101 protein-coding genes and 12 pseudogenes (2 of these 113 only partly in view) are annotated in these 115,343 nt (G+C 58.5%); 73 read left to right on the plus strand and 40 right to left on the minus strand.

What is annotated here, in order from left to right:
• Nucleotides 1-87 carry the 3' portion of an NUDIX domain-containing protein gene (locus IFT84_RS11730; RefSeq protein WP_192119531.1) on the plus strand. Its footprint begins 525 nt before the window's first position, so only the last 87 of its 612 coding nucleotides appear in the window; its start codon lies beyond the left edge, outside the window; its stop codon occupies nt 85-87.
• Nucleotides 88-98: 11 nt separating this feature from the next.
• Complete coding sequence (locus IFT84_RS11735; protein WP_192119533.1) at nt 99-1,292, plus strand: MFS transporter; 1,194 nt, start codon at nt 99-101, stop codon at nt 1,290-1,292.
• Between the two features lie 120 nt (nt 1,293-1,412).
• Here IFT84_RS11735 and IFT84_RS11740 read toward each other — a convergent pair.
• Nucleotides 1,413-1,687: pseudogene (locus IFT84_RS11740) on the minus strand (IS1595 family transposase); the annotation flags it as partial.
• A 525-nt stretch (nt 1,688-2,212) separates the two neighbouring features.
• On the opposite strand from IFT84_RS11740, the pseudogene IFT84_RS11745 reads away from it, so the two are divergent.
• From IFT84_RS11745 to IFT84_RS11755, 3 genes and pseudogenes are all read left to right on the plus strand, one after another.
• Nucleotides 2,213-3,143 (plus strand): annotated as a pseudogene (locus IFT84_RS11745) (IS481 family transposase).
• Nucleotides 3,144-3,209: 66 nt separating this feature from the next.
• A pseudogene (locus IFT84_RS11750) lies at nt 3,210-4,269 on the plus strand (IS630 family transposase).
• A 299-nt stretch (nt 4,270-4,568) separates the two neighbouring features.
• Nucleotides 4,569-5,060, plus strand: a complete 492-nt coding sequence (locus IFT84_RS11755) for a helix-turn-helix transcriptional regulator (protein WP_192119535.1) — start codon at nt 4,569-4,571, stop codon at nt 5,058-5,060.
• Here IFT84_RS11755 and IFT84_RS11760 read toward each other — a convergent pair.
• The 4 genes and pseudogenes from IFT84_RS11760 to IFT84_RS11770 all read right to left on the minus strand — a co-directional run.
• Nucleotides 5,057-5,593, minus strand: a pseudogene (locus tag IFT84_RS11760) (ArdC family protein); the annotation flags it as partial. The gene IFT84_RS11755 and the pseudogene IFT84_RS11760 sit on opposite strands and share 4 nt — an antisense overlap.
• Nucleotides 5,594-5,632: 39 nt before the next feature.
• Nucleotides 5,633-6,129 (minus strand): annotated as a pseudogene (locus IFT84_RS11765) (DDE-type integrase/transposase/recombinase); the annotation flags it as partial.
• A 1-nt stretch (nt 6,130) separates the two neighbouring features.
• Nucleotides 6,131-6,684: pseudogene (locus IFT84_RS21790) on the minus strand (hypothetical protein); the annotation flags it as partial.
• A gap of 346 nt (nt 6,685-7,030) precedes the next feature.
• Nucleotides 7,031-7,930: a LysR family transcriptional regulator gene (locus IFT84_RS11770; RefSeq protein WP_192119537.1), complete on the minus strand. Its 900-nt coding sequence runs from the start codon at nt 7,928-7,930 to the stop codon at nt 7,031-7,033.
• A 108-nt stretch (nt 7,931-8,038) separates the two neighbouring features.
• Here IFT84_RS11770 and IFT84_RS11775 point away from each other — a divergent pair, with 108 nt between their 5' ends.
• The 9 genes and pseudogenes from IFT84_RS11775 to IFT84_RS11815 all read left to right on the plus strand — a co-directional run.
• On the plus strand, nt 8,039-8,671 hold the full coding sequence (locus tag IFT84_RS11775) for an HD domain-containing protein (RefSeq protein ID WP_192119539.1): 633 nt from the start codon (nt 8,039-8,041) through the stop codon (nt 8,669-8,671).
• A 36-nt stretch (nt 8,672-8,707) separates the two neighbouring features.
• Nucleotides 8,708-9,394 (plus strand): amino acid ABC transporter permease, encoded by a 687-nt coding sequence (locus IFT84_RS11780; RefSeq protein ID WP_192119541.1) that lies wholly within the window; start codon nt 8,708-8,710, stop codon nt 9,392-9,394.
• 1 nt (nt 9,395) lies between these two features.
• Nucleotides 9,396-10,052 carry an amino acid ABC transporter permease gene (locus IFT84_RS11785; RefSeq protein WP_192119544.1) on the plus strand — a complete coding sequence of 219 codons (657 nt, stop codon included), beginning with the start codon at nt 9,396-9,398 and terminating at the stop codon, nt 10,050-10,052.
• 71 nt (nt 10,053-10,123) lie between these two features.
• The gene (locus tag IFT84_RS11790; protein ID WP_192119546.1) at nt 10,124-10,909 is read left to right on the plus strand and encodes a transporter substrate-binding domain-containing protein; all 786 of its coding nucleotides are present in this window, start codon (nt 10,124-10,126) and stop codon (nt 10,907-10,909) included.
• 62 nt (nt 10,910-10,971) lie between these two features.
• Nucleotides 10,972-11,703 (plus strand): amino acid ABC transporter ATP-binding protein, encoded by a 732-nt coding sequence (locus IFT84_RS11795; RefSeq protein ID WP_192119548.1) that lies wholly within the window; start codon nt 10,972-10,974, stop codon nt 11,701-11,703.
• 60 nt (nt 11,704-11,763) lie between these two features.
• Nucleotides 11,764-12,645, plus strand: a complete 882-nt coding sequence (locus IFT84_RS11800; protein WP_192119550.1) for an NAD(P)-binding domain-containing protein — start codon at nt 11,764-11,766, stop codon at nt 12,643-12,645.
• A gap of 14 nt (nt 12,646-12,659) precedes the next feature.
• Nucleotides 12,660-13,001, plus strand: a complete 342-nt coding sequence (locus tag IFT84_RS11805) for a hypothetical protein (RefSeq protein WP_192119552.1) — start codon at nt 12,660-12,662, stop codon at nt 12,999-13,001.
• A 35-nt stretch (nt 13,002-13,036) separates the two neighbouring features.
• Nucleotides 13,037-13,291, plus strand: a pseudogene (locus IFT84_RS11810) (NAD(P)-dependent oxidoreductase); the annotation flags it as partial.
• 1 nt (nt 13,292) lies between these two features.
• Nucleotides 13,293-14,091, plus strand: a pseudogene (locus IFT84_RS11815) (L-idonate 5-dehydrogenase); the annotation flags it as partial.
• A gap of 222 nt (nt 14,092-14,313) precedes the next feature.
• Here the strand turns inward: IFT84_RS11815 and IFT84_RS11820 are convergent.
• Entirely contained in the window at nt 14,314-15,204 is an 891-nt protein-coding gene (locus IFT84_RS11820) for a LysR family transcriptional regulator (protein WP_192119556.1), read from the minus strand.
• A gap of 129 nt (nt 15,205-15,333) precedes the next feature.
• Here IFT84_RS11820 and IFT84_RS11825 point away from each other — a divergent pair, with 129 nt between their 5' ends.
• From IFT84_RS11825 to IFT84_RS21710, 4 genes and pseudogenes are all read left to right on the plus strand, one after another.
• Nucleotides 15,334-16,203: an SDR family oxidoreductase gene (locus IFT84_RS11825; protein WP_192119558.1), complete on the plus strand. Its 870-nt coding sequence runs from the start codon at nt 15,334-15,336 to the stop codon at nt 16,201-16,203.
• Between the two features lie 37 nt (nt 16,204-16,240).
• The gene (locus IFT84_RS11830; RefSeq protein WP_192119559.1) at nt 16,241-16,714 is read left to right on the plus strand and encodes an SRPBCC family protein; all 474 of its coding nucleotides are present in this window, start codon (nt 16,241-16,243) and stop codon (nt 16,712-16,714) included.
• Nucleotides 16,715-16,782: 68 nt separating this feature from the next.
• A complete protein-coding gene (locus IFT84_RS21705; RefSeq protein ID WP_342212865.1) occupies nt 16,783-16,935 on the plus strand; it encodes an NAD(P)H-binding protein in 153 nt (50 codons plus the stop codon).
• Nucleotides 16,895-17,370, plus strand: a pseudogene (locus IFT84_RS21710) (NAD(P)H-binding protein). Before IFT84_RS21705 ends, IFT84_RS21710 begins: the two are co-directional and overlap by 41 nt.
• 288 nt (nt 17,371-17,658) lie before the next feature.
• Here IFT84_RS21710 and IFT84_RS11840 read toward each other — a convergent pair.
• Complete coding sequence (locus tag IFT84_RS11840; RefSeq protein ID WP_192119561.1) at nt 17,659-18,573, minus strand: LysR substrate-binding domain-containing protein; 915 nt, start codon at nt 18,571-18,573, stop codon at nt 17,659-17,661.
• Nucleotides 18,574-18,702: 129 nt separating this feature from the next.
• On the opposite strand from IFT84_RS11840, the gene IFT84_RS11845 reads away from it, so the two are divergent.
• Nucleotides 18,703-19,701, plus strand: coding sequence for an alpha/beta fold hydrolase (locus IFT84_RS11845; protein WP_192119564.1), 999 nt, complete (start codon nt 18,703-18,705; stop codon nt 19,699-19,701).
• Nucleotides 19,702-19,787: 86 nt separating this feature from the next.
• Complete coding sequence (locus tag IFT84_RS11850) at nt 19,788-19,985, plus strand: tautomerase family protein (protein ID WP_192119566.1); 198 nt, start codon at nt 19,788-19,790, stop codon at nt 19,983-19,985.
• A gap of 367 nt (nt 19,986-20,352) precedes the next feature.
• Here the strand turns inward: IFT84_RS11850 and IFT84_RS11855 are convergent.
• Both IFT84_RS11855 and IFT84_RS11860 read right to left on the minus strand, forming a co-directional pair.
• Nucleotides 20,353-20,754 (minus strand): annotated as a pseudogene (locus tag IFT84_RS11855) (aldo/keto reductase); the annotation flags it as partial.
• Between the two features lie 435 nt (nt 20,755-21,189).
• Nucleotides 21,190-21,387 carry a hypothetical protein gene (locus IFT84_RS11860; RefSeq protein WP_192119568.1) on the minus strand — a complete coding sequence of 66 codons (198 nt, stop codon included), beginning with the start codon at nt 21,385-21,387 and terminating at the stop codon, nt 21,190-21,192.
• A 172-nt stretch (nt 21,388-21,559) separates the two neighbouring features.
• Between IFT84_RS11860 and IFT84_RS11865 the strand changes: the two are divergent.
• Nucleotides 21,560-21,748 (plus strand): annotated as a pseudogene (locus tag IFT84_RS11865) (alpha/beta hydrolase); the annotation flags it as partial.
• A gap of 1,317 nt (nt 21,749-23,065) precedes the next feature.
• Here the strand turns inward: IFT84_RS11865 and IFT84_RS11870 are convergent.
• A complete protein-coding gene (locus tag IFT84_RS11870) occupies nt 23,066-23,785 on the minus strand; it encodes an SDR family oxidoreductase (protein WP_192119570.1) in 720 nt (239 codons plus the stop codon).
• A 68-nt stretch (nt 23,786-23,853) separates the two neighbouring features.
• On the opposite strand from IFT84_RS11870, the gene IFT84_RS11875 reads away from it, so the two are divergent.
• Nucleotides 23,854-24,501, plus strand: coding sequence for a TetR/AcrR family transcriptional regulator (locus IFT84_RS11875; protein WP_192119572.1), 648 nt, complete (start codon nt 23,854-23,856; stop codon nt 24,499-24,501).
• A gap of 381 nt (nt 24,502-24,882) precedes the next feature.
• On the opposite strand, the gene IFT84_RS11880 is transcribed toward IFT84_RS11875, so the two are convergent.
• A complete protein-coding gene (locus tag IFT84_RS11880; protein ID WP_192119751.1) occupies nt 24,883-25,782 on the minus strand; it encodes an AraC family transcriptional regulator in 900 nt (299 codons plus the stop codon).
• 172 nt (nt 25,783-25,954) lie between these two features.
• Between IFT84_RS11880 and IFT84_RS11885 the strand changes: the two genes are divergently transcribed.
• Both IFT84_RS11885 and IFT84_RS11890 read left to right on the plus strand, forming a co-directional pair.
• Nucleotides 25,955-26,713, plus strand: coding sequence for an SDR family NAD(P)-dependent oxidoreductase (locus IFT84_RS11885; RefSeq protein WP_192119575.1), 759 nt, complete (start codon nt 25,955-25,957; stop codon nt 26,711-26,713).
• Nucleotides 26,714-26,742: 29 nt separating this feature from the next.
• Nucleotides 26,743-27,417: a glutathione S-transferase family protein gene (locus IFT84_RS11890; protein ID WP_192119577.1), complete on the plus strand. Its 675-nt coding sequence runs from the start codon at nt 26,743-26,745 to the stop codon at nt 27,415-27,417.
• Nucleotides 27,418-27,565: 148 nt separating this feature from the next.
• Here the strand turns inward: IFT84_RS11890 and IFT84_RS11895 are convergent, their stop codons facing one another.
• The 4 genes from IFT84_RS11895 to IFT84_RS11910 form a co-directional block, all read right to left on the minus strand.
• Nucleotides 27,566-28,576: a 2-keto-3-deoxygluconate permease gene (locus tag IFT84_RS11895; RefSeq protein ID WP_197975539.1), complete on the minus strand. Its 1,011-nt coding sequence runs from the start codon at nt 28,574-28,576 to the stop codon at nt 27,566-27,568.
• A gap of 163 nt (nt 28,577-28,739) precedes the next feature.
• Nucleotides 28,740-29,510: an SDR family NAD(P)-dependent oxidoreductase gene (locus IFT84_RS11900; protein WP_192119579.1), complete on the minus strand. Its 771-nt coding sequence runs from the start codon at nt 29,508-29,510 to the stop codon at nt 28,740-28,742.
• Nucleotides 29,511-29,585: 75 nt separating this feature from the next.
• Entirely contained in the window at nt 29,586-30,956 is a 1,371-nt protein-coding gene (locus IFT84_RS11905) for a four-carbon acid sugar kinase family protein (protein WP_192119581.1), read from the minus strand.
• Nucleotides 30,953-32,203 (minus strand): ribulose-bisphosphate carboxylase large subunit family protein, encoded by a 1,251-nt coding sequence (locus IFT84_RS11910; protein ID WP_192119754.1) that lies wholly within the window; start codon nt 32,201-32,203, stop codon nt 30,953-30,955. The genes IFT84_RS11905 and IFT84_RS11910 overlap by 4 nt, the downstream gene beginning before the upstream one ends.
• 314 nt (nt 32,204-32,517) lie before the next feature.
• Between IFT84_RS11910 and IFT84_RS11915 the strand changes: the two genes are divergently transcribed.
• Nucleotides 32,518-33,396 (plus strand): LysR family transcriptional regulator, encoded by an 879-nt coding sequence (locus IFT84_RS11915; RefSeq protein WP_192119583.1) that lies wholly within the window; start codon nt 32,518-32,520, stop codon nt 33,394-33,396.
• 248 nt (nt 33,397-33,644) lie between these two features.
• On the opposite strand, the gene IFT84_RS11920 is transcribed toward IFT84_RS11915, so the two are convergent.
• Together IFT84_RS11920 and IFT84_RS11925 are read right to left on the minus strand one after the other, a co-directional pair.
• Nucleotides 33,645-36,776, minus strand: a complete 3,132-nt coding sequence (locus tag IFT84_RS11920; protein WP_192119585.1) for an efflux RND transporter permease subunit — start codon at nt 36,774-36,776, stop codon at nt 33,645-33,647.
• Complete coding sequence (locus tag IFT84_RS11925; protein WP_192119588.1) at nt 36,776-37,882, minus strand: efflux RND transporter periplasmic adaptor subunit; 1,107 nt, start codon at nt 37,880-37,882, stop codon at nt 36,776-36,778. Before IFT84_RS11925 ends, IFT84_RS11920 begins: the two co-directional genes overlap by 1 nt.
• Nucleotides 37,883-37,978: 96 nt before the next feature.
• On the opposite strand from IFT84_RS11925, the gene IFT84_RS11930 reads away from it, so the two are divergent.
• From IFT84_RS11930 to cysG, 10 genes are all read left to right on the plus strand, one after another.
• Nucleotides 37,979-38,557 carry a TetR/AcrR family transcriptional regulator gene (locus tag IFT84_RS11930; RefSeq protein WP_192119590.1) on the plus strand — a complete coding sequence of 193 codons (579 nt, stop codon included), beginning with the start codon at nt 37,979-37,981 and terminating at the stop codon, nt 38,555-38,557.
• A gap of 237 nt (nt 38,558-38,794) precedes the next feature.
• Nucleotides 38,795-39,388, plus strand: coding sequence for an ANTAR domain-containing response regulator (locus tag IFT84_RS11935; RefSeq protein WP_192119592.1), 594 nt, complete (start codon nt 38,795-38,797; stop codon nt 39,386-39,388).
• 34 nt (nt 39,389-39,422) lie between these two features.
• On the plus strand, nt 39,423-40,685 hold the full coding sequence (locus IFT84_RS11940; RefSeq protein WP_192119755.1) for a CmpA/NrtA family ABC transporter substrate-binding protein: 1,263 nt from the start codon (nt 39,423-39,425) through the stop codon (nt 40,683-40,685).
• 343 nt (nt 40,686-41,028) lie between these two features.
• A complete protein-coding gene (locus IFT84_RS11945; protein WP_192119594.1) occupies nt 41,029-42,327 on the plus strand; it encodes a CmpA/NrtA family ABC transporter substrate-binding protein in 1,299 nt (432 codons plus the stop codon).
• Between the two features lie 56 nt (nt 42,328-42,383).
• Complete coding sequence (gene ntrB / locus IFT84_RS11950) at nt 42,384-43,280, plus strand: nitrate ABC transporter permease (RefSeq protein WP_192119596.1); 897 nt, start codon at nt 42,384-42,386, stop codon at nt 43,278-43,280.
• Nucleotides 43,281-43,291: 11 nt separating this feature from the next.
• A complete protein-coding gene (locus IFT84_RS11955) occupies nt 43,292-44,089 on the plus strand; it encodes an ABC transporter ATP-binding protein (RefSeq protein WP_192119598.1) in 798 nt (265 codons plus the stop codon).
• A 4-nt stretch (nt 44,090-44,093) separates the two neighbouring features.
• The gene (gene nirB / locus IFT84_RS11960; protein WP_192119600.1) at nt 44,094-46,541 is read left to right on the plus strand and encodes a nitrite reductase large subunit NirB; all 2,448 of its coding nucleotides are present in this window, start codon (nt 44,094-44,096) and stop codon (nt 46,539-46,541) included.
• A gap of 52 nt (nt 46,542-46,593) precedes the next feature.
• Entirely contained in the window at nt 46,594-46,923 is a 330-nt protein-coding gene (gene nirD / locus IFT84_RS11965) for a nitrite reductase small subunit NirD (protein WP_192119602.1), read from the plus strand.
• A 5-nt stretch (nt 46,924-46,928) separates the two neighbouring features.
• Nucleotides 46,929-49,610: a nitrate reductase gene (locus tag IFT84_RS11970; protein WP_192119604.1), complete on the plus strand. Its 2,682-nt coding sequence runs from the start codon at nt 46,929-46,931 to the stop codon at nt 49,608-49,610.
• Complete coding sequence (cysG, locus tag IFT84_RS11975; protein ID WP_192119606.1) at nt 49,582-51,057, plus strand: siroheme synthase CysG; 1,476 nt, start codon at nt 49,582-49,584, stop codon at nt 51,055-51,057. Before IFT84_RS11970 ends, cysG begins: the two co-directional genes overlap by 29 nt.
• Before the next feature lie 206 nt (nt 51,058-51,263).
• Here the strand turns inward: cysG and IFT84_RS11980 are convergent, their stop codons facing one another.
• Nucleotides 51,264-52,832, minus strand: a complete 1,569-nt coding sequence (locus IFT84_RS11980) for a DUF4214 domain-containing protein (RefSeq protein ID WP_192119608.1) — start codon at nt 52,830-52,832, stop codon at nt 51,264-51,266.
• Nucleotides 52,833-53,023: 191 nt separating this feature from the next.
• Between IFT84_RS11980 and IFT84_RS11985 the strand changes: the two genes are divergently transcribed.
• Genes IFT84_RS11985 through IFT84_RS11995 form a run of 3 tightly spaced genes read left to right on the plus strand, consistent with a single transcriptional unit; the run spans nt 53,024 to nt 56,684 of the window.
• Entirely contained in the window at nt 53,024-54,700 is a 1,677-nt protein-coding gene (locus IFT84_RS11985) for a phosphoethanolamine transferase (protein WP_192119610.1), read from the plus strand.
• Between the two features lie 14 nt (nt 54,701-54,714).
• Complete coding sequence (locus IFT84_RS11990) at nt 54,715-55,368, plus strand: response regulator transcription factor (protein ID WP_192119612.1); 654 nt, start codon at nt 54,715-54,717, stop codon at nt 55,366-55,368.
• The gene (locus tag IFT84_RS11995; RefSeq protein WP_192119614.1) at nt 55,365-56,684 is read left to right on the plus strand and encodes a sensor histidine kinase; all 1,320 of its coding nucleotides are present in this window, start codon (nt 55,365-55,367) and stop codon (nt 56,682-56,684) included. The genes IFT84_RS11990 and IFT84_RS11995 overlap by 4 nt, the downstream gene beginning before the upstream one ends.
• Nucleotides 56,685-56,700: 16 nt before the next feature.
• On the opposite strand, the gene IFT84_RS12000 is transcribed toward IFT84_RS11995, so the two are convergent.
• The 5 genes from IFT84_RS12000 to adh all read right to left on the minus strand — a co-directional run bounded on the left by IFT84_RS12000 (nt 56,701) and on the right by adh (nt 61,993).
• On the minus strand, nt 56,701-57,060 hold the full coding sequence (locus IFT84_RS12000; protein ID WP_192119616.1) for a hypothetical protein: 360 nt from the start codon (nt 57,058-57,060) through the stop codon (nt 56,701-56,703).
• A 203-nt stretch (nt 57,061-57,263) separates the two neighbouring features.
• Complete coding sequence (locus IFT84_RS12005; RefSeq protein WP_192119618.1) at nt 57,264-58,346, minus strand: RHE_PE00001 family protein; 1,083 nt, start codon at nt 58,344-58,346, stop codon at nt 57,264-57,266.
• A 251-nt stretch (nt 58,347-58,597) separates the two neighbouring features.
• The gene (locus tag IFT84_RS12010; RefSeq protein WP_192119620.1) at nt 58,598-59,521 is read right to left on the minus strand and encodes a manganese catalase family protein; all 924 of its coding nucleotides are present in this window, start codon (nt 59,519-59,521) and stop codon (nt 58,598-58,600) included.
• A 230-nt stretch (nt 59,522-59,751) separates the two neighbouring features.
• Nucleotides 59,752-60,099 (minus strand): DUF779 domain-containing protein, encoded by a 348-nt coding sequence (locus IFT84_RS12015; protein ID WP_192119622.1) that lies wholly within the window; start codon nt 60,097-60,099, stop codon nt 59,752-59,754.
• A gap of 376 nt (nt 60,100-60,475) precedes the next feature.
• Nucleotides 60,476-61,993 carry an aldehyde dehydrogenase gene (gene adh, locus IFT84_RS12020; RefSeq protein ID WP_192119624.1) on the minus strand — a complete coding sequence of 506 codons (1,518 nt, stop codon included), beginning with the start codon at nt 61,991-61,993 and terminating at the stop codon, nt 60,476-60,478.
• A gap of 134 nt (nt 61,994-62,127) precedes the next feature.
• Between adh and IFT84_RS12025 the strand changes: the two genes are divergently transcribed.
• Together IFT84_RS12025 and IFT84_RS12030 are read left to right on the plus strand one after the other, a co-directional pair.
• Nucleotides 62,128-62,643, plus strand: a complete 516-nt coding sequence (locus IFT84_RS12025) for a MarR family winged helix-turn-helix transcriptional regulator (protein ID WP_192119626.1) — start codon at nt 62,128-62,130, stop codon at nt 62,641-62,643.
• Nucleotides 62,644-62,723: 80 nt separating this feature from the next.
• Nucleotides 62,724-62,960: a DUF6616 family protein gene (locus IFT84_RS12030; protein ID WP_192119628.1), complete on the plus strand. Its 237-nt coding sequence runs from the start codon at nt 62,724-62,726 to the stop codon at nt 62,958-62,960.
• Here the strand turns inward: IFT84_RS12030 and repC are convergent.
• The 5 genes from repC to IFT84_RS12055 form a co-directional block, all read right to left on the minus strand.
• A complete protein-coding gene (gene repC, locus IFT84_RS12035) occupies nt 62,939-64,207 on the minus strand; it encodes a plasmid replication protein RepC (RefSeq protein WP_192119630.1) in 1,269 nt (422 codons plus the stop codon). The two genes, IFT84_RS12030 and repC, sit on opposite strands and share 22 nt — an antisense overlap.
• Before the next feature lie 439 nt (nt 64,208-64,646).
• On the minus strand, nt 64,647-65,774 hold the full coding sequence (gene repB / locus IFT84_RS12040) for a plasmid partitioning protein RepB (protein WP_192119632.1): 1,128 nt from the start codon (nt 65,772-65,774) through the stop codon (nt 64,647-64,649).
• Nucleotides 65,774-67,066 (minus strand): plasmid partitioning protein RepA, encoded by a 1,293-nt coding sequence (gene repA, locus IFT84_RS12045; protein ID WP_192119634.1) that lies wholly within the window; start codon nt 67,064-67,066, stop codon nt 65,774-65,776. The genes repB and repA overlap by 1 nt, the downstream gene beginning before the upstream one ends.
• 661 nt (nt 67,067-67,727) lie before the next feature.
• Entirely contained in the window at nt 67,728-68,237 is a 510-nt protein-coding gene (locus IFT84_RS12050) for a pyridoxamine 5'-phosphate oxidase family protein (RefSeq protein WP_192119636.1), read from the minus strand.
• A 28-nt stretch (nt 68,238-68,265) separates the two neighbouring features.
• The gene (locus tag IFT84_RS12055; protein WP_192119638.1) at nt 68,266-68,820 is read right to left on the minus strand and encodes a type 1 glutamine amidotransferase domain-containing protein; all 555 of its coding nucleotides are present in this window, start codon (nt 68,818-68,820) and stop codon (nt 68,266-68,268) included.
• Between the two features lie 127 nt (nt 68,821-68,947).
• Between IFT84_RS12055 and IFT84_RS12060 the strand changes: the two genes are divergently transcribed.
• Both IFT84_RS12060 and IFT84_RS12065 read left to right on the plus strand, forming a co-directional pair.
• On the plus strand, nt 68,948-70,180 hold the full coding sequence (locus tag IFT84_RS12060; protein WP_192119641.1) for a putative DNA modification/repair radical SAM protein: 1,233 nt from the start codon (nt 68,948-68,950) through the stop codon (nt 70,178-70,180).
• Nucleotides 70,180-71,694: a UdgX family uracil-DNA binding protein gene (locus tag IFT84_RS12065; protein ID WP_192119643.1), complete on the plus strand. Its 1,515-nt coding sequence runs from the start codon at nt 70,180-70,182 to the stop codon at nt 71,692-71,694. The genes IFT84_RS12060 and IFT84_RS12065 overlap by 1 nt, the downstream gene beginning before the upstream one ends.
• A gap of 27 nt (nt 71,695-71,721) precedes the next feature.
• Here IFT84_RS12065 and IFT84_RS12070 read toward each other — a convergent pair whose 3' ends face one another.
• Entirely contained in the window at nt 71,722-72,732 is a 1,011-nt protein-coding gene (locus IFT84_RS12070; RefSeq protein WP_244651195.1) for a LacI family DNA-binding transcriptional regulator, read from the minus strand.
• Nucleotides 72,733-72,916: 184 nt separating this feature from the next.
• Between IFT84_RS12070 and IFT84_RS12075 the strand changes: the two genes are divergently transcribed.
• The 14 genes from IFT84_RS12075 to IFT84_RS12140 all read left to right on the plus strand — a co-directional run bounded on the left by IFT84_RS12075 (nt 72,917) and on the right by IFT84_RS12140 (nt 88,926).
• On the plus strand, nt 72,917-74,026 hold the full coding sequence (locus tag IFT84_RS12075; protein ID WP_192119645.1) for an ABC transporter ATP-binding protein: 1,110 nt from the start codon (nt 72,917-72,919) through the stop codon (nt 74,024-74,026).
• Nucleotides 74,027-74,041: 15 nt separating this feature from the next.
• Nucleotides 74,042-76,099: a hydantoinase/oxoprolinase family protein gene (locus tag IFT84_RS12080; RefSeq protein ID WP_192119757.1), complete on the plus strand. Its 2,058-nt coding sequence runs from the start codon at nt 74,042-74,044 to the stop codon at nt 76,097-76,099.
• Nucleotides 76,096-78,123: a hydantoinase B/oxoprolinase family protein gene (locus tag IFT84_RS12085; protein WP_192119648.1), complete on the plus strand. Its 2,028-nt coding sequence runs from the start codon at nt 76,096-76,098 to the stop codon at nt 78,121-78,123. The genes IFT84_RS12080 and IFT84_RS12085 overlap by 4 nt, the downstream gene beginning before the upstream one ends.
• Before the next feature lie 21 nt (nt 78,124-78,144).
• The gene (locus IFT84_RS12090) at nt 78,145-79,209 is read left to right on the plus strand and encodes an extracellular solute-binding protein (protein WP_197975540.1); all 1,065 of its coding nucleotides are present in this window, start codon (nt 78,145-78,147) and stop codon (nt 79,207-79,209) included.
• Nucleotides 79,210-79,275: 66 nt separating this feature from the next.
• A complete protein-coding gene (locus IFT84_RS12095) occupies nt 79,276-80,133 on the plus strand; it encodes an ABC transporter permease (protein ID WP_192119650.1) in 858 nt (285 codons plus the stop codon).
• A gap of 6 nt (nt 80,134-80,139) precedes the next feature.
• A complete protein-coding gene (locus tag IFT84_RS12100) occupies nt 80,140-80,937 on the plus strand; it encodes an ABC transporter permease (RefSeq protein WP_192119652.1) in 798 nt (265 codons plus the stop codon).
• Complete coding sequence (locus tag IFT84_RS12105) at nt 80,934-81,596, plus strand: VOC family protein (RefSeq protein ID WP_192119654.1); 663 nt, start codon at nt 80,934-80,936, stop codon at nt 81,594-81,596. The genes IFT84_RS12100 and IFT84_RS12105 overlap by 4 nt, the downstream gene beginning before the upstream one ends.
• The gene (locus IFT84_RS12110; protein ID WP_192119656.1) at nt 81,593-82,882 is read left to right on the plus strand and encodes an NAD(P)/FAD-dependent oxidoreductase; all 1,290 of its coding nucleotides are present in this window, start codon (nt 81,593-81,595) and stop codon (nt 82,880-82,882) included. Before IFT84_RS12105 ends, IFT84_RS12110 begins: the two co-directional genes overlap by 4 nt.
• Nucleotides 82,883-82,915: 33 nt before the next feature.
• On the plus strand, nt 82,916-83,623 hold the full coding sequence (locus tag IFT84_RS12115) for a DUF1028 domain-containing protein (protein ID WP_192119658.1): 708 nt from the start codon (nt 82,916-82,918) through the stop codon (nt 83,621-83,623).
• A 284-nt stretch (nt 83,624-83,907) separates the two neighbouring features.
• Nucleotides 83,908-85,215 carry an ABC transporter substrate-binding protein gene (locus IFT84_RS12120; protein ID WP_192119661.1) on the plus strand — a complete coding sequence of 436 codons (1,308 nt, stop codon included), beginning with the start codon at nt 83,908-83,910 and terminating at the stop codon, nt 85,213-85,215.
• Nucleotides 85,216-85,309: 94 nt separating this feature from the next.
• Nucleotides 85,310-86,185: a carbohydrate ABC transporter permease gene (locus tag IFT84_RS12125; protein WP_197975541.1), complete on the plus strand. Its 876-nt coding sequence runs from the start codon at nt 85,310-85,312 to the stop codon at nt 86,183-86,185.
• Complete coding sequence (locus IFT84_RS12130; protein ID WP_192119663.1) at nt 86,182-87,000, plus strand: carbohydrate ABC transporter permease; 819 nt, start codon at nt 86,182-86,184, stop codon at nt 86,998-87,000. The genes IFT84_RS12125 and IFT84_RS12130 overlap by 4 nt, the downstream gene beginning before the upstream one ends.
• Nucleotides 87,001-87,026: 26 nt before the next feature.
• On the plus strand, nt 87,027-88,139 hold the full coding sequence (locus IFT84_RS12135; protein WP_192119665.1) for an ABC transporter ATP-binding protein: 1,113 nt from the start codon (nt 87,027-87,029) through the stop codon (nt 88,137-88,139).
• A gap of 13 nt (nt 88,140-88,152) precedes the next feature.
• Nucleotides 88,153-88,926, plus strand: a complete 774-nt coding sequence (locus IFT84_RS12140) for an SDR family NAD(P)-dependent oxidoreductase (protein ID WP_192119667.1) — start codon at nt 88,153-88,155, stop codon at nt 88,924-88,926.
• Between the two features lie 85 nt (nt 88,927-89,011).
• Here the strand turns inward: IFT84_RS12140 and IFT84_RS12145 are convergent, their stop codons facing one another.
• Both IFT84_RS12145 and IFT84_RS12150 read right to left on the minus strand, forming a co-directional pair.
• Nucleotides 89,012-90,460: an ROK family protein gene (locus IFT84_RS12145; protein WP_192119669.1), complete on the minus strand. Its 1,449-nt coding sequence runs from the start codon at nt 90,458-90,460 to the stop codon at nt 89,012-89,014.
• Nucleotides 90,461-90,473: 13 nt separating this feature from the next.
• A complete protein-coding gene (locus IFT84_RS12150) occupies nt 90,474-91,385 on the minus strand; it encodes a tagatose-bisphosphate aldolase (RefSeq protein WP_192119671.1) in 912 nt (303 codons plus the stop codon).
• Nucleotides 91,386-91,572: 187 nt separating this feature from the next.
• Here IFT84_RS12150 and IFT84_RS12155 point away from each other — a divergent pair, with 187 nt between their 5' ends.
• From IFT84_RS12155 to IFT84_RS12180, 6 genes are all read left to right on the plus strand, one after another.
• A complete protein-coding gene (locus tag IFT84_RS12155) occupies nt 91,573-92,472 on the plus strand; it encodes a sugar-binding transcriptional regulator (RefSeq protein WP_192119760.1) in 900 nt (299 codons plus the stop codon).
• 152 nt (nt 92,473-92,624) lie between these two features.
• Nucleotides 92,625-93,614, plus strand: coding sequence for an ABC transporter substrate-binding protein (locus tag IFT84_RS12160; protein WP_192119673.1), 990 nt, complete (start codon nt 92,625-92,627; stop codon nt 93,612-93,614).
• A gap of 170 nt (nt 93,615-93,784) precedes the next feature.
• Nucleotides 93,785-94,846 (plus strand): ABC transporter permease subunit, encoded by a 1,062-nt coding sequence (locus tag IFT84_RS12165; protein WP_192119675.1) that lies wholly within the window; start codon nt 93,785-93,787, stop codon nt 94,844-94,846.
• The gene (locus IFT84_RS12170) at nt 94,839-95,585 is read left to right on the plus strand and encodes an ATP-binding cassette domain-containing protein (protein WP_192119677.1); all 747 of its coding nucleotides are present in this window, start codon (nt 94,839-94,841) and stop codon (nt 95,583-95,585) included. Before IFT84_RS12165 ends, IFT84_RS12170 begins: the two co-directional genes overlap by 8 nt.
• Nucleotides 95,586-95,637: 52 nt before the next feature.
• Nucleotides 95,638-96,366: an SDR family oxidoreductase gene (locus IFT84_RS12175; protein WP_192119679.1), complete on the plus strand. Its 729-nt coding sequence runs from the start codon at nt 95,638-95,640 to the stop codon at nt 96,364-96,366.
• A gap of 31 nt (nt 96,367-96,397) precedes the next feature.
• Entirely contained in the window at nt 96,398-97,126 is a 729-nt protein-coding gene (locus tag IFT84_RS12180; protein WP_192119681.1) for an SDR family oxidoreductase, read from the plus strand.
• A 10-nt stretch (nt 97,127-97,136) separates the two neighbouring features.
• On the opposite strand, the gene IFT84_RS12185 is transcribed toward IFT84_RS12180, so the two are convergent.
• Nucleotides 97,137-98,030: a LysR family transcriptional regulator gene (locus IFT84_RS12185; RefSeq protein ID WP_192119683.1), complete on the minus strand. Its 894-nt coding sequence runs from the start codon at nt 98,028-98,030 to the stop codon at nt 97,137-97,139.
• Nucleotides 98,031-98,124: 94 nt separating this feature from the next.
• Here IFT84_RS12185 and IFT84_RS12190 point away from each other — a divergent pair, with 94 nt between their 5' ends.
• From IFT84_RS12190 to IFT84_RS12220, 7 genes are all read left to right on the plus strand, one after another.
• Nucleotides 98,125-98,961: an SDR family oxidoreductase gene (locus tag IFT84_RS12190; protein ID WP_192119685.1), complete on the plus strand. Its 837-nt coding sequence runs from the start codon at nt 98,125-98,127 to the stop codon at nt 98,959-98,961.
• Nucleotides 98,962-99,380: 419 nt separating this feature from the next.
• On the plus strand, nt 99,381-100,739 hold the full coding sequence (locus IFT84_RS12195) for an NAD(P)H-dependent oxidoreductase (protein ID WP_192119687.1): 1,359 nt from the start codon (nt 99,381-99,383) through the stop codon (nt 100,737-100,739).
• On the plus strand, nt 100,736-101,080 hold the full coding sequence (locus IFT84_RS12200) for a putative quinol monooxygenase (RefSeq protein WP_192119689.1): 345 nt from the start codon (nt 100,736-100,738) through the stop codon (nt 101,078-101,080). The genes IFT84_RS12195 and IFT84_RS12200 overlap by 4 nt, the downstream gene beginning before the upstream one ends.
• Complete coding sequence (locus IFT84_RS12205) at nt 101,077-101,976, plus strand: NAD(P)-dependent oxidoreductase (protein ID WP_192119691.1); 900 nt, start codon at nt 101,077-101,079, stop codon at nt 101,974-101,976. The genes IFT84_RS12200 and IFT84_RS12205 overlap by 4 nt, the downstream gene beginning before the upstream one ends.
• 29 nt (nt 101,977-102,005) lie before the next feature.
• On the plus strand, nt 102,006-103,001 hold the full coding sequence (locus IFT84_RS12210; RefSeq protein WP_192119693.1) for a DctP family TRAP transporter solute-binding subunit: 996 nt from the start codon (nt 102,006-102,008) through the stop codon (nt 102,999-103,001).
• Nucleotides 103,002-103,127: 126 nt separating this feature from the next.
• Entirely contained in the window at nt 103,128-103,679 is a 552-nt protein-coding gene (locus tag IFT84_RS12215; protein WP_192119695.1) for a TRAP transporter small permease, read from the plus strand.
• A 4-nt stretch (nt 103,680-103,683) separates the two neighbouring features.
• Nucleotides 103,684-104,964 (plus strand): TRAP transporter large permease, encoded by a 1,281-nt coding sequence (locus tag IFT84_RS12220; protein WP_192119697.1) that lies wholly within the window; start codon nt 103,684-103,686, stop codon nt 104,962-104,964.
• Here IFT84_RS12220 and IFT84_RS12225 read toward each other — a convergent pair.
• Nucleotides 104,932-105,861, minus strand: a complete 930-nt coding sequence (locus tag IFT84_RS12225; protein ID WP_192119699.1) for a LysR substrate-binding domain-containing protein — start codon at nt 105,859-105,861, stop codon at nt 104,932-104,934. The two genes, IFT84_RS12220 and IFT84_RS12225, sit on opposite strands and share 33 nt — an antisense overlap.
• A 169-nt stretch (nt 105,862-106,030) precedes the next feature.
• On the opposite strand from IFT84_RS12225, the gene IFT84_RS21625 reads away from it, so the two are divergent.
• The gene (locus tag IFT84_RS21625; protein ID WP_274603604.1) at nt 106,031-106,165 is read left to right on the plus strand and encodes a hypothetical protein; all 135 of its coding nucleotides are present in this window, start codon (nt 106,031-106,033) and stop codon (nt 106,163-106,165) included.
• A 61-nt stretch (nt 106,166-106,226) separates the two neighbouring features.
• Here the strand turns inward: IFT84_RS21625 and IFT84_RS12230 are convergent, their stop codons facing one another.
• The 5 genes from IFT84_RS12230 to IFT84_RS12250 form a co-directional block, all read right to left on the minus strand.
• On the minus strand, nt 106,227-107,006 hold the full coding sequence (locus IFT84_RS12230) for a 5-formyltetrahydrofolate cyclo-ligase (RefSeq protein WP_192119701.1): 780 nt from the start codon (nt 107,004-107,006) through the stop codon (nt 106,227-106,229).
• A gap of 19 nt (nt 107,007-107,025) precedes the next feature.
• On the minus strand, nt 107,026-108,609 hold the full coding sequence (locus IFT84_RS12235) for an ABC transporter permease (protein ID WP_192119703.1): 1,584 nt from the start codon (nt 108,607-108,609) through the stop codon (nt 107,026-107,028).
• Nucleotides 108,599-109,369: an ABC transporter ATP-binding protein gene (locus tag IFT84_RS12240; protein ID WP_192119705.1), complete on the minus strand. Its 771-nt coding sequence runs from the start codon at nt 109,367-109,369 to the stop codon at nt 108,599-108,601. Before IFT84_RS12240 ends, IFT84_RS12235 begins: the two co-directional genes overlap by 11 nt.
• On the minus strand, nt 109,369-110,310 hold the full coding sequence (locus IFT84_RS12245; protein ID WP_192119708.1) for an ABC transporter substrate-binding protein: 942 nt from the start codon (nt 110,308-110,310) through the stop codon (nt 109,369-109,371). Before IFT84_RS12245 ends, IFT84_RS12240 begins: the two co-directional genes overlap by 1 nt.
• Before the next feature lie 110 nt (nt 110,311-110,420).
• Nucleotides 110,421-111,158 carry a 5-formyltetrahydrofolate cyclo-ligase gene (locus tag IFT84_RS12250; RefSeq protein WP_192119709.1) on the minus strand — a complete coding sequence of 246 codons (738 nt, stop codon included), beginning with the start codon at nt 111,156-111,158 and terminating at the stop codon, nt 110,421-110,423.
• Nucleotides 111,159-111,257: 99 nt separating this feature from the next.
• On the opposite strand from IFT84_RS12250, the gene IFT84_RS12255 reads away from it, so the two are divergent.
• Nucleotides 111,258-112,106, plus strand: a complete 849-nt coding sequence (locus tag IFT84_RS12255) for a MurR/RpiR family transcriptional regulator (RefSeq protein ID WP_192119712.1) — start codon at nt 111,258-111,260, stop codon at nt 112,104-112,106.
• Nucleotides 112,107-112,147: 41 nt separating this feature from the next.
• Here the strand turns inward: IFT84_RS12255 and IFT84_RS12260 are convergent, their stop codons facing one another.
• A complete protein-coding gene (locus IFT84_RS12260) occupies nt 112,148-112,534 on the minus strand; it encodes a DUF930 domain-containing protein (RefSeq protein WP_446737595.1) in 387 nt (128 codons plus the stop codon).
• A gap of 517 nt (nt 112,535-113,051) precedes the next feature.
• Here IFT84_RS12260 and IFT84_RS12265 point away from each other — a divergent pair.
• Complete coding sequence (locus IFT84_RS12265) at nt 113,052-113,660, plus strand: hypothetical protein (RefSeq protein WP_192119714.1); 609 nt, start codon at nt 113,052-113,054, stop codon at nt 113,658-113,660.
• Nucleotides 113,661-113,866: 206 nt separating this feature from the next.
• Here IFT84_RS12265 and IFT84_RS21485 read toward each other — a convergent pair.
• Nucleotides 113,867-114,346 (minus strand): annotated as a pseudogene (locus IFT84_RS21485) (IS3 family transposase); the annotation flags it as partial.
• A 768-nt stretch (nt 114,347-115,114) separates the two neighbouring features.
• Between IFT84_RS21485 and IFT84_RS12275 the strand changes: the two are divergent.
• Nucleotides 115,115-115,343, plus strand: partial view of a type I secretion system permease/ATPase gene (locus IFT84_RS12275; RefSeq protein ID WP_192119716.1) — the start only. 1,958 nt of this gene lie beyond the right edge of the window; the window shows 229 of its 2,187 coding nt (coding positions 1-229); it begins with the start codon at nt 115,115-115,117; the stop codon falls past the right edge of the window.

The raw sequence follows: 115,343 nt of genomic DNA on the forward strand, positions 1-115,343 counted from the left end.
ATCGACGACGGGCGCATCATCGATGCGAAGACAATTATTTTGCTTCAGCACGCGGCGATAAAGGGTCTGTGTAAGCTTGTGGATTGATGGGGACCGCGATGACAAAAAACAAGCTTCGGCAGAAGCGAAAAATCACTAGGGATTTCTACACGGTTTACCTTTATTTCATGATGGCAATTTTGGGCTATAATCAGTCCATCCTTGGTTCTATTATGCCGTTTCTCCGTTATGAAATGAACATGTCAAAAGCCGAGATTGGCTGGCACTTCAGTTCCTACGCGGCTGGATTATTCGTCGCGCCTTATCTAAATGCTTGGCTCTTTAGAGAGAAGTCAGCGACTAAGGCTTTGGTACCGAGTGCGCTGGTACTGGTGACGACGGCGGCGCTTTTTTCTGCACCCACCTACTCAATGATGCTATTTCTCGCGTTCGCGCTAGGTGTGGGCGTGGGAGCTGTTCAGATTTCCATACAAGAAGCAATCGCGAGCCATCATGGAGAAAACCAGAGTATAGCTGTTACGGAGGCATTCGTTTTCGGCGCTCTAGGAGTTTTTGTGGGACCACTTGTGATCGGAACGGTGTCGAGCTTCGGATTTGGATGGCGCGAAACAATGTTTGTTCCAGCGATATTGCTAGGAATTTTGATGTTCTTCAGTCGAAAATTGCATCTACAGCATGAGGGTCAAGCGAAGGCATTGGTTCACCCCAAACCTACTACACAAGGAAAGGTCACCTTGCCAGTTCTAGTGCTTGTGGGAATGATTTTATTCGGTATCGCAACCGAATGGGGAATTGGCTTCTGGGGCGCTCAATTTCTCGAGGAAAAGCTAAATACTAGTCCGGAGACGGGCGTAACTCTGATGGCTGTCTTCTTCGGCGGAACTGTCTGTGGACGTATTCTGGTTAGCCGTCTTCTTGCGTTTTTTGAGGTCAACGTAACTCTCGTCGCAATGATCTTTCTGGGAGGCGCGAGCGTTCTTGCACTTTGGGCCGTACCACTATTCAGTGTTTCAATGGTTGCGTTAGCCCTTGCAGGGATGTGTCTTGGAAATTTCTTCCCTTTGATTTTGGCAACAGCGAACGAATATGCACCACAACACACCAGGGCAATCTCGGCAGGCGCAACGCAAGCCGTTGGGCTCGCACTTCTGACTGTTCCAATCCTCCTCGGACAACTCAGCGAGTCAATTGGTCTAGAAAATGCTTTGGGTCTTCTTTCTGCCCTACCGCTCTTGATGCTCTTGATGTTCGCAGTAGCAACAAGAATGAAAACGCGGCTTGCAAACTCTTAGTGTCTGTCCAAGAATGACATTTGCGAGGCGGAGTTGAGAGAAGAGCGGCAATCAGATTTTTGTATTTTGCGACAAGTAAGGGTGGGAACAAGGTCTGTTCCCACAGGCACGCCGCTTTTATCAACCAAAGACAGCTACGGCAGATTTGATGGCGATGCCCCGTAATGGCTGCGGCGCATCTGGCCGCCTACAGCAACGCGAAATACCTGCTGCAACTGTAATGCAGGCGGGATTCGTGACCAGAGTGCCTTGGTACTTTCGTTGCCGCTTCGGCTCTTGCGAACCACTTGACCCGTCACGACGCGCTGGGACCAGCGAAAACCTATTTCGTGAAAATACAGGTCAGCGAGTTCCGGGCTGATGTGGTGAAAAACGCTGGCTATGGTTCGGCGAACCGTATCCCTCCGCCGAAGGCCGTCTGCCCCGATTTGCTGATTGGCTTTAAGTCCATGCCTTATGTCATTCGCTACAGTCATTTCCCCCATTGAGGTCTTACCGGCCGACCATTTTCGTCGCCGACGGGATTGGTCGGATGAAGAGAAGGTTCGGATCGTTGGTAACCATCCGGCCCAAGCCGCGGACCTCATGATTTTGGCTCATCAGCGATGATGCGTTCGATCTTTTCTGGCCACCTATATTACTACAGAAATCAAACTCCTTTCTTCCAACTTCTCGCCCACTGATACCGACGCTTACGCATCGGCTTCAAAGCAATGAAACGCTCACACGAGAAGCCACACGATAGGTCGTGTGGTTTTTAAATGTGACTGGCTCAATCCATTTATCAACACGCTACAGACGCACGTTAGGACAATTTCATGTATACATATTAAATAGGCATAGTGTGCTTTCGATCTTAACATCCTAGTTGACGTACCATGTAATGTTATTTTACGTTCACATCGTGTTGTCTTACTGTTGTGACTAGGACTACTGTCGTATCGTGTTTTCTCACCGTTGTTAAGATTTTAACAACCTTGCATGGGATCAATCAGAAGACCGTGGCGAAGCCGAGGAAGCGGACATCGCTGGCCGATTTGCCAACCGGACGAGGGAGCCGCATTCGACAGTTCTGTCACTGGAGGAGGAAGCCACCATTGTCGCTTTTGGCAGGCACACGCTGCTTCCTTTTGACGATTACCTTTATGCCCTTCAGCCGACAATCCCACATCTGACACGCTCGTCCTTACATCGATGCCTGCAGCGCCACGACATCTCCCGCCTGCCGGAGGTCGGGGGCGACAAGGAGCCGAAGAAGAAGTTCAAGAGCTATCCGATCGGTTACTTCCATGTCGATATTGCCGAGGTACAGACGGCCGAGGGCAAACTCTATCTCTTTGTGGCGATAGACCGGACATCCAAATTCGCCTTCGTCGAACTCTATGCCAAAGCCGGGAAGATGAATGCCGCCCAATTGCCTCACGCAATCTGATCGCCACCGTGCCCTACAGCATCCACACCATCCTCACCGATAATAGCATCCAGTTCACCAATCAGGAGCGGCATAAATATGCCTTCCAGCATATCTTCGACCGGGTCTGTGACGAGAATAATATCGAACACCGGCTGACAAAGGTGAAGCACCCATGAACCAATGGGCAAGTCGAGCGAATGAACCGTACGATCAAGGAAGCGACCGTCAAGCGCTTCCACTACAACGATCATGCGCAACTGAAAAAGCATTTCGCCGACTTCATCAAAGCCTACAATTTCGGGCGAAGGCTCAAGACGCTAAAGGGTCTCACGCCCTACGAATTTATCTGCAAACAATGGACTTTCGAACAGGATCGATTCATCATCGATCCAATCCAACAAATGCCGGGACTGAACACTTATACGCCACCTTGCTGATGTTGACTCTTTGGGCTTCCCAAATCGCGGTGAATCTGAATTTCTGGGGCAAAGCGGAGGTTTATGATGCGATCCGGGATTTTGTTACGTGAAGATTTTGATGGAGACCGTCTTCGGCGGCTGGCGCGGCAGACGAAGGATGCAGCCCCTAGGTGCGACGCTTGTTGGCGCTCGCCTCAATCTATGATGGCGGCACGCGTTCAGATGCCGCCCGTCTCGGCAATGTCACGCTCCAGATTGTTCGGGACTGGGTCCTGCGCTTTAACGAACGCGGCCCCCAAGGTCTGGTCACTGGCAAGGCTCCCGGTCAACAGCCACGGATGAACGATCAGCAACGTGCGGCGCTGGCGCAGACCATAGAACGAGGCCCAACGCCCTATCTCGACGGTGTCGTACGCTGGCGCCTGCGTGATCTGGCTCAGTGGCTGTGGGAGGAGTTTCGTGTGTCGGTGAGCGAACAGACGCTGAGCCGGGAGGTGCGTGCCATGGGTTACCGCAAGCTCGCTGCCCGCCCCAAACATCATGAGCAGGACCCTCAAGCTATTGAGGACTTCAAAAAAGCTTCCTCACTGCAGTGGCAGAGATCGCAAACGGAGCCGCTCAAGGCAAGCCACTAGAAATCTGGTTTCAAGATGAAGCCCGGATCGGCCAGAAGAACAAGATCACCCGTCGCTGGCAAAACGAGGCTCCAGGCCGTCCGCCCCGCATGATCAACGCACGAGATCAGCCTATATCTTCGGGGCGATCTGCCAAAGCTCGGCAAGGCGGCCGCGCTGGTCATGCCATGGTGTGACACCTACGCAATGACCCGGCATCTCGCCGAAATCGCCCGTCATGTCGATGATGGCGCGCACGCCATCCTCATCATGGATCAGGCTGGCTGGCACATGTCCAACAATCTCGTCGTGCCGACAACATCACTATCCTGCCGTTGCCGCCCAAGTCGCCAGAGCTCAATCCCGTCGAAAACCTCTGGCACTTCATGCGCGAAAACTGGCTTTCAAACAGGATCTTCAAATCCTACGACGACATCGTCGCTCACTGCTGCGATGCCTGGCGAAAGCTCGAAAGCCAGCCATGGCGCGTCATGTCTACCGGACGCAGACAATGGGCGAATGGGTTTTGATCAATGAGGACGCGTATTAGAGGGCATCTTCGGGCGCAACGATAAGATTCTTACCCTAGCTTTAATAAAACCTAAATAGCTTTATATTCCTATAAGCACGTTATTTTCCGTTTGTGGAGGATATATACGCATGAACACCGAGTTCACCAATGTGGCTAACTTTGCAACTTCCCGCCGATTGTGCAGTTCACCCGCAAATTGGTAAGAAAAATGATTGTGATTCATAGGAACAGAATGGCACCAAGTTGGTTCAGCTTGGAACATAATGCTGCTCGTAAGGCGGATTGAGGCTGAGGGCGATGTCGGAAACGCGGGACCTAAAAAAATATAAGAATTCGAAAGGTTTAGTTGAGATCACCGACGACGAAGTAGACCGAATGCTTTGTCGCCGGCCAGGTTTCGAAGGTATTGTGAGTTTCAAGGAAATGGACGAAAAGCTTGCAGTCTTTCTGCGCAAAGCTCGCGAAGACGAAAAACTCACTAGAGCAGACTTCGCTTCCATCGTCGGTCTCTCAACAGCCGTATACGGTCGCTATGAGCGTGCCTTCTCGAGGATTACAGTCACAAGGATGATCCACTTGTGCGAGCTTCTTGATTTTCAGCCGATCGACATGCTTTTTGCAGCCGCACCTCATCTTTACGGGCGTACGCCCGAGGAGGCGAAGGATCACCTCGAATTATCGCACCTTATACGAGGTCTACCGCATGAGACTGTCAGAAATCTTATCGGGATCGTCTCACGTATAACACCTGAGGATCGCCTTGATAAAGTGAAGACTGAAAACCGCTAGGCGGCCTCCTTATTTCCTTCATCCTGCAAGCTGTAAAGATAGTCAGCAACGGCCTGAGCCTTAACAGCGGCTGTGACGATCGCACGCTTATCCTGGTTGAGAACCTTCAGCCAGCTTTCCAGATACGTCGCGATGTTGTCGCGTGGGTCGTGCTCGATGCCAAGGTCTGCGCATATGAAGGCTGCCGAGAGTTCGGCAACGAGCTCTTCCACGGCATAGGTTTCAGTCCCGAACCGGCAGGAAAGATTGCGATCTAGACGCTGTTTAGCGCCAGTCCAGTGACCGAGTTCGTGAAAAACCGTACTGCAAAGATGGATTCCACTTAGGAAGCGTTCACGTGCGGGCATCTCGATGTCGTTGGGATCTGGACGATAGCAGGCGTGCTTGCCGTCGTAGGTAATCTTCGCGCCGGTTCGACCGATAAAGTCTTTGACATGCCCGAGGAGCGGCATAGAGCCTTCCGGAAAGTCTTCAATCGGGCTCTTGAAGCGGTCGGGTAGGCCATCAATCTGCTCGACGTTGAAGACGGTGTGTAAACTGCGCCGGGTTTGCCGGAGGCCATTTCGGTCAAGTTATGCGGCCATGGCTGGTTCGTCCAGCATGGCGTAATACCGGTCCTCGGCTTCGGCTGGCGGTATATTCCCGATAGGCTCCAGAAGCCGTCGATGGTTGAACCAATCGACCCATTCCAAGGTGGCGAACTCACCGCCTCGAAGCTGCGCCATGGTCCACGCCGATGAATGACTTCGGCCTTGTAGAGACCGTTGATCGTTTCGGCGAGGGCGTTGTCGTAACTGTCGCCCACGCTTCCGACAGATGCCTCGATACCAGCTTCTGCCAATCGCTCGGAATAGCGAATGGACACGTATTGAACGCCCCTATCCGAGTGATGCACGAGGCCGCCGCCATGAGCGGGACGCCGATCATGAAGTGCCTGCTCCAGCGCATCGAGGACGAAGCTTGCATGTGCTGTCCGGCTCGCCCGCCAGCCGACGATGCGACGAGCGAAGACGTCGATGACATCCGCGCAAATGCGTAGCATTTGTGTAAACGCGATTTTCTGCGCACGNTGACTTGAGGTGGTCGGTGGCGAGACCAACTTCCCGCTGGTTCCCGAGCCGGATCGCATCGACCAGCGCGAGGTACTCATAGAGTGCGTCGTCCTTCAAAACCGCGTCCGAGCACGGTCTTGAAGAGCGGCTCCACCGCCTGCCCCATCTCCCTTCCGCTGGCATAGGGCCAAACGTAGTTGTACGTCCCGCCGCTGATCAGGAGTTCCGTGAGCATAGGTGCTGCGAAGGCACTCAGTATGCCGCACTGCATTGGCCCAACTTGGGCGGGGAAGACGAACTTTAGCCCGGTGGTAATGAAGCCGAACAGGTTCCTTCGGCTTGGCTTAGGCTCGTTCTTGCTGTTGTCTTTTCGCGCGACGCCTGATGCGACACTGCGCTTGATCGACTGCGCTATTCCGGTCTTGCTGATCCCGAGTAGCGCCTCTAGGTTCCGAACAGAATATAGGTCCCCCCCCCACGGATACCGATCTCAACTGATCAATGCCCTTGGTAAGTTCCTGGTCTTTAAAGCTTACCAGCTTTAGCAGGACGACGATATCTTGGCTCTTCATAAACACTGTCCTCTGTCCTAGGACTGAGGACAGCTAGCCCGAAGCAGTGCGTAGATAACGCGTACATTTCGCGAGAAATTTACCGGAAACCATGAACAGTTTTCAGCTTTCGTTAGGGTGATTGCCACCGCTGTGATGCTATGATCGAACAAAGGCTGGATGACGAAGCCATATGTCGAACCAAGAAATCATACAATATCGACACTTCAACCTAAGTGACTGATTTATCATAATTTCACTCCACCAAGATTACTGTTCAACAGTTCGAATCCCATCAAGGCTTGTGGGGCGCGAGGAAGCTTTCCCGTTGATGCGGGCTTATTATGTCCTAAGGGTGATCTTTCGGTTAGCCACAGAAGGCAACTTCAACGCTGACTTTACGGATCATCTGCGCCACTTGCGGTAAAGCCCGCACGACTGCGCCCTTGTTCGTGCCGATGAACACGTCCTGCATCGGAAGGCGGGACTGGGTTTGCAGCAAATGCACCGTTCCGGCTTTCAACTGCGCATGAAGCAGTCTGCCTGGCAGGATGCTGATTCCCGTACCTGCCTCGACCAGATTGAGAATGGCACCCAGGCTGTTGCAGACGTTCAGGCGAAGGCCGAGCTCACGGTTGCCGCTCAAGGCACTGGTCGTCAGGGCATGGAGATTGGACGGGGCGGGCGTGGAGAAGATCCGCTGTCGAAGAAGCATCGCATCCGAGACGAATTCGCGAGGCATCTCGAGCTTGGGGCTGGCGAACCATTCCACCGTCTGACGGCCCAGCAGTTCTAGCGCGACATTGTCGTGTTCAGGCGGCGTCGACAAGACTGCTATATCGAGCAGCCCCTCGGACAACTGTCGAGCGAGGTTGTGGCTGGTGTCGACAGTGGCTGCAACGCGGGTCTCGGGAAAGCGGACGTCGAGCTCATCAAGCAAGGCCGGCAGGCAAACCACGGCGAAGCTGTCCATGACGCCTACCCTGAGTGTCGGTAGGCGGGTGTTGCGTGTCTTGATATTGGATTCGATATCCCGGGCTATGCCGATCATTGCTTCGGCATAGTGCTTGAGCGCCTCGCCCTCGCTGGTCAGTTGCAGCTGACGCTTCTGCCTGATGAACAGCGGCACGCCGAGTTGCTCCTCCAACTCCTTGATCCGGTAGGACACGGTTGGCTGGGTAATGCTCAGCTTCTCCGCTGCGGCGTTGAAGCTGCGCAATTGCGAGGCCCAATAAAATGCCTCGACCGCTGAAAAGCTGAGGGCCATGTCCATCCATAGAAAAATTCGATCGATACCGCGCAATATCCTAATTGGATTTTGGATTCAATCACTCCTAAGCTCACTCCATGAGCAGTTAAGTTAGGTGGTCAAAAAATGGACAAAACCATTTCCCGCGCGCATATCCTCGAAGATCTGCCGGAAATTGCGGATATTCAGTCGGCCGAGTTGCGCGAGAAGGTTATCGACGCCTGGGTGTTCGCCCTCGAGCGCTCGTCCTTCGATCGCGTCACCGACATTCAGGGCGAGGGCAGCCCGAACATCTTCTCCCTGAAGCGCGGCACGCAGGATGCGCATCTTCGCGGCGTCACCCGCCTGGCTCTGTCGATCTACGAGGAATTCAAGGCCACCTATCCTGAGGCCAAGGTCGACCGCGATATTATTCTGGCCGGCGGCCTTTGCCACGATATCGGCAAGACCTGGGAATTCGATCCGGTCAAGCTGAAGCGCTCGGCCGAACGCGGCGACCGCTACGGCGACCCGACCTACCGCCATTCCGCCTATGGTGCGCATGTCTGCCTTTCCGTCGGCCTTCCCGACGAAATCGGCCACATCTGCATGGGCCATGCGATGGAATTCGGACAGATCGGTCACAGCACCGAATGCTTCATCATCCGGCAGGCCGACCACACCTGGTGGCTGGTCGCAGCAGCACTCGATCTATGTCATCCCGACACGATCGCGCAGGCGGGCAAGAATATCCGCGTGCGACCGCTCGGGACCGAGTGAAGACTGGAACTGTAAGGCGCGAAAGCCGAGGTTAGCATGGATTACACCTTCCAATTCGGCCTATTACTAAACTACCTACCGCAGTTCATCAGCGGCTTCTGGCTGACGATGCTGCTGGCGTTCGTGGGCATTTTTGGGGGCATTGCTTTGGGCATCGGCTGTGCCGTCGCCTCTACCTTGCCGGGCTGGCTGCCGCGCTTCCTTGTCCGGTGTTACGTGGAGGCGATGCGTAACACGCCGCTTCTGGTACAGATCTTTGTGATCTTCTTCGGACTCCCGAATATCGGCGTGCGGATGTCGCCGCTGGCCTCGGTCTTTATCGCGCTAGTTCTTAACAATGGCGGTTACATCGCCGAGATCGTCCGCGGTGGCATCCAGTCGACGCATCGTAGTCAGGTGGAAGCGGCCGAGAGCCTCGGGATGACCTATCTCCAAACGCTCCGCTTCGTCATCCTGCCACCGGCGCTCGAGAAGGTGTTCACACCAATCGTGTCGCAATGCGTGCTGCTTATGCTGTCCACCAGCCTCGTTTCGGCGATCGGCGTCGAGGATCTGACAGGGGCTGCGATGATAGCCAGTTCGGAAACCTTCCGCACGATGGAGGTCTATCTCATGATTGCCGCCGTCTACGTCCTGATGAACTTCGTCTTCCGGGCCATTCTGAACCTTGCCGGGTTGCTGATTTTCCGCCGCTCGCGCCGCAATATTTTCAGGGGGATCTGACATGCGTACCTTTGGCTCGCCGGAATTCTTCTTCATTTTTTACGCGCTGCGCTGGACATTGACGCTGACTGCGATCGCATTCGTGGGCGGGGGGCTGGTTGGCATCGCGCTCGCCGTGATGCGCATCTCGTCTTCAAAAGCTCTGCGCGTCGCGACCTCAGCCTATATGCAGTTCGTCCAGGGTCTGCCGCTGCTTATCCTGATGTTCATCTGCTACTACGCCCCATCGCTGTTCGGCTTCGAAGTTAGCGCTATCGCAGCTGCCGCCGTGGCATTGACAATCAACTCCAGCGCCTTTCTCGGTGCCATCTGGGAAAGCGCGCTTCGGGCCATTCCGAAGGCGCAGTGGGAAAGCGCCGATGCCCTGGCACTGCACCCCTTTAAGGTCCTTCGCTTTGTGATTGCACCCCAGGCCATCCGGCTGGCAATGCCTTCGACCGTTGGCTTTCTCGTGCAGATCATCAAACAAACCTCGATCGCCTCGATCATCGGCTTTGTCGAAATTACCCGTGCCGGCCAGCTCGTCAGCAATGCGACATTCGATCCGCTGAAATCCTTCCTGGCCGTGGCCGCATTCTACTTCGCTGTGTGTTTCCCGCTTACCCAGCTCAGCCTCTGGCTCGAGAGCCGTGCCGCAAAACGGGGAGCCCATGCCTGACCCATCTCATCATCAACGACACGAAGAAGGTCGCTGATCATAACCGGAACCCAAAACTGAGAGGATACAACATGCGCCTGAAATCCCTATTCATGCCCCTGATCGGTCTCGCCATCGCTCTGGGCGCAACTGCGGCCTCCGCCGCCTCTCTCGATGATATCATTGCCCGCAAAAAGGTGCTGATCGGCGTCGATCTTTCGGTCCCGCCCTTCGGCATCACAAACGCCGAAATGCAGCCTGACGGTCTTGACGTCGATGTCGCCAAGCTGCTTGCCAAGGATCTTGGCGTCCAGCTGGAACTCGTGCCCGTCACCGGCCAGAGCCGCATTCCGTCGCTGCAGACAGGAAAGGTGGACTTCGTCGTCGCAAGCTTCGGCATCTATACCGAGCGCGCACTGTCGGTCGCCTTCTCCAACCCCTACGGCGGCCACAAGTCCGTGATCATCGCGCCGAAGGGCACCGAGGTCAAAAGCCTGGAGGACCTGAAGGGTAAGAAGGTTGGCGTACCGCGCGGTACCGCGCATGAAAAAGTGCTGTCGGCGGCCAATATTGCGGGAATGGAGCTAGTCCGATTCGACGACGATAGCACCACGCTGAACGCGCTCGTCGCCGGTCAGGTGGATGCGATCGGGACCGTCAACTATATCGGCGCGCAGCTGCAGCAACGTTATCCCGACAAGTTCGAGGAAAAGGCGACTTATCTGCAGAGCTTCTACGGTGTGGGCCTGCGTCGTGGCGATCCGGATCTCCTGCACTGGCTGAACACGGTTCTCTTCGTCCACAAGCAGAGCGGCGAGCTCGGCCAGATCTACGAGCATTGGATGAAGACGCCGATGCCCGAACTGCCGTCCTTCTGACCCCAAATGGCCGCAGAGGGCAGCATATGCTGCTGCCCTCGCATTTCCATCGAGAGGTAAACATGTCTGTCGTAGTCGCAAACGATATCCGCAAGAGCTTCGGGCCGCTCGAAGTGCTCAAGGGCGTCTCCCTGAATGTTGAGGCGGGCGAGGTTATAGCGCTGATCGGGCGGAGCGGCTCCGGCAAGAGCACGTTCCTGCGTTGTCTCAACGGACTGGAAACGGTCGATAGCGGCCTTATCCAGATCGCCGGCCATGCCATGTCGCGCAAACCGGCGGCCCTGAGGGAGCTCCGGCGCGACGTCGGTATCGTTTTCCAAAGTTATAATCTCTTCCCGCATCTGACGGCAGGCGAAAACATCATGCTCGCTCCCGTTCAGGTGAAAGGCGAGACCAAGGTCGCCGCGCGGGACGAAGCGCAGCGCTGCCTGTCCATGGTTGGGCTCGGAGACCGTTTCGATGCCTATCCGGACATGCTTTCGGGAGGCCAGCAGCAGCGCGTGGCAATCGCTCGCTCGCTTGCCATGCGCCCCAAGGTTTTGCTGTTCGACGAGGTGACCTCCGCGCTCGATCCAGAACTCACCGGCGAGGTGCTTGCGGTCATTGAGGATCTTGCCCGACAGGGCATGACCATGCTGCTCGTGACCCACGAAATGGGTTTCGCGCGCCGGGTAGCCGACCGCACAATCTTCATGAAGGACGGCATCATCCATGAGGGTGGGCCTTCCGCCGAATTTTTCACAAATCCCAGAACGCCCGAACTGCAAGCCTTCCTCAGATCAGAGATCGGCTGACCGTCACATAACGCGTTTTGGTTTCCACATTGAGCCCCCGTCGGGAGGAGAGGAACAGCTGTGTCAAAAAAACGGAAAATTGCATTGATTGGTTGCGGAGTCATGGGTCACGCAATCGGCTCACGTCTCCTGAAAACAGGCCATACCGTCATCGCCTTTGACGTCGATCCGGCCAAAGTGGCGCAGATGACCGGCCAGGGCGCGGATGCCGCCTCTACCGCATCGGACGCCGCGTCGCGATCCGACGCTGTGGTTCTTAGCCTCAACTCCGCAGCGATCGTCCGCGAAGCGGTGTTCGGTTCCACCGGCGTCGTCAAAGGCGCCTCGGCTGGAACGGTGGTGATCGACATGTCGTCGATTGATCCGATCCTGACCAGGCAATTCAGTGCGGACGCAGCAGCGGCAGGCCTGAAATGGGTGGATTGCCCGCTTTCCGGCGGAGCGCCGAAAGCCTACGAAGGCAAACTGACCGTGATGGCTGGTGGCAACCCCGCCGACTTCGGAGAGGCGAAACCGATCCTCGACGACCTTTGCCAGAACCTGACGCTGATGGGCCCGAGCGGCGCTGGCCAGACGACCAAGCTGATTAATCAGGTTCTATGCGCGCTCAATTTCGTTGCCGTGGCCGAAGCAACCAAGCTGGCAATCGACTCCGGTGTCGATGCGCAGCGGATCCCTGCGGCGCTGAGCGGCGGCCGCGCCGACAGCGCGATCCTGCAGGAGTTCATGGGCAAGATGGCGCGCAACGACTACTCGCCGACCGGCCGGATCGACAACATGGTGAAGGATCTCTCCGCCGTGCAGTCGCTGGCGGTCCACACGGGCACGGCGATGCCTATGACATCGCTCTGCATGGAGATCCATCGGCTGATGGTCTCCGCAGGCCTCGGTGCGGTGGACAATGCCGTCCTGATGAAGTTTTACGATGGCCCAAAGGCCTAACGAGGAGGAATGACATGCTGATCCGCTACGCAGAATTCGTCGGAACGATCAAAGCCGGCAGGCAAGAGGAATTCTACAGTTTCGTAGAGAAAACGCTGACGCCGCTATGGACCAAATTCGACGGTGCGGTGAGCGTTTCCGTCTGCCGCGAGCTGGAACGCGACGAGGGTGCGCCCTCCATGCCCTTGCTTCTGGTCATCACCTATCCGGACCACGCAGCTCTTGAGCGCGCCATGGCTTGTGACGCGCGCTTCCAGTCGCGCGAACAGACACAGCACCTGCTGACCATGTTCGACGGCAAGGTCTATCACCGCGTCACGAGTGCCGCGATCCACGATCTCTCGGCACAGAAGTAAGCGCGATGACGTTCCCGCTTTTCGATCTTGCCGGCCTCATGGGCTTCAACATGGATATTGCCTATAGCGATGTCTCGGCCAAGTATTTCACCAGGGACATGACCTTCATGGCCAACCCAGTCGAACTGGCAAGGCATTCCAACTTCCTCTTCGTGACGCTTGCCGCCTCGACCGTGAGCCGCCACATCGACTCCAAACCGGTGATCGAGGCGCTCGGGCCGGAAGGCGTGCTGATCAATATCTCCCGTGCTTCGAATATCGATGAAGACGCCCTGCTTGATGCGCTCGAGCCATGAAGTAGCCGGTACGATCGAAGCGTTAGGCGAAGGCGTGTCGGGTCTCGCGGTCGGCGACCGGGTCGCAGTCTCGCCGTCGCGCCCCTGCAATGCCTGCGAATACTGCCTCAGGGGCCAGCAGAACCATTGCCGAATATGCGTTTCTACGGTTCGGCCATGCTCATGCCGCATATTCAGGGGGCGTTCCGGGAGCGGCTCGTTGCCGAAGCTTACCAATGCCATAAGGTTGCCGATGGCGTATCGATCAACGAGGCGGCAATGGCCGAGCCCTTCGCGGTTGCCCTGCATGCCGTGAACCGTGCTGGCGTGTTGACCGACCAGCGGGTGCTGGTGACCGGCTGCGGCCCGATTGGGGCGCTCGCCATCATCGCCGCGCGTGCCATGGCGCCCGCGAGATCGTCGCAGATCGGGTCATCATTGTGGTCAACAGCCCGGAAGAACTGTCAGCCTATTCCGCCAACAAGGGGTATTTCGACGTCCAGTTCGAGGCTTCGGGGCAATGAGCGCGCCGTGCGCACCGGTCTCGAAGTGCTGCGCCCGCGCTCAACTCGGTGCAGCTCGGCCTCGGGGGCGATGTCTCCATTCCTCAAAACATGGTCGTCGCCAAGGAAATCGAAATGAAGGGAACATTCCGTTTTCACGAAGAGTTCGGCATTGCCGTTGATATCATCAACAAGCGCCGCGTCGACCTGAAGCCGCTACTGACCGGCACTTTCACACTGGAGGACGCAAAAACGGCTTTCGAAACCGCCGGCGACCGAAGCAAATCGATGAGGGTCCAACTGTCATTCTGACATCTGTGCCTCGTACGTGGTCACGGGAGCTTTAAGGTTGCGGTGCGAAGGTATTGCAAACTTAGGGCTATTTGGCGGGGTAATGCCATCCGTGCCTCTTGAATTGTTCAAACCATTTATGCGTCTCGGTTGTTACACAAATAGCGGGGTCGTCAGTTCGGCTCCTTTCAAGAGCTGACCCTCTAATATCGGACGAAAAGCTAAAACGAACCGGCGGACCATCTACTTGCCGACATAGGCAGCTAGTTCGTCAGGGGTTCCATTCGGAAAAGCTTCCTTCAAGAATTCTAAGAACGCAGACACGCGCGCGCTCAACAGCCGGCGTGATGGGTAAAGCGCCCAGAGCGCAACATCGGATTTTTCGATGTCTCCCCAAAATATCAGCGTGCCGTCGGCCAGATCCTGGCTGACCAGTGAGACCGGCAAGCGTGCAACCCCAACGCCTGCTCGTACCGCGTCACGCACCATGATCATCGAGGAGAGGGCGAGGATCGGCTCGACGACGACCGTCGCTGGACCGTCTGGTGTCGCAAGCTTCCAGGCTTGCCGATTACCAGCGCCGCGCACAACGCCCTGTACGGACTCTGCTCCGACCGGCCGGCCAAGCCTGGGGCTTGCGACGACCACAAGACGGTCGCGCAGGAAGATCCTGCCGACCAGGGCCTCGTCTGGCTCCGGATTGACGCGGATAACCAGATCATAGCCCTCCTCGATCATATCCACCGAGCGGTCTTCCGTGGTGATCTCCAGCCTGACATCCGGATATTTCAGCGCAAAACCTGCCGCGATCTTGCCCATGGCGGTCTGCGACAGCAGGAGCGGGGCGCTGATCCGCAACCGTCCGCGCGGCTTCTCCGCGCCGGATGCAATGCTGGCCGCGGTTTCGTCGATCTCCGTCAGAAGAGCGACTGTCCGCTTATGAAGCGCCCGCCCTTCCTCGGTGAGTTTCAGGTTGCGCGCACCGCGCTCGAACAGTCTGATCTCAAGCGCGGCCTCCAATTCCATGACGCGGCGCGACAAGGTCGCCTTTGGTCTGCCTGTGGCGCGAGCGGCTTTGCCGAAGCCGCCATGACGGGCAACGAGATTGAAATCGGTGAGTGCGACCAGGTCCATATATTCGTTCCATTGGTGAGACGGTGTGTCCAAAATACTGGTCTATTGGATCAGTAGTGAACCGATCATAGTCCGGGTGTCAAGCAAACACATCGGCAAACACCGCCGACCTCACCAGGAGATACCGCAATGACCATTCTCGTTACCGGCGCAACAGGCAATATCGGCGCTAAGGTTGTCCAGCACCTCGTCGAGCGCGGCGCTGATGTTCGTGCCCTCGTTCGCGATCCCTCGAAGGCCAGTTTTGGGGCAGGCGTCGACGTCTTCAAAGGCGACTTTCTCGACGTCGACCTGCTGCGCACCGCCTTCGACGGCGTATCGACCCTCTTCCTGTTGAATGCCGTCGCACCAGACGAATTCACCCAGGCCCTTATCGCTCTCAATGTCGCCCGCGCCGCAGGCATCGAACGCATCGTCTATCTTTCGGTCATCCATCCCGACGTCTACGTGAACGTGCCGCACTTCGCGGGCAAGTTCAGCGTCGAGCGGATGATCGAGCAGATGGGGATGCATGCGACCATCCTGCGCCCGGCTTACTTCATCCAGAATGACCTGATGATCAAGGATACCATCACCGGCTACGGCGTCTACCCCATGCCGATCGGGACCAAGGGTCTCGCCATGATCGACGTGCGCGACATCGCCGAGATCGCCGCTCTCGAATTGTTGCGCCGCGAACAGGCCGCACAGCCGCTTCCTCTCGATCGCATCAATCTGGTGGGCCCCGACACTTTGACGGGAACGGACATCGCCGCCATCTGGTCTGAGGCTCTTGCTCGCCCGATCCAATATGTGGGTAGCGACACGTCGGCCTTCGAACAAAACCTGCGTCAGTTCATGCCGCCGTGGATGGCCTACGACATGCGCATGATGGGCGAGCGTTTCCTGACAGACGGCATGCTGCCGGAAGGTGGCGATGTCGAGCGACTGACGACACTTCTCGGCCGCCCACTCCGCTCCTATCGCGACTTCGCTGCTGAAACCGCTGCCTCTGCCTGAGGCAGGCCGTCCTACATCTCAAAGAAGGACTATTGTCATGATCTATTCAACCGCAACCGTTCCCGTGAACCCTGACGGCGAAACAAAGCTTACCCGAGAGCAAATCTGGAAGGGCCTGGAGATGAAGGCGCGCGATGCCCGCCTGTTTCTCCCGCCCGGTCTCTGCACCCGCTGCGATGTCGTCGAGGAAAATGCGACGCACTTTGTGCGCGAGGCGACCATTGCCGGCGCCGACCTGCGCGAAATCATCACGCTGGAGCCGCAGAGCAAGGTTACCTTCTTCCAGGCCACTGGTCCGCGCGAAGGCGCCATTGTCAACGAGTTGTTCGAGGACGAAAACGGTACCCTCCAACTGAAATTCTACTGCTATATCGGCCTGCGCGGCAAGGAGCCGAATGGCCCTGAGGAGCAGGCGGAGCAGGCACAGTTCGACAGCGACAAGGGCTACAAGGCCGCATTGCTGTCTACCCTAAAACGTACCCGCGAACTGGTGGCCGAAGGCCGGCTTTGATCACGACCGAAAACAACTCGGACAGGGCAGCCTTTGAAAGGTGCCCTGTCGCTCGACGGGATGAATCGATGGCCATCTCCGTCACAGCAACAACCTTCACTGTCACGCCGAAAATTCTGGTCCTTGGCGCGACCGGTCCAACGGGCTGCCATATCGTGAACCAGGCCGTAAGCCGTGGCTATGACGTCACCGTGCTGGCGCGCTCACCGGAAAAAGCCTGATCTCAAAAGCGCAAAGCTTGTCGTCGGCGATGCCCGCGACGAGAAAACGCTGCTTCAGGCCATCAAGGGGCGTGTTGCCGTCGTCAGCGCACCTGGAACGCCTGCCAGTCATTCCGCGAGCTCACCTTCTTTCGATCGTTACGCGCTCCCTATCACCGCAATGAAGGCGGAAAAGGTTACGCGCCTGATCGCCTTTACCGGGATTGGCGCCGGTGATGGCTCCGGGCACGGCGGTTTTCTGTTTGACAGGCTGATTTATCCGCTGATCCTGCGCAATGTCTACGCAGACAAAACCGCCATGAAGCCATTATCCGGGCCAGCGAGCTCGACTGCACAATCGTCCGTCCTTCGGTCCTGAACAACAAATCAGGGGCTGGCAGGATCCGCACTCTGACCGATCTCTCCGAATTCTACGGCGGGACGATATCACGGTAGGACGTGGCAAAGTTCGTTCTCGATCAGATCAGCAGCGGCACCTGGCAATATCAGTCGCCATTGATTAGTGGTGACCGGATTTACTGCGTCTGCGCGAAGAGCCCATTGGCACCCGTCCGGCAAGCAGTCTGCAGTACCGCTGTCGTTGCAACCTAAAGGTTGTCGGGCGCATGCGTGCAATTGCCTCTGATGCAGCATATCATCACGGGGAGCCGCGCGAGAGGTCTTCAGGAACTACATGCCGCCGGTTCGAATTGGCTCCAGGCGGACGGCAATCAGCCACCACCTCTAAGTCCCGAGGTGACCCCGCCGGCCTTCCTCGGCAAGTGCTTCCACGACATGGCGGACCCGCGGTAGCAAATGCCGGGTTGCGGGCCATACCGCCGAAATATCGATTTTCGCCCCAGTGAACTGCTGCAAGACGGGTGTGAGGCGACCGGACTTGATATGCTCTACAAGAAGCGAGCTCGGCATTTGAGCCAGCCCAAGGCCTGCCACGGCCGCGTCGACGATCGCAGCGCCATCGCCAATCTCGTGGCTTGCTGGAGGCGTCACACGGAAGATCGAGCCATCTCCCGCCTTGATCCGCCAAGTCGTGGGAATATCCCGCCGAAACCCTACGATGCACTCATGTTTCTGAATGTCCTCGACCGTATCGGGTGCGCCCCTTTGGCTGATGTAATCCGGTGATGCGACAATCAATGCACGCTGCTCTGCGAGCTTCCTTGTAATGAGACCACTGGTGTCTTTCGTTTCGCCGAAACGGATAGCCAGATCGACGTTTTCTTCGACGGGGTCGATGATACGGTCGGTGAGTGACAGGGAGAGGCTAAGGCCAGGGTTCTGTCTCGCGATTCTTGCCAGAACAGGCAAAAGGATCTGGCGTCCCCAGGCAGCAGGCGCATCAATTCGCAGCCGACCGGCAATCTGCTGGTTCTTTGCCAGGAGCGCAGTCTCGGCGCTGCTGATCTCCTCAAGCGCATGCCGGCAGCTCGCAAGATACGCCTCGCCATCAGGCGTCAGGGTCAGTTTGCGGGTTGAGCGGTGGAGCAGTTTGGTGCCTAACCGCTCTTCGAGCCGGGCCACGCTTTTTCCTACGGCAGATTTTGTGATGCCGAGCTGATCGGCGGCTGCCGTGAAGCTCAAAAATTTGGCTGCCTGAACAAATGTGATGATGCCGTCGAGCTGTGCGGGTTGGGTCATTGTAGCACCTAGCTCTACTCTTCGTAGATTTCCGACCGTTTATTCGGCTCTAGAACTACACTATCAGAAGCTCATCGACAACCAAGTTAGATTGATACGAACACGCGTTCGGGTTGGGGAAGCCACGTCATGATCAATATCCTCCGCCGGGTCTCCTGCATCACTGCAAGCCTACTCTTGTCAACCACTATCGCAATTGCTGCGCCAGCGGTCGAAGTTCTCGGCAAGGATTTCCAGTTTCCAAATGTGGTCGAAGGCCTGCCTGCCCGATTGTCCGACTTTACAGATCTGCAGATCAATAGTTTCGAAACCACAGACGGGGTGAAACTCTCCTATTGGGAGGCCGGCCAAGGGAAGCCGCTGATTTTTGTGCCCGGTTGGTCAGCCAATGGAGCGGAATATATCAACGTCATGTTCCTGTTGGCGAAAAGGTACCACGTCTATGTGATAGACCCCCGTAATCAGGGTCTCTCGCAGCAGGTCGAGTTTGGATCGCGGATCGCCCGGTTTGGCGCTGATCTCAAAGAATTCATCGACCATGTCGGCGCAGACAAAGTCGATATCTACGGCTGGTCAATGGGGGCTGCTGTCGTCTGGAGCTACATTGGCCTGTTTGGCACGGACAAGATCCGCAAGGCGGCATTCATCGATGAACCCGTGTCTATTTATACGCACGCTGACTGGTCGGAGCGCGAGCGTCTTGACGCGGGTGGCATGACGACGTCGCCTGAACGGATGATCGCCGCCTTCGGCGGAGCACCGACGAACGATCAGATCGTCGATATGAATGCCATGCGCCGATATATGGAAAGTGGCTCGAAACTGTTCCAGAACTCTGAAGCTTTTGCTCGTGAGTCCATCAAGAGCGATCCGAAGTTTATGAGCCTTGTGCTCTTCGACCATGCGGTCAACGATTGGCGTGATGTCATCCGGCACAAGATCAATGTTCCGACTGCCATCTTCACCGGTGAAAATAGCAATAACGTCCCTAGCCAGAAATGGATGAACTCTGTCATCCCCGGTTCGGAACTGCATATCTACACCGCCCAGGAGCAGGGTGATCATTTTCTCGCCCTCAAAAACCCCATAAAATTCACCGCCGATCTGACGAGGTTCCTCGATCGCTGAGATGGGTAAGGGGCGCGAACTACAGCCCGGGCATTGCTCGGATTTATCAACAGCGGCCATTCGGCTGCAATCAAAGGAGACTACACATGCCCGTCGTACGCGTAAGCTGGTTCAGCGGTAAGGATGCCAAGGCGAAGAAGGCCGTCGCTGCCGAAATCACCGAGAGCATCGTCAAAAACACCGGCACGTATCCGAACTACATCTACGTGATCTTCGAAGACGTTGCCCCGTCGGATTGGGCAGGCGCCGGCAAGATTTTTGATGAAGAGGTCGAACCGTCCTGAATTGCGGCTCACTGCGGAGAAAGGAAGCTTATTCTGCGAAAAACAGGCGTTCATAGCGCGCAAAGCCGTCCCACGGGAATGCTCTTCATAGAGCACGACCATGATGTCGACTGACAAACCTTGGATTATGGCGGGCCGCTAAGCCCGCCACATCAGACTATTTCAGAAAACAGATAACGTAATTGATGAAATCTCGAGGCCCAAACACAGCGTCAGTTCCTCGTTATCCGCTTTTGTCAAAATAATTTCGAAAAAGCAGACGGTTAATTCAATTCGTTCAAGATTCCGAGGGCTCGAGTCCATCGAGGCGACAGTTTGACAGCCTCCTCACGCTCAGCTTGACCATGAACAAGGCTACGTGCCGTGACTACAATCTGGCAGGCGCCTCGACATCTGAGTATGCCTGAACCACGTCAGGGAGCCCTGTGCCTTTGATTTCAATAGCAGCTACTGACTGGTTCAACTCTGAAATTTCGGTAGGGGTGAACGAAAGGGCAGACGCTCCAATGTTCTCAAGCATGTGAGACATCTGCGTGGTGCCAGGGATCGGAACGATAAACGGTTTCTGAGCAAGGAGCTAAGCAAGGGCGATCTGACCAAGACGTGCCTGCTTGCGATCTGCCCAGGTCTTCAACAGTTCCACAAGCGCCAGATTGTGCGAAAGATTTTCCGGCGCAAAGCGGCCTTCTATGGCCCGGATATCTCCGGGGGCAAATCGTGTCCGCGCATCGATCGCGCCGGTTAGAAAACCCACACCGAGAGGGCTCCAACAAGCCCGTGTTCTCTTTGCTTGGTTTGTCACGCTTGTCGGCCTCCGAATAGATGTCATAAAATACCTGTCGGCCTGCCGCAACGCCGTCAATATCCGGTTCAGTCCGCCGAGCACCGTCCCGGTGTCGACGGCGCTGTGATAAGGCAGGCTGCCGATGCGGCTCAGTTCCGTGCTCTCGTCATAGAGTCGATCGTCCCAGGGCAGCAGCAGACGTGCGTAACCCACAAAAGCCGGATGGCCGAGGATGTCTGCGATCGTGCTCTTCGCCAATACTTGCCACCGCTCAGTGTTTTCAGCGTGCTCGGACTACGGCATTGTGGTTTCGGTCCGCCCCGCAGCGGGATCGAACAGGAAAGGCAATGAAGCCAGAAGGACGGTTTTGAAGCTGTTCAACGATGGGCTCCTTTCTCAGGACGCCGACTTCCATGTCGATCATTGCTGTGCGGCCTTCTTCCTGATGTGTCGGATTGCATCGTTGAACCCCTTTGGTGTGCCGCTGGAACCGGCCAGCTTGCCAACCTTGACTTCGTCGATACGCTTGCCGACGACGACCTTCGGCCCTTTTCCGACAGCCCCTACATCAATGACAAGCGGCCTGCGCGTCGTGATCGAATTGTCTTGCCGCTGCACGTCCCCGACACCAGACCGGACGCTGCGCCACCGTCGCCGCGATTGTCGTCGTCAGGTGTCAACCTGTAGTCAAAGTTATATCCAAGGAGCTCGAGATCACGGCCCACAAGCGGATCGACTGCACCGTTGGTCGCGCCATAAAGTCGGTCGTAGAGCTCGAACATTGGGACTGCAGACGACGGGTCTCTATGCGAAGCGTCTCGCGGAGGAGGGCTTTATCACCATCACCGCTGACGCGGCCTATCAGGGCGGGAGCGGCGGCGAGCCACGGAGCACCGACAAGCCGCAACACCGTGTCGAAGATATCCACAGCATGGCTGATTTCATCTGCCCCTTTCCGGGGGTCGATACGGCACGTCTTTTCTAATATGCAAGGATTATAAAGTCAACTATTTATAACGGGTGATTTTTTATACTTGAGGTGTAAGCTACGCATTTTGATAAGCACCGTGTTGGGTTGCGGTATCACGCGATCTGTTTTGTCCAGTTCACTGCTCAAGATAATTCGCTGGAAGGTTTTGATGATGACGAGCTCGAGCAGCGACATTCGAAGTTGGGTTACGAGGCGATTAAGGAGGGGTTCTCGACCCGTGAGGCGGCACGGCGCTTGCGCATTGGGATCTGAACGGTGGGGACCTTGTATCGCCGCTCTCGCGACCGGCGAGATGGAAGCGCGCAAGCAGGCAGTCGCGCTCGAAGCTACGCGCGAGGCCATAATTATGGCCCTTATAGAGGAGGTGCCCTGCATCTCGCTTGCTGAGATCGGCGAACGCGGAATATCGAGGCCAAGCTCATCGACCTGCCTGCGTTCGGCCAGCCATTCATCGCAAACCCGGACCTTGTGGATCGATATTGGGACGACATCGTCGCAGCAAAGCCTGATCGCGACACGGTTTATGGCGACTACAGCAAGGCTACACGGATTATCCCTCGCGCCGTGCTTGATGCTAGCGGCCATGAACGCAAGCATTCAGCTCGCGTTTAACTTCAAAAAAGACAGATAGACCCTCGAACGAATATCTCGCACCAGAAAATAGAACGCTAGGTTTAATGTCGGCTCTCGCTACACCTATCGAAGACACAGGTAAAACACGGCAATCAGTGATAAGCTGACCCCGGTATCATCGCGATCAACGTGCTGTTTGCTGCGACCTTCACCGTGATCCATAACGATATGTTAATGGGCGTGGCCTTGCCGACCGCGTACCCCGGTAGTTAGGACCCAGCAAAGACGTTATCGACGAGCGCGAGCAGATGTTCGCGGAGGATCAATGCGCGAACTGATCCGGCAGTATACCATGAGCTCCAAATTTCAAATTAGCTAATTGCCGGATGGCTTCCAGCTTGGAGTGCGACCTTTAATAATTGATCATTCCTATGCTTCAAAGCAGGTGCCATGTATCCTAGGTAATGTTCACTGAAATAGACAGGGTTCCCTGCTGTCTGAATTTTGAACAATTGCGAAGGCCATTGGTAGCCCTCTCGGCCTACAGGCCGCCGCCGTTTTATTGCGGTTATCACGTTAAACGTAAAAATTCGCGAAGCCCCGAAAGTCAGCATCCGGTGCTGGAGGGACAAGAGCATCGCGTACTCATGGTCAGGCGAGCGGGAACTGACGGGATGACTGCCCTTCATGACTTGAGTCAGCCTCACGCTGGCTGGGCGTCACAACGACATGTCACCAAGGTGTCCTGCCATCCGGCTCGAAAAAGCTGCCAGATTCCGTACCTTCCAGTGCATGGCGGACGGGGAGCCTTGCACCCTCCTCAGGGGTCATGTTGCCATATCCGGTGAGATCGGTTTTGACAAAACCGGGACTGACGGAGTTTACGATAATGCCGGTCTCGCGCAGCTCTTCGTTCAGCTGGATCGTCAGCATATTCAAAGCCGCTTTTGAGGCGTTGTATCCAATGAACTGCTGCGCGTAGTAGGCAGATGCAGGGTCGCCGTTCAACGCCAGAGATCCAAGCGAACTCGACACGTTGACGATGCGCGCGGAGGGTGCTTCCTTCAGCAAAGGCAGCATCGCTTGCGTCACAGCCAGCGCACCGATGAAGTTCACTTCCATCACTTGGCGCACGGCGTCGATCGACGCGCGGCTCGGAGGCGCGTCGGAGAAGCGAAAGATGCCGGCATTGTTAACGAGGATGTCGAGCCTGCCATGTCGTGATCTGACTTGGGAGGCAGCGTCCGCGACGGTCGCTAGATCTTCAAGGTCGATGTGAACAAAACTTACTTTAAGGCCTTGCCGTGAGAGATCGTCAACCGCCGTGCTCGCCCGGCTGTCGTCGCGAGCGCCGATAACCGCGTGGACCCCCACCATCGCGAGCTGCCGCGCGATCTCAAGCCCGATTCCCTTATTGCCACCGGTTACCAGCGCGATGCGTTGCTCTTCCATGTCCAAACCCTTGTTCCTGTGCTTGTCCGGTCATAATATGAATAATTGTTCAGTTTGGGGATTCGCTTTTGATCGCTGTTGTACCGTCGTCGTTAAAGCCCCGGAAAAGACCACAACAGGCTCGTGCAAATGCAACGCTCGATGCCGTTATTGAGGCGACCATTCAGCTTTTGGTAAAGGACGGATATCCGCAGCTCACGACAACGCGGGTTGCTGAAAGGGCCGGTGTTTCTGTCGGCACTATGTATCAGTATTTCCCGCATAAGCAGGCGCTGATCTATGCCGTAAACGAACGCTATCTCGCAAGACTAGCGGAGAAGATTGAGGCGACTTGCCAGGCGTCCTATGGTCAGCCAGCTGAACTGATGGTCGAGGCCCTCATCGACACCTACTGGAAAGCGAAAACGGAACGCCCTGACGTGACGCGTGCTCTCTACCGGTCGGTCGTTGAGATGGACAACGAGGCGCTGTTGGCCGAGTTCGCGACGAGGACTGACGCGGCGACCACGGCCATGTTTTCCAATGCGTCTGACGCAGCATTTGCTGATATTGCGTCTGTCAACCGGGTGTTAGTCACTGTGATCTTTGGAACCGTACGCAATTCATTTGAGCGCGCGCATTCCGATCAGGACGTGGAGGACCTTCGCCGACAACTGCTGGTGATGTGCCGTGCATACCTCCAAAACTGCGTGCGGGTGGACCGAGAATTGCGTTAAAGCAGCGCTGTCGACAGTCGACGTGCTCAGGGTTCGATGCAGAAGAATGGTAGACCAGGCCTCACTGGCCACCAATCGGAACAGGATGAGGCTTTCACTTGCGCGACAGACTGCTTGACGCCGTGGGCGGCAAGCAAGCTTGGAATACCTTTTGACGTGCTCCGAATGCCATTGACGACTGTTTAATTTCTGGAGCCGCAACGGCCTCGTTGTTCAACCGGCTTCTGCTATCAGAACGTTACAACAGTCTTTCCAGGAAGTTTGACGGTAGCGTAAGCGACTGCCGCTTCCACGGCGAGGTTGAAAGGATAGACCTTGCTGATTTCCACAGTAAGTTCGCCCTTGGCAGCTCGACACCGGCCCCCATTACAACGAAGCCATCTAACTGATTGTATGCTGGCTGATTGACTCCCTCAGCCTGCGAAGGTCGCGGACAGGCGGAGCTCCGAACTGCCGCAGATATTCGCGGCTGAACTGCGAAGCGCTTTCATAGCCGACCGCATAGGCGACGTCGGAGGCACTCCGGTCACCGGCAAGCAACAACTGCCGGGCTTCCTGAAGGCGTATCTGCTTTTGATACTGGATCGGGCTTAATCCGGTCAGAGCGACGAAGTGGCGATGCAGGCTTGCGCGGCTCATGCCAGCGGCTTCGCACAAAGCCTCGATCCGCAGCCGCCTGTTGCCGTGGTCGCGGATCCATTCGACCGCGCGGCGTATGCCGCCGATTGCGCCTTCCGGGCGGGCGATGTGGCGCAACAGGCGCCCGCGCGGGCCTTGCAGGAGACGATAAAGCAATTCGCGTTCGGCCAACGGCGCGAGCGCCGGGATGTCCGCGGGTGCGTCGAGCAACGCCAGCAATCGCAGCAGCGTGTCGCGCACTGGCGGTGTCATCGGGTTGGTCGCGATGCCGCTGCCTGGCGCGTCCGTGTCGCGCGCCGCCGGCATGGTCGATGCGACCTCGGCGAGACGTGCGGGATCAAGGACCAGCGAAACCGCCACATAAGGACTGCCATCGTCGGCGTCATGGATCTGCCCGCTCAAAGGCAGATCGAGTGCGCTGACCAGATATTCAGAGGCGTCGTAGCGCAGCAAGTCGTCATGGATGGCCACCTCTTTCGATCCCTGCAGAATGAAGCAGATCATCGAGCGGTAGAGACACGGCGAGGTTCCGGAGGTTGCCTGTCCAATACCGATTTCCAGGCGTGGGATTGGCGTCAGGGTCATTCCGGTCCGCCCGTGACGGAGCGCAAGATCGCGAAGGGGATTCAGGTCGTTGGTCATGCCTGAAAACATGACATCAATTTCCACGAATGCAAAGACCTTGAGATAATCAGGCAAACAATTGAGAGCATCAGGCGGAGCGTGAAACGCAGCAATCGCCTATTTGACTGGCAGCGAGGGCCGCGCCTCAGCGGCGTGCCGTCCGATAATCAAAACCTCAAGGAATGTAGCCATGTCTCAGAAAATCGCACTCATTACCGGTGCCAGCCGTGGCCTCGGTCGCAGCATGGCGCTGCACCTCGCCCGTCGCGGCGTCGGCATCGTCGGCACCTTTCGCCAGGGCGCCGGGGAAGCCCAGACGCTGGTTGAAGAGATCGAAGCTCTGGGCGGCAAGGCGGTGATGCTCGAACTCGACGTCACCAAGGTAGCAAGCTTCCCGGCCTTCGTCGCATCCTTCGCCGAGACGCTCGCGAGCCGCTTCGGCAGCGACCGGTTCGACTATCTGGTCAACAACGCCGGTGCGGTCGTCCACGTGCAGGTCGCTGACGCAAGCGAGGAACAGTTCGATATGATGATCGACATGCACCTGCGCGGACCGGTGTTCCTGACGCAGGCATTGCTACCGATCATCGCCGATGGCGGACGCATCCTTAATGTCTCTACGGGCTTCACGCGCACATCAATGGCCACCTTCGGTCTTTATGCGGCAGCCAAGGCGGGGCTTGAGACGCTGACCCGGTTCATGGCGCTGGAACTCGGCGCGCGGCAGATTCGCGTCAACGCCATCGCGCCGGGCGCCATCGCTACCGATTTCGGCGGCGGCAGGGTCCGCGATAACGAACAGGCTCATGCCTTTGTCGCGAGCAAGATCGCGCTCGGCCGCGTCGGTCAACCCGACGACATCGGCCGCGCGGTCGCAGCGATTCTGTCCGATGACATGGGCTGGGCCAACGGCACGACGTTCGACGTATCGGGCGGCCAGTCGCTCTGATCTCCATTCCAGCACATCGAGACGCCGTCATGACCAAGCAAAACCTCACTCTTATCAGCCACCCACTGTGCCCCTTCGTCCAACGCGCCGCGATCGTCCTCCTCGAAAAGGCGGTAGCGTTCGACCGGGTCAACATCGACCTGTCTGCCAAGCCTGACTGGTTTCTGGCCCTGTCGCCGACCGGCAAGGTGCCGTTGCTGAAGGTGCGCCAACTGAGCGGTGAGGAGGCAATTCTCTTCGAAAGCGTGGCGATCTGCGAATATCTGAACGAGACACAAGGCGGCGCGGCGATGTATCCCGACGATGCATTGCTGCGTGCCCGCCATCGCGCCTGGATCGAATTCGCCACCCAGACCTTTGCCGAGGGCTGGCAGTTCCTCCACGCCAAGGATACGGCGACCGCCGACGCCCGGCGGGCAGCCTTCCGTGATCGGCTGAGCAAGATCGAGGCTGCACTGGGGAACGGCCCGTATTTCGCCAGGGCGGACTTTGGCCTGGTCGATGCGGTCTACGCACCGCTGTTCCGCTATTTCGGGATCATCGATCCGCAAGTGGCGGACCCGATCTTTGCTGGCCTGCCTCGTGTGACGGCGTGGTGCGCGGCACTTGCCGAGCGATCCAGCGTCCGGAACGCCGTGACCGATACCTATCCCGACCTGTTTTGCGACCACCTGCGCCAGCAAGGCGTGATGATCGCGGCTTAACTTTGCCGTTCAGGCGGCTGCGGTGCGAGCCCATGAACCGGGCAACCGCCTGTACGCATTGTTCAAGTCGACCACTGTCCGGCAGCGCGTTGGCGCGATTGCGGGCTGCCGGAGCGAAATCATGAAGTCGTTCTTCGACGAAGGCTTGTTACGCGACGCTCGCCGCCATCGGATCGTGCACAGTCAGTCCGCCGGAGCGCTTCAGTACCCACGAAGCTACAATCGGTGCAAGGATGGCGGTTACCAGAACAGCTGTCGCAGTCTGCGCTGCGGCTGACTCCACAAAGGGCAGGAAGCGAGGGTCGGCGACGGCGACGGCCATAGGGACGGCAACGGCGTTACCAGCCGTAGTACCGGCCGCAAAGCCAATGCCGCTTTTCGAACCACGGCGCAACAGAAATCGATAGCCGAGGTAAGTGAGCCCGCCTGTGAAAAAAGCGACGCCAACGCCAAGAAACAGGCCCTGAACTCCACCCGTCAGCACTGTGCCCAAGCTGATGCCGGTTCCAACGGCAAAGGACATGAACGGGATCGTGATGCTCGGCACGCTATCGAGTGCACGGGTCCACTCGCGGTCGACAGCGCCGACGATCAGACCCAGCGCAAACGGGACAATCGCTGCAACGAGAGCTATGAACGGGATCTGTCCCAGACCGGATGCGCCGAGAAAGATCATGGCGAGAAACGGACCATCATCGAAGGCGCTGGCGACATAGGCACCTGTGTCTCGCTCGTCGCCGTACTCACCGGCGAAAGCCAGCCACAAGGCTCCGTTGCTGTTGCCCATAATCGCAAGCAAGGCCAGGATCGATATTCCCCAGAACCCTTCAAGTCCAAATATAAGACCGAGCATAACTGCGATTGCCGCCGGGATCAGGGTCTTGCACAAGAGCACCACTCCAGTGGTAGCAGCGGCAGCCTTGCCGCTGTGGCTCCCGGTAATCTGCGCACCGGTTGCAAAAATCAGCAGCCCGATGAGAGCCAGCGCACCGTCCTTGAACAAGGCTTGGGTGAAGCCGCCGATCCTGAGCGCCTCGGGTGCAAACGTATTGATGAGGACACCCAGTACGAGCGGGATCAACATCATGCCTGCCGGGACTTTTTGCATTGTCTTGAAGAACGGGACTGACGAAGGTCCTTGTTTGAATTGCATTTCCATGAGGCACACTCCTCCTGCGCGCCCTACCTCCCCGGTATTGCACGTCGCTTTCGGTTGATATCGGTTTCATGCTCTTCTACGTCGAGTGATGTGCCGGAAACCCAGGGCTCCTCTTCCCAAATTGACCGCACACCACACCGATGCTCATTTCAAACTCCCCGCCTTAAGCCGGGAGCGCTCCGGCAGCGAGGAACCCGCCGTCCACGGGAATGACTGCGCCATTGATATAACTCGCGCCCTCGGACGCCAAAAATGACACAGTCGACGCTATCTCGCCCGGCTTGCCATAGCGCTTCGCTGGAATGGCAGCCGTGTATGTCGCCCTGAACTCCGCCGAGTGCAGAACCTCCGTCAGCGGTGTATCCACGGGACCGGGTGCAACGGCATTGCTGGTGATGCCGTACGTTGCCAGTTCCGCAGCCATCTGCCTGGTCAGGCCAATGACAGCTGCCTTCGACACGCCATATGCGGTCCGGCCATGGCCCACGGCACGTTCGCCCGCAACCGATGCGATATTGATGATCCTGCCCCAGCCGGACCGGCGCATGAGCCGCGCCGCATGCTGGCTGCACAGCAAGGCTCCCGTAACATTGATGTTGATCGTCGCAACCCAGTTGTCATAGGGAAAGTCGATAAATGGAAATGTCTTGGCGATGCCGGCATTATTGACCAGCACATCGCAACGGCCATAGTCGGTCTCGACGACCTTGAATGCCTGAGCAATGGATTCCGGATTACCAACATCCATCACGACTGGCGTGGCAATGAGATTTGCGGCTCTCAGTTCATCCGCCGCTTTTTTCGCGGCTTCCTCGTTGACGTCGGCAATGATGACCGCGAAGCCATCCAGCGCGAGATTGTGAGCAATCGCGAAGCCGATACCCATTGCGGAACCGGTCACAAGTGCAACTCTCGTTTCTTTTTCGTCTGCCATATCGTTCCTCCCTGACGTTAAAATCGACCGGTTCGCACCGGCTGGCTCATCCCCACCGATCGGAGCCAAGCGAAATTACTGATGTCCGTCCCTTGCTGCTGTGAAGTAACCGACAGATCCCACCTGCCCGCCCTTCATCGCGATCTCTATCCCATTTCTGGATGGATCTGCTGAGTGGGCCCTGCACAACGGACCGCCGGGTGCCAGCTTCGACACACTGGTCAAGGCGTCGATTTTCAGCCTCAAAGCAGCATGGCTCGACGTGTCCCCGCCCGACAGAACCACCCGACTGATGCCGGTTTCCGTGATGAGCCTGTCGAGTATCTGCCCAAGACTGCTGCCGATGCGGTCATTAATGGTCTCAGCCGTCTTCCGGTCCTGGTAGAATCTGTCTTTAAACCGGCCGACTGCCGGGTCTTGCGGACCCTTGGCTGTAAACACCAGGGGATCGCGACCCTCCGACAGGGCGACCCTTGACCTGCTTACGGCGCGATCGATCTCGGCATCCCATGCCTGCTGATCGGACACGCGATCCAGATCAAGCCGGATCGCCTCGAAACCATGAGACGTTGCATGATCGATCTGCGCGGCAGTCATGGGTGAAACCGAACCGGACACGACAGCAATTCTTTCAACCGGCTTCACCGAGCTTTCGATCGCACTATCGGTCAAAAGGCCCTTCGAGCGCCAATATGCTGCCAATGCCGCCTGCACACCCTGAGAGCCAAGCACGAATTTTTGCGCGTTGCCCATGGTCCAGATGGCCCGTCCGGCGGCACGCAAAGTATCCCGATCGAGCAGATCGATGGAGTAAATATGCGCCTTTTCCGTCTCGTATTGACGAATGCGTGTTTCGACGTCACCGTTTTTCAGCTGGAGAAAGTCGATATTGGTAATCGGCAAACTGGTTTGCAGCGCCAGATGCCGGGCCAGATCGGACTCCTGCATCGGCGTCGATGGATGGTTGGTCATCGTTGGGTGGCGATCCAGGCGATAATACCTGCTGTCGGCTTGGGCGAAGAGATGGCCGAAAACCTGTATCCGCCCCATTCCAAGATCGCCGACCAACATGGGTATCGGACCCGGGAACAGCTCCGCGCCTATGTCGGCGGCTTTTCCAATCGAGCCGATCTCCGGTGCGGAATCGAATGTCGAACACACCTTGTACTGTACGATGGGCGCGCCAGATTCCGCCAGTCGCTGGAAGATGGCAGGCAGGTGAGACGCCATCCAGGACGGGCTTTTTGAGCGCGCTATCCCCGCAATCCCGATGCACCGGTAATCCGGGAATGCGGCAAGACGTTCCGCCGATGGGACATCCAGAAAAAGCACCGTCTTGATGCCCTGCCAGGCGAAGGCTTCCATCGAAGCGGATGATCCCGTGAAATCATCACCGTAGAAGGCAAGCAGCGCGCCGGGAGGAAGCGTTGAAAGGGTGTCGCTCATGTGCGCATGTCCATGGCGAGCCTCAATGCATCGCTATGTCCGGCGGCAGACTCGAGGCTTTCCCCTGCAATGGCCGCCCGATAGGCATCGCGCAGAGCCTGCACGCCTGCCGCGGGGCCTTTGGGATGCGCCACGATGCCGCCACCGGCCGTGACGATCAGGTCGTCCGACTGCAACCCGGCATAGGTGGCATGGGCCTGACGAACGGTTTGTCCGCTCGAAAATACCGGCATGACCAGGCACGCCTTCTCTTCCGACATTGGCGTCAGGCATTCGCGTGCCGACCGGATGACCGATTCATTGTCCTCGGAAAACTTGTTGTCGACGCCGTTGACATGCATGTGGTCTGCGCCGGCAAGGCGCCATAGCTTCTGCCATGCGACATAAGACCAACCCAACGACCGATGGCGGCTCAGATAACCCCAGCCGTTTCGGTGTGCGTGGATCGGCAGTTGACTGAATGACCTCAAATCCAGAAAGCCAGTCATCCCGACGGAATTCAGGCTGACCATCAGGCAGGTTGCGCCTGCGGACACGAGCTTGTCATGGCGTCGCCGCATCTCATCCATATCGCCCGTCAGGTTGAAGGCGTACATCGTCTTCTTGCCCGTCCGTTCCGCGGCCTCGTTGATCACCCGCATCACGCGGTCGACGCGGTCGTCAAACGGGCAGACAGAAGAGTCGCTTTGCAACTCGTCATCCTTGATGAAATCGATGCCGCCATTGACGAGATCCTGGACCAGAGAAGCGGTTTGCTCTGCGGTCAGGCCGACACTCGGCTTGATGATCGTTCCAATCATCGGTCCCGTCTGAACGCCGCCAAGGTCTCTGGTTCCCTCGATCCCGAACGCGGGACCTTTGTACTTTTGAAAGAACGGCGGGGGGAATCGAATGTCGACGATCCTGAGACCAGTGACACAGGCAAGTTCAAAAAGATTGCCAGCAACTGTCGCCAGAAGGTTGGGAAGCGATACCCCAACAGTTGCAAGGGGCCAGGACAGCGTCATCTTCACCCGATGCAAAGGCATCGCGGCGTCCATGGGATATCGACCATCGAGGGCGGCAACAGCATTGTACGTTGCGATGGTCTCGAGGGTTTCCACTCGTGCTGCCGCCAACGCTTTTAATTCGGGCGTTTCGCCAGGTATTGCAACGAACGTGCCGCTGGATTGCTCGCCGGCAATGATTTCCGCAGCTTGTTCCGGTGGCATGTATGTCTCAAGGATATAGTCAGCCTCGAGGCGCATTGTATTGGTCACGATATCTCCTCCTCGATCGAAGCGTACCGGACCCTCCTCCGTACTCCCCATGATCGTTCAACACTCATACATGCGTGGCTCCTTGAAAACAGGCACAATGCAAGCCGTATGATGTGAGTTTAAATCACCTCATACGAGGAAATGAATTCGAGTTGTTGTGTTCCATACCCATCCCATCGCTGTGCCAGCAGCACATTTCCGTGTAAAATGTCGAGCGTCTGCTAATTCAGACCTTCATTGATGTGTGTCAAGCTGACATGGTGCGGGGAATCCTGCTTGGTGCAGTATGTCAGGAGGTATCAATGTCCTTTGCAAATCTTCCCTTGCATGCTCTTCGCGCGTTTGAAGCGACGATACGGCTGCGAAGCATGACGAAAGCCGCCCAGGAACTTGGTGTGAGCCATGGCGCCATAAGCCGTCACGTTCGCGAGTTGGAACGCCTTTACGGGACGACGCTCGTCCGGCGCCTTTCGAAATCATCCGAGCCCACGCCAACGGGGTCCGAGATGGCACAGACTCTCAGCGAAGGGTTTCGGTCGCTTAACCTTGCGGTAGCGCGTCTTTCGGCTGGCCCGCTGACCTTATCGTGCTCGGCAACGATCATGCAGTACTGGCTGATCCCGAAAATCCCTGAATTCAAGGCCCTTCATCCAGATATCCATTTCCGGCTGAATGTAAATTATGGAGAAGTCGACTTCGCCCGGGACGGTATCAGCGTAGCCCTTCGGAACACAATGTATAGCGCGCCCGACGATGTCGTGATTCTGGACATGATTGGCGAGGAAATCGGGGTCGTTTGTAGCCCGGATTATCTGCTGCGCCATCCCTTGAAATCCGCTGTCGATCTTGAAACGGCGCATGTCTTGGGCACGGCAACGCGGAAGAGGGCCTGGGAAGAGTGGCTTTCCGCCGTTGGACCTGAAATTCCTGACATTCAAATTGCGGAGGAATACGAGCATTTCTATCTTATGCTACAAGCCGCTACTTTCGGGTCAGGTGTCGCTATCGCCCCCAAATATCTCGTTCAGCGAGAGATCGATGCCGGACAACTTGTCGCTCCGTTCGGTTTCATCCTTGGGCCACACAGATTGCAGTTATGGATCGCTCATCACCTGCGGCAAAATCCCGGCGTTAAAACCTTGGCTGGATGGCTTGAAGCGAAAATGGTGGAGGCTGCCTGATCATCCATCGAGCACCGCGACGTTGAATGGCGAATGCTTCACTCTCTTTCCTGCGCTCATGCTGAGCGAGAAATATTTCAAGACCTTATCAGCGCCCTTTTAAACGCAGGGCGGGCCTCGCCACGCTCGGTGCTCTGGAAATCGCTCCAGAATAGGCACGCCATGCAACGTACGCAGAACTGTCACCAGCAATACATCAGCCGCACTGAAGCCTCCATCCAGAGAGGCTGGGCTCTATCGCTATTGCATCACTCGGCTGCGAGATTCAACTGCGACCTCGGGTCGCTCGCGTCCGGCTGCATAATGCCATGGTCGGCGTGCACCGTACTGTCGCCGGTCGGCTTGATCCGGAACCATGTTGCGTAGAGTGCTGGAAGGAACAGCAGGATCATCAGAGTGCCGACAGCCGTACCACCGATCAACGTGTAGGCCATCGATCCCCAGAACACCGAGTGGGTCAGCGGAATGAAGGCAAGGACCGCTGCCAACGCCGTCAAAATAACCGGACGGGTTCGCTGCACGGTCGCTTCGATCACCGCGTGATAGTCGTCCAGGCCTGCCGCCCGGTTCTCCTTGATCTGCTCGGTCAGGATGAGCGTGTTGCGCATCAAAATACCGGCAAGTCCAATCAGACCCAGAATGGCATTGAAGCCGAAGGGCTGATTAAAGAGAAGCAGTGTCGGGACGACACCGACAAGACCGAGCGGCGCAGTCAGCATAACCATGGTCATGGTCGACAGGCTGCGAACCTGAAGAATAATCACAATCAGCATTATGGCGATCATCAGCGGGAAAATCTTGACAAGGGCAGTGTTCGCCTTCAGCGATTCCTCAATGTTGCCGCCCATTTCGATCCGGTAGCCGACGGGCAGCGAAGCGATGAGAGGCTGCAGTGCCTGCATCACCGCCTGCGAAACCCCCGGCGGCTGCGCTGCCTCATCGATATCCGCGCGGACGGTAATGACCGGCGTGCGGTCACGTCGCTTCATGATCGGCTCTTCAAAGCTGACCTCGGAGCGACCGATCTGATCGAGGGGAATGGCGCGCCCATCGCGGCTGATGAGCGAAAAGCGTGAGAGCTGCGATGGATCAAGGCGGCTTTCGCCTCCGCTGCGGGCAACAACGGGAACATTGCGAATGTTCTCGCGAACCTGCGTGACTGCGACACCCGTCAGCAAAAGCTGCAATTGTTGAGCCGCCTCTGCCGGCGACAAGCCAATAAGGTTGAGCCGTTCCTGGTCGGGAATAAAACGCACCACAGGCGTGCGGTTACCCCAGTCGCGGTTGACCTGACGGACGTCCGGAACAGTCCTCATAATGGTCAGCGCTTCCTCCGAGATCTGATAGAGCTTCTCGGGATCGGGCCCCATGACGCGAAACTCGACGGGGAATGGCGTGAAGGGTCCAAAGACGAGCTGGGTGATGCGCACGGCGGCTTCGGGGGCAAGGCCCTCGGCGACGGCGGCGCGCAGGCGATGCTTCAGGGCTTCGCGTCCTCGCGCATCAGGAGTGAGTGCGACGATCTTGGCGAAAGCCGGGTCGGGCAGTTCAGGCGACATGGCAAAGAAGAAACGGGGCGCACCCTGGCCGATATAGCTCGTGACGATTTCCGTCTCCGGCTGCGCCTGCAGCCACTTCTCCACCTTTGCCACCGTGGTCGACGTCGTTTCGATACTCGTGCCTTCCGGCAATCGAACCTCGACCAGCACCTCGGGACGATCCGATGTCGGGAAGAATTGTTGCTTGACGCTCCCCATCCCGGCGATGGAAACGCCCATCGCGATGACAACCACGGCGCATGTCATGAACTTGTGGCGAACGGCGAACTTGATGATCCCGCGAAGCCGCCGGTAATTTGGCGTTCCGTAGATGGCCTCGTGACCGCCCGTGACAGGTTTGATATCGGGCAGCATCTTGACACCAAGATAGGGTGTGAAGACCACAGCGATAATCCATGAGACGATCAGCGCGAACCCGACGACCCAGAAGATGTTTCCGGCATATTCACCAGCCGCCGACTTTGCAAAGCCGACTGGCATAAAACCAACGATCGTGACGAGCGTGCCTGACAGCATAGGCGCCGCCGTATGGCTCCAGGCGTAGGCGGCCGCCTTGATACGATCCATCCCCTCTTCCATCTTCACCACCATCACTTCGATAGCGATAATGGCGTCATCGACCAGAAGCCCGAGTGCCAAGATGAGGGCGCCGAGCGTGATGCGATCGAAGAAGCGGCCTGTTTCCAGCATAATCAGAAAGACCACGGCCAGCGTCAGAGGCACAGCCAGTGCAACAACGATGCCAACGCGCCAGCCCAGAGCAACCAGGCTGACGAATAGCACCACACCCAGCGCCATGGCGAACTTCATCATGAACTCGCCGACAGCCGCCTGAATGTTAACTGCCTGATCGCTGACTTTCGCAAGGGTTATACCGAGAGGCAGCGACTGGCTGATTTTTGCCGATCTTTCCTCAAGCGCCTTGCCAAGGTCGAGGCCGTTCCAACCCGATTGCATCACGGCAGCCAGCATGATTGCCGGCTCGCCCTCGTGTCTGATGACGTAGGTCGCGGGCTCTTCGTAGCCGCGGCGAATTGTGGCGAAATCCGAAAGCTTCAAGGTGCGGCCACCCGTCACAATCGGTGTATCCGCGACGGCCTGTATATTGGTATAGGCGCCGTCAAACCGGAGGAACACCTGCGGGCCACGGGTATCGATGGAACCAGCAGGTGTCACAGTGTTCTGATTCTGCAGGGCCGAAGCGATGTCCGGCGCCGAGATGCCGAGCGTTGCGAGCTTGGCAAAGGAGAATTCGACGAAGATCTGCTCGGGCCTTTCACCAAGAATGTTGATCTTCTTCACGCCCGGTACGGACAGGAGCTCCTGCCGGATCGTTTCGGCCTGGCGAACGAGGTCACGCATCGGCATGCCCTTGGCTTTCAAAGCGTATAGGGCGAAACTGACATCGGAATACTCATCGTTGACGAACGGTCCCAAGACACCGCGCGGCAAGTTGGGTGCCTCATCCCCCAGCTTCTTGCGTGCCTGATAGAACTCGCTTTCGACAACGCTGGCCGGCGTATTGTCCTTGAGCGTGACCGTCAGGAATGCGTAGCCCGGACGCGTGGTCGTTTCCACCCGATCATACCATGTCAGTTCCTGAATCCGCTTTTCCAGCGGTTCGGCGACAAGGTCCTGCATCTCGCGCGCAGTCGCACCGGGCCAAGCGGTCGTGACCGTCATCGTTTTGATGGTGAAGGACGGATCCTCAGCGCGACCGAGGCTGACGAAGGCATAGACACCCGCTGCGGCCAGAAGGAGAATAAAAAACAGAGTGACCGCCCGCTCACGAACGGCGAGCGCTGAAAGATTGAAGCTCATTACTGTGCGGCCTCTGCTTTTTCGGCACGTGTGCGGATTTGTGCGCCGTCGACCAGGAGATGCGCGCCAAGCGCCACGACCACCTCACCCGGCTTCAGTCCGGAGACGATTGCGTTTTCTTCACCGAGACGTTCGATTTTCAAGTCGCGGAAGTGGACCTTGGACGATGCCTGATCGACCACCCAGATGCCGGTGCGCTTACCATCGTCCAGCAGGGCACCGACCGGCACCTCGGCGTGAGCTTGGGCTTGCCTGTTGGGTATCTTGATCGTCACCGTCGCGCCCAAGGGTGCGGCAGCTGCATCTCCTTGAAGAACCCATCGTGTTTCATAGGTGCGCGATTGCGTATCTGCCGCAGCAGAGATCTGCCGAAGCATGGCCTTGTCCTCGGTGTCGCGGCCATAAACGGTGGCGTGTGCGGTCACGCCGATCTTCGGTCGAAGATTTTCAGGCATCCAGACGACCGCTTCACGCGCGCCAGCCTTTGCCAGTCTTACAACTGTCTGTCCGGCTGCAACCACCTGTCCGGGCTCACCCAGCGTCTCGACAATTGTTCCGTCAGCGTCTGCCAACAAAAGGGTGTACGCAGCCTCATTTTCTGCGACTTTTCCCTTCGCTTCCGCTGCGGCAAGCTGCGCCGCCGCTGTATCGAGCGCTGCTTTGGCCTGTTCATATCTTTGAGGGGTGGCTGCCAAGCCATTCTTGACAAGTGAAGCGTACCGCTTCTCATCCGCTTGAGCTTGGATAAATGTTGCGCGAGCAGCCGCAACGGCATTGCGTTTGGCCGTCAGCGCAAGGCGAAGATCCGTCTCATCGATCTTCATCAATGGTTGTCCGGTTTTCACCTCATCACCGAGGTTGACCAACCGTTCGATGATCTTTCCGGGGACCCGAAAGCCGAGATCGCTCTGGACACGGGCGGCAATCGTCCCGGTGTAGCTCCGCACCACGGTATCGGGTACCTCGGCGTTCACGACGTTCACAAACGGGACAGCGGTCCGGGGATCGGCGGCGGTTGCAGCGTTTTCGGAGGACCAGAACACAAACACTGAGGTGGCAGCGCAGGAGATCACGACCGCAGAGGTGAGGAGAAACTTCGCTTTCATGTGGTGACCCTTCTTGACGGTCGACGTATCTGATATAGATTTCAACCTAAATCTAAAACACCTATAGATGTCAATTGAAATCTAAGCGAGGATCGAATGAGAGTTACGAGGGCCCAGGCCGAAGCCAATCGAGAAACCGTAATCAATGTCGCAAGCCGGCTCTTCCGTGAGCATGGTTTCGACGGGATCGGTCTCAAGGATCTGATGAAAGGCGCAGGCCTTACCCAAGGCGGCTTCTACAAGCAGTTCGAGTCCAAGGACGATTTGGCCGCGCTTGCATCCCGGCGGGCGATGGAAAGTGCGACGCTTCGATGGTCGTCGGCTGCGGCATCCAGCAAAAATCCCCTACATGCGGTTGTCGATTTCTACCTGTCGGCGGGCCATCGTGGCGAGATGGGTGACGGTTGCCCGCTCGTCGCACTCGGATCCGACGCCGCTCGGCAAAGTGAAGACGTCCGGAGACCTTTCCAGGAAGGCATCAAAAGCCACCTTCACGTCATAGAGGAACTGATTCCGGCAGGAGGTGAATTCGATGTTGAGGAAAGGGCCATGGCCCTACTGTCATTGATGGTTGGTGCGGTTACGCTTTCCAGAATTGTAATAGACGAGGACATGTCCAACCGGCTTCTTCAGGCAGCGGCCAACGAGGTCAAGCGCCTCGTTCCCACCCAATAGAGAGCGCGGACGAGCCGCGGTTCCCTCGGTATTGAGAACCGCTTGCACAAACTGGCGCGAGGATTGCATGTGTACATGCTAAATTTCGCGGGAGCTGCCCTTGTCAAATTGTCCGTCCATTCACTGCCTCGCGTCCTCGTCAATTCGCATCGGTATTGTGGCGACCTGTGACAATTCCGCATCGAACCCCGGCACCGCGCGCTTGCCACGTCTTTTTGACCGCACCTCGGCTTGAACATGTCAACAGTCACCAACGACCTGACAATTCTGGTTATCGACGAGAATGCAATCCGTGCCTCGATCATAGAAGAAGGCCTGAGCGAAGCGGGACATCTTAACGTCAAGGTGATCCATGAGATGCAGGGCGTCGCACGACTGATCGAGACGATGGACCCGGATGTCATCATCATCGACATCGAGAACCCCAATCGTGACATGATGGAGCACATGTTCCAGCTCACCCGGATGATCTCGCGCCCGATCGCCATGTTCGTCGACAGATCCGATACCGCTGCCATAGAAGCTGCCGTCGATGCCGGTGTTTCGGCCTATGTCGTCGATGGCCTGAAAAAGGAGAGGGTCAAGCCGATCCTTGACATGGCGGTGAGCCGCTTCAATGCTTTCAGCCGGCTCCAGCGCGAACTGGCGGAGGCACGCAATGCGCTCGAGGAGCGCAAGGTCATCGAGCGGGCCAAAGGCATCCTGATGAAGATGCGCGGGCTGAGCGAGGAACAGGCCTTTGCGCTGCTGCGCCAGACGGCCATGAACGAGAAGAAAAAGCTGGCAGACATCGCCCAAAGCGTCGTCACGGCTGCAGGAATGCTGCTTTGAACGCGGCATTGATCGGAGAATGCTGGTGAGTACCATGGTTTCCACACAACCCGACGACAGTGCCCCAAAGGCTCCCATGCGTGTGCGCGGCAAGGAGCAGCGCACACTGCGGGCAGGATACATACCGTTGATGGATGCGGCCATCCTGATCATTGCGGTGGAACTCGGATTCGCCGAGACCGAAGGATTGGGTCTCGAACTGGTTCGCGATGTCACCTGGGCCAATGTGCGTGACCGGCTCGCTTTCCGGCAATTCGATATTGCGCATATGCTCTCGCCCATGCCGGTGGCGTCCATGCTCGGACTGGGGTCCAATCCCTCTCCGACCATCGCACCGTTTTCGCTTGGTCGCGGCGGCAATGCCATTACGCTGTCCACGCGCATCTTCGAGCGGATGACGTCATTGACGACCCTGACAGACGATGCCGGTGCGCTCGCCAATGCGCGGGCCCTGGCGGCCCTGCTTGCCGACATGCGGGCGCGCGGCGAGGCTATGCCGACACTTGGCATGACCTATCCCTTTTCCTCGCACAATTACGAGTTCCGGTACTGGCTGGCGGCTGGCGGTATCCATCCCGATCGGGACGTGAAACTGGTCGTGGTTCCGCCGCCCTTGACGTCCGATGCCCTGGCGGCCGGAGCCATCGACGGGTTCTGCGTCGGCGCGCCGTGGAACATGATCGCATCTGAACGCGGGGCGGGCCGGATTGTCGCGGCCAAGCAGGACATATGGGCTCTGGCTCCCGAAAAGGTTCTGGGCATGCGGCCAGACTGGGCCGAAGCCAATGCCGACACGGTGTCCCGCCTCATCGTTGCGCTCGACCGGGCTGCCCGCTGGTGCGACGACCCCGGTCACCATGACGAACTCGCCAAAATCCTCAGCGCCCCCGAGTATATCGCCGCACCGGAGGGCATTGTCCGGCGGGTCCTCAGCGGCGAGTTCAGTCTCGATGCGCAGGGAACGAAACGGGTCGTCCCCGACTACTTCCTCTACCATGGCAAGGCGGCCAACTATCCGCGGCCAGATCAGGCAACCTGGATCTACAGCCAGATGATCCGATGGGGGCACGCAGCTTTCAGCGAGGAAGGCTTGGCGCGCGCCAGAAGCGCCTTCCGACCGGACCTTTACCGCACTGCTCTCGGCAAATTTGCAGCCGTGCCGAGCGAGAAAAACGGTGCCGGTTACGATGGCTTCATGGATGGCCAGTTCTTCGACCCGGAGGATGTCGAAGGGTATGTCGAGCGGTTTTCAGTGCGATCCACATCGGCGGCGGCCAAGGGAACCATTGAAAGCTAATGGAGTGCACAAACCTGAGGCATTTGCATCCGGGGTCAGGCTTTTGAACGTGCAAGCCTGCATCAGGTCAGACCAACGGCGCTGACAAAACCGTGCAGGAACGTTTGTTTGCGTCCCTGCCTAGCGTCAAACGAAACTGGCACGCTCCTTGCTCCAATATCTCTGTCCGCAGTCAACGGCGATTGCAGGACAGATGAGCGCCAGGTCTGGCGCATATCCCCATCCGACACCGACGTCGCATGCTCCCTTGCTGTCCGGCCCCTATCGCCCGGACCCAGCAGACGGGCACGCGGCGTTTTTTTGTTTTCGGATCTCCGTCGCGCACCAGAGGGGCATAAGAACAATGACGAAGAATACAGGAATGACCATAAGCCGCCGCCAGATTCTCAAGATTGGTTCTGCGGCGGCGCTCGCCAGCGCGGCTCGGCTCGCTTTCCCATCCGGTGCCTTTGCTGCATCAACCGGTCCGGAGGTCACAGGCATCAAGCTTGGCTTTATCGCGCTCACCGATGCCGCACCGCTGATCATCGCCAAGGAAAAAGGCTTCTTCGAGAAACACGGCATGGCTGATGTCGAGGTGCTGAAGCAAGCCTCCTGGGGCGCGACCCGTGACAACCTCGTGCTCGGTGGCGAAGCCAACGGCATTGACGGCGCCCATATCCTGACCCCCATGCCGTACCTGATGGAAACCGGCAAGGTGACGCAAAACAACGTGCCCGTGCCAATGTCAATCGTCGCGCGGCTCAATCTCGATAGTCAGGGTATTTCCGTCGGCAAGGAATATGCCGAGACCGGTGTCCAGCTCGACGCTTCGAGGCTGAAGGACGCCTTCGCCGCCAAAAAGGCCGCAGGCAACGAAATTAAGGTGGCCATGACCTTCCCCGGTGGCACCCATGATCTGTGGATTCGCTACTGGCTCGCCGCTGGCGGCATAGACCCGGACAAGGACGTCTCCACCATCGTCGTGCCGCCGCCGCAGATGGTCGCCAATATGAAGGTTGGTAACATGGATGCGTTCTGTGTCGGGGAACCCTGGAACGAGCAGTTGGTCAATCAGGGCATCGGCTTTACCGCCTGTACCACGGGCGAGCTGTGGAAAGGCCACCCGGAAAAGGCGCTCGCCTTGCGCAGCGCATGGATCGAGAAGAACCCGACGGCGGCAAAGGCCCTGATGATGGCCATCATGGAAGCGCAGATCTGGGCTGACAGCATGGACAACAAGGAAGAGATGTCGGCAATTCTGGGCAAGCGCCAGTGGTTCAACGTACCGCCCAAGGATGTCGCCGGACGCCTGAAAGGCACGATCAACTACGGCAATGGGCGTCTTGTGGAAAACACCGGGCTTGAAATGAAGTTCTGGAAGGACCACGCGTCCTATCCCTTCAAAAGCCACGACGCCTGGTTCCTTACCGAGAACATCCGCTGGGGCAAGTTCGCACCCGACACCGACATCAAGACGCTGGTCGACAAGGTTAACCGCGAAGACATCTGGCGCGCGGCTGCGGCCGACCTCGGCATCGCCGCCGCTGACATCCCGGCATCAAGCTCGCGCGGACCGGAAACCTTCTTCGACGGCAAGGTTTTCGACCCCGATAACCCGAAGGCCTATCTCGACAGCCTGACAATCAAGGCCGGAGCCTGAGCGAAGGTTAACGAAACTGCCGCCCGTGAACACCAATCGCCCGAGAGGACCGCACCATGACCGCAACCGCCCGCAAGGCAAACACTGAAGCGATGGCCACGTCTGTTAACAGGATCGGCACCGTCGTTTTGATGGCGCACCGGCCTGCACGCAGGCTTGATACGCAACGTATTCTGGCGGCAATTTGTCGTCATGTCCTGCCGCCGCTAGCGGTCCTGATCGGGCTGCTGGCCATCTGGCAGATCGCCTGTTCCAGTCCGGGTGCAACGCTGCCGCCGCCATCGCAGGTGTGGATCGACAGTTACGACCTGATCGCCTTTCCGTTCTTTAATTATGGCTCGCAGGATATCGGTCTCGCCTGGCGTGTGTTGATTTCGCTGCAGCGGGTCGCCATCGGCTTTGGCTTGGCTGCCATCGTCGGTGTTTTTCTCGGCGCCGTCGTCGGGCAATCGGTTTGGGCCATGCGCGGCCTCGACCCGATCTTCCAGATCCTGCGAACCGTACCGCCGCTCGCCTGGCTGCCGCTCTCGCTTGCGGCATTCCAGAACTCCAATCCGTCTGCGATATTCGTCATCTTCATCACCTCGATCTGGCCTGTAATCATCAACACCGCCGTCGGTGTGCGCAACATCCCCGACGACTATCGCAACATCGCACGCGTCCTGCGTCTCAACCCGTTGGAATTCTTCATCCGCATTATGGTGCCGGCCGCCGCACCTTACATTTTCACCGGCCTTCGCATCGGCATCGGTTTGTCGTGGCTTGCAATCGTTGCGGCGGAAATGCTGACAGGCGGCGTTGGTATTGGTTTCTTCATCTGGGATGCCTGGAACTCCTCGCGCCTCTCCGACATCATCGTGGCGCTCGCCTACATCGGCGTAACCGGCTTCGTCCTCGACAAGCTGGTGGCGCTTCTTGGAAACGTCATCACGCGCGGCACCGCGAAGAACTGAGGAGAGCGAGCATGAACGCCTATCTCAAGATTGATCATATCGACAAAAGCTTCGAGCGCTCAGGAACCCGCACCGATGTCCTGAAGGACGTCACCCTGACCATCGGCAAGGGAGAATTCGTCTCGATCATCGGCCATTCCGGCTGCGGCAAGTCGACACTTCTCAACCTGATTGCCGGTCTGACGCAGGTTTCCGCAGGGGCTGTCCTGCTTGAAAACGTAGAGGTCAACGCACCGGGCCCGGAACGAGCCGTCGTATTCCAGAACCATTCGCTGCTGCCATGGCTGACCGTCTACGAGAATGTAAACCTTGCCGTTTCCAAGGTCTTTGCCGGTCGCAAGACCAAGGCGGAAAGGCATGAATGGGTGATGCGCAACCTGGACCTCGTCCAGATGGCGCATGCAAAGGACAAGCGTCCGGCGGAAATCTCCGGTGGTATGAAACAGCGTGTCGGTATCGCCCGTGCGCTGGCAATGGAGCCGAAGATCCTGCTGCTCGACGAGCCCTTCGGCGCACTCGATGCGCTCACCCGCGCGCATCTGCAGGATGCCGTAATGGAGATCCATTCCCGTCTCGGCAACACCATGATCATGATCACCCATGACGTCGATGAGGCGGTGCTTTTGTCCGACCGTATCGTCATGATGACCAACGGCCCGGCTGCCCGCATCGGCGAAGTGCTGGATGTGCCCATTCCACGGGTGCGGGACCGCATTGCGCTTGCCGCTGACCGCACGTACCTCAAATCCCGCGAAGCCGTGTTGAAGTTCCTCTACGAACGCCACCGCTTCGTTGAAGCCGCGGAGTAAATCAATGGCTGAAAAACTCGTCATCATCGGCAATGGCATGGCACCCGGCCGCATGCTCGAAAACCTGTTCGAAAAGGCGCCCGGCCTTTACGAGGTAACCATTTTCAACGCCGAGCCGCGCGTCAACTATGACCGCATCATGCTCTCGCCGGTGCTGTCAGGCGAAAAGTCTTATGACGACATCGTCATCCACACCGACGACTGGTATGCCGCCCATGGCGTAACCCTGCACAAGGGGGCCAAGGTCACCGAAATCGATCGCCACGCCAAGACGGTCACATCGGCCAACGGCATCACGGCAGCTTACGACAAGCTGGTCATCGCCACCGGCTCGCTGCCCTTCATCATTCCGGTTCCGGGCCATCAATTGCCCGGCGTCCTGCCCTATCGCGATCTCGACGATGTTGAGAAAATGCTTGAGATTTCCAGGGGCAAGGGCCGCGCAATTGTCATCGGTGCCGGTCTGCTGGGTCTGGAAGCGGCTTACGGACTGAAACGGCAGGGCATGGATGTCACGGTCATCCACCTGATGCCAACGATCATGGAGCGCCAGCTCGATCCTGCCGCTGCCTATCTTCTGGAAAAGGCGCTGACCGAACGCGGCATCGACATCATCACCAAGGCCAATACCAGACAGATTCTGGGAACCGACAGGGTTGAGGGCGTCGAACTGGAGGATGGTCGTATCATCCCCGGCGACATGGTGATCATGGCCGTCGGCATCCGCCCGGCCTCTACTCTGGCCAAGGAAGCCGGTATCGCCGTCAACCGCGGCATTGTGGTGGACGATGGCATGATGACCTCGGACCCCAATGTCTTTTCGCTTGGCGAGTGCGCCGAACACCGTGGCACCTGCTACGGCCTCGTCGCGCCGCTCTATGAGGCGGCGCGGGTTCTTGCCGATCGCCTGACCGGTGGGACCAGCGAATATCACGGCTCTGTCGTCAACACCAAGCTCAAGGTCACCGGCATCAACCTGTTCTCCGCCGGTGACTTCGCCGAAGCGCCGGACCGTGAGGAAATCGTGCTGCGCGATGCGTCGGCCGGCATCTACAAGCGCCTCGTGCTGAAGGATAACAAGATCCTTGGCGCCGTGCTTTACGGCGAGACGGGAGATGGTTCCTGGTTCTTTGACCTGATGAAGCGCGGAACCGATATTTCGCAAATGCGTGACACACTGATATTCGGCCAGTCCTATCAGGGGGGTGCCCCGCTGGACCCTATGGCGGCCGTTGCAGCCTTGCCGGATGATGCAGAAGTCTGCGGCTGCAACGGCGTCTGCAAGGGCAAGATCACGTCTACGATCTCGTCCAAGGGCCTGACCTCGCTCGATGACGTGCGCGCCCACACCAAGGCTTCCGCCTCCTGCGGGTCCTGCACCGGTCTCGTTGAACAACTCATGGCGCTGACACTGGGCGACGCCTACAATCCTGCTTCCGTCGCGCCGATGTGCACCTGCACCGAACTCGGCCATGACGATGTCCGCCGCCTGATCAAGGCCAAGAGCCTGAAGACCATACCGGCTGTCATGCAGGAACTGGAGTGGAAGACCTCCTGCGGCTGCGCCAAATGCCGCCCGGCCCTCAATTATTATCTCGTCTGCGACTGGCCCGACGAATATGCCGATGATTACCAGTCGCGCTTTATCAACGAGCGTGTGCATGCCAACATCCAGAAGGACGGCACCTATTCTGTCGTGCCGCGCATGTGGGGCGGCGTGACCAATGCCGCCGAACTGCGCGCTATTGCAGACGTGGTCGACAAATTCGAGATCCCCATGGTCAAGGTGACCGGCGGCCAGCGCATCGACCTTCTCGGCATCGAGAAGGAAGACCTTCCGGCAGTGTGGTCCGATCTCGGCAAGGCCGGTTTCATCTCCGGTCAGGCTTACGCAAAGGGATTGCGCACGGTAAAGACCTGCGTGGGGTCCGACTGGTGCCGCTTCGGGACGCAGGATTCAACCGGGCTTGGCATCCGCATCGAAAAATTCATGTGGGGTTCCTGGACACCGGCCAAACTGAAGCTTGCCGTTTCCGGCTGTCCGCGCAACTGCGCCGAAGCAACCTGCAAGGATATCGGCGTCATCTGCGTGGATTCCGGCTTCGAAATTCATTTTGCCGGTGCGGCTGGCCTCGACATCAAGGGTACCGATGTTCTGGGTATCGTAAAGACCGAGGACGAAGCGCTGGAGCATATCGTGGCGCTCACCCAGATGTATCGCGAACAGGGCCGTTATCTCGAGCGGATCTACAAATGGGCCAAGCGCATCGGCCATGACGAAATCCGGCGCCAGATCATGACCGACGCGGTGAAGCGCAAGGGCTACTACGAACGCTTCGTCTTCAGCCAGAGGTTCGCTCAGGTCGACCCATGGTCGGAGCGCGTCTCCGGCAAGGACAAGCACGAGTTCAAGCCGATGGCGACGGTCGGCTATGGCGAGGCGGCCGAATAGTCCAGTCTCCCCGCAAGAGGAGAGAGGGCAAAGGAACACAAGGAGCTTACCTATGAACTGGATCGCAATCGGCACCATTGACGATATACCGCTACGCGGGACGCGATGCGTGAAGACGCCGCAGGGCAAGATCGGGGTGTTTCGTACCGCCGACAACGAGGTCTTTGCCATCGAGGACCACTGCCCGCACAAGGGCGGTCCGCTGACGCAAGGCATCGTCCATGGCAAGGCGGTGACCTGCCCGCTGCACAACTGGGTGATTTCGCTGGAAACCGGCAAGGCACTTGGCGCAGACGAAGGCGCGGTCAAGACCATTCCGGTCCGCAACATCGACGGTCATTTGTCCATCATGCTTGAAAGCATGCTGGTTGCAGCGGAGTAGATGGAATGATCGCTGTGGGAGCCGTGCCTGTTTCCTGTGAGACCAGAACGACATGCCCCTATTGCGGCGTCGGCTGCGGCGTGATTGCCTCCGTTGATGACAAGGGAAAGGTCAGTGTCAGAGGCGATCCGGACCATCCAGCCAATTACGGCAGGCTCTGTTCAAAAGGCTCCGCGCTCGGCGAAACCCTTGGGCCGGACGGCCGTGTGCTTCATCCGGAAATTCGGGGCAGACATGCCGGCTGGGACGAGGCGCTCGATCTCGTCGCCTCGACGTTCCAGCGGACGATTGCCGAACATGGACCTGATTCCGTCGCCTTCTATGTTTCCGGGCAGTTGCTGACCGAAGACTATTACGTTGCCAACAAGCTGATGAAGGGGTTCATCGGCTCCGCCAATATCGACACCAATTCACGCCTGTGCATGGCCTCGTCCGTCGCCGGCCATCGCCGCGCCTTCGGTGCCGATACCGTACCGGCCTGTTACGAGGACCTGGAGCTTGCCGATCTCGTGGTGCTGGTCGGCTCCAACATGGCCTGGTGCCATCCGGTCCTCTACCAGCGTCTCGCCGCAGCCAAGGCCGCCCGCCCGACGATGAAGGTGGTCGTGATCGATCCGCGCCGAACCGCGACCAGCGATATCGCCGACCTGCATCTGGCCGTCGCCGCTGACGGCGATATTGCCCTGTTCAACGGCCTGCTCACCCATCTGGCCGAGGCCGGTGCGATCAATGACAATTATGTCGCGAGGCATACCACCGGCTTTGCCGAAGCACTGCTGGCGGCGTCGCGCGGACCAGTGTCCGACCTCCCGGAGGCAACTGGCGTATCCAGCACATTGATCCGCCAGTTTTATCAACTCTTTGCCCAGACACAAAAGGTCGTCACCTGCTACAGCCAGGGTGTCAACCAGTCCTTTACCGGCACGGACAAGGTCAATGCCATCATCAACTGTCATCTGGCGACAGGCCGGATCGGCCGCCCGGGCATGGGACCTTTGTCGCTGACCGGCCAGCCAAACGCGATGGGTGGACGTGAGGTCGGCGGCCTCGCCAACATGCTCGCGGCGCATATGGCAATCGACGACCCTGTCCACCGCGAGCGGGTGCAGCGCTTCTGGAATGCCCCGGTGATTGCAGGTAAACCCGGCTTGAAAGCTATCGACATGTTCGAGGCGGTGGCGGACGGGCGGATCAAGGCGATCTGGATCATGTCAACCAATCCTGTCGTCTCCATGCCCGACGCCGATGCGGTCAAGGCCGCCCTAAAAGCCTGTCCCTTCGTGGTCGTCTCGGACATCCAAAGCGACACCGACACCGCACGTCTTGCCCATGTCCTGCTTCCGGCCACCGGCTGGGGCGAAAAATTCGGCACTGTGACCAATTCCGAACGGCGCATCTCTCGGCAAAGGTCGTTCCTGCCGGTGCCGGGCGACGCCCGGGCCGACTGGTGGCAGTTGGCGGAGGTTGGTCGGCGAATGGGATTTGGCCCTCATTTTAACTATGGTAGTCCGGCTGCGATCTATGCCGAACATGCGTCGCTCTCCACCTTCGAGAACGAAGGCGAACGCGATTTCGATATTGGCGCCCATGCCAAGATCAGCGCGGACGCCTATGATGATCTGGCGCCGTTCCAATGGCCTTTGCGCGAAGATGGGTCGTCACTTGCCCGCTTTTTCGCCGACGGTGGCTTCTATACCGCCGATCAAAGGGCGCGCCTGGTGCCCGTCACGACACCCGTGGCGCAAACAAAGGACCAGTGCCATCCCTTCACCCTCAATACGGGCCGCATCCGCGATCACTGGCATACGATGACGCGAACGGGAAAGAGTGCCCGGCTTTCCGCGCATATTGCAGAACCATTCTGCGAGATCCATCCAGCGGACGCGGTTGAAGTCGGTATCGGCGATGCCGATCTTGTGCGGATCGAAGGTGTAAACGGCAGATCGATCATCGTGCGCGCCCTGCTGACCGACAGGCAGATGCGTGGCTCTGTTTTCGTTCCCATGCACTGGACAGGCGAGACGGCTCCGAGCGCGCGCGTGGATACGCTGGTCTCTTCTCGCGCCGACCCGATCTCCGGCCAGCCTGCACTGAAGATGGCCCATGTTTCGGTGACCCGCCACGCCGCGCAGGCGCATGGCTTTCTGGTGACGAGGACGCGACCGCGCGACCTCCCGTTCGCCTATTGGGCGATTGCGAAAATCGACGGTGGTTATCGTCTGGAATTTGCGGGCGACCCGCCTTCCGAGGGCTGGAAGAGCTGGTTGCGGCAAAGCCTGCTGCTTCAGGACCATCACGAGTTTTCCGGCTATGTCGACCAACAGGCGGGTAATCATCGCCTTCTCTTTTTCGAGGGAGAGCATCTTGTAGCGGCCCTGTTCGTCTCGCCGGAACCGGTCTGCGTCTCGCGGCAATGGGCAGTCAGCCAGCTTGAGGAACGCCATGGGGACCGGCAGGCCCGATCCCGGCTGATCGCTGGCCGTCCAGCAGCAGGCCGGCCCGACAAGGGTGCAATCGTCTGCTCGTGTTTTTCTGTTGGCATCAACCAGATCAACGCGGCGGCGCAGAGCGGCTGCCGGTCTGTGGAAGCCGTCGGTGTGGCCTTGAGTGCCGGAACAAACTGCGGCTCCTGCCGCCCCGAAATCAGGAGGATATTGGATGCGACCCAAGCCCTTGCCGCAGAGTGACCGACACGAACGCATCGCCGCACTCGCCAAGCTTCCTGTTTTCTGGAACTTGTCAGGCAAACGCGTGGTCATCGCGGGTGGATCGGATGGCGCTGCCTGGAAAGCAGAGCTTCTACAATCCTGTGGTGCCGCCGTAGAGCTCTATTGCGAACACGATGATCTTGGGGAGACGATGAAGGCGCTGGTTGAACGCACCGCGCTTATCCATCATCCGCATCCTTGGCATTGCGGCATCTTTACCGGCGCGTCGCTGGCGCTTGCCGACTGCGAAACCGATGACGAGGCGCGCGCCTTCTTCTGCGCGGCACGGGCGGCGGGCATCCCCGTCAATGTGATCGACAAGCCTGCCTACTGCCAGTTCCAGTTCGGCTCGATCGTCAATCGCTCGCCGGTAATCGTGTCGATCTCGACCGATGGGGCGGCACCCATCCTGGCTCAGGCAATCCGCCAGCGGATCGAAACGCTCCTGCCGCCCTCGCTGAAGCAATGGGCGAGCCTTGCCCATTCGCTGCGTGAGGCGGTCAATCGCCGCCTGACGCCGGGCGCGGCAAGGCGGCTTTTCTGGGAGCGTTTCGCCGCCCGGAGCCTGTCGACGAACGAGCCACCGGCGGAGGAGACGGCGCACCGGTTGCTCACCAATGCTGAGCAGATCGCCTCAAGGCCACCGTCGGGCTCGGTAACATTGGTCGGGGCGGGACCGGGTGATGCCGAACTGCTCACTCTCAAGGCCATGCGAGCCCTGCAAGCCGCCGACGTTATTCTGTTCGACGACCTTGTGTCGCCCGAGGTGCTCGAACTGGCCCGGAGAGAAGCAAAACGCTTCCTCGTCGGCAAGAGAGGCGGTCGGGAGAGCTGCCGTCAGGATGACATTAACGATATGATGGTGCGTTTTGCCAAGGCTGGCAAACGCGTGGTCCGGCTCAAATCGGGGGACCCGATGATCTTCGGGCGAGCAGGCGAAGAAATAGCGCGGCTGGAAACCGAGGGAATTGCCGTAGACGTGGTTCCGGGCATCACCGCAGCCTCGGCTATGGCGGCTTCGCTGAAGACCTCACTCACCAATCGTGATCTCGCCCAGCAGGTTCGCTTTGTGACGGGCCATTCGCGCAACCATGAATTGCCCCGCACCGTTGACTGGGCCTCGCTCGCTGCAGCCAATCAGACGTCCATTTTCTACATGGGCGGACGCATGGCAGGGCAGATCGAGCAGCGCCTCAGGGACAACGGCATGACATCGGACACGCCCGTCGTCGTGGTTTCCTCTGTCAGCCGTCCACAAGAGCGCCGTTGGGCCGGTCCGCTTGGAAGCCTTTCTGAGGCAATGCGTACAATCGGTGTTGATGAGCCTGTGTTGATTGGTGTGGGAGAGGTTTTCGGCGCGGTCGCCGGAGGGCGCATCCGTCCGTCTGAAATCGACCGTCTGGAGACATTGGCTGGAAGCCTGTGACTAGCGGGAGCGAACCCGGCAGGGCAGAAGCCGTCGCCCTGCCCGCCGCCTAAGTCTATTCACAGCTAAAGCGTTCCGGATTTTTGAATCGGTTGATCTTTCCAGATCAGTTCTGTTCCAGCAACCATATCGAGAAGAGAGCGTATTCGTGCACTGGTTGCGCGCTTCAAGGTGGCCGCGTCTCTGTGCTGTTCATCGATTTCGCCTCACGCAAACCATATCCCGTCGGAAATCGCACCGGCGACATTGCTTCTGTTTTCCGGACTGTCTGAAAACGCTTCAAGCATATAGTTGCGCGTGACAAGACCGTTGTCCAACTGTCCGACCCAATAGTCGAGACCAGCCTTCTCAGACTGTCGGCCCAGCGTGTTTTTATAGAGCAATTCAGTATACCCGACATTGCTGACCATCCGCGAATGCCCATACAAACTTGTAAATTCATCGGATTGAACAAAATGCGCGGTTGTCCACTGGAATGCTTTTCCGCTTTCCAATTGGCGGATCCAGTAGCCCAGTCCATCCGCGTCTGGTTTGCGGTTGAATGCAGCCTGATACAGCCTATAGGTCTGGCCAGCGATACCGTCCGTATCGAATGCGAGAGTACCATCCAGAAACGCAAGCCGTTCGATATTGGACAATGTATCCTGTGAGGAACCGTTCCGGGAGGTGACGACCAAGTTGCCACTGTTCTTCGTTGACGTGTAGTCGTTCCTGAGGCCGGTGAACATCGCGACATCCAAACCTTGTCCCCCATCGAGGAGGTTACGGCCTGCTCCACCGATCAGGGTATCTCGTCCGTCATTGCCTTGCAGCACATTGTCGGCGCCGTTGCCTATGATCTGGTCATTCCCGCGTCCGCCTTGTGCGTTTTCGATGACCGCACCATAGGCAATTCCGAGATTGTCCTTCGCATTCCAGTTGTCAACGCGCGCTGTTGAGTAGGCGCCGTCGTTCAGGTTCAGCACGAGGTCGGTGACGAAATTGGACAGGTCCAGCGTGTCGTTGCCACAGGCATCCCAGATGGTATCGAAAAAACCGCGCGTGGGGTCATAGGTGTAGACATCGTTGCCAGTGCGATACGACCAGTTTGCACCATACAGGTACTGAATGGCCAGTATATCGTAGACCATCGGCTTATTGATCAGGAGTCCCCACCGCAGGGTCTCAGGGTCAAACGTAATGGCCCCCTCAGGGGGTGTGTAGGACATGATCGTGTAGTTCAAAAAATCGAGGTCTTTCGGGATCTGTACAGCCCCTTCGAAGGGATGCTTCAGGCCCAGCGCATGTCCGATTTCGTGGACAAGTGCCGTTGCGTCCTCGGATACGGTGTCCCATGGCTGGTTGAACTTCGGGTTGACCCACACATCGCCACCTTCCGCCCAGCGCGCACTTGGCAAGAACGCAACACCCCAGTAAGGATCCTTGACATTCCCGGTAAAACCAAAGCGTAAAACGCCGACGTCCGTGCTGGTTTCCGCAACTTCTTCAAACCGGATATTTGCGACGTTCGACCAGGTTTGCAACGCGGCGCGTGTTAAAGTCTGCTGGTGGGCAGAAAAACCGAACGAGATACTGCCCGGGGGCTCGCCTGCATAACCAAAGGACGCCTCTTTCCCGTTCGCCCATGGAAAGCTGTAGCTGAGCGTCACTCCGGTTCCGACAGCACCGCCCCACTTTTCATCATAGTCGGTAATGAGGGCATTTATGTGGGAATTCGTGCTGTATGGAACGTTTGAGGTCGTAAAGCCTGCATCGGGTAATATTGCGGAACTCATGAGCGACCTCACAACGGCGTATTGATCTTACACTTTGTAGCCGTGAGCATCATATACGGTAATCCTGATAAATCATCTGCTTTTTTTCGCGATACGATAACCGTTCAGGTTCACGTCAGCTTGAAGGTGCCTTTGCCAATCAGTTCCGGCGAAGGCGTCCTGTCTTTCGCCGCTCCACGGCGAGGCACACGATGAACGACGATAATAGCAGACGTAACCTTGGGGTTTTTCGTCCCCAAATGGGCAGCATCACGCTAAGCGTGCTGGTTTCACTCTACATTCTGTTTTTCACAAACTGGACCTTCTGGGCCAGGGTTCGCACGTATCTGGCCGCGTACCCCTCGGCACTGGTGGCTTTTCATGTGGCCCTGATCGCGCTGACCATTGCCGTGCTGACCGCATTCTCGGTGCGGTATCTGACCAAGCCGCTGTTCATAGCGCTGGTGCTGACGGCGGCTGGAACCTCGTGGTTTACCGACCGGTTCGGCATCGTTGTCGATACCGATATGATCCGCAACATAGCAGACACGTCATCGGCGGAAGCGCGCCACCTCATCACGCCATCGTTGCTGTGGCACATGGTTCTGTTCGGTGTGTTGCCCAGTGCCTTCATCCTGTGGGTGCGTGTCGTCCATCGGCCGTTTTCGCGCAAAGTGCGCACCAACCTCGCCATGATCGCCGGTTGCCTGCTGGTCTTTTCCGTTGCGTGGTTCTCCAGTTCAAAGGTGCTTGTCGCAGCGTTTCGCCAGCATCAGGATATGATGAAAACCTTCGTCCCCGCCGTCCCCATCGGCAGCGCGGTCAAGTACGCCATCGATGTCAGCCGTCCCCGGTTGGCCGTGGCACCCCTCGGGCGGGATGCCCGGGTCGTCAAGGTGTCCGATCCGCTGACCAAGCCCCGTATCACCATCATCGTGGCGGGCGAAACGGCGCGTGCCGCCAACCATGCGCTGTTCGGGTACAATCGGGAGACCACACCGGCAATGGCTGCCCAAAAGCCTATGGTTTTCAAAAATACCAGCAGTTGCGGAACCTCCACCGCCGTGTCGCTGCCCTGCATGTTCTCCGATCTGACGCGGGCGGGCTATTCCTATCGCGGCGGTCTGGCCAAAGAAAATCTGCTCGATGTGCTGGACCATGCCGGTGTCAAGGTCACCTGGCTGGACAATGATATGGGCAGCAAGGACGTCGCCAACCGCGCGGACTATCACGATATTCGCGCCAAGGGCGATCCGCGATACTGCGACAAGGGCGAGTGCCTGGACGAGATCTTTCTGGATCGCGTCGATCAATGGTTGGCTTCGGTCAAGACCGACAGCGTGCTGGTGCTGCATATCATGGGCAGCCACGGGCCCGCCTACTCCATGCGTTACCCGGATAAATTCCGCCGGTTTCAGCCGGATTGCAGAACGGGCGAGTTAGGTGACTGTACCCAGGCGCAAATCATCAATGCCTATGACAACACCATTTTGTATACCGACTTCATTCTGTCTTCCATCGTGGACCGGTTGAAAGGCAGAGGCCGGCAGTTCGCCACCAGCCTGCTGTATATGTCCGATCACGGTGAATCGCTTGGAGAATATGGCATGTACCTGCACGCCGCACCCTACATGGTGGCCCCCAGCACGCAGACGCATGTTCCGTTCATGGTGTGGATGGATCAGGACTTTTCGCAATCCATGGGCCTGAATGAAACCTGCCTTCGCCAGACGGCGGATCAGCCGCGCTCGCAGGATTATCTGTTTCATTCGGTCCTGAGTATGATGAATGTGGTTACATCCGCCTATAAGCCGGATCTGGACGTGTTCGCATCCTGCCGATTGGACAAGCTGCGCGCCGCGCCGCAAGATGTTATTGCAAGCCGGTAAGTAGGGGGATCGCGTTGCGCGTATTGCTGGTAGAAGACGATCCGGTTCTGGGAGAGGCGCTCAGGGACCATGTCCGGGCCGCAGGCCATGCGGCGGACTGGTTCAAGACGCTGGCCGATGCCATGGCCGTGGTGCAAACCACGGTCTACGGCTTGATCCTGCTGGATTTACGTCTGCCGGATGGCCATGGGTTGACCTTGCTGCGCGCGCTCAGATCCCGTAACGATGCGGTGCCGATCATCATTCTGACCGCGCATGATCAGGTCAGCGACCGGATTGAGGGGCTGAACAGCGGCGCGGATGATTACCTCGTGAAGCCGTTCAATCTGGATGAGTTGAGCGCCCGAATGCTGGCTGTTTCCCGCCGGTATGAGGGAAGGCCGAGCTCGCGCATTCAGCTGAACGGTCTTGAGATCGACCAGAGCCTGAAATCCCTGACCGTGGACGGCAGAACCGTGGGCCTGAGTGCGCGGGAATGGGCAGTGCTGGAAAAACTTCTGGAGCGCCCCGGCGGGGTCGTATCGAAAGCGCAGCTTCATGATACGCTCTATGCCTTTGGTGCAGAAATCGAAAGCAATACGGTGGAAGTGTATATCAGCCGCTTGCGCAAGAAGATCGGACCGGACCGTATCGAAACGGTACGCAGCCTGGGATACAGCCTGCGATGACATCGAAACCCGCAAACCACAGCATGACCCGTCGGCTGGTAGCAATACTGGCGGCGGTGGTTACGGCCTTCTGGTTGATTGCCGCAGGCCTTGGCATGGTCATCATGCAGTTGGAGTTCTCGGAGATTTTCGATGGGGCTTTGCAGCAAACCACAGAACGCCTGTTGCCACTGGTCGTCGATACGCTGGCGCAAGGGCCGGTCGATCCGAATGTGACCCACGCCAAACCCTATCCGGGCACGGAATATCTGACCTATCAGGCACGCCGCGCCGATGGCAGCATCATCATGCGTTCCGACGATGCGCCTGCAATCGGGTTTGATGCGCCTTTGAGTGTGGGTTTTTCCGATACCGCCAAGCACCGTATTTACACGGCGGTTTCGCTGGATGGCACAGTGTTTGTGCAGGTGGCCGATGCGTTTCGCAACCGGCGGGAGGCCATTCGCGAGGGTGGATGGGCGTTGTTCCTGCCGCTGCTTCTTCTTGTGCCTGCCAGCATGTGGGTGATCATGGTCGTCGTGCGGCGTCTTCTGGGCCCCATTGAAACCCTGCGCGCCGATATCGGCCGAAAGGACAGTGGCAATCTCGCCCCGGTGGATGAGACGTCTTTGCCGCGCGAGTTGCTGCCGATTGCGCATTCGGTCAATCTTCTGCTGGAGCGGCTGCGGTCGGCTTTGGAAGCCGAGCGGGAGTTTACCTCCAACAGCGCGCACGAGTTGCGCACCCCCATTGCCGGAGCCTTGGCGCAAACGCAGCGTCTGCTGGCGGAAGCCCCGCCGGCCATCGTGCCGCGCTTGCGCCAGATTGAAGCATCGCTGCAACATCTCGGGCGCTTGGGTGAAAAGCTGCTGCAGCTTTCCCGGGCGGAGGCTGGCATTGGCGTTCAGGACCATGCCATCGACCTCATCCCCGTCCTGACTGTGGTGGTCGACGATTTCGAGCGCGGCGTCCATGCCGGTCGCCTCGGGGTTATGACCCGGGCGGAAACGTTCATAAGGGCGATCGATGCCGATGCGTTTGCCATCGTGCTGCGCAATGTCATTGAAAATGCGCTGATCCACAGCCCGCCGGACAGCCCCATTTCCATCACCTCAACCGCCGACACGATCCGGGTTCAAAACCATGGCAGTGTCATTCCTGCTGCTGCTTTGAAAACATGGAGCGGCCGTTTCGTTCGTGCAACGACGCAAGCCAACGGCTCCGGCCTCGGCCTCTCCATCGTCAACCGCCTTGTCACGCAGATGAATGGAAAGCTGATACTCCAGTCGCCCGTCGAAGGCAGAAGCGACGGGGTCGAGGTGATCATTCGGCTTTAATTGATCACACCATGGCTCAATCGGGATAGCGTAGATCGCAAACTCGGGTAAACGCGACGACTTGCCTGGCATCTTTCTGAGCGAGAGCGACATATAAGTCAACATGCTCTTGCATATAGACTTCTGCCTCTTTTTTCGACCGGTTCGTCCGCTCGAAAACGCTTTCTGCCATCACTGCCAGCCTGTCGAACTTTACGCGATAGCGTTTGGATTTTTCAGTATCGCCAGCTAACTTCACGACGCCCGACATTAAAACAAAAACAGAGCCGCATTGAAACAAATGCTCGTCCGTATTCGGGCTGAGTTTCATGGAATGATCTGCGTAACTCGGTGTTGCCAGCAACCCTATAAAAAGCAGGATAATGAGCCGTACCATATGGTTCCCTCCACGCAACCGGGCTGACTATACCATCGCGACGGACAGCGTGTCGCGATCTTTCAGAGCCGCTCTGCACGCTTACATCTCTGTTTTGTCGCTTCCGTAAAACCGTTGCACACTTTGCGTGGACCACGCTTCAGGCTCCTTATTCAACTCATTCGTTCTACCACAAAACGCTACCCGCATTTGCGCAACCCGCCTCAACCCAATCCCCACGCCCGGAACCGCTGCCGCCCGGTTACCTCGCGCAGGCCAAGCTCCGTCACCAGATTGACCGCGCCTTGGGCGCTGACGCCCAGATGCGCCTCGATCATGCCGGAGGATACCACCGGATGGGACAGAACGAGTTTGATCAGATCCGGCAGGCGTGACGAGGAGCGGCGGCCTGCAACACGACGCTCCAGATGGCCCTTGGCCAGCAACAGCCGGTCATGCTCCTTCAATCCTGCTTGCGATGCTGCGGTCAGCGCGTTGAGCGTGGCGCAAAGGCGTGCGTTGCGGCTTTTGGCCTGCCGCTCTTCACGCGGCACCGCCTGCAGGCCGATGTGGAGCGCCACAAGATGCGCCGCTGTTAGCCCGGTTTCGCGCAAAAGCGAGGCTGCCAGCAGTGGCCCCAGCCAACGGGTATGTTGCAGCACGCCGATGGCGTGCCACGCCTCCAGCGCCAGCGCCGTGCGCAGGACAGGCGGCAGATGGGCGCTGGCCTCCACCACGCCCAGCCATTGGCGCAGCCGTTCATCCTCATCCCAGTCGGCATCGTAGATGAGGCTGTGTTCGACTTCGCGCGTCGCTGGGGCCGCCTGGGTTTTTGTCACCGCATCCAGCGTCTGCTGCGCGCGCGCCAGCACGGCATCCAGCGCGTTCATCTCCGCTTCCAGTGCGTCGCCGCTGTCCATGCTCTTTCGCTCCAGCGCGGCAAATGCTTGCACCCGGTCCGGCGCACGCCCCCGCAACTGCGCCAGCCCCGCCGCCGATAATGCCCAGCTCGCTTCCTGCCCTGCCATCTGCCTGCGGGTGCGCAGCATATCATGGGTGCGGATCAACTCATGGGTTGGCGCACGAATGTCCATGCGCGCATCGTGCAGGACCAGATCTTCCAGATGCACCAGTTCCCCGTCCAGCCACTGGCAGGCGATGGCATCGCGGAAATGCATGCGCTGCGTCCACCCCTCGCGGATGGCGGACCGGGCTATGCGCTCATCCAGCCGCGCCAGATTGGCCGTTGCGGTTGCAAGCGGGGATACCAGACGTTCGAGATCAAAATCGGTGAGCAGATAAGTCATTGGAATGACGATAGCACAGGCGCCTTATCCAAGTGAACAGACCGTTTGCTTGGGTCACTTGGTATGCGCAAAATCAGGGCTATTTAGGGTGTGTGGAGACATTTTTTCGTCCGCTGAGGTTGATTAAAGACCCATCCACCCCGCCTGTCAAGCACGGTTGTGAGCCTGTCCACACCAGACTTCACGGACAAAAAACACCCCTGCGGAAAACCACAGGGGTGCATAACCCGAAAGCAGAAAGCCGCTAAAGCCTAGCGGGACTTTTCATAAAGCTTGCTGGCGATCTCGAACATTTCTTCCGGTGCATAATCCGGTGTGAAGGCCGAGGGAACGCCGGTCAGCTGATGGATCTTGCCGCCATCGGGATGACCATCCACCACTTCCAGTTCGCCCGGAGGATCGCCCGCCAGCGCCTGCTCGCCACCACCCCAGATACCGGCCATTTCCTTGTAATCGCCGGGGCTGAAGGTGTAGAGGCGGCGGTGTGAGCCTTCCGCCAGATACTTCTGGCACTCCGGAATACGGTCGAGGTTGATGTTGGGTGTCGGCAACATCTTTTCGATTTCGACGCCGGTGATCTTTTTTAACGCCAGTGCATAGGCATGGGCGTGGACCGAGCCGCGCACCAGGAGATAACCGCAGACCTCACGGCCTGTCGGGTCGGTCAGCGTTTCGTAGACGCGCAGCTTGTGCAGGCGCGCACCGCATTCCAGATGGAAGTTGTGCAAGAGGTCAGTCACCACATTGCCGGTGGTGGTCACCATATCGTTGTTCCAGGAGGCGCCGTTGCTGTTGACTGGCGTGGCACCGCCCTGATTGGAGAAGAAATTGTTGGCAAGGCGAATGTCTTTCATCGCCTCGTAGGGTGCGTTGGAGATATCGCCACCGTCCTGCTCGTCACCGTCATTGTCCGGCCCGTTATTGAGCATGGCAACACCGTTGCTGACCAGCTCCACATGGCCGAGTTCTTCGGCAGTGATGGAGGCCACGAGGCTGTAAAACGGCTTCAGCTTGCTTTTGCTGCGGAAATTGAAACTCTGGAACATGTAGTTGCCGAGTGTCGACATCTCGCCGTACTTGCCGCCCAGAAGTTCCTGAAGGGCTGCGGCCGCGTTCGGGTTCTTCTGTTTCGGCGCAGGTAGGTCTACCTGCAACTTGTCAACGCGTAAGAACATCGTGCCATCCTGTGATAACGAACAATGGGATTTGAGCCGGATAAGACCGGTCAGTCCAACCTGTACCACTTTCACATTATATCAAGATGAATATTGCACGCGAAACGTGAAAATAGAGCTATATTACCACTTGCAAAACACCGCATCGGCTCTAGCTTGGAACATTATTGCAGGTATAAGACGATATTCATCACTCAGGGGTTTTTTATTCTTTCTGCACTCTCTTGAAACTACGGCACCGCGCATACGCGGGAGCGGGTGAGAAACCGGACTTCGCGTCCGTTATCCAGCGAAAACATGCCGCCCCTGCCCGGTACGACATCAATGATCAGTTCCGTGTGCCGCCAGGCTTCATACTGCGGCGCGCTGATGTAAACCGGCGCCCCGCCGATCTCGCCCAGCAACACATCCTGATCCCCAACCAGAAAATCGCTGCGGGGATAGCACATGGGCGACGATCCATCGCAGCACCCGCCGGACTGGTGAAACAGGATCGGCCCGTACTGCGCTGTAAGGTCCGCAATCAGCGCCAGCGCTGGCTGGGTCGCGCTGACCTGATTTTTTGCTGGCCGATCCATGGAATTTCCCTTTCGATTGGTTGATAAATGAGACCGAAGCTGCGGTCGACCAAACCTTAAACCACTATGCCCTCATCTCATTCTCCGTTCTTCCATCCGTCATTCCTGTGCTGGTCACAGGAATCCATACTCTCAACCCCGCATGAGCGAGCACCTGTGCCGGTGGACCCCTGTGACCAGCACAGGGGTGAGGGAGGGGAGTGAGGCGTGGTACAGCCGGGAACGCCGTTGCAGGATCTTATTCAGGCGATGCTACAAACCGTCATCGTTGTTACAGTACCCGTTCACCAGCGGCATAAACCCGCCGTACCTTCCTCGCACCCTCCGTCCTCCCCTCCCTCATCCATACTCTCAACCCGGCACCGGATTTTTTCTCTCAGAAGAACCCAAGCTTGTTGGCACTGTAACTCACCAGCATATTCTTGGTCTGCTGGTAATGATCGAGCATTTTCAGGTGGTTCTCCCGCCCGATGCCCGATTGCTTGTACCCGCCAAAGGCCGCATGGGCCGGGTACGCATGGTAGCAATTGGTCCACACCCGGCCCGCCTGAATGGCACGGCCGAAACGGTAGGCGCGGTTGCCATCGCGGGTCCAGATGCCCGATCCCAGCCCGTACAGGGTATCATTAGCCAGCGAAAGAGCCTCGTCATCATCCTTGAATGTGGTAACAGACACCACAGGACCAAAGATTTCTTCTTGAAAAATCCGCATCTTGTTATGGCCTTTGAACACGGTTGGCTTGATGTAATAGCCGCCCGCCAGATCGCCTGACATTTCATTTCGTGTCCCACCGGCCAGTACCTCTGCCCCCTCCTGCCGGCCAATGTCGAAATAGCTCAGAATCTTTTCCATCTGCTCGCTGGAAGCCTGCGCGCCGATCATCGTGTTCGGGTCCAGCGGATCGCCCTGCACGATTGCCTCCACTCGTTTCAAAGCCTTTTCCATGAACTGGTCGTAGATGGATTCATGAATCAGCGCGCGCGACGGGCATGTGCACACCTCGCCCTGATTGAGCGCAAACATCACAAAGCCTTCAATGGCCTTATCGAAGAACGCGTCGTCTTCCGCCGTCACATCCTTGAAGAAGATGTTAGGCGATTTGCCGCCGAGTTCCAGCGTCACCGGAATAAGGTTCTGGCTGGCATATTGCATGATCAGCCGCCCCGTGGTCGTCTCCCCGGTGAAGGCAATCTTGGCGATGCGTGGGTTGGATGCCAGCGGCTTGCCCGCCTCCAGCCCGAACCCGTTGACGATGTTGAGCACACCGGCGGGCAGGAGATCGCCGATCAGTTCCGCCAGCACCAGAATGGACGCCGGTGTCTGTTCAGCCGGCTTCAGCACCACGCAGTTTCCTGCCGCAAGCGCTGGCGCGAGTTTCCACACCGCCATCAGAATGGGGAAATTCCACGGGATAATCTGCCCGACAACGCCCAGCGGCTCATGGAAATGATAGGCGACCGTATCAGCATCGATTTCCGAAATTCCGCCCTCCTGCGCCCGGATTGCACCGGCAAAATAGCGAAAATGGTCAATCGCCAGCGGCATATCGGCGGCCGTGGTTTCGCGAATGGGCTTGCCATTGTCCCAGGTTTCGGCTTCCGCCAGCAGCGCCAGATTGTCCTCCATCACATCGGCTATGCGGTTGAGGATGACGGCGCGCTCCGCCGGGCTGGTACGCCCCCACGCATCTTTGGCCTTGTGGGCTGCGTCCAGTGCCGCCTCCACATCCGCCGCTTCGCTGCGCGCCACCTCGCACAGAAGCTGGCCATTGACCGGTGAAAAGTTCTCGAATGTGCGTCCGGATTTGGCCTCCACCCATTGCCCGCCAATGTAGTTGCCATAGCGGGTTTTAAAATTTGGACGTGCGGTTCTGTTGAATTCTGCCTTGTTCATCACGTTTCCTCCCAGAAAGGTCTCAAAGAGACCGCGAACAACCACCATCATCCACCCGGCAGCCACCGCTGTCACGCGAAATTTTCGCGGCTACACCTTGACAGATAGTAAGGCGCCTAATTATCGTTTCATTTATGGTTCTGGATGAAAAATATCAGGTGTTACTCAGCGCCTCCGCCGACTTGCCAGAGCGGGAGCAGGACGGAATGCGGCTATGTTTTGAAATTCTGGCGCTGGCGCGCAGCATCGATGCTGATTGCGCTGCCAAACTCGGCACTTTCAGCTTGTCCGAAGCGAAATTTCTGCTGCTGTTTCTGTTGGACCAAGCAGACAAGCCGCTGAAACCCCACCGTCTTGCGACCCTTGCCGGAGTTACCCGCGCCACTGTTACCGGCCTTCTGGACGGTCTGGAGCGTGATGGCCTTGTCGAGCGTCACGTCAACGACACCGACCGCCGCAGTGTGGATATTGCGCTGACACCCAAGGGCCGCACGGTCATTGCGGAGGCTGGCACTGTCCACCGCCGCTGGATCGCCTCCCTTTTCGGGCATCTCTCCACAGCCGATGTCGACTGTCTCATGCGCCTGTTGCCTGTTTTACGCGCCCGTTTGTCCCCCCGTTCAGGAGAGTTCGATGCACTATCTCAGTGAAACCTATAGCGCTAAACCCGCCTGGCTTGCGCTCAGTCAAGCGGAACGCAGCCCCCTGCTGGAAGACCATACTCGCGGGCATGGCGCATCTGGGCGACAGCGGCATTACGGTTCTTGCCATGGGTCAGGCAGACCCCAGCGACGATACCGCGCCGGAATTCTTCGCTCTGTGGGAACTGCGCGACCGCGGGAGCCAAGCGCTTTTGTTGTCCGCCATTGCCGCAACCGGCTGGCATGATTATTTCCATACCACAATCGTCGCTGGTCCTGCCGTCAGCGTCGAAGCCCATCTCCATCAACTCCAGACCGTCGCGTGATCCGTGGCTTTGAAACCCTCCGGCGTGTCATGGTGAACCTTTCGGTGCATCGTTGTCAGCACTTCGACCAGTGAAAACGCGCCCGCTCTGGCTTTCTGTGTGATGCCACGCAGATAGCCGCCCGGCGACTGAATGGTATCGGTCCGCTCCAGCATAACCGCCAGCACAATGGCCGTCGGCACCGGCCCCAAGGCCTGAACGGCGTGCGCATAGGCGTCGCTCGATATACCCAGCATGGCCCGAACCACGCCAGCGGTGGCCAGTACGTCCCGCCAGGATGTAATCCCTCCCTTGGCGTAGGTTTGGATTTCAGGGCAAAGCTTGAGAAAGGAACCGAGCGTTATCGTCTGGCTTCTTTCACAATTCCTTTTACCAATCTTTTTAAATTCAGATTCTGACTCTGTATTCTCAATATGGCGCTCAAAATCGCACGCATTGCCGCTCACTTTTACGGAGTCGTCCGTAGTTACGGCTATTTTCGTCTGTTGGTCGAGATCACGTAAATAGCTTGCCTCCACCTCGGCACGCAGCCGCATGAGATTGTCCCGGCGCTCCATCAAGACGGAAGCCTCAACCGTGCGCGAAACCCGGCCTGACAGGGCCGCCAAGCGCTCGCCCAGCCCTTGCCAGTCGTCTCCCCTGCCCTCCTCAAGCGCCAGCGCAATCATCTTGGATATATCGCGCAAGTGCAGCGTAATCTCGCTGCGCAGGCGTTGATACGCTTTGGCCTCGGCGATTGCCTTGCCCGCATGGGCCTGAATGGCCTCCGCCGCCAGTGCAAACGGCGATAGATCGAAGCCGAATGCAGTTTCGATTGCGCCGTCCCGGTCGCGCTGGCAGTAGCGCTTGCCATTGGCGCTGTCACGCCGCAGGATCAGCCCGGCAGTCACCAACACCGCCAGATGGCGGCGCAGCGTGGCACTGGACATGCCACGGGCGCGCATGGACAGTTCTGCATTGGACGGAAACACGATGATCGGTTTTGCCCCGTTCAATTGCTTGTCCGGGTGAAAACTTGCCAACGCTTCCAGCACCACAATAGCCCGGTCTGACAAGCCATAGGCGGCACGCGCATGGGTCAGTGCGCGCAAAAGCTGCCACTTGTCTATCGGCTGGGGCGCTGCCCCCACCCCACTTGCCCCTTGGTCCTTCGCGTGTCCATGCCGAGCTGAAACCTGCTGTTGCAGGGTAAAAATGTCCGCACGCATCCGTGCGCCGCCAAATGGCGTCGTTGCCAGTCTCTCCATATCCGTCCCTCTTGCTCACAAGGCAGGAGGCACCGATCCGCCATAGGCAAGCCGCTCGCAGACAAGCCATAGGCTTTGGCCCGCGATCAACAACCAGCCACGCACCACGCTGCTGTCGCAACACGGGGCCTAGTGGTCACGTCCCAACGTGGTTAAACGTGGGAGCGTCTATCCTTTTACCATTCAGGAGGGCGGGTCAGCCGTGCCGGTTGTGCACAGACGCTGCCATCGACAGGTCACAAATTCCCGTTTTCGAAACAGCAAACTGTATCGAACGCTTGACTTTGACCTGCGGAAGTGATTCTCTCTTAATTGCAACATTGAAGAGGGCTTCCGGAATGGTGACGTTTCGGGGCCTTTTTTCTTGCTCTACAGTTCCCTTTCAGGTTTCAAAACGTGTGCCGGCCTTTACAGCGCCAGCGGTGAACGTGTTTTCACGTCAACTCTGATCCAGATATTTCCGGTATTCGTCGGCCACCAGTGCGGCCATACGATCCAGAAACGCCTGATCGACAGTGCGTGAAAATTCGATGCGCGGCACCCGGTCCCGGGCGTAGTAGCGCGCAAAAATCTGTCCCTGATTGTCCGTCAGCGTCTTGGCAGACTTTTCCGCCTTGCTCGGCTTTCTGGACAGGCGGTTAAACAGCATCTGGAAGCGCGTATCGCTATCGGCCTCTTTGAACTCGATGCTGCCGATCTCGTCGCGGGTCTTTTCCGTCACCGCGCCATTGTCGTTCTCCATGAAGCTGCCAAGCGCCATCCAGCGCGCTCGCCCGGTTTTTGGCGCTGGCCCAATGGCGCGCACCACATATTCCGGCACCGCCTCCACTACCTGGACAAGGCGTGAAACCTCGCTCTTTTGCACCGCCAGTGCTTCCTCCACCACCTTGCGGTCAAACCCGCGCGCCAGCAGGTTCTGGGCAAACAGCGCCCGCTCGATAAAGGACAGATTGCGCCGTTCGGCATTTTCCTTGCCTTGGGCACGTACAAGGTCTGTGTCACTCAGCGCCCGTACAATCGCCTTGACGGAAATGCCCAGCCGCGCCGCTGCTTTCAGCCGCCGATGGCCATAGGCCGTCTGAAACCGCCCGGTGTGCTCCGGGTGCGGCCGCACGAGGATCGGCACCTGCTGCCCGCTGTCGCGCATGCTGGTCATCAGTTCGGAAAACGTATCATCATCCCCCTCGCCAATCGTCAGCCGGTCCTCGACAAAGGATGTATCAATCAGGCCGGGGTCCAGCGCCACAACGCGCTCGCCCTCTTCCAGAGCCTGTTTCAAAGCGCGTGCTTCCTCCACCTCGCGGGTGATGGAGCCGAGCGACAGGCCCATGGCCTTTATGGCTCCCGACGAGGTGCGGCTTGGGCGCGGATCGACCGGAGTTTGAACGCTCTCAGGCCCCTCCCCGCCTTCGGGCGTGGAAAGCTGCACCGGCAAAGCTGATTTCGTTTCTGGTGCAACGCGATGCTGTTCATCACCGTGGCCAAGCGGAGCCTTGCCACTTTGCGGCGCGAGCGTCGGACTGCCAAACAGCGCTTTCAATTCGTTCTTACGGTTGCCGCCCGCCATTATCGTGCCCCCTCGCGGCTGATTTCGCGACCCCAGGCTGTATGCAGAAGCTGCTCCACTTCGTGGTTGACCGCGTTTAGCGATTCCATCGCCCGGTCATAGGTTGCGCGGGTGAAATTCTCCCGGCCCACCTCGTAGAGTGTCTGCTTGGTCAGGCCCGCGTCGGATATAGCGGTAGATTTAACCATCGGTGCCGTCAGTACCCGGTCGCCGAACAGCGAGCGCATGAAGCCGACAATCTGCGTCTGTGGCCCGTCATTGGGCTCAAACCGCGTGACGAGATAGCGCAGAAAGTCAAAGTTCAGCGTGCCACCGGCTTCGCGCACCACGGCCAGCAGATCGGAGGTCATGAACAGAAACTGGCTCATGGACGCCACATCCAGCATTTGCGGATGCACTGTGACAATCACCGAGGTCGAGGCGCAGAGCGCCGACAGCGTGAGATAACCAAGCTGCGGCGGGCAGTCCAGCACCACCACGTCGTAATCATCGGCCACGGTCTGCAAGGCCGTTTGCACCCGGGCAAAAAACAGCGACTGGCTATCCCCTCCCTGCCGGTTGGCTAGCACCTGCGGCGTCACATGCTCAAATTCCTGAAGCTCCAGATTGCCGGGCACCAGATCCAACCCATCGAAATAGGTCTTGCGAATGATATCCTTTAGCGGCCGCGCCTCCGCATCATAGCGGATGGCACCGTAAAGCGTGTCGTTGCCCTGCAAATCCAGCTCCGGCTGGTAGCCGAACAGGGCCGACAGCGATGCCTGCGGATCAAGATCAACCGCTAGCACCCGATGCCCCGAAAGCGCCAGATACTGCGCCAGATGCACCGCCGAGGTCGTCTTGCCGGACCCACCCTTGAAATTGGTGACCGCAATGATCTGCAAATGCTCGCCACGGCTTTCATCGCGCCATTTCATGTAGGATCGCGCCTTGCCGCCATTGCCTTTTGCTTGCGCTTGCTGGCCCAGATGCTGACGCAGCGCATTGATATCGGCCAGCGTATAGAACCGGCGTCCCCCGGCTCCGGTATCGGGCTGAGGCCCCTCCCCCGCCAGAGACAACTGCCGAAGATAGCCATCCGATACGCCAATCAGCTTGGCCGCTTCACCGGATGTGAAGCTGCGCAACGTCTTGCGCGCCATTGGCGGAAACAACCGTTCGCGCATGGCCTTTAACTGTTCAGACAGCGCACGCGCATCGGCCGCAATTGTTTCATCGGCAGGCGCACCGGCTGCGCCCGGCTTTGAAGCAACGGCGGCGTTTGTTTCCTGTGCCTTTGGCTTTGACGCCATATTCCAAATCCTTGTATGTCTTCACGGACCAACCACGCCACACACCAAAGCGACGACCTGACCTTGGTGCGGGCAGCGATCAACGCGATTGCGTGGGGTGACGGCCTGATTCTGACTGTACCATATACGCGATAGCGGTCCGCTAACAGCACCGAGACCAAGCTACGCCAAATATGCCATTCAGCGCCGCCGACCGTTATTGAGCATTTGTCATAATCTGAGTCGCGTCAAGCCTCTTTTCCGCACCGAATCAGGCAGTTGTTGCATTATCTGCTAAAGATACGCGAACACCGTTACGCGGGGAAAGCGGGGATGAAATATTGGCGTAAATTGCTTTTCCGATTGGTCAAGTCATTGACGGCATTGACCTTTACGCGGTTGACAGCTGTCAACTCTCGGTATTGAAGTCACTGATACGAATGGAAACACCGAGTATGAGGTTACACACGATCCTCTCCTCCTCATTTCGGTGCTTGTCACAAGAGTCAATACCCGCCGCCGGGTCTCAAGAGGTTGCCTGGTAGTTTCTTCCAAGGGACACTCATTCTCAAACAATAAGCTATTGAATTCACTGCGTATTACCCTGTTGACAGCTGTCAACTTCTCAAACACACAAAAAAAAGCCGGGACGAATCCCGGCTTGTTGCTTATAGGCTTCTGTTTACACCGTTTGCGGCAGCTTGATCTGCGTGTGGTAACTTACATCCGGCACCGAACTTGTCAGGTTCGCCTTGGCAATTTCCCAACCGTAGCGAAGACCGCTGCTGGTGGATGCCCAGATGCTGACGTCCTCCACCTTCAACTGCAGCATGGTCAAAAGCGGATCCTCACGACCATGCTCATACCAGGCTGCCACATGGGCATTCCAGAATTTATCAATATGCTCTTTGGAAGCATTTTCTGAAATGCCACCAGCCAAGCATGCGTGATAATCCTGATCTTTCGCAATAATGCAGAAATGCGCGTGGCTACCCGCCTTCACAGCTTTCACCAGATCCGTATCGGTCTTGGTAAAGAACCATATGGAGTTGGTTTCTTTTTCCACCTGTGGTGCCATCGGCTGCAAATGCTGGCCGGAGCCTTCCACGCCCAGCATGCCCGCATGCACCTCGTTGATCTGGTCCCACAGCTGCTGCAGCGGGTCGCTCTTTGCTTTTTCAATATCGGCCATTTGAAACTCCCTTTATTAAACGAATGGATTACGAGCGCGGATGGTCGCCTTCTTCCACTTCCTCGACGATCTTCGCAACGAAGGCAGCAAGGTCATCCGGCGAACGGGAGGTGATGATGCCGTTATCGGTCACCACTTCCTGATCGGACCAGTTTGCGCCAGCGTTCTTCAGGTCCGTCTTGATCGATGCGAAGGACGTGACGTCGCGACCCCGCACGGCGTCTGCTTCCACCAGCAACCAGGGACCATGGCAGATGGCAGCAACAATCTTGCCCGCATCCACAAACGCCTTGACGACGCCAACGGCACTGTCTTCCTTACGCAGCTTATCCGGGTTGATCTGCCCGCCGGGAATAACCAGCGCGTTGTAATCATCCACGAGCACATCGCCGATCAGCAAATCGACAGAGACCGAGTCGCCCCAATTGTCTTCGTCCCAGCTTTTGATCTGGCCGGGCTTGAGCGATGCAATCTTCACATCCGCCCCGTGGGCTTTCAATTTTTCCAGTGGAACCATCAGTTCCGAACGCTCGTAACCATCTGTTGCGATGATCAATATTTTGGCTTCCGCAATTTTCGGCATACCATGCTCCTGCTTTAAGACTGTTTTCGGTTCGATTTACTAACGAGCCGTCCTCACAATCGTTCCTGCGCAAATGGTAAAGTTTCTGGTTGACGAAAGCACCCAAAGAACATAGCATGAACTGGCTATGAAGAAATCCATCAAAGATCGACTGGCCGTTTTGTCCGATGCTGCGAAATACGATGCGTCCTGCGCATCCAGCGGCACGCAAAAACGCAACTCCGCGCAAAGCGGCGGGCTTGGCTCCACGGAAGGGGCGGGTATCTGCCACTCCTATGCGCCGGATGGGCGATGCATCTCGCTGCTGAAAATCCTGATGACGAATTTCTGCATCTATGATTGCGCCTACTGCATCAATCGCTCGTCCAGCAATGTCGAGCGGGCGCGGTTTTCGGTGGAGGAGGTCGTGTGGCTCACGCTGGAATTTTACCGCCGCAATTATATTGAGGGCCTGTTTCTCTCCTCCGGCATTATCCGCTCGTCCGATCATACCATGGAAGAAATGGTGCGCATTGCCCGCGAATTGCGGATCACGCATAATTTTCGCGGCTATATCCATTTGAAGTCGATCCCGGAAGCGTCTCAAGCCCTGATAGAGGAAGCCGGTCTCTACGCCGACCGCTTGTCGATCAACATCGAACTGCCGACTGACATCGGCATTTCGCAATTTGCTCCGGAAAAGCGGCCGGAGAATATCCGCAAATCCATGGGTGACCTGCGCCTGAAAATCGAGGAATCGCGTGACCCCACGTTGCAGACCAAGCGCACCAAACGCTTTGCCCCGGGCGGCCAGAGCACACAGATGATTGTGGGTGCCGACGCCGCCGATGATGCGACGATACTGTCGACCAGTGCGCGTCTTTACGGCAGCTATGGTCTGAAGCGGGTGTATTATTCCGCATTCAGCCCCATCCCGGATTCATCCAAGGCTCTGCCGCTGATCAAGCCACCGTTGATGCGCGAGCACCGCCTGTATCAAGCCGATTGGCTCTACCGTTTCTATGGTTTCGGCATTGATGAAATCACGGCGGGGCAGGGCGATGGTATGCTTGATCTGGATCTCGATCCGAAACTGAGCTGGGCGCTGGCCAACCGGCACCGGTTTCCTGTAGATATTAACCGGGCCGACCGGGACATGTTGCTGCGCGTGCCCGGCCTTGGCGGCAAAACGGTCAATGCGCTGATTTCGGCACGGCGCTACCGCCGCCTGCGTCTGGAGGATCTGTCGCGCCTGAGCGTATCCCTGAAAAAGGTTCAGCCGTTCATCGAGGCTGAGGGCTGGTCGCCCGGCGCGTTGACCGACAAGGCGGATTTGCGCGCCCGCTTTGCGCCCAAGCCTGAACAGTTGCAGCTGCTGTAGTGCACACCATAACGCTGGAGGGGCCGGCGGATTTCGATGGATGGCGCGTCAATGCCCGCAGTCTGGCGCTGGCCGGTGTGCCGCCGCAGGATACGCAGTGGCGGGTGAGGGGAGGGGACGATGGCGGCCTGTTCGACATGGCCCCGGCGGAACCGGAGGCTTTGCCGCCGGGGCTAATGCCACCACCGGGCACTGGCTTAAAGGTGCCAAAAGACTTCATAGAATTAGCAAAAGCCGTTGTCTGCCACAGTGATCCCGCCCGGTTCGGCTTGCTTTACCGCCTGTTGTGGCGGATGCAGAGCGAAAAGGGGTTGATCGGCATTGCCACGGACGCGGATGTGGTGCGCGCCCGTGGCATGCAGAAATCAGTGCGGCGCGATTGCCACAAGATGACGGCCTTCGTGCGGTTCAAGGAAGTTCCCCACGGACAAGGACAGGGGCGGAGCGGGCAAAATCCGCGCCGCCGTTTCATCGCCTGGTTCGAGCCGGACCATTATATCGTGGAGCGCACGGCACCGTTCTTTCAGCGGCGGTTTACCGATATGGATTGGCTGATCCTGACGCCACACGGCAGCAGCGCATGGGATGGTCAGGCGTTGCGGCTATCGCCGCTGGCGGCCAGCAAGCCCGATATTTCCGATGAGACGGATGATCTCTGGCGTACCTATTTCTCTAATATTTTCAATCCCGCGCGCTTGAAGGTCAAGGCCATGCAGGCGGAAATGCCGAAGAAATACTGGAAGAACCTGCCGGAAGCCTCGTTAATCCCGGACCTGATTGCGGATGCCGAGGCAAGCGTGCGGGCCATGGTGGCGCGCGCCGCCAGCCAGCCGCCTGCCCACCATTTTCGCCTGCAAGAGGCGATGCGCAATGCACCCGCGCCGGACCTGCCCCCGGCGGGCACGCTGGCGGCGTTGAAGGAGCAAGCGAAAACCTGCACCCGCTGTCCGCTGCATTGCACGGCGACCCAAACCGTGTTTGGCGAAGGGCCGGAAAATGCCGATCTGATGTTCGTGGGCGAGCAGCCCGGCGATCAGGAAGATCTGGCGGGCCGTCCCTTCATTGGACCGGCGGGCAAGCTGTTCGATACAGTGCTGAACGAAACCGGCATTGACCGCAGGACGGCCTATGTCACCAATGCGGTGAAGCATTTCAAATACGAGCCGCGCGGCAAGAAGCGCATTCACCAGCGGCCCAACACCGGCGAAATCGAGCATTGCCGCTGGTGGCTAAAGCTGGAGCTGGACTTGATCAAGCCGAAACTGGTGGTGGCGCTGGGCGCGACAGCGCTCCACGCGCTGACGGGCGAAAAAAGCGGCCTGTCGCAACGGCGCGGCCAGTTTCAGGATTTGGGGCAGGGCCAGTCCCTGTTCACCACCATCCACCCGTCCTACCTGCTGCGCATCCCCGATTTGGGCAAGCAGGGTGAAGAGCGCCTTCGCTTTGAGGCCGAACTCGCACAGGTGGCCCGCGCCATGCAGGCACCGCATTTTCAAGCGGGAGGGTCGGCATAGCACTGACCACGATCCGTCAGACTACCCTCAGGCACTGCACCGCCGAACAATGTGAAAGCCGGTATCGACCAGCGTCTTGTCCTGGTCCTTGCCCGTGGTACGGTCGATGATCAGGGACATGGCCTGTTGTCCCATGTCGTAGGCGTGGGGGTGAATGGTCGTGATCCCGGGTGTGATCTCGGAGGCGATTTCGTAGTCGCCCCATCCAGCCACTGCGAGACGGTCAGGCACCGTCCAGCTACGCCGTCCACATTCGAAAAGAACACCTGCGGCCACAATGTCCGTCGGGCAAAGGATCGCGTCCAGATCCGGGTCTATTGTGCAGAGCGCCTGAAGCGCCTTCGGGCCAGCGCCAAAGCCATCGGCTTGATCGATCAGCACAATACGGTTGCTCTCCAGACCGGCCTGTTCCAATGTTTGGCGGAAGGTGGGGAGGCGTTCGGTGAAGCGACTGGACACATCGCCGTCATAGCCGACAAACCCTATCCGCCGGTGGCCACCGTCGATCAGCAATTGAGTGAGCGCTCGGGTTGCATCGGCGGTGGAGTAACCCACGGCCATGTCAAACGGGGTCTCATGCACCCAGGATTCCACCACTGGCACGCCGGTCTTTCGCAACAGCATCCGCGCGTCCTGCTCGTGCTCGTCGCCCACCAGCGCGATACCGGCAACGCGCAAGCCAACAAAGGTGCGTATGGCAGCAGCCTCCTGAGCGAGGCTATCGGCCAGTTTGAGAATAAGCTGGTAGCCCTGCGTTGCAACGGCATCCTGCATGCCGCGAACATAGTTGTAAAAGCTTGAGTTCTTGATCGATGGAATGACCGCACCGATAACACGGCTCTGGCCGGACGCAAGATTGCCTGCCGCATGGTTCGGCACATAGCCGAGTTCGGCTGCGATGGTCAGCACGCGCAGCCGCGTCTCTTCCTGGACCCGCTCCGGATAGCGGAACGTGTTGGACACCGTCATGGGCGATACGCCGGCGGCCACCGCAACGGACTGCATGGTAACGGTTTCATCGGAACGGTGCTTGGTCATGGCGGAAATTCAGGCCTGTTCTACGGCGGGTTGATTACAAAATATGCACTGCTTTAAATGACAGCAAAATGAGAAAAGCAATCCTTGACAGGACCTGTACGCGGATTATTGTAGCGCTACAAAACACAAATGGGAATAGATCTTTGCGGCTCTCCATCTGCCATTGCAACGTTCAGACCAGCTCATGCCCGTAGCGCAGCGCGAGGCAGGCAAAGGGCTGTTGCTGACGGGTATTCACAAGTCCTACGGCAAGGTCGCGGCTGTGAAGGATCTCGATCTGCATGTCGGTGGCGGCGAACTTGTGGCGCTGTTGGGGCCATCCGGCTGCGGCAAAACCACGACGCTGCGCATCGTGGCCGGTTTCGAGCAGCCGGATACCGGAACGGTTGAGATCGACGGCGAGGAAATTTCCTCGCTTCCCCCGCACAAACGCCACCTTGGCATGGTGTTTCAGAACTACAGCCTGTTTCCCCACCGCACAGTAGCCGAAAACATCGGCTTTGGCCTGCGAATGGCGGGAATGGCAAAATCCGCGCGTGATGAGCGGATCAACACCATGCTCGATCTGGTTCATCTGCAGGGCAGGGGGAATGTGTTTCCGGCCAAGCTTTCCGGCGGGCAGCAGCAGCGTGTGGCGCTGGCGCGCTCGCTTGTCGTCAACCCAAAGGTGCTGCTGCTCGATGAACCGCTGGGTGCGCTGGACAAGTCTCTGCGCGAAAGCATGCAGTTTGAAATTCGCGGCATGCAACAGCGGCTCGGCATCACCGCCCTTCTGGTGACCCATGATCAGGAAGAGGCCATGTCGATGGCCGACAAGGTTGCCGTCATGAATGGCGGGCGTATCCTGCAAATCGGAGCGCCAGCCGATATCTACGACCGGCCTAAAAGCCGGTTCGTGGCCGAGTTTCTGGGAACATCCAATATCTTCGAAGGCCGCGCCAGCGATGACGGATCGGCGCTTGTCGTCTCCGGGCCGCACGGTCCGTTCAGCCTTACGCTGCCGCAACCGCAGGCACACGGTCAGCCGTTCCTTCTTTCGGTACGTCCAGAGCGCATGACACTCACACCGGGTGAAACCTCTGACGGGAGGGGCAGCGGGTTTGCGGGCCGCGTGGTCGGCGCTGTGTTTCGGGGCAATTACGCGGCCTATCAGGTGGACGTCCCGGCGCTCGGTCGCGAACTGTTTGTGTACCGGCAGGCCGATGGGCCGCTCGGCTCCACCACCTACCATCTCGGCCAGGCCGTGGTGCTGGACTGGGCGCCGCAGGACGGCGTCATCGTGAGCGGGGAGTAAGGGACAGTGACGACCATGAAGACGAGCGGTGCGCGCATTGGAATTGACGTCGGCGGTACGTTCACCGACTTCGTTCTGTCGAACCCGAAGGACGGCAGCCTGACCTTCTACAAGGAACCCTCGACGCCAGACGAACCGTCGCGCGCGCTGATCGATGGCCTTCAAGCGCTGCTGGCCAAGGCCGGGCTGACATCGGCTGATGTGGCGACGCTCATGCATGGCACGACCATAGGCCTGAACGCGATCATCCAGCGGCGCGGCGCGACGATTGCGCTGGTGGTGAGCAAGGGCTATCGCGATATTCTCGAAATTGCCCGCAGCCGTATGCCGTCATCCTTCGATTTTCACGCCAGCAAGGAAGAGCCGCTGGTTCCGCGCCTGCGCATCGTTGAAATCGATGCGCGCCTGTCCGCCGCCGGTGAGGTTACCAAGGCGGCTGACGATGCGGAACTGGAGCGGGTCGCCAGTGAGCTCAAACGGCTGGGCGTGGATGCCGCAGCCCTCGTGCTCATCAACGGTTACACGACACCGTCGGTGGAGATCGGTATGGCGAAGACGCTGTGCGAAAAGGCCGGTGGGCTGTCCATCACCTCGGCGGCGGCCATATGGCCGGAAATCCGGGAATATGAACGCACGCTCGTCGCCTGCCTGAATGCCTATATCCAGCCGCTGATGCAGCGGTATTTCACCGGCCTCAAGGCGGGGCTGGAGCGTGATGGCGTCGTGGCACCCATTCTGGTCACGGCATCCAACGGCGGTTCACTCAGCCTTGTATCTGCGGCGGAAAGGCCGGTCGAAACCATTCTGTCCGGTCCGGCTTCGGGTGTCATGGCAGCGGCGCGCCTTGCGCAGGCCGCCAATGTCACCTCCATCATCACCTTTGATATGGGCGGCACGTCCTCGGATATTGCAGTGGCGCAGGCGGGCTCCGCCGCGCTTGCGACACGCACGGATATTGGTGGTCTGCCGCTGGTGCTGCCGGTGGTGGATGTCTCGGCAATCGGTGCCGGGGGCGGCTCCATCGTGTGGGTGGATGCCCATGGGCTGCTGAAAGTCGGTCCGCAAAGTGCGGGCGCGATGCCCGGCCCCGTGTCCTATGGCCGGGGCGGCACCGAGCCCGCCGTGACCGATTGCTATCTGGCGCTCGGTTACATCGATCCGGCGGGGTTTCTGGGCGGGCGGATGACGCTTGATATCGACGCGGCGCGGGTAGCACTTGCCGCAATCGGTGCGCGTATCGGCCTGACCGGAGAGAACGGCGCGGCGCTGGCTGCCGAAGGCGCGCTGTCGGTCACCACGGCGGGCATGGCTACAGAACTCTACAAGACACTGGCCGCGCGCGGGCTTGATCCGGCCTCTTTCGCGCTGGTTCCCTTTGGCGGGGCGGGGCCCACGCAAGCCAATCTTCTGGCGGTTGAAGCCGGTATCAACCGTGTCGTCATTCCCCCGGCTGCGGGCACATTCTGCGCGCTGGGCGCGGCGGCAGCCGATCTGCGCCGTGATTTCGTGCGCAGTCTCAGGCGTGCTGTCGATCCGGCGAGCGCGGCCCTGATGCTCGACATTCTGGCGGAACTGGAAAACGAAGGCAGTGCGTGGTTGGACCGGGAAGGCGAGACCAGCCAGACGCGCCGGTTCGAGCGCGGTGCCGACATGCGGTATGCGGGCCAAGCCTATGAGTTGCGCGTAGCGCTGGATGAAAGCCACCGCGATGCGGCATCGATCTGCGAAGCCTTTCATCTGGAACATGAGCGGATTTACGGGTTTCGTGATCCGCAGACGGAGGTAGAGCTGGGCACGGTGCGCCTTGCCGTCGTCGGCGTCACCGACTCGATCACCCAGCCGGGCGTGGCTGTGGGCACTGGCAAGCCGGTGCGTAAGGGAGAACGACCGATCTTCCGGGCGGGCGCATGGATTGCGGCGGATGTGTACGACCGCACGGCGCTCGGCGCGGGCGATCAAATCACCGGTCCGGCGATCATCGAGCAGGACGATACGACGACCGTTCTCCTGCCCGGCTGGTCGGCCCGCACGGACGACCATGGAAACCTGCATCTTGAAAGGATCGTGCAATGAGGCTGGATCCCGTCACGCTTGCCATTCTGGGCAACAAGCTGGCCGCTGTCAGCGAGGAAATGTGCCTGACGCTGCAGCGCACCGGGCGCACGCTCTACGTCAAGGAAACCGCCGATTTTGCCTGCGCGCTGGCGGGGCTCGACGGACGGTTTTTTGCCTATCCGCGCTCCATCGGCGTGTCCGGTTTCGTCGGGCTGGAATGCGCGCCTGCCATTGCGGCGGTTGGCGCGCTTGAGCCGGGCGATGTGATCCTTACCAACGATCCCTATCGCTCCGAGGGGCTGGCCACGCATCTGCCCGACCTGCACATGATCGAGCCGTATTTCCATGACGGCAAAATCATCGCCTATGGCTGGTGCTTCGTTCACTGCTCGGATGTGGGTGGCCGCGTGCCGTCCAGCATTTCGCCGGTCAACACGGAAATCTTTCAGGAAGGTTTGCGCATTCCGCCGGTCAAACTGGTGAAGAAGGGTGAGATGAACCCGGATGTTGCGCTGTTTCTGAATGCCAACAGCCGCACGCCGGACGCCAATATGGGCGATATTCGTGCCATGCTTGCCGCCCTGACCGCCGGACGCCGCAGACTGGAGCAGACGATTTCCCAGCATGGGGCCGAAACCGTCTCGGCTGCGGCGGTCGATCTGGTGGCCTATGCTGCCGAAAAGGCGCGCACTGTGCTTGCCCGCGTTCCGGCGGGCACCTACAGTTTTTCCGATTATCTGGACGACGATGCGGCCACACGCCTGCCCGTGCGCATTGCGCTGGCTGCGACATTTGCCGATGGCGAGGTTCATCTCGACTTTACCGGCACCGATCCGCAGGTTGCCACCGCCATGAACATCCCCTCGCGCGGGCGTCCCCATGCGTGGTTGACCCTGCGTGTGCTGGCGCTGGTCAATACGCTTGATCCGACGACACCGTTGAATGTCGGGATGCTGGCACCGGTCAAGATAACGGCGCCCGAGGGCAGCCTCGTCAATCCGCAGGAACCGGCTGCCGTTGGCGTGCGCCACGCCGCCGCCATCCGCGTCAACGATGTGCTGAACGGCGCTTTCGGCAAGGCCCTGCCGGACGTGATGCCAGCGGCGTCTTCCGGCACGGTCATTCCCGTTGTCATGGCGGAGCCGGATGGCCGGGGCGGCAGGCGCGTGCAGGTCATCGAACCGATGATCGGCGGCACCGGTGCCCGCAAGGGCCGCGATGGTATCGACGGTCGCGACAGCGGCATCTCCAACCTTGCCAACAATCCGGTTGAAACGGTGGAGGCGGAACTCGGCATCGAGATCACGACCTATGCGCTGCGGCCTGACTCCGGCGGCGCGGGCCAGTGGCGCGGCGGCTGCGGCATGGAACTCACATTCCAAGTGCTGACCGACGATTCCAACGTTCTTGGCCGGGGTCTGGAGCGGCTGCTGTTTCGGCCATGGGGATCGAATGGCGGAAAACCCGGAATGCCCGGCCAACTTATTCTCAATCGCGGCACCGAGCGCGAGAGCCATCTCGGCAAGATCGATGTGCTGACGGTCAATGCCGGGGACACGGTTACGTTTCTCACCCCCGGTGCCGGTGGCTGGGGCGATCCCGCCGCGCGTGATCCGGTAGCCGTGCTGGACGATGTTGCCAATGGCTTCGTGACCGTGGAGGCGGCCGCCCGCGACTATGGTGTCGTGATTGCCGATGGTGCGGTGGATGCTGTGAAAACCGCAGATCTGCGCAAGGACATGGGGGCAAGTACCTTGACCAATGCGCCGGGGCCCAATGCGCAAGTGAGCGGAGAAGGGCCGGAGCGCGAGCGCTGGGACGCGGCTTTTCCCGCAGGCGTTATGGACAGGCTCAACCGTGGGCTGGTGGCGCTGCCCGGTGCCGTGCGCCAGCGGCGCAGGCGTGATATTTTCGAGGCCGTTCTGGCCGAACTTCCAGAAGGGTTTCCGCGCGTGGCGGCCAGCAAGAACGCCGTGGATGCGGCGCGCCAGCGGCTGGAAGCCGCAGCCGGCAGTTTTGATGATGTGAAGCAAGAAGCCTGATCCCCTCTTTGGAGAACCGTGATGACGATAATGAAGAGACGACAATTCCTTGGTGGCAGCGTCCTGTTCGGCGCCGGTTTAACGACCGGGGGCCTGTTGACCGGAGCCCTGCCGCGTCTTGCCAATGCGCAGACGACCGACATCACCGTGACCGCCTTCGGCGGCGTCTGGGAGGAGGCGATCCGCACCTGCTTCGTCGCCCCCTTCGAGGCAAAGACCAAGGCGAAGGCGAATGTTTCGCTAGGTGGCCCGCCGCAATGGCTGGCACAGGTGGAAGCCAACCCGGCCAAGCCGCCGGTCGATGTGCTGATCATGACGCCGGATCTGGCGTTGACGGCTGCAAAGTCCGATCTGGTTGACGATTTTACCGTCGATAAAATTCCCAACCTTGCCAAAATTCCAAAGGAACTGACCGACAGCGTCCTGGGCAAGGGTACGCTGTTCGATTACGGCGTCGGCGGCATTACCTTCAACAAGGACCGCGTAAGCGCCCCGCCGAAATCCTTCGCTGAATTTGTGGACCGCGTCGCGAAGGGCGAATTCGTCGCCTCCGTGCCATCGATTTCCTACGCCGTGACGCCGATCATGCTGATCTGGGCCATGGCCAAGGCGCTGGGCGGTGGCGTGGACAATGTCGATCCGTTTTTCGCCGCCATGGCGAAGATGAAGGACAATCTGGTGTTCTGGGGTGGCCCGAACGATTTCTTCAACCACCTTTCGTCCGGCGAAGCCGATGTCGGCATCTATTTCGATGGCCGGACGTGGAACCACTATGACAGTGGCGCGACATGGATCGACTTCATCAATCCGGAAGAAGGCGGCTCGCTGAATGGCGTGGCGGTGCAGAAGCCGAAAAACGCCAACCCGCTCGCCTTCGCCTATATCAACGAAATTCTGGATGCGCAAAACCAGACGAAGTTCGCCGATATCATGAACTATGGCGTGACGAATACCGACGTGGTCTATAGCGACAAGATCAAGCCGCGGATTACACCGTGGCAGAACACCGCCTTTCCGCCCTACGAGCAAATCGCGCAAGTGCGCAATGAATGGGTCGATCGCTGGAACCGCGAAATCGGCCGCTAGAGCCAAAATGCTGAGAGCTGCCCGTGTCTTACGGGCAGCCGCCTGTTTCGCCAACGAAAGCCAGCGATGAGCGACATGACCCCGCAACCGACACCGCCACGGCCACGACGGCTGCTGTTGCCGCTTTTTCTGGCGCTGCCGGCGGTTGTTTTTCTCATCGTGTTCTTCGTGGCTCCGTTGTTTGACAACGGTATGCGCAGCATCCTGACGCAGGACGGCTGGACCGTATCGCGCTATGTCTCGCTGCTGACCGACCGGTTTTATCTCGGTATCATCGGGCAGACGGTGCTGCTGTCGGCCGGTGTCACGCTGATATCGGTTGTGATCGGCTATCCCGTCGCCTATTTTCTGGTGCGCAAGGCGGGCCGCTTTGCCGGTCTGATCATCTTTCTGCTGATCGCGCCGCTTCTGACCTCCATCATCATGCGAACCTTTGGCTGGCAGGTGCTGTTTGCCCGCCGGGGGCTGGTCAACACGCTGCTGGTCGATGAACTCGGTATTCTCTCCGCGCCGCTGCGCCTGACCAATTCACCGGAAATTGCCATTGCCGCGCTGGTGCATGTGCTCGTGCCATTTATGGTACTCTCCATCGCCACCGTGTTGCAGGGTATCGATACTCGGCTGGAGGAATCGGCGAAAATTCTTGGAGCCAACCGGTTGCGCACCTTCTGGGAGGTAACGCTGCCGCTGTCGCTCGACGGCATTGGCACGGGTGCCATTCTCGTGTTCATGATTGCCAATGGCAGTTTCGTCACGCTGGTGCTGCTTGGCGGCGGTCTGCAGACTCTGCCCCTGATGATCTATCAGCAATTCAACACCACGCGCGATTTCGGCATGGCGAGCGCCATGAGCATGATCCTGCTGGTGATTGCCGTTGCCTGCCTGTTTGCGCAACTGCGCCTCGTGCGCCGCAAGGGAGCGTGAAGGCGGATGAAACGGGACTGGATCAATCTGTCGCTCGGGGCCTTCGTCGTCCTGTTCTTCATCTTCATGCTGGCGCCGATCCTGATTGTCGTGCTCGTGTCCTTCACCTCGGCCGGTTACGTCTCCTTCCCCATCCCCGGCTGGTCGTTGAAGTGGTTTGCGCGCATTTTCGAATACCAGCCCTTTGTCGATGCGCTGATCGTCAGCATCGAGATTGCCATTGGCGCGACCATCTTGTCCTGCCTCATCGGCGTACCGGCGGCGCTCTATCTTGCGCGTTCACGCAGCCGCTGGGCCAGTGGGGTGATGACCTTTCTGCTCTCGCCCCTGTCCATGCCGATGATCGTCATCGGGTTTGCCTCGCTGTTTTTCCTGTCGTGGCTCGGTATCGGCATTTCCTTTGCCGCATTGCTGATTACCCACACGGTCGTCTGCCTGCCCTATATCGTTCGCACGGTCGCGGGCGTCTATTCCGGCCTGCGACCGGCCTATGAGGAAGCCGCTGCCATTCTGGGGGCCAATCCACTGAAAACCTTCTGGCATGTCACCCTGCCGCTGATCCGGCCCGGCATCATGGCGGGCTCTCTCTTCTCGTTTCTCACCTCGTTCGACAACCTGCCGATCAGCTACTTCTTCGGCAGCTCCAGCACCAACACGCTGCCGGTGGTGATGCTGAGCTATCTGGAAAACCAGTTCGATCCGACAATCGCGGCGCTGAGCACGCTGCAACTGCTGATCGCCGTGGTCGCTTTGCTCATTGTCGATCGGGTCTACGGCATCGACAAGATGACGGTGGCGGGATGAGCCTTCATCTTGCCATCGACCATGTCGTGGTGCTGGTGCCGGATCTGGCGCTGGCGGGGGCTGCGTTCGAGGGGGCAGGGTTTCACGTTACGCCGCAGACCGAGCACAGCGCCGCAATGGGCACGGCCAATCGCTGTGTCATGCTGCATGGCGGCAGCTACATCGAAATCATGGGCATCGTTACGCAAACGCCCGCCAATGCCCCATGGCGCGCGCTGTTGCGGACGAGTGCGGGTATTCGCGGGCTGGCCTTCGCCAGCGACGATATCGAGACCACCGCCAGCGCACTCAGCGCGCGCGGCATCGCCACCGAGCCTGTGCGTCATTTCTCCCGCATGACGGGGGAGGGAGAGTTGCGCTTTTCCGTGACACGCATCGATCCGGGCGAAACGCCGGGTTTGCAATGCCTTGCCTGCCAGCATCACACCGCCGATCTGCTCTGGCGCGCAGATACGATGACGCACGACAATGGTGCCGACAGGCTGGTGTCCATGACTGTGCCGCAGGCCGACAGGCTCAAGTCCTTTGCGGACTTGGATGGGAAAGTTCGTGTGGGGGTTGAGACCGGCAGCAACCGGCTGGTTCTGTCCGGGCCCCGGCGGCAGGTTTATGATCTGCGCTCCGTCTGCGGAGTCGAGCTGGAGATCGTCCCCGCATGACCTCCTGGCCCTCCGACACGCCCTCCGCGCTTTGGATGTCGTTGTCGCGCGAGACATTTGCGGGGACAAGGCTGACCGGAGAGGTGAGCGCCGACGTGGTGGTTGTCGGCGGCGGTATCGCCGGGCTGTCCACGGCGCTGGAACTGGCGCGTCGTGGACATCGGGTCGTCGTGCTGGAAGCGATGCGGGTCGGTTACGGCGCATCGGGCCGGGCCAATGGTCAGGTCATCTCCGCGTTGACGCGCCATGGCCCCGATGCCATTCGCAAGGCTTGGCCGGGCGAAAGGGGCGAACGGTTCATTCGACTGTTGAAGGGCTCTGCCGATCACCTCTTCGATCTGATTGATCGGTATGGCATCGATTGTGACGCACGGCGAACCGGCTGGCTTCAGCCTGCGCACAGTCCCGGACGGTTTCAACGTGTGAGCAAGCTGGCCGCGCAATGGGCCGATGCGGGCGCGCCGACCACAGTTCTTTCAGCGGCGGAAATGCGCGCGCGGCTTGGCACCGACGTCTATTGTGGGGGCTGGGAGCACCGGGGCGGCGGGCACATCAACCCCTATGCGTTCACCTGCGGGCTTGCGCGTGCCGCCGTTTCTGAAGGTGTCACTGTCTACGAGGCAAGCCCCGCCAACCGGCTTAAGCGCGAGGGCGGTGGCTGGCTGGTGGAAACTCCCGGCGGGCGGGTGCGGGCGAACAAGGTGGCGCTGACGACGGCGGCCTATAGTGGTGATCTCTGGCCGGACCTTGCCCGCTCCATCGTGCCCGTCACCTCCTATCAGGCGGCAACCGATCCGCTCGGAGATATGGCAGCAGACATTTTGCCGAACGATGAAGCATCCTCCGATACGCGGATGGACCTGCGCTATTTTCGTCGGGATCGTGAGGGGCGGCTGGTTTCGGGTGGGGCGCTGGCCATCCAGCTTGCTGCTGCGCGCCGGGTGCCGGCCATGGTCGGCAGACGGCTGAAAGAAATGTTTCCTGCACTGCCGGACAATGCGATGACCTCCTTCTGGGGTGGCCGTATCGCCATGACGGCCGATCGCCTGCCGCATCTGCACCGCCGTGGTGACGGCCTGTCGGCATGGATCGGCTGCAACGGGCGCGGCCTTGCACTTGCCTGCGCCATGGGGCCGGTTCTGGCCGATGCCATCGAGGGCGTTGCGGACGAGCAACTGTCTGTCAGGCCCACGACTCCGGCGCGCGTTCCCTTCCACGCCATTGTGTCGCGCTTCGCGCGGCTGATTTTGCTCTGGTACCGGTTCAAGGACAGGCGCGAGGTCTGAACGCTCAAAAGCATCAGGATAAGGGTATAGGATATGACGTTTTCGCTTTCGGCATTTGACAGGCAGACCGGTCTGTTCGGCATCGCGGTGGCAAGTTCCAGCATTGCGGTGGGCAACCGGTGCCCGTGGGCAAAAGCCGGCGTTGGGGTGATCGCCACCCAGCACCGCACGGATATCCGCTGCGGTCCGCTGGGGCTGGACCTGCTGGCCAAGGGATTTTCCGCCCGCGAGACGGTGGATATTCTGGTCAACAGCAGCGAACATCCCAACCTCCGACAGTTTGCCGCCGTTGACCGCGATGGCCGAACCGCGTTTTTCAACGGGCCGGATATCGAATCCATCGCCACCGCGCATCAGGGCGAGGCCTGTGTGTCGGTCGGCAATTTCATGGCCAATCACGAGGTGACGGCGGCGATGGTGCGGGGTTACGAGGCCAATACTGCACCGTATTCTGCTACACCGAATGTCGCCGCCCCGCTTTTTGCTGAACGCCTGCTGGCAGCACTGGATGCCGGTGTGGCGGCAGGAGGCGAAACCCAGCCCGCCATGGCCGCTGCTCTGCTGATTGTTGACAAGCACGACTGGCCGCTCGTCGACCTGCGTGTCGATTTCGAGCCCAATCCGGCAACAAAACTGCGTTCGCTCTGGCGATCCTATGCGCCGATCATCGATCGCTTCGTCACACAGGTTCTGGAACCAGCCACGTTGAAACCGCTGATCAATTCCGCGCTTCAGGTCTGAGGATCGGCGGCGTTTTGCGCCTGACCTGCCGCCAAATCAGTCTTCCGTTTTCCCGTGACCTTCGCGAGCACCATCTCGCGCGCCCGCACGGCCCTGCGTTTTGCCCATCAATTTTAATGGGATAGAATTTTGAGCAGGGCTTGCAATTTTGTGCAGAAAGGTGTTTCACTGCCCACTCTGCTGATGCATGGGGAGATGCACACTCGGCATTTTAAAAGCGTTGCAGCGTTATGGTCCTAGCGGCGACGTCACAGGGAGGGGACCTTTCTCAACAGGAGGAGACTATGGGAAAACTGAAAACAAGTCTGTTGTCGCTTAGCGCCGTAATATTTGGCGCGCATCTTGCGCAGGCGGAAACGCTGACAATCGCCACCGTCAACAATGACGATATGATTGTCATGCAGAAGCTATCGGGTGAATGGGAGAAGAGCTCCGGCAATAAACTCAACTGGGTTGTGCTGGAAGAAAACGTTCTGCGCCAGCGCGTAACAACGGATATCGCCACCAAGGGCGGCCAGTTCGACATCGTCACGATTGGCGCGCTGGAAACCCCGATCTGGGGCAAATCGGGCTGGCTGACACAGCTCGATGATCTCGGCGACGACTATGATTATGCTGATCTGTTTCCATCGGTCAGAAGCGGTCTGTCGGCGGATGGCAAGCTGTTTGCCGTTCCGTTCTACGCCGAAAGCTCGTTTACCATGTACAACACCGAGCTATTCGAAAAGGCCGGGCTGACAATGCCGGAAGAGCCGACCTGGTCGCAAATTGCCGGGTTTGCCGAAAAGCTGACCGACAAGAGCAAGGAGCAGTACGGCATCTGCCTGCGTGGCAAGCCGGGCTGGGGCGAGAACATGGCGCTTATCACCCTGATGGCCAATGTCTGGGGTGGAACATGGTTCGATATGAAATGGCAACCGCAGCTGATGTCGGAGCCCTGGAAAAAAGCCGTCAACTTCTATGTCGACACCATGAACAAGTATGGCCCTCCGGGTGCCACGGCCAACGGCTTCAATGAAAATCAGGCCCTGTTTGCCGCCGGACATTGCGGCATCTGGGTGGATGCCACCTCGGCAGCCGGACGGCTCTATAATAAAGACACGTCCAAGGTGGTCGACAAGGTTGGCTATGCCAAGGGACCGGGCGAGGTGACCAGTGTCGGCAATGGCTGGTTCTGGGCCTGGGCGCTTGCCATTCCCGTGACCACCACCAAGGCGGAAGCCGCCAAAAGCTTCGTCAAATGGGCCACATCCAAGGACTATGTGACGCTGGTTGCCAAAACCAATGGCGTGGTGACCTCGCCGCCCGGAACGCGCAAATCGACCTATACGGAGGCGTATCTGAAGGACGCGCCGTTTGCGGCGATGACGCAGAAGGCAATCGAGAGTGCCGATCCGTCAAAACCCACGCGTGATCCGGTGCCCTATACCGGTATTTCCTACGTCATTATTCCGGAATATCAGGGCATTGGCACCACCACGGGCCAGGCGATTGCCGGTGCGCTGGCAGGCCAGACATCCGTGGATGAAGCGCTGCAATCGGCGCAGGACAACGCGGTCGAAGCCATGACACAGGCTGGCTACATTCAGTAGCACGCACCGTCTCAAGCACCCGGCCAGAGGCCAGGCCCCGGCCGGGTGCTTTCTTCTCAAGCCTTTTCTTGCCCTTGAAATTTGGAGTCGGTTGATGGCAACTCGCTCACGAGACATGAGAACCGGGCCGCTGCTGGCACCGGCGGTCGGTCTCCTGCTGTTCTGGATGATCGTGCCGCTGGCGCTGACCCTCTGGTTTTCGTTCCAGCGCTACAATCTGCAAAATCCGCTCGTTACCGGTTTCGCCGGTATCACCAATTACAAGCTGTTGCTGTCCAATGCCCGCCTTTGGGTGTCCATCCTCAATACACTGGTGCTGGTGGGCAGTGTGCTGGTCATTACGGTCATCAGCGGCGTGTTTTTCGCGGTGATCTTCGATCAGGACTTCTGGGGGCGCAACGTCGCGCGCCTGCTGGTTACGGCGCCGTTCTTCATCATGCCGACGGTCAGCGCACTGATCTGGAAAAATCTGCTAATGCATCCTGTCAACGGGTTCTTTTCCTATGTTTCCCGCTGGCTCGGGCTGCCCGTCGTCGACTGGTTCGTTCAAGTACCGATGTTCTCCATCATCATGATCGTATCCTGGCAATGGGTACCGTTTGCAACGCTGATTCTGGTTACAGCCATGCAATCGCTGGATCGCGAACAACTGGAAGCGGCACGTATGGACGGGGCCAAAGGCTTCTCCATGTTCTGGAACATCACCTTGCCCCATCTGCAACGCTCAATTTCGGTCGTGGTGATGATCGAGTGTATTTTCCTGCTGTCGGTATTCGCCGAAATTCTGGTGACGACATCGGGGGGACCGGGTCTGGCCACCACCAATCTCAGCTATTTCATCTATATGCGCGCGCTGCTGCAATGGGATGTGGGCGGGGCTTCGGCTGCCGGGGTCATCGCCATTGTTCTCGCCAATATCGTGGCGGCCTTTCTGATCCGGACCTTTGCCAAGAACCTGGAGCGCGAATGACCATGAGACGATCGCGCACCTCCCTGATCGCCGGTATCATCGGCTGGGTTTCCGCCATTGCGATGTTCTTTCCCATTTTCTGGATGGTGGTAACGTCGTTCAAAAGTGAAATTGACGCCGTTGTCCCTTCGATCCTGTTCAAGCCGACGCTGCAAGGCTATGTCGAGGTCAACAGCCGTGCGGACTATGTGTCGTTCGCGCTGAACAGCGTGGTCGAGTCCATTGGCTCCACGCTGCTGGCGCTGGCGATCGGTTTGCCTGCCGCCTATGCCTGCGCCTTCTACCCCGGAAAGCGTACCAAGGATCTGCTGCTGTGGATGCTGTCCACCAAGATGATGCCTGCCGTGGGTGTGCTGGTGCCCATCTATCTGCTGTTTCGCGATGCGGGGCTCCTGGATACGCGGCTCGGCATCGTGTTCCTGTTCACGCTGTCCAATCTGCCGATTGTGATCTGGATGCTGTACTCGTTCTTCAAGGACGTTCCCACGCCCATTCTGGAGGCCGGGCGCATGGATGGCGCGCGCTTCTGGACGCAGATGCGCTATATTCTCATTCCCATTTCGATGCCGGGAATTGCATCCACGGCCCTGTTGTCCATCATTCTGTGCTGGAACGAGGCGTTCTGGAGCCTGAACCTCACCGCATCGCGGGCTGGTCCGCTGTCGGCGTTCATTGCATCGTTCTCCAGCCCGGAGGGCCTGTTCTGGGCAAAGCTTTCGGCAGCCTCCACCCTTGCGGTTGCCCCCATCCTCGTCATGGGCTGGGTTACCCAGCGGCAACTGGTACGGGGCCTCACTTTCGGGGCCGTGAAATAGCGGCTGTCAGCATAAGGAACCCCCCAATGGCCACTCTGAGCCTTCGAAATGTCACCAAATCGTTCGGCGCGCTTGAAATCATCAAGGGCATCGACCTCGAAATCGAAGACCATGAATTCTGTGTATTCGTCGGCCCCTCCGGCTGCGGAAAATCAACCCTTCTGCGCATGATCGCCGGTCTGGAAGACATTACCTCCGGCGACCTTCTGATCGCGGGCCAAAAAGTCAACGACTTGCCACCGGACGAGCGTGGCCTTGCCATGGTTTTCCAGAGCTACGCGCTGTACCCTCACATGACGGTGAGGGACAATATGGGCTTTGCTCTCAAACTGGCGAAAGTGCCGCAGGCCGAGCGTGACGTGCGTGTGGAACGTGTGGCCGACCTTCTGGAACTGCGGCCGTATCTGGAGCGCAAGCCGGGTGCCCTGTCGGGCGGGCAGCGCCAGCGCGTGGCCATCGGGCGGGCCATCATCCGTGAACCCTCGATTTTCCTGTTCGATGAGCCGCTTTCCAATCTGGATGCGGCGCTGCGCGTGCAGACCCGCATCGAGCTTGCGCGCCTGCACGAACGGCTTGGCTCCACCATGATCTATGTGACCCATGATCAGGTGGAGGCGATGACGCTTGCCAACAAGATTGTCGTGCTGCGGGACGGCAGGATCGAGCAGGTGGGCACGCCGATGGAACTGTACCACCATCCGGTCAACCGCTTCGTTGGCAGCTTCATCGGTAGCCCCAAGATGAACTTCATCAAAGGCCGGGTTCACAGCGTATCCGATGCCGGTGTCGAGGTGCTGCTGCCGGGCGGCGGAACCGTGACCGTACCGGTTTCCGCGCCGGCCATTGCGGCGGGAGACGACATCGACCTTGGGGTGCGGCCCGAACATCTTGACGTCGATGATGCCGGTCCGCTCGCAGGCACGGTCATCGTGGTGGAGCGGCTGGGCAACGAGACGTTCCTTCACGTGGAAATCAGCCCCGACCTCATCCTCATCGCCGGGGCCGATGGTGCTTGCCCGCTTCAGGTGCACGACCGCGTCCGGCTCTCGGTGCTGGCAGCGGCCTGCCATGTTTTTGCAGGCGATGGCGCCGCACTTCCCGCACTCGCCAGGCATCCGCTTGCGACCAATCCCATCTGATCTGGAGACGACCATGTATTTCGAGAAAATGCGCCTTGACGGGCAGACGGCCTTTATCACCGGCGGTGGCCGGGGCATCGGGCTGGCTGTGGCGGAGGCTTTGTCGGAAGCCGGTGCCCGTGTCATCATCGCCGATATCAACGAGGACCTGCTGGCCAGCGGGCGTAGCGCGCTGGCGGACAAGGGCTATGCCGCCGATACCGTGGTGCTGGATGTGACGCGGCCCGACGATGTGGCGCAGGCCGCCACGGCGGCCAATGCCCGTTATGGCGCGGTGGATATTCTGGTTGCCAATGCGGGAATTGCCTGGCCGGACACACCGGGAGAGGACATTGCCGACGATATCTGGCGACGTCTGATCGATGTCGATCTCAACGGCGTTTTCTGGTCCTGCCGGGAATTTGGCAAGCATATGCTGGCGCGGGGTCGCGGCTCCATCGTGACGCTGGGCTCGATTTCAGGGCTAATCTCCAACAAGCCGCAGCGGCAGGCGCACTACAATTCCGCCAAGGCGGCGGTGCATCACCTTACCAAAAGTCTGGGTGGCGAGTGGGCGGAGCGAGGCGTGCGGATCAATTGCGTGGCACCGACCTATGTCGATACGCCGATGTCCAACACCAGCTTCGTGGACCCGGAACGCATGCCGATCTGGATGGATTTTACCCCGATGCGGCGCGTGGCCAAGCCCGACGAGATCGCCTCCGCCATCCTGTTTCTGGCCAGCGACGCAGCCAGCGCCATGACCGGGGCCGTCGTGCCGGTCGATTGCGGTTATACGATCTGGTAGCGGAGTGCGCGAAGCTTAAAGATCACTATCGGCATCTAGAGCATTTCCAGTAAAAGCGGAGTCGCTTTTACGTCCGGATAATGCGTCAAAAAATGCTCTGGGAGTCTGACGGGGCAAGATGATCCTTGACCCAGTCAAGGATCATGTCCACCCGCAGCGGTGTTGTCGTATCGACAGGGAGTACCGGGCCAAGGCGGCATGGCTCCGCCCGGTGGGCCAGCTCCATCAGTTCCGGCACGTAGGCCGCACCCGGATGGCCTGCAAGACGCTGGCTGGCACGGGTCAGATAGCGGTGCCCGATGACATCGGGTGGCGCATGGCACCATACCTCCACAACTCTGGTGACGCCCGCCCGTGCGATATGCTCGCGCAGCACCTCCAGCGGCTGAAAGCCGAACCACGCATCCACGATGAAGGTGGACCCCGGTGCCGACTCCCCGATAATGGAAAAGATCGATTTGTAGCTGGCCCGCCCGAGAATGCGGTTGAAGGGCCGGTCCACAGTCTCAATCAACTCGAGAAACGGATTCTTGATCGTATCCAGAGCCAGAACCGGCCAGCCGGTCTTTTCAGAAAGCGCGTGCGACAGCCCACTCTTGCCGGAGGCGGGCACGCCGTTGATCATGACAAGCCGCCGTCCCCCATCCGGGGCCGGTTTGGGTTTCAGGTCCAGCGCGGCCAGACCCGCGCCGATCACACCCGCATCGTCGCCAAGCTCCGCATGGCGGACCTCGGCGCGGTACCAGGTTTCAAGCTCGGGCAGAAACTCCAGCGCGCGCGTAGCGGCCTGTCCCATGCCGCCGCCAAGCACCACCACCTCTGGATCGAAGGCCGCACAGAGCGTGTTGATGGCCGCGCGCAGAGGCCCGGCCCATGCGTGGAGAACGCCGATGGCGGTGGTGTCTCCCGCCTCTGCCTGTTGCAACAGAGGCTCGAAACGCATGTCTGGTCCGTAGCCGGCTTCCAGAATATGCCGTTTCAAGGATGTACCTGAGGATTCCGTTTCCACGCAGCCGCGCTGGCCGCAGGGGCAGGGATGGCCCCCCAGATTGACCACGAGATGGCCGAGTTGCCCGGCAGAGCGTCTGCCGTTGACGATCTGGCCGCACTCCATGACCGCGCCACCAATGCCGGTGCCGATAGTCATCATGACGGCATTGCGCAGGCCCTTGGCCGCCCCCCGGCGATATTCGCCGATCAGCGCCATGCTGCAATCATTGGCAACCAGTGTCGCCACGCCGAAGGTGGAGGCCATCTCCTGTTTCAAATCCACGCCGGACAGATCGAGAAAGCCGCCGGAGATGATGTCGCCGGTCCAGCCATTGACCCGACCGGGCACGCCAATGCCGATGGCGCAGGCACTTGCCGCATTCATCTCCGAGGCCAGACCCTTGATGAGCTGAAGGGCAACCGCCGGATCGCGACTTCCGGCAATCGACCGTTTTTGCAAAATTGCGCCCGAAGGCGAGATTTGCGCGGCGCGCATGTTCGTGCCGCCGACATCGATGCCGATTGCAAACTGTTCAGGAGCCATCGTGTCTCAAACCTCAGGCTGCGGCCTTCCCGGCGCGATAGCGGTGAATGATAGTCTGAATGTCCTGCAGGCGGGAGACGGCGATGGTGGAAAGTTTCTGCCGCGAAACATCGCGATCCAGCGAAATGCAGTCCTTCCAGAGCGACCGGCCCGCAATCACGCCCGATGCCCCGTTTTTCATGGCCGCTTCAACCTGCGGCAGAAAGGTCTGGTGATCGACACCGGCTGACAGCACGGCCCAGGGCACATCTCCGGCCAGTTTCGTGACCTGCGCGCAGGCGTCCTCGCTACCGGGATAGGGAATTTTCAGCACTTTGGAGCCGAGTTCCAGGCAGGCGCGCGACCCCTCGACAATCAACATTGGCAGCTTTTGCGCGTAGTCCTCCTTGCTTTCGCCCTCAAGCGGGTAGGTGAGGAACTCCACGACAAGAAGCAGGTCCTCGCGGGCAAAATCTTCAATGCTGGCCTTGAGCGTTTCCAGATTTTGCACATTGGCTTGCGGCGTATCCATGCGCAGATACACCATGATCTTGCCGCCGGTTGCGCCAAGTTCGCGCACCTTGCGCGCGTCAATCCCGTCGACCATCCTGGAAATGCGATAGCCCTCTGGCGACGTATCCCAGCCGGAGGCATCGATGCCGATGAGAAGGGCCGTGTCGCGCGGCAGAACGCCGCTGTCCACCAGTCCCGGCACGGCACAGATGGGGTCAACCAGCACGCAACCGGCCTTGGAGGCAAGGTGGCGCGTAATATCGGCCTTGGTTTCGCCCAGCGTGGCATTGCTGATTTTGGCCTGCTCCTCCGGTGTTGCGGCCAGCACGGTGCGCATGCCGCCCCGCTGGTCGCAGGCAATCACCATCATGGCGCCGCTGGCATCGCAAATCTGGTGGTAGCCGCGTCTCTCGGCTGTTGTCATCGCTGTCATGATCTCTCTCCCTAAAACAGGCATACGGCATCGTTCGCGCCCGCAGCACGGTCGTGCAGGCTCGGTGTTGGATTGAATTGTGGTTCGGTTCGGTGTAACTTTCGCAGCCATGTAACACATTGCTGAAAGGAATTGCAAGGTGCTTCCGCAAACACCACAGGACACGGCGTCCCGGGCCACCCTTCACATGGTTGCCAAGCTTCATTACGAAAGCGATATGCCGCAGGTCGAAATTGCCCGCAAACTCGGTGTTTCCACGGCAACGGTGTCGCGCCTTCTCACCCGGGCAAGGGCGCTCGGCATTGTGAAAATCGAGGTGATGGATTTGGCAATTCCGGACGAAATCACGACCCGGCTGATTGCTGCTTTGGGCTTGAAACGGGCAGCGGTGGTCGATACGCCATCCACCGGTGTGCTGGCATCGCTCGCCGCCCCGCTGGGCGCGCTCCTGAAAGAGGAAAAGCTGAAGAAGGGCGCGGTCATCGGCATTGGCTGGGGCCGTGCGGTGCGCGAAGTCATACAGGCCGGTCTGCCCGGCATTCCCAATGTGCAGGCCGTGGCGCTGAATGGCGGCTTGCAGCAATCGGCACCGCATTTCCAGATCAACGAATTCGTTCGTCAGGCGGCAGAGCAATTCGGGGGAACCGCCCACTTTCTGCATGCGCCCTATGTGTCCACCGTCGAGTTGCGAGACGCGATTTTGAGCGACCCGTTCGTACGCAAGGTCACGACGCTGTGGGATACGATGGATTGCGCCATTGTGGGGATTGGCCTGCCCCATGCCATCAATCCGCCGGAAGCCAGTGCCGCGACCATCAACGAGCAATCGATTGGCGGAGCCGTAGGCGACGTCATTCGCCACTATGTCGATCTGGACGGAAACCTGCTGCCGTGGGACGGGGAAGCAAGTATGATTGCCGCCTCGCCCGATCAGCTTCGCAACGTCGGATTGAGCATCGGCGTTGCCGCGACGGTCGAAAAAGCGCCGGGAATAATCGGTGCCGTTCGCTCACGGATGATCAACGCACTGGTGACAGATACCGCGACGGCGCTGGCGATACTGGAAATTTGCGCTGCAAAACCATAGGTTTAGTCCGCACAACCCCCATGCGAATTAGAATGAAATATTTTTCAGGAAATTATTGCTTGACGAAACAGCCATGATGGCGTGAATATTCCCGCACTGGTCCGGGGCGAGACGAGGAGGTCTCGCACCGGATTTTCATCAGGGAGGACATCATGGAACGTCGTGCTTTCATCAAGTCGGCAGCGGTGGCAACATTGGCTGCACCAGCATTTCTTCATGCCCGGCACACTAGCGCCGCTGATCAAAAATTCACAATCGCACTTATCCCCGGTCTCACCACCGATGCGTTCTACATCACCATGCGCAAGGGGGCGGAAGAGGCGGCCAAGGCCGTGGGTGCCACCATCGTCTTTCAGGGTGGGCCGGATTTCAACCCCGTAACGCAGGTGCCGGTACTGGATGCCGTGATTGCCAAGCAGCCGGATGCCATCCTTATCGCCCCTACCGACAAGGATCAGTTGATCCAGCCGCTGAAGAACGCCAGCAATGCGGGCATTCCCGTGATTACGGTGGATACGTTCATCGGCACCGGGGTCTACCAGACCGGCAGCGGCGATGCCGATTTTCCGCTGGCCTATATCGCTTCGGACAATCTTCTGGGTGGAGCCATCGCGGCGCGCGCACTGGCCAAGGCCGTGGACGAAAAGGGCAAGGTCTATGTGTCCAACGTCAAGCCCGGCATTTCCACCACCGACCAGCGCGAACAGGGCTTCAAGGAGGAGATGAAGAAATTTCCGGGAATTACCGTGCTGGAAACCCAGTTCAACGACGATGACGCCAACAAGGCGGCATCGCAATTACAGGCGGTCTACGCCCGCAACTCCGATCTCGATGGCGTGTTCGGGGCCAATCTGTTCTCCGCCCTCGGCGCTGCCAATGGTGTTCAGCAGGCCGGGCAGCTTGGCAAGATCCGCGTCGTCGCCTTCGATGCACCGACCTCGATTGTCGACAACATCAATTCCGGGCTCGTGGATATGGCCATTGCCCAGCATCCGGCGGAAATCGGCTATTTCGGCGTAATGGCGGCCTATGCGCATCTGACGGGAAATTCCATTCCCATCAGCATCGGCACCGGGTTTACGGTTATCGACAAAGCCAATGTGGCCGACCCGGCCATCGCGAAATTCATTTATTCCGACTGAGCACCACGTGCGTGCATTTGGCAAGCGCGCCACCGGCCGCTACAGCATCGGCCCGAAAATCGAAATCGATTGTCGGTAAGCCGGATGCGTAGATTGAATGAGTTAGAGCGACCTTTGCGCGTCATATTTGACGCGCGGCGCTGTCAGGGCTGTCATCGGGAGCATTCCGCATGGTTGAAGACGTGACCCATCCGCACCGTCAGGTGCATGTCGCACCGCAGGCAGACCATGCCGACGTGCGCAAGACACTGGTGCAGCAGATAGCCCAGATGCGGGCATGGCTGTTTCTGGCCGCGCTGCTGATATTCTTCGAAATCTGGGCGCGGGCCGATTTTGGCGGCAGCTTTGTCGGCTCCTCGTTCAACTGGCGCTCGGTGGCAATCTTCGCCGTTGCGCCCCTTCTGCTCGCCGTCGGGCAGACCTTTGTGATTATCTCGGGCGGCATTGATCTGTCCGCCGGGTTTGTCATGGGGCTGGCCGCGGTGGTCGCCGCCCATGCCATCAATCTTCTGGGCGTGCACATGCCGCTGCCGCTTGCCATGGTTCTGGGCATCGTCATTGCCGTTGCTGCCGCTGGCGTTCCCGGTGCCATCAACGGCCTGCTGATCTCGCGCCTGAAAGTGCCGCCGTTTATCGGCACGCTCGGCATGTTCGGCGTGGCCCGCGGGGCTGCGTTTCTGCTGGCTGGCGGCACCACGGTGCCGGTTAAGAACAGCACTTTCGCGGAACTCGGCAATGGGCAGATTTTCGGCGTGCCGTATCTTGTGCTGGTCACGGTCGTCTTGGTGCTCATCATGCACTACCTGCTCAGCCAGACGCGATTCGGGCAGCACAATTATGCCATCGGTGCCAATGCACAGGCGGCGCGGCGCGCGGGCATCAACATCAAGAGCCATCTCACACGGTTGTACGTTCTGTCGGCCTTGTGCGCGGGGCTGGGCGGGGCGCTGTACGCGGCACGGTTTACCGCCGGTGCGGCGCAGGCCGGAGAGCCGCTGCTACTGGATAGCGTCGCAGCCGTGGTGATTGGTGGTGCCAGCCTCTTCGGCGGCTCTGGCACCATCATCGGCACCATTGCCGGAGCGCTGGTCATCGCCGTTATCCAGTACGGGCTGGTGTTCATGAATGTGGAGCCATTCTGGCAGTTCATTGCCGTCGGCGTCGTCATTATCATCTCCGTTCTCATCGACCAGTTGCAACGGCGTTTCAGTGGAGCAAAGCAGGATGAATAGTTCCGTTCCCCTCTTGGAAGTCCGCAATCTCTCGCGCTACTTCGGCGCCGTCAAGGCACTCGATGATTGCTCCATGGCTGTGTATCCAGGCGAGGTGGTGGCACTCGCAGGAGACAATGGCGCGGGCAAAACCACCATGATCAAGGCGATTTCCGGCGTCTATCGGCCCACGTCAGGTGATATCCTGATCGAGGGAAAACCGGTCTCCTTTTCATCACCGGAAAATGCCCGTGAACAGGGCATTGAAACCATTTATCAGGATCTGGCGCTGGCCGATAATCTGTCGATCGGGGCCAATATCTTTCTGGGTCGCGAACCCATGAAGAAGTTTTTCGGGTTTCTGCCGGTGCTGGACCGCAAGGCCATGGCAAAGGCGGCGGAGGAAACGATGGCGCTTCTCGATTTCCACGTCAAACGTCTCGACGCGCCGGTCAGCAACTTTTCCGGCGGGCAGCGGCAGGCGGTCGCCATCGGCAGGGCCGTCTACTGGAACGCCAAAATTCTCGTCATGGACGAGCCGACCGCCGCCCTCGGCGTGCCGGAGCAGCGCAAGGTCGTGTCGCTGATCAAATCGTTGAAAGCGCAGGGCAAAGGCGTGGTGTTCATCTCGCACAATCTACAGGACATTTTCGCGGTGTCTGACCGGATTGTGGTGCTGCGGCGCGGCGTCGTGGCCGGGTCGCGCAACATCGCCGATACCAACCATGACGATATCGTCAAGCTGATGGTGGGCGGTTAGCCCGCGTGAAATCTGTCCCATCCCCTGATCAAACAAACAACGGAGTGCGCCCATGTACGGGTTAGACGGAAAAGCAGTTTTGGTAACAGGTGCCAGTGGCGGCATTGGTGCGGCAACGGTGCGCAAGCTGGTGCAGGCGGGTGCCAATGTCTACGCCGGGGGTCGCGACGGGGAGAAACTCGACGCGCTGGCAACGGAGACCGGCTGCACGCCGCACCCCTTCGATCTCACCAGCGAGGATAGCATCCGCGATGCGGTGGCCGGGCTGGAACTGTGGGGCGTCGTCAATTGCGGTGGTTTCGGCGGCGAACTGGCAACGCCGATGGATACCGACATCGCGATTTTCGACAAGGCCATTGCCATCAACACGCGGGGCGCGCTGCTGGTGACGAAATACGCATCGCAAGCAATGGTGGAGCGGGGGCAGGGTGGTTCCATCGTCAACGTATCCAGCCAGGCGGCGCTGGTCGCCCTGTCCGGGCACATTTCCTATGCGGCATCCAAGGCGGCGCTCGACAGCATCACGCGCGTATCGGCGCTGGAACTGGGCAGGTACAATATCCGCGTCAACAGCGTCAATCCGACCGTGGTCATGACGAAAATGTCGGCCTTCTACTGGGGGCGCCCGGAGATTGGCGAACCGTTTCTGAGCCAGATGCCACTCAACCGATGGGCAACCGAAGATGACATTGCCGATCCCATCGTCTTTTTGCTGGGGAATGGTTCAGCCATGATCACCGGCGTGTCCCTGCCGATTGATGGCGGCTTCACCGCCTGCTGAGCGGAAATTTTGAGAACAGAGAGCGTTGATCATGACAGGAATACTTCACGACAAGGTTGCCGTCATCACCGGCGCGGCATCGGGCATTGGATTGGCGACGGCGGAGTGCCTGATGGCCGAAGGTGCGCGGGTGGTGTTGGTCGACCGGAACGAGGATGCTCTCCAGCAGCTGGTGGCCAGGAGCGACGGCAAAGCGATAGCGCAGGTGACGGACCTACTTGATGCCGAAAGCTGCGCGGCCATGATACCGGACATTCTGGCAAGGACCGGGCAGATCGACATTCTGCACTGCAACGCGGGCACCTATATCGGCGGCGATCTCATCGATACGACGGCGGAGACCATCGACCGTATGCTGAACCTCAACGTCAATGCGGTCATCAAGAACGTTCATGCGGTGCTGCCGCACATGATCGAACGCGGCAGCGGCGATATCATCGTGACGAGTTCGCTCGCCGGACGCTCCGCCATCAAGCACGAGCCGGTCTACTCGGCATCGAAATGGGCGGTGACGTGCTTTACCCAGACGGTGCGCCGTCAGGTCAACCGCCACGGCATTCGCGTTGCGCAGGTGTCTCCGGGTCCAGTGATTTCCGCCCTTCTGGCCGACTGGGAACCGGAGCGGCTTCAGGCGGTAAAAGACGCCGGTGCCGTGATCGAGCCGAAAGAGGTGGCGCAATCCATCCTCTTCATCCTCAGCCGCCCGCGCAACGTGACGATCCACGATATCGTCGTGCTGCCAACGAATGTCGATGGGTGAGGGCTGGCATTTACGAACGTGCTCGCAGAGCCTCGATGACCAGTGCAAAGGCGGGAGAATGCTGGCGGCGGCTGGGGTAGTAGAGGTGGTAGGCAGGGCGCTGCGGGCACCAGTCGGCCAGCACTTGCACCAGCCGTCCGTCGGCGATCGCGCCATCGACCATGTCATGGGGCAGATAGGCCAGACCAAAACCGTCCAGTGCTGCCTGACGCATCATACTGATGGTATTAAACGCCGTGCGACCCTCGACACGCGCCATTAATTCGCGGCCGTCCTTTTGGAAGTCCCAGAGATAAAAGCCGCCATGTGTCGGCAGTCTCAGTCGGATGCAGCTATGCTCCACCAGATCCTGCGGCGCCTTCGGCGCTGTGCGCGTTGCCAAATAGGATGGTGCGCCAACCACTGCGAAGCGCAGATCACGGCTGATCCGCACCGAAACCATGTCCTGATCAACCTGTTCGCCGAGGCGGACGCCTGCGTCGTAGCGATCGGCGACGATATCCTTCAGCCCGTACTCACTGATGATCTCGACGTTGATATCGGGATACTGCGCCAACAGCGGCGCGAGCTTCGGCCAGAGGATGGTTTCTGCCGCATGTTCGATGGTGGTGATGCGCACCGTGCCAGCCGGTTTGTCCCGCATGGCGCTGATCGCCGCGATCTCGCTCTCGATCTCGTCAAAGCGGGGCCCGATGGTCAGCAGCAGGCGCTCACCTGCCTCGGTCAGGCCCACACTTCGTGTTGTGCGCGTGAGCAGGCGCAGGCCGAGTTTGGCCTCCAAGGTTCGCACGGTGTAGCTCAGCGCGGACTGTGAAACACCCATTTGCGCAGCGGCTCTGGTGAAGCTGCGTTCACGGGCGACGGCAATGAAGGCAAGGTAGTCATTGATGTTGTCTCGACGCATTCAGAAGTCCGCTTTCTAAGTTCATGCGGATAATACCACATAATCGCGTGCAACCAGATGGGTTATGTTTGCTCCATCAATCAAGGAGCATCACATGAGCAATGTCTGGTTTATTACAGGAGCAGGAAGCGGCATCGGCGCCGCAACAGCGCGGGCCGCCCTTGCGGCGGGCAACCGCGTGGTCGCCACGGGTCGCAATACCGACAAAGTGCGCAAGGCGCTGGAGGACGTCGCGGGCGACAACCTCGTCGTCATTGAGCTTGACGTCACGGACGAGGCGCAGGCGCACAAGGCTGCAAGCCGGGCCGTTGATGCATTTGGTCGCATCGACGTGCTGGTCAACAACGCCGGCTACAGCCTGCTGGGGAACTTCGAGGATATGCGCACATCCGACATTCAGGAGCAGATGCAGACCAATTTCTTCGGCGTGGTGAATGTGATGCGCGCAGTGCTGCCGGTGATGCGCACGCAGCGCGCCGGTCGCATCATCAACATCAGCTCCGTGGCCGGTGTTATCGGAATCCGGCACTGCGCCGCCTACGGTGCTGCCAAGTTCGCGGTGGAAGGTCTCACTTTTTCGGTGGCGGAGGAAGTGGCGCAGTTCGGCATCAAACTGACAGTCGTGTCGCCGGGCTTCTTCCGCACCAACCTGCTGGATGCAGGAAACGTCCGGTACGTGCCGAATACACTTGAGGATTATGCTTCTGAACCGTCGGCTGAGGCGGCCTATTCAGCCTATGACGGCCAGCAAACAGGCAATCCCGCCGCTCTTGGTCACGTGCTGGTCAGGCTCAGCCACATGGACAATCCGCCGATGCAGTTCATGGCGGGTGCGGACGCGGTGGCAGCCGTCACGCCTTTCCTGAAGAGCCGACTTGAGGAAATCCAGACGTTCACTGAATTGTCGACGGAGTCCGCCGGATCATTTTGACAGTGGTGGCGCAGGGGATAGACGTCTACCCCTGCGCCACGTGTGCCAACACCTGTACGGAGTTTCGGCTCGAACAGCTTGCGATTTAAGGAGAGAGGCAAACATCTGCCCCATCACTGTCGATGACATAGGTTGCAACGATCACATTCGACCGGCGACCAGCCGTGTAGATTTTCTAATGAATTATCGGAATATTCTAAATTGAGCTAATTCCTCGGTTGCTCTATGTTTGAACACAAGGCCGCGGTGGGAGGTGGCCGAGAGAGGCTTCGGCAGATTGCCGAACCTCCCGGGAGGAGAATACGCTATCGGCATTGGTTCACCGGAGGAGCAAGCGCTCAAGATCCGAGGGAAACCCGTGTGGATCGTCGCTCCGGCCGGACAAATTTCGAGAGATTTCCCCAGCCGAGGATGTTGAAATGAATCTATACTCTTTGCTTTCGCTGCGTGCCGCAGATGGCCGTCCTGTGCGGGTTGGTCTGATTGGCGCGGGAAAGTTCGGGTCCATGGTGATGGCGCAAGTCCAGCGTATCGACGGGCTTCATCTGGTCGCCGTCGTTGACCTCGATGTTGCCAAGGCGAAAGAATCCATGGGCCGCGTCGGATGGCCGGAAGAGCGGTATGCGGCAACCTCCTGTGGTGATGCCTGCAAGAACGGGACGACGTTTGTCACGCAAGATGTCAACGCGTTGTTCGACTGCGAAGATATTGAATGCGTTATTGAGGCCACCGGCCACCCGATTGCCGGTACGCGTCACGCGCTGGGTGCTATTGAGCACAACAAGCATGTCGTAATGGTGAATGTCGAAGCCGACGTGATGGTCGGGCCCATTCTGGCGGAGAAGGCGCGCGCCAAGGGCCTGATTTATTCCATGGCATACGGGGATCAGCCAGCGCTGATCTGCGAACTGGTAGACTGGGCGCGCGCCACCGGCTTTGAAATTACGTCTGCCGGCAAGGGCATGAATTTTGAGCCACGCTACCGCTATTCCACGCCCGACACGGTCTGGGGCTTGTTTGGCTGGACCGAGGAGCAGGTTGCAGCCGATAACCTCAATCCCAAACTCTACAATTCCTTTACCGACGGAACCAAGGCCGCAATCGAAATGGCTGCTGTAGCCAATGGCACCGGGCTCGATTGCCCGGATGACGGCCTCGCTTTTCCGCCAGCCGGTCTTCATGATCTTGCCCGGGTGTTTCGCCCGCAATCCGACGGTGGCCGTATGGCACGGTCCGGTCTCGTCGATATTGCTGCCAGCCAGGAACCGGATGGCCGTGAGGTCTTCAACAACATTCGTTACGGCGTTTTTGTCACCTTCAAGGCGCACAACGAGTATGCGCGGGCCTGCTTCAAGCAGTATGGTCTGTTGACGGACCCCTCCGGCTGGTACGCCTCCATGTGGCGTCCGTTCCACATCATTGGCCTGGAGACCTCGATCAGCGTGCTGTCAGCTGTGCTGCGCAACGAGCCTACAGGCACGTCCAAGGAGTTTCGAGGCGACGCCGTGGCTACGGCCAAGAAAGACATGCAGCCGGGTGAAATGCTGGATGGCGAAGGCGGATATGCGGTCTGGGCCAATGCAATTCCGGCGACCCGAAGCCTTGATCTGAAAGCGCTTCCCATTGGATTGGCGCACAACGTGAAGCTGAAACGTCCCATTCAAAAGGATCAGATTGTTTCGTTTGACGACGTTGAACTGGTCAACGATCTGGATGTCGTCGGCTTGCGGCGCGAAATGGAAGATCGCTTCCGCCCTGCCCGGATGGCCGCAGAATGAGCACCGTTTCCCCCGCCGATGGTCAGGCATTTGTTGTCATCGCGCAATTTCAGGTAAAGCCCGGCAGTCTCGATGCGTTCCTCGACGCCGCGCGCGATGACGCGATGCACTCGCTGGTGGACGAGCCCGGCTGCCGGCAATTTGATATCATCCGCCCGGCTGGCATGGACGATACGGTCATCTTCTACGAAGTCTACGATCGTCGAGAAGACTTTGATGCCCATCTGGAAACGCCTCATCTCGCGCGCTTTCGCAAAGCGTTTCCAGCACTTATTCTGGAAGAGCGGCCTGTCCTTTTTTCCGTAAGGCATTATCCCTTACAGCGGAGGATGCACACATGAAGAAGACTGTTTCAACCATTGCTGTGATCGGCACCGGCATCATGGGGGGCCCCATGGCCGGTCGCCTGGCCGAAGCCGGATTTTCGGTGACTGCCTGGAATCGATCGTCGTGCAAAGCCGTTGCTTTGCGCGAGCGCGGTGTTGTGGTCGCCGACAACGCGGCGGCGGCCGTGGCCAATGTGGATGTGGTTATCTGCATGTTGAGTTCCGGGCCGGTCTGCGAAGAGGTGCTGCTCACAGAAAACGGCGTTATTGCAGCGATGAAGCAAGGATCAACACTGGTAATCATGAGCTCGATTCCTGTCGAGACCGCAGTGAAGCTGACAAATGCTGCGTCCGATTGCGGAATTGAGTGTCTGGATGCTCCGGTTTCCGGTGGTGAAAAGGGGGCGGTGGAGGGAACATTGGCGATTATGGCCGGAGGTGACGCTTCGGTTATTGACCGTCTCGCCCGCGTGTTTGCGTGTCTCGGCCGGGTAACCCATGTCGGTCCATCCGGTTGCGGTGCCCTGACGAAACTTGCAAACCAGTTGATTGTTGCAGGCACAATCTGTGCTGTAGCGGAGGCCTTGACGCTCGCAGAACAGGGTGGTGCCGATCCGGCAAAGGTCCGTGAGGCGCTGCTTGGCGGCTTTGCCGACTCGACGGTATTTCGCCAGCATGGGCTGCGGATGGTGGAAGGCAATTTCAAGCCGGGCGGTCCGGCAAAATATCAACTCAAGGACACGTCGACGGCATTGGGTTTTGCGCGAAGTCGTCAATTGAGACTGCCGGTCAGCGAGGAGGTTGATCGGTTGTTTCAGGCCATGGTGGAACACGGTGACGGGGATCTCGACCACAGCGCCGTCATTCTGGAACTGCAACGTATGAACAAGCGCGGAGGCAATTTCGCGTAAACCCGTCATCATTCAATGGGAGGAATGAAATGAAGAACTCTGCAATCCGTAGTCTGGCTGCTGCAATCTCGATGCTGACCGCATCGCTTGCCCACGCAGAAACGCTGACCTTGTCGACACCGGACCCCGATACCTCTGAAATCACGCTGGCTGCCAAAAAGTTCGCTGAGATCGTTTCGGCCAAAACCGGCGGGGAACTTGTCATCAAGGTCTTTGCGAACGGTACGCTGTATGGCGGCGATCCCTCCGCTGGCGTCAAGCAACTGGCCGGTGGATCACTGGACATGCTGTTGAACTCCACATCGCTCTACGCCACGTTCAACCCGAAGTTTACGGCCATTGCCATTCCCTATCAGTTCAGGGACATCCAGCAGTTGCGGAACTACCTTGACAGCGAACTCGGTCAGGAACTTCAGTCCGATCTGACAAAGATCGGCATACAGGGGGTAGATCTCTGGTCCCGCCCATTGCGCCAGATAACAAACTCCAAGGTTGCGATAACGTCTCCTGACGATATGAAAGGTATGAAACTGCGCGTTCCCAACAATCCGCTCTGGGTCGAGTTCTTTGGTGCCATGGGTGCCGCCCCGACGCCCATGGCCTTTGCCGAGGTTTATAACGCGCTGCAACTCAAAGTCGTTGACGGACAGGAAAACCCGATCAATGTGCCGGTCAGCGCCAAACTCTACGAGGTGCAGACATACGCGACCATCAGCAATCACATTGCCGATGCCTGGGTGCTGGGCATGAACCCCGCCCGTTATGATGGGCTGAGTGAGGCGTTCAAGACGGCCATCACGGAAGCGGCAAAAGAGACCGAAGCGTGGAAGGCAGAAAACGATGCTGCCGACATCGAGAAATCGCTGGCAACGTTGAAAGCGAACGGGATGGAAATCAACGAACTGACCGACGAGCAGCGCAAAGCCTTCGTGGACGTTGCGACCGGTCTTGAGGACAAGTTTTCCGCTCTTGTCAAAGACAAGTCATTCTTTGATCGTACCCGTGCTTTCGTGACCGCGAACTGATGGCGCACCGACGCTTCACGTCAAGCGAAGCGTCGGTTCAACAAGCTCCACCTCATGTTTCCTGCATCGTCCCGGTTTAAGGCAAACCTGCTTTGATGGACATGCTTTCACTGGAAGGGCACTCTCATGCGCGCTCCCCTCAGTCTGTTGTTGGGTACGTTCGTTCGAATTGTTGCAGATTTTGCCGCAGGTGTGGCTTGTGCGGGCGTACTGATCGTTGTGCTTGTGCAAGTCATCGGTCGTTTGTCCGGACACCCACTGCCATGGACGGAAGAGGCGACACGTTTTCTGTTCATATGGATGGTGTTTCTGGGGCTGGCGGCTGGTTTTCGAACGGTGGAAAGCGCCCGCGTCGTCGTTTTTCTGGTCATGGGTCGACGGGTCTTCCAGCATCTGGCCGTACCAATCTATGTGGTGTCTTCGGCCTTCTTCTTTAGCCTGATGGGGTGGACCGGGTACACACTGATGCGCCAGCAGGTGATGATGAACGAAACGGCCGCGACCCTTCCTGTTCCCATGTGGCTTATCGGCATGGTGATGCCGGTTTCCGCGGGGATTGCGATACTGGCCATTGTGGAGTCGATGCGCAGCCGTCGAGACCTGATAGCCCTACCAGAACTCGGACTTCCGGCGGGCGAAATCGTCCATGCCGATGTGTCCATCACGTCAGGACATTGATGCCATGTCGATTTTTCTTCTCATCGCATTTTTCGGGCTCAGCATGCTCGGCGTGCCGTTGGCCGTGGCTCTGGCACTGGCAAGCGTCGCGACACTGTGTCTGTTCACGTCGATGCCGCTGGATCTCCTGGCGCAAACGATGTTTTCATCCATGAATTCTTTTCTGCTGGTTGCCGTGCCACTGTTCATCCTCGTCGGAACCGTCATGGAGCGCGGCCGGGTTGCGGAACGTATCTTTGATTTTGCCGAAGCGATTGTCGGCTGGTTGCCCGGTGGGCTCGGACATGTCAACGTTATCTCGTCGGTGATCTTTTCCGGCGTGTCCGGCTCGTCCGTCGCTGATATCGCGTCCGTCGGCGCCATCGAAATCAAGGCCATGGAGCGGCACGGCTTTCCGAAGGGCTATGCGGTTGGCATGACACTGTGCACCGCCACATTGTCGTCGATCATTCCGCCGTCGATTCTGGTCGTCATTGCCGGGTCCATTGCCAATGTTTCCATCGGCACGCTTCTGGTCGCGGGCCTCGTACCCGGACTGTTTATCGCGTTTGCCTTCATGGTCTTCAACCACTTCTATTCGGTTTATTACGGCTATAATCCGCCGTCGCCTTTCAATCTGCGCATGGTGGTGGTCACGGGTTTGCGAGCAATCTTACCCATGCTCACCCCGTTGATCCTCATCATAGGCATTGCCAGCGGCCTCTTTACGCCAACGGAAGCGGCCGCCGTTGCCGTGGTCTATGTCGCGATCCTTGGTATTCTGGTCTACCGGACACTTCCGGTCAGTGAACTTCCGGAAATCTTTATTTCCACGGCGCGCATATCGGGAACGATTCTCTTCATTGCGGCGACCTCACAGATCGCAGCCTGGGTTTTCACCTATGACGGTCTTCCCGACAAAGTCGCCGAGCTTCTGCAGGCCATGAACCTTGGACCTTTGTCGGGAATGCTGGTCATTTTCGTCTTCCTGCTGATCATCGGGATATTCATGGAAGCTATTCCTGCGATGTTCATTCTCATTCCGGTGTTGATGCCGCCCGTGCAGGCAATCGGAATTGATCCGATCCACTTTCTGATTGTCACCGTTATGACATTGACGCTGGGGCTCGTGACACCGCCCGTCGGGGTGTGCCTGTTTGCCGCCGCGCAGGTGGCAAACATGAAGGTGGAGGACGTCATACGAGGATCCCTCGCGCCCATGACAGTGCTGACACTGGCAATATTTGCGCTGGTGCTGTTTCCGGTCCTCACTCTAGGTCCGATCCGGATGCTCGGTATGTACTGAGCCAGCCGGATAGGACAATTGCCAGACGTCTCGCTCCGCGCGCAACCAGTCAAGAAACACGCGCACCTTTTTCTGCCGAAGATGGTCGCGCGGGCAGACGATCCATTGGGTAACGATACGAACCGCCGGTGGCGTGATGACGGGACAAACCAGCCTTCCGCTCTTTAATTCCTCATCCATCATCAGCGTGCTTTCCAGCGCAATTCCCATTCCGCGCACAGCCGCGTCGATTGCCATGTGGCTGCGATCAAACAAGACCCGTTGCCAGCGCTCCTGCGGACGCAGGCCCGCCAATGAAAACCAGTTGGTCCATTGCGCCTGCGATTTCACCGAATGGATCAGCCGATGCCGCAAGATATCCTGCGGCAGCAGGCTGGCCTTTGCCGCATAGGCCGGTGAACACACCGGGAAAAACTGCTCCTCGGCAACCCCCTCCACAAACAGCCCCGGCCACCGGCCATTGCCATGGCGTAGCTCGATATCGACCAGTTCCTGGTTGAAATCGGTGGGCTCATTTGTCCCATCCAGCCGAATTTCCAGGTCAGGATGCCCATCGAGCAAGCTCCCAAGCCGGGGTAGCAGCCATTTGTTGGACAGGGTTGGCGTAGCACGAACGGTCAGAGTCGTAACCGAACGAAACCCCCGGATGATGCCTGTTGCTTCCTCGATCTGGTCGATCTGGTCGGCTATCATCGAGACGTAACGCTCGCCGGCCTCCGTCAAAGCCACGCCACGTCCGGCCTTGGCCATCAGGGTAACGCCAAGCTGGACTTCCAGCAGTTGTATCTGCTGGCTGACGGCTGAGGGCGTTACGCCGAGTTCCTCGGCTGCCCGGGCGATGCTTCCCGCGCGCGCCGCCGTGTGGAAGATCAGTATGGCTTTGATCGGCAGTTGCATGGCAATCCATAAGCTGATGTGGATCAGAAAGAACGCATTTTTGTCGTGGCGCGCGACAGGGAATCTTACCGAATTCATCCGTCGGATAATAGTATCCCGGCAGAGCAGGGATGCAAAATTGGAACTCCTGTCCACCCGTCGTTCCAGCTATAACGCAGGTACAAACGGAGTGACGACATTGAGACCTGACGAGACCACGGTAGCCAAGCCTGTAACGATCCGACAGAAACTCTGGGAAGCCATCGTATCGGCGCGCGCGCGCGAAGCAAACCGGCTTTTGCAGCGTTCGCGGTTTGAGCAGTAAATCCGCAGCATGTCCACAAAACAGCGCAGGCGGGAGATCGCCACCTGCGCTGAGCCAGACCTTACAAACCCATCGCCTTCAGTTCCTGAAGTGGCGGAATGGTGTCGAACATGTGCTGGTCCAGTCGGTCCCAGATGATGCCGCAGGTGGGCTTGTGGGGGTCGGGAACCTCGATCGTGCGTGTCGGCGTGAAGATCACATCGACAACCGTGTCGTACACGTCGGGCGTCAGCTTTTCAGAAAGTACCTGGCAATCATGAACCACGGCGGCGCAGGGTGTGTCTACGGAAATACGACCGATCTGGTAGAGCATGCCCCATTCGGAATCAAAGAAACCGTGGCCCTTGCCGAAGCGCACACCCTCTAGATTGATGGCGCCTGTCCCGGTGACCATGTAGTCGACAGCGGGAAGCGTCGTCTGGATTTCGGCCAGCGTCATATGCCGGCCAATGCGCTCCATGCCGTCGAGGGTGGAGGCGTAGAGATATAGGTCCGGTGCGATTGAATCGGGATCGAGCAGCCAGAAACCGCGCTTGATCGAATAGGTGGTCATCAGGACAGTTTTCCCGTCCCGCAAGGCCTGATGGCGAAGACGGTCGAGGCAGTTGTCCGGGGTGATGAAAATCAGGCTGGCATCGCGGTAATAGGCGTTGTCGGTCAGGCGCTTGACGGCCTCGTCGCCGCCTTCGAAATCGGCGATGAATTCGCCGAAATCAAAATGAAACCGGCTGTCTGGCACCGCAACCTCGCGCAATTGGCTCCAGACGCGCTCGCGCACGGACGATTTATGATCGGCGATTTCAGCCGCAGTGGACACGATGGTAGACTTAGCACTAGACATGGGGGACTCCCTGGTATTCTCAGACAGCCGGCTGCATGCCGCGCTTGTGCAGCACACGCCGTTCGATGAGGATGACGATTTGATAGAAGAAAACCGAGATGAGCACCGAGACCATGGCGACCGTCCAGATCATGCCATAGTCAAGATAGCCGCGTGACTGGTTCAAAAGGTTGCCAAGCCCGGTGCCGGTGGCGAGCCACTCCGCAATCATAACGCCCAGAAGCGCGCGTGGCACGGCAAGACGCATCGCGGCAAAGAGATAGGGCAGGGAGGCGGGGATGGAGACCAGCCGCACCTGCGCCAGCGGGCTTGCGCCATAGGCGCGCACCACATCCAGCGCGCCGCGCGATACCATGCCCAGTCCCTGCGCCAAAGTGACATAGGCCGGGAAAAAGGTGACCGAAATTGTAATCCACACAATGACGGAGGGCCCGCGGCCGAGCAGCAGCACCAGAAGCGGGGTCAAGGCCACCAGCGGCATCGTCTGGGTGACGAGCGCGACCGGCATGAACGAACGCACGATACCCGGGCGCACCACGGAGGCAAGGGCCAGCGCGAAAGCGAAGGCAAGTCCCGCAGCCATGCCAAGGAGCGTCATGGGTAGCGTCTGGACAAGAGCGGCCAGCAACCGTGTCTGTGCCGACGCCGCCGAGGGCGCAAGAAACAGGTAGTCAAACACGCCAGCGGGCGTCTTGGCGATCATGGCCGGGGTGCCAAGTGCTTTGAGCAGCAGCCACCAGACCGCAAACGGCAGGCTGATGGACGCCAGTGTAATGGCAATGCCGGAAAGATGGTTGCTCTTCAGCGGTGTTCCCGGCGCTGTCGCGGGCACGGTGACGGCGCGGGTGGAGCGTGTGACGCGCGCTTCGATCCATGCGAAAACACCATAGGCGACCAGCGCCATCAGGGTTGCGGCAAGGCCGATTCCCCACAGGCGCGCCGGATCGGCACGCCCGAGCGAGCCAATCAGATAGACGCCGAGGCCGAAGCGGCCTCCACCGCCAAATTCTGCGAGAATGGAGCCGAGCACGGCGGCTGGTGCCGCAACGCGCAAGCTGGCGAGAATGGCGGGCAGGGCGGCGCGGATCTGCACGCGGCGCAGACGTGTCCAGCGTCCACCGCCATAGGCGGCCACCACGTCCAGCATGCGCCTGTCCGTCTGGCTGATGCCGGTGACGGTCGCACTCATGGTTACAAAATAGCAGCCAAGGGCTGCCAGAACGACACGGGGCGTCATGCCGGAAAAGGTGAGAACGAGGATTGGCGAGATGGCGATGGGCGGTAGCGCAAACAAAGCCACATTGAGGCCACGACCGAGCCTTGCGGCTATCGGCGACACCGCAAACAGGATACCGGCGAGGATGGCGAGACTGTTGCCGATCAGAAAGCCGAGCGAAGCGCCTTCAAACGTCGCCAGAAGATGCGGTGGATAATCGCCGCGATCCTGCCAGAACCGGATGATAATCTCGCTCGGTGCGGGCAATGCGCCATCAGCCACAAGCTTGAAACGCCCGAGCACTTCCCAGACGACAGCGATGATTGCCGCAGTTCGCCATGCGGAAAAGCGCCGAAAATCACCCTCACTCTTGCTTTCACGGGCCATTGAGCGCCTCTGCGACTTGATCTTGCAGCGCGTGGAACTCCGGCGTGGTGAAAATGTCCGGTCGGCGCGGTCGCGCAAACGGAATGTCAATCACCGTGCCGATGCGCCCCGGACGGCTTTGCATGGCAACGACTCTGTCGGCGAGAAACACCGCCTCATCAATTCCATGCGTGACCAGCAGGGTCGTGGCTCGACCGTCCATCCAGATGCGCTGCAGTTCGATATTCATCTGGCGACGCAGGATCTGGTCGAGCGCACCGAAGGGTTCATCCAGAAACAGGACCTTCGGATCGGTAACGAGCGCGCGGGCAATGGCCACGCGCTGGCGCATGCCGCCGGAAAGCTCACCGGGAAGCGCCTTTTCAAAGCCTTTTAGCCCCACGAGGTCGATCAGCCCTGCAATCTTCGCCTTATGGTCGGCACGCTTGCGGCTGAGAACGTCGAGCGGCAGCGCAATGTTGTCTTCCACGCTTCGCCAGGGCATCAGGGCGGCATCCTGAAAGGCAACGCCCGTCAGACCCGCCTTTGCCGCCTCTTGCGGAGACATGCCAGCAATGGCAATGGTGCCCGCATCGGGCGTATCCAGCCCAAGGGCGAGACGTAGCAGGGTTGACTTGCCACAGCCGGAAGGGCCGATCAGCGCGGTGAACGAGCCCGCCGGACACGCAAGCGTAACATTGTCGAGGGCCTGCACAACGCTCTCGCGGCCCTGAAAGGCGCGCGAGATGTTGGCCAGCATGATGCCAGTCGTTCCCGTCATTACACTTCTTCAAGGACGGTGGTGTCGAAGTGTTCGCGCTTGGCCGTTATGCCCACCGCAGCCAATGCCTCGATATTGGCGGCAACGGCTTCCTCGCTCATCGAAAAGACGCCCTGCGGGCTTTCGATCAGCGGCTTCTGCGCCGTGTTGAAGTAAACCTCGTTTTCAAGGGAGCGGCCTGTGCCCTTGAACCAGCTATCGGCAAAGGTTTTGGGGAAAGCCGTCGGGTCGGCAAGGTTTTCATCCCAGCCCCTGCGGCTGGCCTTGAGGAATGCGACGATTTCCTTGCGCTTGGCTTTCAGCACCTCTTCGGTCACCACGACCGTGTCGTTGAAGATGGTAAAGCCAAAATCATAAAGCAGGAAGGAACTCGGTTCTTCACCGGCCTGCTTGATGGTAAACGGCACGTTGGTGGTGAAATCCAGCGAAGCGTCAATCTCGCCCTTGATCAACGGGGTCGGGTCGTAGGCATACGGCACGATGTTGACCTGGCTTCGCTCCACACCGGAAATCTTCAGCATGGCTTCAACGGAAATGACGTTGACCGGCGGCACGGCAAGCGTCTTGCCGATGAGGTCCTTTGGCTCCTTGATCGGGTTTTTGGCCAGAGAAACAATGCCGATCGGATTCTTCTGGTACTGAGCGCCGATAATCTTGAAGGGCGCGCCCTGTTCGACAATCGCCTTGATTGTTGTGTCCGGTGTCGTCAACGTCAGGTCGGCCTTGCCCGCAATGATGGTGCTTTCCGGGATGACATCCGGCCCGCCGGAGAGATAGGTCAGGTCAAGCCCTGCCTGCTCATAATAGCCCTTATCGGCGGCCAGAAAATAGCCGGCGAACTCGGCATCGTTGATCCATGAGGCCTGAAAGGTGAACGGCATGGCGGCGGATGCCAAGCGTCCCATCAGGGGCATGGTTGCGGCTGCGCCCAGAAGACCCATAAAATGGCGACGGTTAAATGTAAGATGCGTGGAGGCTGTTCCTTGTTATCGGGTTTGGCGTATGTCCGGGCGCAAAGCGAACCCGCTTATGGTAAGATTTTGTCAGCGCATCAGGCGATGCCGCGCATACGCGCCAGTTCTTTCAGTGGTGGTGTGTGGATGATTTCATCGCGGCTCAGACGATCCCATTTGATGCCACGGGGACGACTGTTGCTGCGCTCGATTTTCGCCAGACGGGTTGGCGTTGCAATATAATCCACCTGAATATCGGTATCGCTGGCACCCAGCTGCTCTTCCACCACCTGAACATCGTGAACGACAGCGGCGACGGGCGTTTTTTCGTCGACCAGCCCGAGATCGGTGAACATACCCCATTCGAGATCGAAATAGGTGTGACCCTTTCCAAACCGGATGCCATCTTTCGTAACGGCTGACGCACCGGTTGCGAGAAAATCAAAACGACCGATGGTGGCAAGCTCAGCCAGATCGACCGGGCGGGCAAAATGCTCCATTCCATCCAGCCAGGCGGCGAAGGGTGCAGCTTCTGCGGGCACAACGCCCGGCGCAATATAGAGGAAGCCACGCTGCATATTGTAGGTGGACATGACAAACGCCTTGCCATCGGAGATTAACCGGCGGCGCAACTCCGTCATGGAGTTATCGGGTGTGACAAAAGCAAGCTGGCTATCCTTGAAGGCGGGAAGTTCGGCAATGAAATCGGTTGCCTGTTCCACACCCTCGAAATCGGGAATGAACTCGCTGAAGCTCAAATGAAAGCGGGTGTCGGGCCGCGCGACAGCCTTCAGGCTGTCCCAAATTCTCTGCCGGATGACGCGGGGTTGTGCCATGACACTCTCTGTTTCAATGTTTCATAATTGTGAAACAGTAGTTTCATTATTGCAAGAGGGCTGCTAATCTTTTTATGGAGACAAAAACCCGGAGAGAACATGGCCTCACGTCTCGTCTTGCGTATTCAGGAGCGCTACCAGCGGCTGACAACCGGTGAGCAGAAGCTTGCCCAACTCATTCTGGAGCGCGAGGACGATATCCTGACGCATTCGGCAACAGAAATTGCCGAGATGGCCGGCGTGTCAAAGGCCACAGCCGCCCGCTTTTTCCAGCATCTGGGCTATGCGGATTTCAATGAGGTCAAATTGCAGGCGCGCGAGGAGCGCAATCGCACCGAACCCTACGGCTACTCGGTCACGCAGTCCGATCAGGTGGCCCTTGGCCGCAGCATTGGCGCGCATCTGGAACTGGAACTGAAGAACCTGACCAAGACGTTCGAGGAGATGCGGTCGGACACCGTCCGGCAGGCGGCCGAGCTGATTGGCGCTGCACCAAAGGTGTGGATTCTGGGCCTTGGCACGGAGGAGGGCGTTGCGCGCTACGCGCGGCTGGTGTTTTCGCGCCTCAGACACAGTGTGATGATTCTTGGCATCAATCAGGGATCCTGGGCGGAAGATCTGGCCATGACCGGGCCAAAGGATGTGCTGCTGCTTGTCACTTTGCCGCCGCATCAAGCGGTTCTGAAGCCGATATTGAGCCATGCGGCAACCAGCCGCCTCAATGTCATCACCATCACCGACCGCACAACGATGCTGGAAGCACAGCGCTACTCGCATGTTGTGCTACCCTGCCATGTGGCCAGTTTCGCGCTCGGTCCCTCCCACACCGCCGTGCTCAGCACGGTCAGGCTTCTGGCATTGACCTATGCCGCCCATGCCGGTCGCTCCGCACAGCAGAGGGCCGAAATCATTGCGGCAATCCATGAGGAACTGGGAGACGTGGACTGAAGGCACGTTGATGGCGACCGGTGAAGCGTCGCGTCATGACTTCAATCGTACAGGTAATGGCTCGCCCACTGTGATTTCGATACTTTCTGCCCGATGGTGTAGACCAGCGACTGGGCATCCAGATGCCGTGGCCCTGTTTTGCATTCATAGGCCAGATGATACCATTCACCGCGACTGCGAAACACCGCGCCCGGCGCCTTGATCACGTTGTCTTCGGCTGTGGGTGCCTTGAACGTATAGGCGATGACCTTGTCGACGCTGAACGCTTTCTGCTCGCGATTGATCCGGTCCATGACCTCGGTATCACAGGTTTGCTCCAGCCGAGTGTCGGGATCGAGCCGCATCAACTGCTGGTTCAGGCGGGCGTCATCCAGAGCCAGCGCTGTGGATGGTCCGAAAACCATGAGACTTACAACCGTGATCGACATGTGAGATGCGAACGACATTGACGGTCCTTTCGATCAAAAAGCGCTCCGAATCCGGATGTCGCTTTCTGCTGTTTGTCAAACTTACAGGCAGTCACCCAAGGTGAACCGCTGATGCAGCTGGTACGCATTTTTTAATCGCGCGTTGATGATTTATCTTAGGTGGTGATATCATCATAAAGGGATTTTTGACTAAACTAATCAATTTTGAGTATCAACTTTGCAGTTGGGTTGGATCGATTCTTTTATATACTGCTCATTAACCATAACCGGTCTCAGGCTCTGCCTTGCTTCTGAAGACAGTCGATACTTGATTGTGATTCAAGGGCAAGGCGCTGTATACTAGCGCCGATAGTGACGCTGATATCGGCATCTACCAACTCGGATAGAGCAGTTTTACCGAAACGAGTCCAGCAAGGCGATGAACGCTGCACGACAACAAGCCGCAAGTATTGGCAGCACAGTCCAAAATTGGTTGCGGGTATTGCTAATGCGAATTACCAATTAGGCAGTTACCAACATGATCTTCAAAATCTTGGGCCGCGTTGGCGTCTGGAAATCTCAATCAAGCGATAGTAGAAATCGAGACATTTTTGTGGATCAAACAAACACCTATACGCGCAAACGATCGCTTTGCCGCAATACGCGAGTATGCTCCAACTCACGTTCAATGATGAAAAATGTAATCTACTTTGTTTCTTTTTTTACGATAGGTACGGCTGCGTTCTCAGCGGAAGTCGACCGTAAATATTTGGGAGAATGGGTTCCTACCTCAACAACGTCGATATCGATTACAGGACCCATAAGCGTGAAGGCCAATCAAATTATTTTTAATGGCCTTCACGAAATGAAAATCTCCTACAGACGTCAGCGTGAAATAATGACTTTCTCTTATGCTCAACACACTGTTGATGAGTTTTTTATCGATGGACCGGCTGTCATCGAAGGTCTGAGAGGAAATTCTTTAAAAGAAGAGCGTGAAAATATTATTCTGTTGCGAACAGAGGGATTGAATAGGCTTGTCGTCTATTTCTGCAATCAGGAAACATTAGACAAAATGGGAACGGAAGAGGTTGTTGGATGCTCTTCCTATGGATACGAGCGGAAAAACCTCGGTCACGTAAGTTAGGGCAAGTTTCGTATCCTGATCGGTCAATTGCGCAAACAGCATCTTCTGCGCGCCTTGGTATTGTTCAGGCCTTAGGAAATCCGGTAGGGTCGGCGTGTATCGTGTTTATCAGCCGCCGACGGGTCTTGACCTCGCAGCCGTCTTTTGGAGCCTTCGATGAAGGCGGTCTGGAGCGGCTTGTTATGCCCCTTGCTAATCCGGTTTTACTCAAGAGTAACCTGCAGACCGGAAAGGGAGCTATTGGCGACGAGTGCCACGCATTCTCTGGTGCAATCGTCGACGACCGTCGAAATTTGAAAACTGCGACCATCGGTCAATTGATCCAATACAAAGTTCAGCGGTCAACGATCATTGGCGGCAAGCGCGATCAACATCGGCGCTCAGGTGCCTATCGCCGACTTATGCCCGCCAAGCTTGCGCGCCGTTAGCTTTTCCTCCCGATATAGCCGGAAGAGCCGCTTGGGGGTTCACAAAGTGGTCCTCGCGTCTGAGCAGCACATGAAGGCGCCGATATCCAAAGCAGCGGCGTTCATGCGCCAGCGCCTTCATACGCTCACTCAGGTCATGGTCATCGCTGCGTCTGGTGTAGCAGATTCTCATTCGAAAAAGCCCTTGGCTTTACACGCCTGCCGTTAGCTCATCTGGTGATCATCTAACAAATGCACGACAGATTTTCGCCCTGCTGCCTTTTATATGTGGATGCTAGCAACGCTGATGCCATCCTTGCGACAAAGCTCCGAGACCGGCGTGCCAGCCTCGTGCTATTCACGCCGCGTCATCAGCTGGTCGCTGCAAAGCAGGCAGACTAAAAATGTCGTACTAAGGGCGTCGTGGACGCGCAATACGAAGGGCGAAGTTGCTATGATCCAATGGGACCAAGCTTAGTTCCGCAGCATGGACTGGAATTCGTTCCTAACGCACCACAATGTGGTTCATTCGATGAGCCGACGGGGCAGCTGCCATGACAACGCTGCGGCTTAGAGCTTCTTCAACCCTTTGAAGCGGGACGCTGTCACCCGTCGAGTCAACAATAAGCAGGAAACATAACCCGAAGGTTTCTACGAAACGCGGGGCTATTCACCGGCGTAACTCACACGCGGCCGTGACCAGCAATGTCGAGGTTAAAAAAGGGGTGGAGGGGGAGGGTAGAGTGCTCTCTTTCGCCGTTAATACAAAAGGTAGGCGGCTGTTGGCTCAGGCGACGGCGTGACTCCGGTTTGAGCGGTTACGGAAGATCATTTCGATTGACCAACCTCAAAAGAGGCAATGCTCATCAGTTGATGACGGGTGGGATGGGGCCAGGTAGCCTTGCACTCTAAAACGTAACAGCCATCAATTTATATATAATAACATTCGTAAAATCTAATTTATGTGCTATTTATGGCGATGTCTGGTTTAAAGTTTTTTTGAAAGTTAATAATGAGTGATTTTCAAATTAAATCTGTGATTGTGCCATGCACAAGGAACTGAGATTATTCCATCAGTCGTCGGAAGAGCGCGCTGTTTCGCCGTCGGTTTACTCTGAATCTCTGCTATCTTTTATATTGTTGGCAAAATTTCTAGGCGTGGCTGCCGATGCCTACCAAATTACACATGATTGTGGAGGTCCGGGTCAAACCCATACACTTGAAGACTTGGCGCGCATCGCAAAAAGACTGGATATTGTTGCGAAAATCAAATCGG

Origin of the sequence: Rhizobium sp. CFBP 8762 (assembly GCF_014841565.1) — a bacterium.
GTDB lineage: Bacteria > Pseudomonadota > Alphaproteobacteria > Rhizobiales > Rhizobiaceae > CFBP-8762.

Coding starts and splice junctions, on each gene's coding strand:
- IFT84_RS11735 (WP_192119533.1), top strand. CDS start 99: ATGACAAAAAACAAGCTTCGGCAGAAGCGAAAAATCACTAGGGATTTC.
- IFT84_RS11755 (WP_192119535.1), top strand. CDS start 4,569: ATGTCGGAAACGCGGGACCTAAAAAAATATAAGAATTCGAAAGGTTTA.
- IFT84_RS11770 (WP_192119537.1), bottom strand. CDS start 7,930: ATGGCCCTCAGCTTTTCAGCGGTCGAGGCATTTTATTGGGCCTCGCAA.
- IFT84_RS11775 (WP_192119539.1), top strand. CDS start 8,039: ATGGACAAAACCATTTCCCGCGCGCATATCCTCGAAGATCTGCCGGAA.
- IFT84_RS11780 (WP_192119541.1), top strand. CDS start 8,708: ATGGATTACACCTTCCAATTCGGCCTATTACTAAACTACCTACCGCAG.
- IFT84_RS11785 (WP_192119544.1), top strand. CDS start 9,396: ATGCGTACCTTTGGCTCGCCGGAATTCTTCTTCATTTTTTACGCGCTG.
- IFT84_RS11790 (WP_192119546.1), top strand. CDS start 10,124: ATGCGCCTGAAATCCCTATTCATGCCCCTGATCGGTCTCGCCATCGCT.
- IFT84_RS11795 (WP_192119548.1), top strand. CDS start 10,972: ATGTCTGTCGTAGTCGCAAACGATATCCGCAAGAGCTTCGGGCCGCTC.
- IFT84_RS11805 (WP_192119552.1), top strand. CDS start 12,660: ATGCTGATCCGCTACGCAGAATTCGTCGGAACGATCAAAGCCGGCAGG.
- IFT84_RS11820 (WP_192119556.1), bottom strand. CDS start 15,204: ATGGACCTGGTCGCACTCACCGATTTCAATCTCGTTGCCCGTCATGGC.
- IFT84_RS11825 (WP_192119558.1), top strand. CDS start 15,334: ATGACCATTCTCGTTACCGGCGCAACAGGCAATATCGGCGCTAAGGTT.
- IFT84_RS11830 (WP_192119559.1), top strand. CDS start 16,241: ATGATCTATTCAACCGCAACCGTTCCCGTGAACCCTGACGGCGAAACA.
- IFT84_RS21705 (WP_342212865.1), top strand. CDS start 16,783: ATGGCCATCTCCGTCACAGCAACAACCTTCACTGTCACGCCGAAAATT.
- IFT84_RS11840 (WP_192119561.1), bottom strand. CDS start 18,573: ATGACCCAACCCGCACAGCTCGACGGCATCATCACATTTGTTCAGGCA.
- IFT84_RS11845 (WP_192119564.1), top strand. CDS start 18,703: ATGATCAATATCCTCCGCCGGGTCTCCTGCATCACTGCAAGCCTACTC.
- IFT84_RS11850 (WP_192119566.1), top strand. CDS start 19,788: ATGCCCGTCGTACGCGTAAGCTGGTTCAGCGGTAAGGATGCCAAGGCG.
- IFT84_RS11870 (WP_192119570.1), bottom strand. CDS start 23,785: ATGGAAGAGCAACGCATCGCGCTGGTAACCGGTGGCAATAAGGGAATC.
- IFT84_RS11880 (WP_192119751.1), bottom strand. CDS start 25,782: ATGACCAACGACCTGAATCCCCTTCGCGATCTTGCGCTCCGTCACGGG.
- IFT84_RS11885 (WP_192119575.1), top strand. CDS start 25,955: ATGTCTCAGAAAATCGCACTCATTACCGGTGCCAGCCGTGGCCTCGGT.
- IFT84_RS11890 (WP_192119577.1), top strand. CDS start 26,743: ATGACCAAGCAAAACCTCACTCTTATCAGCCACCCACTGTGCCCCTTC.
- IFT84_RS11895 (WP_197975539.1), bottom strand. CDS start 28,576: ATGGAAATGCAATTCAAACAAGGACCTTCGTCAGTCCCGTTCTTCAAG.
- IFT84_RS11900 (WP_192119579.1), bottom strand. CDS start 29,510: ATGGCAGACGAAAAAGAAACGAGAGTTGCACTTGTGACCGGTTCCGCA.
- IFT84_RS11905 (WP_192119581.1), bottom strand. CDS start 30,956: ATGAGCGACACCCTTTCAACGCTTCCTCCCGGCGCGCTGCTTGCCTTC.
- IFT84_RS11910 (WP_192119754.1), bottom strand. CDS start 32,203: ATGCGCCTCGAGGCTGACTATATCCTTGAGACATACATGCCACCGGAA.
- IFT84_RS11915 (WP_192119583.1), top strand. CDS start 32,518: ATGTCCTTTGCAAATCTTCCCTTGCATGCTCTTCGCGCGTTTGAAGCG.
- IFT84_RS11920 (WP_192119585.1), bottom strand. CDS start 36,776: ATGAGCTTCAATCTTTCAGCGCTCGCCGTTCGTGAGCGGGCGGTCACT.
- IFT84_RS11925 (WP_192119588.1), bottom strand. CDS start 37,882: ATGAAAGCGAAGTTTCTCCTCACCTCTGCGGTCGTGATCTCCTGCGCT.
- IFT84_RS11930 (WP_192119590.1), top strand. CDS start 37,979: ATGAGAGTTACGAGGGCCCAGGCCGAAGCCAATCGAGAAACCGTAATC.
- IFT84_RS11935 (WP_192119592.1), top strand. CDS start 38,795: ATGTCAACAGTCACCAACGACCTGACAATTCTGGTTATCGACGAGAAT.
- IFT84_RS11940 (WP_192119755.1), top strand. CDS start 39,423: ATGGTTTCCACACAACCCGACGACAGTGCCCCAAAGGCTCCCATGCGT.
- IFT84_RS11945 (WP_192119594.1), top strand. CDS start 41,029: ATGACGAAGAATACAGGAATGACCATAAGCCGCCGCCAGATTCTCAAG.
- ntrB (WP_192119596.1), top strand. CDS start 42,384: ATGACCGCAACCGCCCGCAAGGCAAACACTGAAGCGATGGCCACGTCT.
- IFT84_RS11955 (WP_192119598.1), top strand. CDS start 43,292: ATGAACGCCTATCTCAAGATTGATCATATCGACAAAAGCTTCGAGCGC.
- nirB (WP_192119600.1), top strand. CDS start 44,094: ATGGCTGAAAAACTCGTCATCATCGGCAATGGCATGGCACCCGGCCGC.
- nirD (WP_192119602.1), top strand. CDS start 46,594: ATGAACTGGATCGCAATCGGCACCATTGACGATATACCGCTACGCGGG.
- IFT84_RS11970 (WP_192119604.1), top strand. CDS start 46,929: ATGATCGCTGTGGGAGCCGTGCCTGTTTCCTGTGAGACCAGAACGACA.
- cysG (WP_192119606.1), top strand. CDS start 49,582: ATGCGACCCAAGCCCTTGCCGCAGAGTGACCGACACGAACGCATCGCC.
- IFT84_RS11980 (WP_192119608.1), bottom strand. CDS start 52,832: ATGAGTTCCGCAATATTACCCGATGCAGGCTTTACGACCTCAAACGTT.
- IFT84_RS11985 (WP_192119610.1), top strand. CDS start 53,024: ATGAACGACGATAATAGCAGACGTAACCTTGGGGTTTTTCGTCCCCAA.
- IFT84_RS11995 (WP_192119614.1), top strand. CDS start 55,365: ATGACATCGAAACCCGCAAACCACAGCATGACCCGTCGGCTGGTAGCA.
- IFT84_RS12000 (WP_192119616.1), bottom strand. CDS start 57,060: ATGGTACGGCTCATTATCCTGCTTTTTATAGGGTTGCTGGCAACACCG.
- IFT84_RS12005 (WP_192119618.1), bottom strand. CDS start 58,346: ATGACTTATCTGCTCACCGATTTTGATCTCGAACGTCTGGTATCCCCG.
- IFT84_RS12010 (WP_192119620.1), bottom strand. CDS start 59,521: ATGTTCTTACGCGTTGACAAGTTGCAGGTAGACCTACCTGCGCCGAAA.
- IFT84_RS12015 (WP_192119622.1), bottom strand. CDS start 60,099: ATGGATCGGCCAGCAAAAAATCAGGTCAGCGCGACCCAGCCAGCGCTG.
- adh (WP_192119624.1), bottom strand. CDS start 61,993: ATGAACAAGGCAGAATTCAACAGAACCGCACGTCCAAATTTTAAAACC.
- IFT84_RS12025 (WP_192119626.1), top strand. CDS start 62,128: ATGGTTCTGGATGAAAAATATCAGGTGTTACTCAGCGCCTCCGCCGAC.
- IFT84_RS12030 (WP_192119628.1), top strand. CDS start 62,724: ATGGCGCATCTGGGCGACAGCGGCATTACGGTTCTTGCCATGGGTCAG.
- repC (WP_192119630.1), bottom strand. CDS start 64,207: ATGGAGAGACTGGCAACGACGCCATTTGGCGGCGCACGGATGCGTGCG.
- repB (WP_192119632.1), bottom strand. CDS start 65,774: ATGGCGGGCGGCAACCGTAAGAACGAATTGAAAGCGCTGTTTGGCAGT.
- repA (WP_192119634.1), bottom strand. CDS start 67,066: ATGGCGTCAAAGCCAAAGGCACAGGAAACAAACGCCGCCGTTGCTTCA.
- IFT84_RS12050 (WP_192119636.1), bottom strand. CDS start 68,237: ATGGCCGATATTGAAAAAGCAAAGAGCGACCCGCTGCAGCAGCTGTGG.
- IFT84_RS12055 (WP_192119638.1), bottom strand. CDS start 68,820: ATGCCGAAAATTGCGGAAGCCAAAATATTGATCATCGCAACAGATGGT.
- IFT84_RS12060 (WP_192119641.1), top strand. CDS start 68,948: ATGAAGAAATCCATCAAAGATCGACTGGCCGTTTTGTCCGATGCTGCG.
- IFT84_RS12070 (WP_244651195.1), bottom strand. CDS start 72,732: ATGACCAAGCACCGTTCCGATGAAACCGTTACCATGCAGTCCGTTGCG.
- IFT84_RS12075 (WP_192119645.1), top strand. CDS start 72,917: ATGCCCGTAGCGCAGCGCGAGGCAGGCAAAGGGCTGTTGCTGACGGGT.
- IFT84_RS12080 (WP_192119757.1), top strand. CDS start 74,042: ATGAAGACGAGCGGTGCGCGCATTGGAATTGACGTCGGCGGTACGTTC.
- IFT84_RS12085 (WP_192119648.1), top strand. CDS start 76,096: ATGAGGCTGGATCCCGTCACGCTTGCCATTCTGGGCAACAAGCTGGCC.
- IFT84_RS12090 (WP_197975540.1), top strand. CDS start 78,145: ATGACGATAATGAAGAGACGACAATTCCTTGGTGGCAGCGTCCTGTTC.
- IFT84_RS12095 (WP_192119650.1), top strand. CDS start 79,276: ATGAGCGACATGACCCCGCAACCGACACCGCCACGGCCACGACGGCTG.
- IFT84_RS12100 (WP_192119652.1), top strand. CDS start 80,140: ATGAAACGGGACTGGATCAATCTGTCGCTCGGGGCCTTCGTCGTCCTG.
- IFT84_RS12105 (WP_192119654.1), top strand. CDS start 80,934: ATGAGCCTTCATCTTGCCATCGACCATGTCGTGGTGCTGGTGCCGGAT.
- IFT84_RS12110 (WP_192119656.1), top strand. CDS start 81,593: ATGACCTCCTGGCCCTCCGACACGCCCTCCGCGCTTTGGATGTCGTTG.
- IFT84_RS12115 (WP_192119658.1), top strand. CDS start 82,916: ATGACGTTTTCGCTTTCGGCATTTGACAGGCAGACCGGTCTGTTCGGC.
- IFT84_RS12120 (WP_192119661.1), top strand. CDS start 83,908: ATGGGAAAACTGAAAACAAGTCTGTTGTCGCTTAGCGCCGTAATATTT.
- IFT84_RS12125 (WP_197975541.1), top strand. CDS start 85,310: ATGGCAACTCGCTCACGAGACATGAGAACCGGGCCGCTGCTGGCACCG.
- IFT84_RS12130 (WP_192119663.1), top strand. CDS start 86,182: ATGACCATGAGACGATCGCGCACCTCCCTGATCGCCGGTATCATCGGC.
- IFT84_RS12135 (WP_192119665.1), top strand. CDS start 87,027: ATGGCCACTCTGAGCCTTCGAAATGTCACCAAATCGTTCGGCGCGCTT.
- IFT84_RS12140 (WP_192119667.1), top strand. CDS start 88,153: ATGTATTTCGAGAAAATGCGCCTTGACGGGCAGACGGCCTTTATCACC.
- IFT84_RS12145 (WP_192119669.1), bottom strand. CDS start 90,460: ATGGCTCCTGAACAGTTTGCAATCGGCATCGATGTCGGCGGCACGAAC.
- IFT84_RS12150 (WP_192119671.1), bottom strand. CDS start 91,385: ATGACAGCGATGACAACAGCCGAGAGACGCGGCTACCACCAGATTTGC.
- IFT84_RS12155 (WP_192119760.1), top strand. CDS start 91,573: ATGGTTGCCAAGCTTCATTACGAAAGCGATATGCCGCAGGTCGAAATT.
- IFT84_RS12160 (WP_192119673.1), top strand. CDS start 92,625: ATGGAACGTCGTGCTTTCATCAAGTCGGCAGCGGTGGCAACATTGGCT.
- IFT84_RS12165 (WP_192119675.1), top strand. CDS start 93,785: ATGGTTGAAGACGTGACCCATCCGCACCGTCAGGTGCATGTCGCACCG.
- IFT84_RS12170 (WP_192119677.1), top strand. CDS start 94,839: ATGAATAGTTCCGTTCCCCTCTTGGAAGTCCGCAATCTCTCGCGCTAC.
- IFT84_RS12175 (WP_192119679.1), top strand. CDS start 95,638: ATGTACGGGTTAGACGGAAAAGCAGTTTTGGTAACAGGTGCCAGTGGC.
- IFT84_RS12180 (WP_192119681.1), top strand. CDS start 96,398: ATGACAGGAATACTTCACGACAAGGTTGCCGTCATCACCGGCGCGGCA.
- IFT84_RS12185 (WP_192119683.1), bottom strand. CDS start 98,030: ATGCGTCGAGACAACATCAATGACTACCTTGCCTTCATTGCCGTCGCC.
- IFT84_RS12190 (WP_192119685.1), top strand. CDS start 98,125: ATGAGCAATGTCTGGTTTATTACAGGAGCAGGAAGCGGCATCGGCGCC.
- IFT84_RS12195 (WP_192119687.1), top strand. CDS start 99,381: ATGAATCTATACTCTTTGCTTTCGCTGCGTGCCGCAGATGGCCGTCCT.
- IFT84_RS12200 (WP_192119689.1), top strand. CDS start 100,736: ATGAGCACCGTTTCCCCCGCCGATGGTCAGGCATTTGTTGTCATCGCG.
- IFT84_RS12205 (WP_192119691.1), top strand. CDS start 101,077: ATGAAGAAGACTGTTTCAACCATTGCTGTGATCGGCACCGGCATCATG.
- IFT84_RS12210 (WP_192119693.1), top strand. CDS start 102,006: ATGAAGAACTCTGCAATCCGTAGTCTGGCTGCTGCAATCTCGATGCTG.
- IFT84_RS12215 (WP_192119695.1), top strand. CDS start 103,128: ATGCGCGCTCCCCTCAGTCTGTTGTTGGGTACGTTCGTTCGAATTGTT.
- IFT84_RS12220 (WP_192119697.1), top strand. CDS start 103,684: ATGTCGATTTTTCTTCTCATCGCATTTTTCGGGCTCAGCATGCTCGGC.
- IFT84_RS12225 (WP_192119699.1), bottom strand. CDS start 105,861: ATGCAACTGCCGATCAAAGCCATACTGATCTTCCACACGGCGGCGCGC.
- IFT84_RS12230 (WP_192119701.1), bottom strand. CDS start 107,006: ATGTCTAGTGCTAAGTCTACCATCGTGTCCACTGCGGCTGAAATCGCC.
- IFT84_RS12235 (WP_192119703.1), bottom strand. CDS start 108,609: ATGGCCCGTGAAAGCAAGAGTGAGGGTGATTTTCGGCGCTTTTCCGCA.
- IFT84_RS12240 (WP_192119705.1), bottom strand. CDS start 109,369: ATGACGGGAACGACTGGCATCATGCTGGCCAACATCTCGCGCGCCTTT.
- IFT84_RS12245 (WP_192119708.1), bottom strand. CDS start 110,310: ATGGGTCTTCTGGGCGCAGCCGCAACCATGCCCCTGATGGGACGCTTG.
- IFT84_RS12250 (WP_192119709.1), bottom strand. CDS start 111,158: ATGGCACAACCCCGCGTCATCCGGCAGAGAATTTGGGACAGCCTGAAG.
- IFT84_RS12255 (WP_192119712.1), top strand. CDS start 111,258: ATGGCCTCACGTCTCGTCTTGCGTATTCAGGAGCGCTACCAGCGGCTG.
- IFT84_RS12260 (WP_446737595.1), bottom strand. CDS start 112,534: ATGTCGATCACGGTTGTAAGTCTCATGGTTTTCGGACCATCCACAGCG.
- IFT84_RS12265 (WP_192119714.1), top strand. CDS start 113,052: ATGATCTTCAAAATCTTGGGCCGCGTTGGCGTCTGGAAATCTCAATCA.